Raw genomic sequence first — 112,722 nt, forward strand, 5'->3', positions numbered from 1 at the left:
AAGGCCCGGCAGCGGGAGGGGATGCTGCCGGGCCCGGGTTTGCGCGGGGGAGGGAACCGCGCAAAGACTTGAATCGTGGTCCGGGCCGCGGCCCGGGATGGCTCAGCGCTTGCGCGCGGCCTTGGCGACGGTCGCCTGCACCTGGCTGGTGGCGCTCTCGAACTGGCTCTTGGCCAGTTCGCCCAGCGCCTCGCCGGTCTTGAGGGTCAGGCCGATGACTTCCTGGCCGGCGGCGGCAACGCGCTCGGCGTTGTCGCGGGCCACCTGCAGGCCCTTCGGCAGCAGGGTGCGGTAAGCATCCAGGTCGCGCGCCTCGGCGAGTTCGCCCAGGTAGCTGGTGGTCGCCTCGACGTTCTTCTCCAGGGTGCGCAGCTGCACGCCGAACAGCGACTCGGCGTTCTCGAGGGCCAGGCGGTTCACCCGCGCGGCCACGGCCGCAAACTGGTGGGTATAGGCGCTGAGCTGCTCGTTGAACTGGTAGGACATGGCTGGCTCCAGTACGGATCACCTCTATGGTGCGATGCAGCATACCCCGTCCTTTTGTGCGATGCAACATCGCCCGCAACCGTTGTTCTGCTTTGTGAAGGCGCGCACGAAAACGCCCCCGGCACGGGCCGGCGGCGCGGAAGGAGGGCAGGGGCGGCCCGGCAGGTCGCCGGCTCAGCCGCGGTAGCGGCAACCGGAGGTGCAGGTCTCGTGGACCATAACCTCGCTCAGCAGCGGCACCGAGGGCTTGAGCCGGGCCCAGATCCAGGCGGCCAGGTTCTCGCTGGTCGGGTTTTCCAGGCCTGGGATCTCGTTGAGGTAGTGGTGGTCCAGCTGCTCGTACAGCGGCTTGAACGCCGCCTTGAGGTCGGCGAAGTCCATCACCCAGCCGGCCTGCGGGTCGACCGGCCCTTCCACGTGCAGTTCCACCCGGAACGAGTGCCCGTGCAGGCGCGCGCATTTGTGGCCCTCGGGCACGTTGGGCAGGCGGTGCGCCGCCTCGAGGGTGAAGACCTTGAAGATTTCCATGGCGTGGATTGTCGTTCGTGGCCGGGCGGGCGGGCAATGCCACGGGCTGGGCCCGTTGCGGGCCCCGGGACGGGAACGGCAGCCGTGGCTGCCGTTCCATCCTGCGCGTTATCCGTGGATATCAGCGGTTGGCGTCGCGGCGCGGGCCGCCGCCATTGCGCTGCTGGGCATGGGTGGCGGCCGCCGGCGCGCGGTTGCCGCGACCATTGCCGCCGCGGTTGCCGGCGCGATTGCCGGCATGGGCGTGGGCCTGGCCTTCGCCGCCGCCATGCGGACGCCGGCCGCGGCCGCCGCCGGGCTTGCGCGGCGGGCGCTGGCCGCCCGGCTGCTCGGCCTTGCCCGGGGCGCTGTTGCCCCAGCGGATCGGCACCTGCGGCTCGAACCCGGGCAGGTCGCGGATCTCCATGTCGCGGCCGAGCAGGCGCACGATCTGGCGCAGCAGCTTGGCGTCGTCCTGCGAGACCAGCGACAGCGCCTCGCCGTTGGCGCCGTTGCGGCCGGTGCGGCCGATCCGGTGCACGTAGTCCTCGGCGACCATCGGCAGGTCGTAGTTGATCACCCGCGGCAGCTGGTCGATGTCGATGCCGCGCGCGGCGATGTCGGTGGCCACCAGCACGTTGACCTTGCCGGACTTGAAGTCGCCCAGCGCGCGCAGGCGCTGGCTCTGGCTCTTGTTGCCGTGGATCGCCGCGGCGCGGATGCCGGCCTTCTCCAGGTGCGTGGCCAGCTTGTCGCTGCCGTGCTTGGTCTTGGCGAACACCAGGGTCTGCACCCGGGTGTCCTGGCCCAGCAGGTGCAGCAGCAGCTCGCGCTTGCGCGCCGCGTCGACCGGGTGCACGCGGTGGGCGATGGTCTCGGCCACGGTGTTCTGCGGGGTGACCTGGACCTCGCGCGGGTTGCGCATGAACTCCATCGCCAGCTGCTTGATCGACTCGGGGAAGGTGGCCGAGAACAGCAGGGTCTGGCGGTTCTGCTTCGGCAGCTTGGCCAGGATGCGCTTGATCGAGGGCAGGAAGCCCATGTCGAGCATGCGGTCGGCCTCGTCCAGGACCAGGATCCCGATCCCGGACAGGTCGATGCTGCGGCGTTCGATATGGTCGATCAGGCGGCCCGGGCAGGCGATCACCAGGTCCACGCCGCGGCGCAGCGCATCCAGCTGGTTGCCCATGCCCACGCCGCCGTAGACCACGGCGCTGGGGATGCGCAGGTACTTGCTGTAGCCGCGCAGGCTGTCGTGCACCTGGGTGGCCAGCTCGCGGGTGGGCGCCAGGACCAGGGCGCGCGGCTTGCGCGGCCCGCTGACCTTCTGCGGCGCGGTGCCCAGGTGCTGCAGCAGCGGCAGGCCGAAGGCGGCGGTCTTGCCGGTGCCGGTCTGGGCGCCGGCTAGCAGGTCGTGGCCGGCCAGCGCCAGCGGGATGGCCTGCTGCTGGATCGGGGTAGGGGTTTGGTAGCCCTGCTCGGCAAGCGCGCGCAGCAGGAAGGGCGCAAGGCCCAGGGATTCGAACGACATCAGGGAACACTCCATGGATGACCCGCGGCGGCTGCCGCCGGGTGGCCGTCAAGGCCGATGACTCGGAGCGTTCCCGTGAATCCGCGCTGCGAGAAGGGATGGGCCGGAAAGGTCCGGCGCGAATGCCAGGCGGAAGGCGTCGGGGATGGAGCGGGACGCCGGAGCTGTTCCGGCGCTGCCGGTCCCTGGGGGAAACGGACGGCCGCTGGCAATCGGTGCGCGCATTCTACGGCAAGAGCGCCGGCGGCGTCCGGCGCGGCCGCGGGAAGCATTCAGGCGCGCTCCGCGGCGATGCTTTCGGGTGAAACCGTCCGTGCCGAGCCGCTACAATCCGCCATCCACAGCCAGCAGGAGCGCGCAATGAAGCTCGGAACCCTCAAGGAAGGCGGCCGCGACGGCACCCTGGTCGTGGTCTCCCGCGACCTGTCCCGCGCCGTGCGCGCCACCGGCATCGCCGCCACCCTGCAGCAGGCCCTGGACGACTGGCAGCGTGCCGCGCCGCGCCTGGTGGCGCTGGCCGAGGCGCTGGAGCAGGGCCAAGCCGCGGACGCGTTCGAGCTGGACCACGCCACCCTGGCCGCGCCGCTGCCGCGCGCCTACGAATTCGTCGACGGCAGCGCCTACCTGCCGCATGTCGAGCGGGTGCGCCGCGCCCGCGGCGCCGAGGTGCCGGAGAGCTTCTACACCGACCCGCTGATGTACCAGGCCACCAGCGCCGGCTTCCTCGGCCCGCGTGACCCGGTGCGCGTGGTCAGCGAGGACTACGGCATCGACCTGGAGGCCGAGATCGTGGTGGTCACCGACGACGTGCCGATGGCGGTGACGCCGGAGCAGGCCGCCGGCCATATCCAGCTCGTCGGCCTGGTCAACGACGTGTCCCTGCGCAACCTGATCCCGGCCGAGCTGGCCAAGGGCTTCGGCTTCCTGCAGTCCAAGCCGCGCTCGGCGCTGGGCCCGGTGTTCGTGACCCCCGACGAGCTGGGCGATGCCTGGCGCGGCAACAAGCTGCACCTGCCGCTGGTCACCCACTACAACGGCGAGTGGTTCGGCGCCCCGGAGGCGGGCGAGGACATGCAGTTCGATTTCGCCCAGCTGGTCGCGCACGCGGCCAGGACCCGGCCGCTGGCGGCCGGCACCATCGTCGGCTCCGGCACCATCGCCAACCAGGACGTGTCCCGGGGGGCCTCGTGCTTCGCCGAGCGGCGCACGGTCGAGGCCCTGCGCGACGGCAAGCCGTCCACGCCGTTCATGAAGTTCGGCGACCGCATCCGCATCGAGATGTTCGACCGCCAGGGCAACAGCATCTTCGGCGCGATCGAGCAGCGCATCGAACCGCAGCCGCCGGCGGCCTGAGGCCGGCCCACGCAGGCGCGCCGCACCGGGAGGCAGGATGTCCGCGCAACTGACGCTTTACACCTACTGGCGTTCCAGCGCCGCCTACCGCGTGCGCATCGGCCTGGCGCTCAAGGGCCTGGACTACGCCAGCGAGCCGGTGCACCTGGTCCGGGATGGCGGCCAGCAGCACGCGCCCGCGTTCGCCGCGCTCAATCCGCAGGAGCTGGTGCCTGTGCTCAGGCACGGCGATCTGGTGCTGCGGCAGTCGCTGGCCATCCTCGAGTACCTCGACGAGACCTGGCCCGAGCCGGCATTGCTGCCGGCCGACGCCGCCGGCCGTGCGCGGGTGCGCGCGCTGGCCCAGGCGATCGCCTGCGACGTGCATCCGCTCAACAACCTGCGCGTGCTGCAGTACCTGGAGCACGGGCTGGAACAGGCCCAGCCGGCGCGCGAGGCCTGGGTCCGGCACTGGATCGGGCTGGGCCTGGACGCGCTGGAACGGCTGCTGGCCGGCGATCCGGCCACCGGCCGCTTCTGCCACGGCGATGCGCCCGGCATGGCCGACTGCGTGCTGGTGCCGCAGCTGTACAACGCCCGCCGCTTTGGCCTGGACCTGGCGGCGTGGCCGGCGATCGCCCGGATCGGGGCCGCCTGCGCCGCGCTGCCGGCGTTCGCCGCGGCGGCGCCGGAGGCGCAGCCGGACGCGCCGCGTTCCTGAGCCTGCAAAGGCAAGGGGCCGCGCAGTGCGCGGCCCCCGGGTCCACCGCGGCCAGGCTTCAGACGAAGCCGTGGCTGATGCCGGCGCTGGGCTGGTTGAGGTCGGCGTAGGGATCGTGCTCGCCCTCGGCGCCCTCGGACAGGCGGAACTTCAGCGCCAGGCCGTCGCGCGAGTCGGCCGCGCGCAGCGCTTCCTCCTGGTCGATCCGGCCCTGCTTGACCAGCCGGAACAGGCACTGGTCGAAGGTCTGCATGCCTTCCTCCAGCGAGGCCTCCATCGCCGCCTTGATCTCGTGCACCTGGCCGCGGCGCAGCAGGTCGCGGATCATCGGCGTGTTCAGCAGCACCTCGGTGGCCGGCAGGCGGCGGCCGTCGACGCCGCGGACCAGGCGCAGCGAGACCACCGCGCGCAGGTTCAGCGCCAGGTTCATCAGCACGTTCTTGTGCGCGCTCTCGGGGAAGAAGTTGAGGATGCGCTCGATGGTCTGGTCGGCGTTGTTGGAGTGCAGGGTGGCCAGGCACAGGTGGCCGGTCTCGGCGAACGCGATCGCTGCCTCCATGGTCTCCGCGTCGAGGATCTCGCCGATCAGGATCACGTCCGGCGCCTCGCGCATGGCGTTCTTCAGCGCGTTGTGGAAGGCGTGGGTGTCCAGGCCCACCTCGCGCTGGTTGACGATCGACTTCTTGTGCTTGTGCAGGTACTCGATCGGGTCCTCGATGGTGAGGATGTGCCCGGTCATGTTGCTGTTGCGGTAGTCGATCATCGACGCCAGCGAGGTCGACTTGCCCGAGCCGGTGGAGCCGACGATCAGCACCAGCCCGCGCGGGGTCATGATGATGTCCTTCAGCACCTCCGGCAGGTTCAGTTCCTCGATGGACGGGATCACGCTGCGGATCGCGCGGATCACCATGCCCACCTCGCCGCGCTGCTTGAACACGTTGACGCGGAAGCGGCCGGCGTCGGCCACGGCGATGGCCATGTTCAGCTCCAGGTCGCGCTCGAACTGCGGCACCTGGCCCTCGTCCATCAGGGAATAGGCGATCTTCTTGACCATGCCCGGCGGCAGCCCGGTGTTGCCGAGCGGGTAGAGCTTCCCTTCGATCTTGATGTAGACCGGCGCCCCGGTGGTCAGGAACATGTCCGAGGCATTCTTCTCGGTCATCAGCTTCAGGAAGTAGCCGATATCCATTAAGTGACGTTCCCCAATAGCAAGGTGCCCGGGCATCCATTTGCATGGACGCCTCCGGCTTCCGACAATGGCCGCGACCCCAAGGGACGCGACTTTCCCCGATGAACGATCCTAGCTTCGCATACTTCCGCAGGACCCTGTACGCGCTGGTATGCACTTTCGGGCTGGTTGTCACGGCCCAGGCGCAGACCGCCCTGCCGGCCGTGCAGCAGGCCGAGCGCGCGGTACTGGAGGCCCAGCAGGCCGACGCCGACCATTACGCCCCGGACCTGATCGAGGCCGCCCGCCAGGGGCTGATCGAGGCCCAGGCGCTGGCCGCCTCGCGCTCGCGCAGCGACCAGCGCAACGCCGAGGCCCGCGCCCGCCGGGTGGCGGCCGATGCCGACCTGGCCCGGGCCCGCAGCGAGCTGGCCAGGGCCGAGGCGGACGTGTTGCAGCGCCGGCAGGAGGTCGATGGCTTGCGCCGGCAGCTGGGCCTGGCCCGGCTGGAGGGCGCCGAATGAGCGCGCGCCGCCTGTCCGGTCCACTGGCCGCCTGCCTGCTGCTGGCCCTGGCCGCCCCCGCGCTGGCCGCCGAGGACGCCGACGCGGCGCGCCTGCGCGCGCGGCTGGAGGCGCTGCAGGCCGATCCGTCGCTGGCGCGGGGCGCCGGCCTGGAGCTGCTGCAGGCCCAGCAGGCGATTGCCGCCCTGGAGCAGGCCCGCCGCAGCGACCGCCCCGAGGCCCTGTACCTGGCCGAGCGCCGGGTCGAGATCGCCGAGACCATGGGCCGCGCCGCGGCCGCCCGCGGCGAGCTGGCGCGGCTGGAGTTGCAGCGCAGCGAACTGCTGGTGGAAGCCAGTCGGCGCGAGGTCGAGAGGGCCCGCCGCGAGGCCGAGCAGCTGCGCATCCAGGCCCAGATCCAGGCCGAGGAGGCCGAGCGCCTGCGCCTGGCCGCCGAGGCCGAGGCGCTGGCGCGCAGCGAGGCCGAGGCGGCGCTGGGCAAGGCCGCCGGCCGGCAGAGCGCGCAGGTGAGCGCGGCGCGGCGCAAGGAAGCCGAGCTGGCCCGCCAGGAGGCGGAGCTGGTGTCCGGAAAGAAGCTGCCGGCCTCGACCTTCGGCAGCCAGGGCGAGGTCTTCGTGCTGCCCGGCGCGGTCTTCGCCAGCGGCAAGTCCAGCCTCACCGCCGCCGGCAAGGACGCGGCGGAAGCGCTGGCCGCGTACCTGCAGATTGGTGCCCGGCGCTCGGTCCGCATCCGTGCCTGGGACAGCGACCCGAAGGTGGCGATGGCCCGCGCCTCGGCCCTGCGCGACGCCCTGGTGGCGGCCGGGGTGGACAAGGGCAGGATCAAGGCCGACGGCGTCAAGGATCCGGCCACCAGCAAGCGCGCGGCCGAGGTCACCGTCGCCCTCTGACTTCATTTAGGTTTGTAAAATCAATGGCTTGCAGCCGTCGTCTCGCCCTGGTGCGGGACGCCGGGTGGCGCGGTTAACACTTCCGGCGCCTTCACGCCGCGGCCCCTTGAAGGCCCCCGGGCTTGGGAGTAGGGTCGGAATCGAGCCGGCAGCACACCCCCGTGCCGCCGCTCAGATCCGGAGTATGCGCCGATGCTGCATTCCGCCGCTCCCGTCCCTGTCGAAGCCGGGCATCCGCCGCGGCGGCGGCTTGGGGAGCGGAAAATCCCGCATCTGCCGTTCCGGCAATCCTGCGCCCTGGGCTCCCGGCCCGGGGCGTTTGTTTTTCCGGCGCCGGCCAGGACCGCCGGCAGTACGCCGTCAGGGACGTAACGACCCAGGAGGTGCACAGATGTTCGAAGGGCAATCGCAGGCCGAAATCGACGCGCTGATCAAGAGCAACCCCGAATTCAAGCAGCTCTACCAGCGACACCGGCTGCTGGACAAGAAGTGCATGCAGGCCGAACTCGGGGTGCTCCCCATCGACGACATGACCCTGGGGCAGATGAAGCGCGAGAAGCTTGCCGCCAAGGAGCGCCTGTTGCGCATCTACGAACGGTCGCACTGACCGCGATCTCCCGCGTTTCACCGCCGCGGGCGGTGGTGGCCTCCTCGTCGGCCACTGCCGCCCGCGCAATTCTTTCCGGCGCCGGTGCCGCCGCGATACCCGCCGGCGCCCTTACCGGCGCCGGCGATCCGGCCGATAATCCGGGCTCCGCCGCGACGCGGCGCCCAGGAAACGGACCCGAGAATGGCCCTGCACGCTTCCGTGCTCGAACTCATCGGCCGCACCCCGATCGTCAAGGCGCGCCGCCTGGACACCGGCCCGTGCGAGCTCTACCTCAAGCTCGAGAACTTCAACCCCGGAGGCTCGATCAAGGACCGCATCGGCCTGTCGATGATCGAGGCGGCCGAGCGCCGCGGCGACCTCAAGCCAGGCGCCACCTTGGTCGAGGGCACCGCCGGCAACACCGGCCTGGGCCTGGCGCTGGTGGCCCAGCAGAAGGGTTACAAGCTGATCCTGGTGGTCCCGGACAAGATGAGCCGGGAGAAGATCTTCAACCTCAAGGCCATGGGCGCGGAGGTGGTGCTGACCCGCTCGGACGTGGGCAAGGGCCACCCGGAGTACTACCAGGACCTGGCCGCGCGGATCGCCGCCGAGACCCCGGGGGCGTACTTCATCAACCAGTTCGGCAACCCTGACAACCCGGCCGCGCACGAGTTCGGCACCGGCCCGGAGATCATCGAGCAGATGGCCGCGGCCGGTGGCTTAGACGCGATCGTGTTCGGCTGCGGCAGCTCCGGCACCATGACCGGCCTGTCGCGCTGCTTCGAGAAGAACGCCCCGCACGTGGAGATGGTGCTGGCCGACCCGGTCGGCTCGATCCTGGCCCAGTACATCAACGAGGGCGTGCTCAGCGACAAGTCCGGCAGCTGGCTGGTGGAGGGCATCGGCGAGGACTTCCTGCCCTCGATCTCCGACTTCAGCCGGGTGAAGAAGGCCTATGCCATCCCCGACGCGGAGAGCTTCCACACCGCGCGCGAACTGCTGGAGAAGGAGGGCATCCTCGGCGGCTCGTCCACCGGCACCCTGCTGGCCGCCGCGCTGCGCTACTGCCGCGAACAGACGACGCCGAAGAAGGTCGTGGTGCTGGTGCCGGACACCGGCAACAAGTACCTGTCGAAGATGTACAACGACTACTGGATGCTGGACAACGGCTTCCTGGAGCGCCCGCACCACGGCGACCTGCGCGACCTGATCATGCGCCCGTACGCGCAGCGCGACACCGTGGTGGTCGCCCCGACCGACCTGCTGACCACCGCCTACCAGCGGATGAAGCTGTACGACGTGTCGCAGCTGCCGGTGATGGAAGGCGACCGCCTGGCCGGCATCATCGACGAGAGCGACGTGCTGCTGCACGTGTACGGCGACGAGGCGCGCTTCCGCGACCCGGTCTCGGTGGCCATGGTCACCAAGCTGGAGAAGCTGGACGTGAAGTCGCCGATCGAGGCCCTGCTGCCGGTGTTCGACCGCGGCCAGGTGGCGATCGTCATCGACGGCGACCGCTTCCTGGGCCTGATCACCCGCATCGACCTGCTCAACTACCTGCGCCGGCGGGCGCAGTGAGGGCCGGGCGCCGGTTCCTGGCCGGGACGGGACCGGCGCCAAGGTTTGGTTAAGGGGCGGTTGCTAGAATCCGCGGCTACCTCGAGAGAGCCGCCATGCCCGACCACACCACCCGCGACGGCCTGTCCCCGGACGTTCACGCGTTCGCCACCCTGGCCATCCACGGTGGCCAGGCGCCCGATCCGTTCACCGGGGCGGTGATGCCGCCAATCTACGCCACCTCGACCTACGCGCAGTCCGCGCCGGGCGAGCACCAGGGCTTCGAGTACTCGCGCACCCACAACCCCACCCGGTTCGCCTGGGAGCGCTGCGTGGCCGCGCTGGAGGGTGGCAGCCGCGGCTTCGCCTTCGCCTCCGGCATGGCCGCCAGCTCCACCGTGCTGGAACTGCTGGACAGCGGCGACCACGTGGTCGCCATGGACGACCTCTACGGCGGCAGCTACCGCCTGTTCGAGCGCGTGCGCCGGCGCAGCGCGGCGCTGGACTTCAGCTTCGTCGACCTGGCCGACCTGGACGCGTTCGCCGCGGCGATCACCCCGCGCACGCGCATGGTCTGGATCGAGACCCCGACCAACCCGATGCTCAAGCTGGTGGACATCGCCGCGGTGGCGGAGATCGCCCATCGCCACGGCCTGCTGGTGGTGGTCGACAACACCTTCGCCTCGCCGGCGCTGCAGCGTCCGCTGCAGCTGGGTGCGGACCTGGTCCTGCACTCGGCCACCAAGTACCTCAACGGCCATTCGGACATGGTCGGCGGCGTGGTGGTTGCCGCCAGCGACGAGCTGGGCGAGCGCATGGCCTTCCTGCAGAACTCGGTCGGCGCGGTGCAGGGGCCGTTCGACAGCTTCCTGGCCCTGCGCGGCGCCAAGACCCTGCCGCTGCGCATGCGCGCGCACTGCGAAAACGCCCTGGCGCTGGCGCAGTGGCTGCAGTCGCACCCGAAGGTGGAAAAGGTCATTTACCCGGGCCTGGAATCGCACCCGCAGCACGCTCTGGCGGCGCGGCAGATGTCCGGCTTTGGCGGCATCGTCTCGGTGGTGCTCAAGGGCGGCTTCGAGGCCGCCAGCCGCTTCTGCTCGCGTACCCGGCTGTTCACCCTGGCCGAATCGCTGGGCGGGGTGGAAAGCCTGCTCAACCACCCGGCGGTGATGACCCACGCCTCGGTCCCGCCGGAGCGCCGCGCGCGCCTGGGCATCAGCGATTCGCTGGTGCGCCTGAGCGTGGGCATCGAGGACGTCGAAGATCTGCGCCGCGACCTGGAGCAGGCGCTGGCCGCCTGAGGAGATGCAGATGCTGGCAACACTCGCGCAGCGACGATCCCTCCTGGTCGAGCTGACGAAGCGCGAAATCCTCGGGCGATACCGCGGCGCGGCAATCGGCTTGCTGTGGTCGCTTATCAGCCCCTTCCTGATGCTGATGGTCTACACGTTGGCGTTCGGATACATCTTGCGCAGCCGCTGGCCCGGGACGACCGGGTCGACCACGGACTTTGCCCTGATCCTGTTCGCTGGCCTCGTGATTCACGGCTTCTTTGCCGAGTGCCTCACCCGCGCGCCACAGCTGGTCCTGTCCAACCCCAGCTACGTCAAGCGCGTGGTGTTTCCCCTGGAGATCCTCACCTGCAGCATGGTGCTGACCGCCCTGTTCCACCTGGGCATGAACGTGCTGGTGCTGCTCGCGCTCAAGTGGTTCTGGCATGGCGAGCTGTCGTGGCACGCAGTGCTGCTGCCGGTGGTGGTGGCGCCGCTGGTGATCCTCGCGGTGGCAGTGGGCTGGTTCCTCTCCGCGCTCGGCGTATACCTGCGCGACATCAGCCAGGTGGTCGGCGTCCTCGCAACCACCATGCTTTTCCTTTCGTCGGCCATCGTCCCGGTGCAATCTCTGCCAGAGAACTACCGTTGGGTCTTCTACGCCAACCCGCTCACCCTGATCATCGACCAGGCGCGTGAGGTGGTGATCTGGGGGCGCATGCCGGACTGGTCTGCGCTCGGACTATACACGGCATGCGTGACCGTGCTGGCGGTCCTGGCACTGGGCCTGTTCCGCCGCATGCGAGGGGGGTTTGCCGATGTCCTTTGAGGCCGGAGTGTCGGTTGGTACGGGATCTCCGGCCGTGGGGTCCCCAGTGATCAGTGTCAGCGGGGTGAGGAAGAGCTTCCGCATGTACGAGAAGCCGGTGCACAGGCTCTGGCATGCATTGCTCGGCCGGGATGGCGGCCACCGTGAGTTCCACGCCCTGCGCGATGTGTCCTTCGAGATCCGCCGCGGCGAGACTGTCGGCATTGTCGGCCGAAACGGCTCGGGCAAATCGACTCTGCTCCAGATCATCGCGGGTACGCTCGCGCCGAGTGGTGGTACCTGCCGGGTGGAAGGGAAGGTCGCGGCGCTGCTGGAACTGGGTAGCGGCTTCAACCCGGAGTTCACCGGGCGAGAAAACGTGTACCTGAACGGTACGATCCTGGGCCTTAGCCGCGCGCAGGTCGAGGAGCGCATGCAGCGCATCCTGGACTTCGCCGACATCGGCGAGTTCATCGACCAGCCGGTGCGCAGCTATTCCAGTGGCATGGCCGTGCGCCTGGCCTTCGCGGTCATCGCCCATGTGGACGCGGACATCCTCATCGTCGACGAGGCGCTGTCGGTGGGCGACGCGTTCTTCGCGCAGAAGTGCATGCGCTTCCTGCGCAACTTCCAGAAGCACGGCACGCTGCTGTTCGTCAGCCACGACGCGGCCGCCGTCACCAACCTGTGCTCCAGGGCGATCTGGCTGGAGGACGGACAGGTGCGGATGGAGGGCGGCGCCGGCGCCATAGTCGAGGCCTACATGGCCCAGCAGCACGCGCGCGGTCGCGCCGACGCTGTCGGCGAGGTCGTCCACGTGGACGTGGGCGTGGAGCGGCGCAGGCAGCGGGAGGAGGCCTGCCGGGAGGACTTCCGCAAGAAGCTGATGGACGAGCTGGGCGTCTGCAACCGCCTGGCGGTGTTCGAATTCGACCCGGACCGCGCCGGCCCGCAGTTCGGCGCCGGCGGTGCCACCATCGTGGACGTGGCCCTGCTGGATGCCGAGGGGCAGCCCGCTCCGCTGCTTTCCGGTGGCGAAGTGGTCAACCTGCGCATCAGCGTGCGTGCGAACAAGGCGCTGGAGTCGACGATCGTCGGCTTCTACGTGAAGGACAGGCTGGGGCAGCGCCTTTTCGGCGACAACACCTATCTGGCCTATCGCAACGCCGATACGTCCGTGGCGGCCGGTGAGGTCATCGATGCGACTTTCCGGTTCCGCATGCCGGTGCTTCCATCGGGAAGCTACATGGTGGACGCGGCGGTCGCGTCCGGAAGCCAGGACGACCATACCCAACAGCACTGGCTGCACGATGCCCTCGAGTTCCGTGCGGTCGACGAAACCATGCGCCATGGGCTGGTAGGCATCCCCATGGCCGCCATCGAGATTGCACGCAGGCAGGGCGAATGAGCATGAAATTCACGGGCGAGCGCTTCATCCCCACGGAGGGGGGCGAAATCCGCCAAGAGCACCTCCATCGCTACTCCTGGTGCCTGTCGGCGGTGGCGGGCAAGGACGTCCTGGACGTCGCCTCGGGGGAGGGCTATGGCAGCGCCGCCATGGCTCGGGTCGCGCGTTCCGTCGTGGGCGTGGACATTTCGCAGGAGGCGGTGGAACACGCCCGGACGAAGTACGCCGGTATCGCCAACCTCCGCTTCGAACAGGGTTCGGCCGCCGCGCTCCCTCTGCCGGACAACTGCGTGGACGTGGTCGTCTCCTTCGAGACGCTGGAACACCTCCATGAGCAGGAGGAGATGATCGCCGAGATCCGGCGCGTCCTCAGGCCGGAGGGCTGCCTGATCCTTTCCTCGCCCAATCGCAAGGTGTATTCGGAGAAGGCGGGCCACCACAACGAGTTCCATGTCCGCGAGCTGGACATGGCCGAGCTGTCCGAACTGCTCGGGCGCCACTTCCCGGCCGTGCGGTACGTCGGCCAGCGTCTCGCGGTGGCCTCCACGATCACCCACCTGGCGCCCGACCGCCTGTCGGGAAGCTGGCAGGGCCTGGCCGAGGCGGCGGGGGCCGTCGAGGAGCGCGTGGCCACGTGGGACGAGCCGGTGTACTTCATCGCCTTGGCGGCCGCGGACGAGCGCCTGCTGCCCGGGCTGGGGCCGTCCATCCTGTTGTCGGAGACAGAGGATCTCTACGAGCGCCACCGTGAAGTGGCCAGGTGGGCACAGGCGCAGGACAAGGAGATCGCCGAGTGGCGCTCCCGTTACGCGACTCTGCAGGGCGAGTTCGAGGAGCGGACCGCCTGGGCGCTGTCCCTCGACCGGGAGCTGGGTTCGCTCCGGGATACGCTCGGCGAGCTGCGCCAGGCACATGAGGCGCTGGAGCAGGCGCACACGGCCCTCGAGCGTAGCCACGGCGAGGTCCGGCGCGCGTACGACGATCTCCGGCGGACGCACGAGGCCCTTGAGCGGAGGCACGACGAGACCTGCCACATCTACCAGGAGCTCCACCACGAGCACGAGAAGCTCCGTGGCGACCATGACGACGTGCAGGCGCGCATGTCCTCCGTGGCCGGTGCCATCCACAGGATGCGGGGCGACCTGCACGCCCAGATCGGCGGCCGGTCCGGCGACGGGAACGAAGCGCAGCCCGGCGTCTCCGAGGACATCGAGGAGCTCAGGAACCTGCTCCAGGCGGTGCTCTCGTCCCGCTCCTGGCGGGTAACCAAGCCCCTCCGCTTCGCTGCACGCGTGGCGCGCGGCGACTGGGCAGCAGTGGTCGCTTCCCTGCGCGGTCGCGGGCTGGGATCGCATCCGCTGCTGGCGCCCTTCGCGACGCCGGTCCGGCGGTGGCTGCTGGCGAGGACGGAGAAGCAGCAGGCCAGGGCGATCACCGCGCAGGTGGTGGCCGCAGTCCAGGACGTGGAGCACGTCCTGGATGGTCTTGCGGTGCCGGTGTTCGACGCGCCCCGCGTGTCCGTCATCATTCCGGCCTACGGCAACCTGGGCTACACCGCCGCGGCGGTGCGCTCGATCGTCGAGTCGGCGCCGCGCGTGCCCTACGAGATCATCGTCGCCGAGGACGCCTCCGGCGACACCGAGATCGGGCGCCTGGCCGGGGTGCCGGGGCTGCGCTACCACGAGCATCCGCAGAACCTCGGCTTCATCCGGTCCTGCAACGCCGCGGCCGAACTGGCGCGCGGCGAGTACGTGTGCTTCCTCAACAACGACACCCAGGTGATGCCGGGCTGGCTGGACGGCCTGCTGGACGTGTTCGCCGACCATCCGGACGCCGGCATGGCCGGCTCGCGCCTGGTGTACCCCGATGGCCGCCTGCAGGAGGCCGGCGGCATCGTCTGGCGCGACGGCTCGGCCTGGAACTACGGCCGCCTGCGCGACCCGGGCGAGCACGAGTTCAACTACGTGCGCCCGGCCGACTACTGCTCCGGCGCGAGCATCCTGTTGCCGCTGGCCCTGTTCCGCGAGCTGGGCGGGTTCGACGAGCACTATTGCCCGGCGTACTGCGAGGACTCGGACCTGGCGTTCAAGGTGCGGCAGTCCGGGCGCGAGGTCTACTACACCCCGTTCTCCACCGTGGTGCACTTCGAGGGCATCTCCCACGGCACCGACACCTCCGGTGGCGTGAAGGCCTACCAGGTCGCCAACCAGGAGAAGCTGCGCCGGCGCTGGGAGGCGGAACTGGCGGCGCACTACCCCAACGGCGAGCAGGTGATGCGGGCGCGCGACCGCGCCTGGGGCCGCAAGGTCGTGCTGATCGTCGACCACTACGTGCCGCAGCCGGACCGCGACGCCGGCTCGCGCACGATGGTGGCCTTCATCGATTCCCTGCTGGCCGCCGGCTGGGTGGTCAAGTTCTGGCCGGACAACCTGCACCAGGATCCGGTGTATACGCCGCTGCTGCAGCGGCGCGGGGTGGAGGTGATCTACGGCAGCCGGCGCATGGGCGGCTTCGCCGACTACCTGCGCGAGTGCGGGGCCGGGCTGGACGCGGTGCTGCTGTCGCGGCCGCACATCTCGCTGCCCTACCTGCAGGCGCTGCGCAAGCAGGCGCCGGGGGTGCCGGTGGCCTATTACGGGCACGACCTGCATTTCCGCCGTCTGGCGCGCGAGGCGGACGTGGCCGGGCGCGATGACCTGCGCCACGAGGCGCGCCGCATCGAGGCGCTGGAACGGCAACTGTGGCAGGGGGCGGACATCGTCCTCTACCCGTCGCAGGAGGAGGCCGACGAGGTCGCGGCGCTGGCGCCCGGAACCCCGGTCCGCGCCATCTCGCCGTATGCCTTCGACCACTTCGTCGACGACGCCGAGCCGGACGGGCGTTCGGGGCTGGTGTTCGTCGCCGGCTTCGCGCATTCGCCCAACGTCGACGCCGCGCTGTGGCTGGTCCAGGAAGTGATGCCGCGGCTGTGGCGCGAACATCCGCAGCTGACGCTGTCGCTGGTCGGCTCCAATCCCACCGACGTGGTCAAGGGCCTGGCCGGGCGCCAGGTCGAGGTCACCGGCTACGTGAGCGACGCCGAACTTTGCCGCCGCTACCGCCAGGCGCGGGTGGCGGTGGTGCCGCTGCGCTACGGCGCCGGGGTGAAGGGCAAGGTGGTGGAGGCGCTGCAGAACGGATTGCCGCTGGCGACGACCTCCGTGGGTGCCCAGGGCCTGCCGGGCCTGGAACAGGTGGCCGCCGTGGCCGACGACGCCGTGGAACTGGCCGAGGCCATCGCCCGCCTGCTGGCCGACGACGGCCTGTGGCGCCGGCGCTCGCGCGAGGGCGCGCGCCTGGCCCGTTCGCTGTTCTCGCGCCAGGCGCTGACCGCGCAGCTGCTGGACGCGCTTTCGACCAATCGCGACAAGGAAAACCGGGCATGATCATCCGTTCCCGCGCGCCGCTGCGCCTGGGCCTGGCCGGCGGTGGCACCGACGTCTCGCCGTACAGCGAGCAGCACGGTGGTTTCGTCATGAACGTCACCATCGACAAGTTCGCGTACGCCACCCTCGACCGTTCCCCGACCGGCAAGCTCGAACTGCATGCGCTCGACGCCGGTTCGGTGCAGGTGCTCGACCCGGAGGAGGTTGACCGCTCGCCGGGCCCGCAGCAGCTGATGCGCGGCGTGTACCTGCACGTGGCCGACCGCCTGCTCGGCGGGCGCCGCCCGGCGCTGCGCATCCGCGCGCATTCGGACGCCCCGCCCGGATCCGGCCTGGGCTCGTCCTCGACCATGGTCGTGGCCCTGGTCACCGCGTTCAACGAGTATTTCAGCCTGGCCCTGGGCGAGTACGAGATCGCGCAGATCGCCTATGACATCGAGCGCAAGGACCTGGCCCTGGCGGGCGGCAAGCAGGACCAGTACGCGGCGGCGTTCGGTGGCTTCAACTTCATGGAGTTCTACGCCGGCGACCGGGTCATCGTGAACCCGCTGCGGATCAAGGAATGGATCTGGAACGAGCTGGAGGCCAGCCTGGTGCTGTACTTCACCGGCGTGTCGCGGGCCTCGGCCAAGATCATCGACGAGCAGTCGCGCAACATCCGCGAGGGCCGCACCGATTCGCTGGAGGCGATGCACCGGCTCAAGCAGGAGGCGGTGCAGATGAAGGAGGCGCTGCTGCGCGGCGACCTGGCGCGCTTCGCCCAGGTCATGCAGTCCGGCTGGGAAGCCAAGAAGCAGAGCGCATCCAGCATCACCAACCCGATGATCGACGAACTGGAGGCGCTGGCCTTCGCCAACGGCGCCCTCGCCACCAAGGTCTCCGGCGCCGGCGGCGGCGGCTTCATGATGTTCGTGTGCGACCCGGCCGAACGCGTGCGCCTGGTGCGCGCGCTGTCCGGCGCCGGCGGCACCGTCTACGACACCCACTTCACTCCGCACGGAGCGTCCTCATGGAAAATCGGTTGAATACCTTCGTCCAGGCGGAGTTCGACAAGACCCTGGCCAACTTCAACGCGATGGCCGCCGACGCGCGGCTGCGCGAGCAGATCGCGCAGGCGGTGCGGCTGTGCGTCGACGCCCTGCGCGCAGGCAGGAAGCTGCTGTTCGCCGGCAACGGCGGCAGCGCCGCCGACGCCCAGCACTGGGCCGGCGAACTGGTCAGCCGCTTCTACTACGACCGCCCGGGCCTGCCGGCGATCGCGCTGACCACCGACACCTCGATCCTCACCGCGATCGGCAACGACTACGGCTACGACTACACCTTCGCCCGCCAGGTCGAGGCGCTGGGCCAGGAGGGCGACGTGTTCATCGCCATCTCCACCTCCGGGCGCTCGAAGAACATCCTGCGCGCGCTCGACGCGGCCGAGGCCAAGGGCGTGAAGGTGATCGGCTTCACTGGCGCGGGCGGCGGCGACATGGCCGGCCGTTGCGACGTCTGCTTCCAGGTCCCATCGAACGAGACCCCGCGCATCCAGGAAGGCCACGAGTTCATCGGCCACCTGCTGTGCGCCCTGATCGAGTCGGAGATCTTCCCCAAAGATGGCCGCTGAGGAAGCGATCGTCCTGGTCGGCGGCCTCGGCACGCGCCTGCGTGCGGTGGTCAGCGACGTGCCCAAGCCGCTGGCCCCGGTGGCCGGCCGCCCGTTCCTGGCCTGGCTGCTGGACGCCTATGCGGCGGCCGGGCTGCGCCGGGTGATCCTCGCCACGGGCTATCGCGCCGCGCAGGTCGAGGACGCGGTCGGGCGCCGCTGGCAGGGCATGGAGATCGCCTATTCGGTGGAGGACGCGCCGCTGGGCACCGGCGGCGCCATCCGCCAGGCGCTGGCCCTGGCCCAGGGCGACGGCGTGCACCTGGCCAATGGCGACACCTTCCTGCGCTACGACCCGGCCGCGCTGGAAGCGGCCACCCGCGGGCACGGCTGCGCGCTGGGCATCGCCCTGGCGGCGGTGGACGACGTGGGGCGCTACGGCGCGGTCGAAGTGGCCGGCGGGCGCGTGGTCGGCTTCCGCGAGAAGGGTGGCGCCGGGCCTGGCCTGATCAACGCCGGCAGCTATTTCCTGGACGCGGCTGCGTTCGCGCGGCTGCCCGCGCCGCAGGGCGCCTGGTCGTTCGAGGAGCTGGTGCTGCGGCCATGGAGCGAGTCCGGCCAGGTGGCCGCGTTCGAGCGCACCGCGGATTTCATCGACATCGGCGTGCCGGAGGACTACGTCCGCGCCCAGCACCTGTTCCGGGAAGGCGCGGCGTGAGCGGGGTCCGCGAGCCCGTGGTGACGGTGCCGCCGGAAGCGGCGGGGCTGGTCGGTGGCGGGCCGCACCGGGCGCTGTTCCTGGACCGCGACGGCGTGGTCAACGTCGACCACGGCTACGTGCATACCCCCGGGCGCACCGAGTGGGTCCCCGGGATCTTCGAGCTGGCGCGCGCCGCGCGCGCGGCCGGCTACGTGCTCGTGGTGGCCACCAACCAGGCCGGCATCGCCCGCGGCTACTACGACGAGGCGCAGTTCCGCGCCTACACGCGCTGGGTGCACGCGCGCTTCGCCGAGGAGGGCGCGCCGCTGCTGGCGACCTATTACTGCCCGCACCACCCGGAGGCGGGGCAGGGCGCGTACAAGGTGGCCTGCGCCTGCCGCAAGCCGGAGCCGGGGATGCTGCTGGAGGCCATTGGCCGGCACGGGCTGGATCCGGCCGGGTCGGTGATGGTCGGCGACACGCCCAAGGACATGGAGGCGGCCGCGGCTGCGGGGGTCGTCCGCCGGTTCCTGCTGTGCGGCCCCGGGGCGGAGCCGGGCGAGAGTGCGGCGGGGATCGCGGTCGCCAGCCTGGACGAGGTTGCCAGGACGCTGGTGGCCGGCGCCGGGGAGGCCGCTCCGGCGGCCGGCCGTCACGGTTCGCGCGCGCCGCTGGCGTGAAAGCTTGAAGTGCATGGGCAATGCCCGGATCATTGGCGCCCGATGCGGCCGGTCGTCGCCAGGCACGGGCCCGGCGGACCGCGCGACGCAAAGCGGCTTGCCATCCATGGATCCGACGACAGTGCCGGTGGAGTAACGAGGTTCGAATTGCCTGCGGGAATCCCGCGGGTCTTTTCCTGAAAGGCGAGTCCGGTAACACATGATGCGAACTGCCATCGTTGGCACCCTGGCGGTGCTGGCCCTCCCGTTCCTGTCCGCCTGCGGGCGGATCGAGCCGGTGCAGGACGGCGTGCCCCCCCCATCCGACCTCGGTGGAGAACGAGGATGCCGTGCTCAGCGTCGAGCCTGGCGCCGTCGGCGCCTGCGAGGGCCAGCGGGTCGCGGCGCGGATCGCGTGGAAGGTGAAGGATCCGGCGGTGCAGTCGGTCCTGGTCCAGGTGCGCGGCGACGATGGCGGGCGCAAGGTGTTCGCCTCAGGCGCGGCGCAGGGCGAGGCGGAAACCGGGCAGTGGGTCGCCGGGGGCACGCGCTTCTATCTGGTCGATGCCGACAGCCGCCGGGACCTCGCCGCCTTCGAGGTCGCGGGCCTGGCCTGCCTCGGACCGACTGACGGAGCAATGGAATGAACCAGCAGGTGTTGCGGTCCGGCCTGCGCGGGGGGGCGGAGTTCCTCCTCGTGCTGTTCTTCGTGGTCGTCGGCTATGCCGCATGGCGGAAGGGCCTGTTCCCGGCCAGCGCCAATGGCTACCTCGGTGGCTACCTGCAGGCGGCGCTCGCCGCCGCGGCCGGGGCACTGCTCGTCAACCTCGTGGCCGCCCGTTCCGGGCGCCCGGGCGGGGCAGCGCTGGTGCTCGGCTTCCTCGCGGTGCTGGGCGTGGCCTACTACTGCGGGCTTTCCGCGCTTGCCGCGGCGGCCCTGCTGCTGGCCGTGTCCTGGGGCGTCGGCAGCCTGTTCCACACCGGCTCCGGGTCCGATCCCTGGCTGACCAGCCTGGTCGGCCTCGCGGTGGTCGCGGCGGTGGTCGGCTGGCTGCTGCCGTTCCAGGTGCACGACGGCCGCATCCACCTGGCCGCGGCGGTGCTCAACCGGCCGCACGTGTCGGTCAACTTCATCGAGGCGGTGCGCCGGCACAGCCGGGCCCGGGTGGTGTACTACGGCCACGACGTGCACCACCTGCGCCTGCTCGAGCAGCTGAAGCTGCAGCCGGACCCGGCGCTGCAGGCCGAGGCCGAGCGTTTCCGCGCGATGGAGCACGACCTGTGGCGGCGCTCGGACGTGATCCTGTACCCCTCGTCGGACGAGACCGCGCACGTGCGCGCGTGGCTGCAGGCGCAGGGCGGCGCGGCGGTGGCCGAGACCGTGCCGCTGTTCGCCTACGAGGCGCTCGACGAGGCCGACGTGCCCGGCCCGGAGCACCGCCGCGACATCCTGTTCGTGGCCGGCTTCGCGCATCCGCCGAACGTGGACGCCGCCTGCTGGTTCGTGCGCGAGGCACTGCCGCGCATCCGCGAGCGGATGCCGGGCGTGCGGACGCTGTTGGTCGGCTCCAACCCGCACCCGGACGTGCAGGCGCTGGCGGGCGACGGGGTCGAGGTCACCGGCTACGTCAGCGACGAGCGGCTGGCCGCGTACTACCGCGCCGCGCGCGTGGCGGTGGCGCCGCTGCGTTTCGGCGGCGGAGTCAAGGGCAAGGTGCTGGAGAGCCTGCGCTTCGGCGTGCCCTGCGTGACCACGTCCACCGGCATGCAGGGGCTCGGCGACGCCGCCGGCTTCATGCCCCGGGCCGACGACGCGGACGGGTTCGCCGCGGCCGTGCTGCGGCTGCTCGCCGACGACGGCGACTGGCACCGCGTTTCGGCGGCCTCGCGCGGGTTCATCGCGCGCCACTATTCGCGCGAGGCGCTGTGGGGCGTGCTGTCGCGCTCCGTGGGCGCGTAGGGGCCGCACGATGCCACATCGAGGACAGGGCCTGGACACGTCCGGCCGCCTTCTTCCCCGCGACGGCCGCGTGCGGTCGCTGCTGGTGGCCGCGTGCGCCGCGCTCGCCTTCGGCGCGCTGCACCAGGCGTTCGTGACCCGGGCGCATCCGGATGCGCTGTACATGGACTCGCTGCGCCTGCTGTACCAGTTGCAGGAATGGCAGCAGGGGCGGCTGTCGTTCGTCGAGCTCTGGGGCCTGGGCTCGGCGCACCGCGGCTTCATCAACGCGCTGGCGCTGATGGCCAACGTGCGCCTGTTCTCGCTGGACGTGATGCTCGCCAACCGCATGACCGGCGTGGTGGTGGCGACGGTGGCGTTCCTCCTCGCCTACCGCCTCGACCGCGAGCCGTTCTGGCAGCGCGGCCGCTGGCATCCGCGCAGGGGCCTGTGGCGCGCGGCGGCCGCGCTCGCGATCGCCGGCCTGTGCTTCAGCTGGGCCGGCTTCGAGCTGTTCACGCTGGACCTGGGCCTGCCGCTGTGGACGAAGAACCTGTGCTTCGTCCTCTTCTTCCTGGCGCACGACCGCCTGCTGCGCGCGCAGGGAAGCGCGGGCGCGGGGCAGGCGTGGACGGCGCTCGCGCTGGCGGTCGCCGGCGTGGTGATCGTGATGTTCGTCGGCATGGGCTGGTCCTATGCCTACGCCGGCGCGGTGGCGGGCGTACAGCTGCTGGCCGCCTTCCACGACCTGCGCGGCGGGCGCCGCACGGGGCTGCTGCTGCGGTGCGTGCCGCTGCTGGCGCTGCTGGCCGCGCTGGGCTGGTCGCTGGCGCAGGGCGGCGGCGGGCAGGGCGAGGACGGGCACTCCTTCGCGAAGCTGTTCGGCACGCTGCCGCGCATGGCCGAGCTGTCGCTGTACGCACTGGGCGCCGCCTGGATCGGGGTGGAGACGCTGGCCCAGCGCGGCGTGCCGCTGGGGCTGGTGCCTTGGCTCGGCGCGGCCGGGCTCGTCGCCGCGGCCTGCGGCATCGCCTCGCGGCTGCGCCGCGGGCTGTATTCGGGCTCGCTGGTGCCGCTGTACCTGGTCGGCTACGGCGTGCTGACCGCGCTGTCGCTGGCCGCGGCGCGTGGCGACGGCGGGCCGATGGCGGTCATGGCCTCGCGCTACTACATGGACGTGGTGCTGTTCCTCGTCGGCGCGCTCTGGCTGTGGCTGGAGGCGCTGGCATCCGGCGGCAGGACCTCGCCGGCGCAGCCTGCCGCGTGGGCGTTCCTGGCCTTCTGGCTGGCGGTGGGCGCCGGACTGGCGCTGACGTACGACCGCGAGTGGAAGGCCACGCCGTACCGCGCCGACGCGTTCCGGGCGATGAACCAGGCCCTGCGGGCCGGCGTGCCCGACGAGGCGGCCGCGCGCCTGCTGCAGTCGCCGCTGGAGCACGCGCGGCTGGGCGCGGGCATCCTGCGCGAGCGCGGCCTGGCGTTGTTCGCCGCGGAAGGGCCGGGTGGCGGCTGCGAGGTCCGCCGCGCCGGCGGCTGGCACGCCGCGGAGCCGACCGGGGCCTGGATGGACGGCGCGGCCGTGCTCGCGGTGCCGGCCTGTGGCTGCGCCCTGGTCGCCGATGCCTACCTGCCGGAGGGCTTTGCCGCGCGCCGGCTGCGGATCGAGGACGGCGCGGACGTGCGCGAGATCGCGATGCAGCCCGGCCAGCCCGCGCGCGTGGCCTTCCCCGTGCTCGGCGGCGCGAGGCAGGTGCGCCTGTCGGTCTCGCGCACGACGGTCCCGGCCGCCGAGATCCCGGGCAGCGGCGACCAGCGCCGGCTGGGCCTGTTCTGGACCGGAATGCGCTTCGAGTGCGTGCCGGCGGGGGAGGCGCGGTGAACGCGCCGGCACCGGGGGAAAAGCCGCCGGTTCCGCCGCGGGGGCTGCCGTTCTCCGGCGCGCCCGGGCCGTTGCAGCGCTTCGTCTCCGACCAGCGCGTGCTGTTCCTGCTGGTCGGCGGCGCCAACACGCTGTTCAGCACCGCGCTGTTCGCCGCGCTGGTGCTGTGGTTCGGCCCCGGCGTGCCGTCGGTGGTCAGCCTCGGCATCGCCTGGGTGGTGTCGCTGCTGGCGGTGTTCTTCGTCTACCGGAGGCTGGTGTTCCGCGTGGAGGGGCACTTCTGGCTGGACCTGGCGCGCTTTTCCAGCGTGAACGGCATGGCCCTGCTGCTCAATGCCGGCGCGCTGGCGCTGCTGGTGGACCTGGGCGGACTGCCGGCGATCCCGGTGCAGGTCGCCATCACCGCGCTGGTGGTGGTGTTCAACTACGTGGGCCACAAGTACTTCTCTTTCCGGCGCAAGGGCCGGCCCTAGGAGGAATCCCGTGCAGCCGCGCGTTTCGGTGGTGGTGCCCGCCTACAACAACGAGGACTTCGTCGCGCAGACCCTGGACTCGATCCTGGTGCAGGACTACGACGACTACGAGCTGGTGGTCGCCGACCACAGCTCGCGCGACGGGACGCAGGCCGTGCTGGAGCGGTACCGCGGCCTGCCGCGGGTGCGCATCCTGGAACCCACGCCCGCCGGCGGCGGCGCGCTGGCGAACTGGAACCGGGTCAGCGCCGAGGCCCGCGGCGAGCTGGTCAAGCTGGTGTGCGGCGACGACCTGATCGCGCCCACCGCGCTGCGCGAGCAGGTCGCGGCGATGGACGCGCACCCGTCCGCGGTCCTGGTCGCCTCGCCGCGGAACCTGATCGACGCGCAGGGGCGGGTGGTGGTGCGCGGGCGCGGCCTGGCCGGGCTGCGCGGCCTGGTGTCCGGCCGCGAGGCCGTGCGGCGATCGGTCCGCGCGGGCACCAACATCTTCGGCGAGCCGGGCTGCGTGCTGTTCAGGCGCGAGCTGCTGGAGCGCGAGGGCGGTTGGGACAACAGCTTCCCGTACCTGATCGACCAGGCCACCTACACCCGCATCATGCTCCACGGCGACATGGTCGCGCTGCCGCACACCCTGGCCAGCTTCCGCATCAGCGCCACGCAGTGGAGCGTGCGGCTGATGAAGGAGCAGGCGGCGCAGGCGGTGGCCTTCCACGAGCACCTGCGCCGCACGGTGCCGGGCCTGCTTTCGGCGCTGGACCTGCGGGTCGGCAACGCCATGGCGCGGGCGATGGCGCTGGCCCGCCGCAGCGCCTACCTGTGGCTGCGCCGGCGCATGTGAGGCCGGCTCAGGCGGGCGGCAGGTTGACGCTGTCGCCCACCACGTACTGCGGCCGCTTGTTCACGTTCAGCAGCACGCGGCCGGTGTACTCCCCGATGGCGCCCAGCGCCAGCAGTTGCAGGCCGCCCATGAACAGGATGGCCACGATCAGCGAGGCCCAGCCCACGGGCAGGTCCGGCGTGCGCAGCTTCTGCACCAGGATGGCCACGGCCAGGACGAAGGCCAGGCACGAGGCCAGCGCGCCGGCCAGCGACACCAGGCGCAGCGGCACGATGGAGAAGCTGGTGGCCATCTGCAGCCACAGCGAGACCGACTTGCGCAGGCTGTAGCCGGAGCGGCCGTCGCTGCGCGCGTGGTGCTCGGCGGTGAGCGTGGCGATGCGGCGCGGGCTGGTGCTCTGCAGCAGCAGCCCGTCGAGGTAGACGAACGGGCCCTGGTAGCGCAGCACCTCGTCGCGCAGCCCGCGGGCGAAGCCGCGGAACGGCGACAGGTACAGCCCCCTGGGCTTCTTCAGCAGCCACTGCGCGACCAGGTCGTTGAAGCGGCTGCCGGCGCGCTTCCACAGCGCGTGCTGGCGTTCGGGGAACTGCGCGTAGACCAGGTCGGCGCCACCGCGCAGGGCCGCGAGGATCCGCGGCACGTCGGCCGGGTCGTGCTGCAGGTCGTCGTCCATGGTGACGATGTAGCGGCCGCGCGCCACGCCCAGGCCGGCCATGATCGCATTGTGCTGGCCGGCGTTGCGCCGCAGGTCCAGGCCGCGCAGCCAGGGGCGGGCGGACGCCAGCGCCTGGATCACCTCCCAGGCGTTGTCCGGGCCGCAGTCGTGGACCAGCACCACCTCGTAGCCGTCCGCGCCCAGCGCGGGCGCCAGCGCGGCCTCCAGCCGCTCGGCCAGCGCCGGCAGGATGCTGGCGCTGCCGTAGACCGGGATGACGACGGAAAGCTCAGGCGTCGGGCGCATAGTATTTCCGGATGACGTGTTCGGCGTAGCCGTCGCCGAGGTCGATGCCCAGTTCCCGGGCCACCGCCAGCGCATCGGCCACGTCGATGGGCAGCGGGCTGCCGAGCGGCTCGAAGGCTACCCGGGCCTGGCGGCCGAGCACGCGCTCGAAGATGGCGACGATGGCCGGCATGGGCAGCGACCTGGCCGCGGCGACGGAGAATACACGCCGCCCGCCGCTGCCGGCGCCGTCGATCAGGCGCGCGCCGATGGCGGCCACGTCGTCCACGTCGATCAGGTTGCGCTCGGCCCGCGCCCACACCGTGAAGGGGGTGCCGCTGGCGATGCGGTCGCGCAGGAAGTTGGTCAGGGTGTGGGGGTTGGGCGTGCGGCCGACGACCTGCGGCAGGCGCAGCACCAGGCCGCCCGGCGAGGCGGCCACCATCGCCTCCATGGCGCGCTTGTGGCGCATGTACGGCGTGTCCGCCGCGCTGTCGCCGGTGGCGCTGCCGCAGCTGCCGAAATAGACCACGCGCCCGCCGGCCTCGAGCAGCGGGCGGAGCAGGTCGCGCTCGCGGGCGAAGGCCGCGGGGTCGGTCTCGCGGGAATTGGATACGCCGGAGGCGAAGATCGTGACCGCGGGATCGGCCGCGTAGCGCGGCGCGAAGGCGCGCGCCAGCAGGCCCTGCCCGACGATCATCGCGCCTCCGCTGCCCGGGCCCGCGCGGTCACAGCGCCGCCTCCAGCTCCGGCAGGATGGTGAACAGGTCGCCCACCAGGCCGATGTCGGCGACCTCGAAGATCGGCGCCTCCGGATCCTTGTTGATCGCCACGATGGTGCCGGCGTCCTTGATGCCGGTCAGGTGCTGGATCGCGCCGGAAATGCCGATGGCCACGTACAGCTCCGGGGCGATGATCTTGCCGGTCTGGCCGACCTGCATCTCGTTCGGGCAGTAGCCGGCGTCCACCGCCGCGCGCGAGGCGCCCACCGCCGCGCCGAGCTTGTCGGCCAGCGAGTAGATGTGGCGGAAGTTCTCCTCCGAGCCGACGCCGCGGCCGCCGGAGACGACCCGGCGCGCGGACTGCAGGTCCGGGCGGTCGGACGCGCCGGCGGCCAGGCCCACGTAGCGGGTATGCGAGGGCAGGGCGGCCTCGACCTGCACCGCCTCCACCGGGGCGCTGTTGCCGCCGGCGGCCTGCGGCCAGGAGGCGGTGCGCACGGTGGCGACCACGACCTGCCCGGCCGGGGCCTCGACGGTGACGATGGCGTTGCCGGCGTAGATCGGGCGCTTGAAGGTGTACTCGCCCTCCACCGCCATCAGGTCGGAGACCTGGTTGACGCCCAGCAGGGCGGCGACCACCGGCATCAGGTCCTTGCCGAAGGTGGTCGAGGGGCCGAACACGTGGCTGTAGCCGGCGGCCAGCTTCGCCACCTGCGGGCCCAGCACCTGGGCGATGGCCTGGGCATTGGCCGGGTTGGCCACGGCGAGCACGCGGGTCACGCCGGCGATCTGCGCGGCCTCGGCCGCGACCGCCGCCGGGTCGGCGGCCAGCACGAGCACGTCGATGGCCTCCGGGTTCAGCGCCTGTGCGGCGCTGACGGTGCGCGCGGTGGCGGGGTTGAGCTTGCCGTCCAGGTGTTCGGCGACGACGAGGATCTTGGACATTGGAGCGTTCTCCGGAATCAGGGGGCCGCGCGGCGCGGGGCGCCCGGCGCGGCCGGGAGGATCAGAGCAGGCCCTTGGCCTTGAGCGTGGCGACCAGTTCGGCCGCGTCCTTGACCATCACGCCGCGGCTGCGCTTGGGCGGCGGGGCGTAGGCGGTGGTCTTCAGCTCCGGGCCGGCGTCCACGCCGAGGTCGGCCAGCTGCAGGGTCTCCAGCGGCTTGCTCTTGGCCTTCATGATGTCCGGCAGCTTGATGAAGCGCGGTTCGTTCAGGCGCAGGTCGGTGGTCACCACCGCCGGCAGGTTCACTTCCAGGGTCTCCAGGCCGGCGTCGACCTCGCGGGTCACCGTGGCCTTGCCATCGGCCACTTCCAGCTTGCTGGCGAAGGTGGCCTGCGGGCGGCCCCACAGGGTGGCCAGCATCTGGCCGGTCTGGTTGGCGTCGTCGTCGATCGCCTGCTTGCCCAGGATCACCAGGTCCGGCTGCTCCTTCTCCACCAGCTTCAGCAGGGTGCGGGCGGCCGCCAGCGGCTGTACCGCCTGGTTGGTGACCACGTGGATGGCGCGGTTGGCGCCCATGGCCAGGCCGTTGCGCAGGTGCGCCTGGGCGTCGGCCGGGGCAATCGTGGCCACCACCACCTCGGTGGCGATGCCCTTGTCGCGCAGGCGCAGGGCCTCTTCCAGGGCGATCTCGTCGAACGGGTTGGGCGAGAGCTTCACGCCCTCGGTCACCACGCCGGAGCCATCCGGCTTGACCTGGATGCGGACGTTGTAGTCCACCACGCGCTTGTAGGCGACCAGGATCTTCATCGTGCGGGAGTTCCTTCAGGGATGGTCGGGCGGCCCCGGCGCAATCGCTGGCCGGAGCGGAACGCGGATTCTACCGGGCGACGGGGTCCGGGGGCGATTGCTTGCTTTGCCCGGGCGGACGACGGGGCGGCTGACCGCGCGGACGGGGCGTCCGGGAGGCGCGGATACTGGATTGGGCGCGAAATGCCTGGATCGAGGCGGTTGCGGGCCGGAGGCGTGCGCGACGGGGGGGTATTCCTCCAATGCCACGTCTGGCGCGACGCACCCTGATGGCCGAGCCCTGCGACCAGCCATGGGGACGCCCCCGGGCGGCGGCGATGTGACCATTTCCGCTATTCAGTCTCCCCGGCTGCTGGGCCAAACAGCCGCGATTCAACGGTCGCGGGTATCCTTATACGGCCTGAGCGCGGCTCGACAGCAACCAACAGGAGAACAGCTTGGCTACTTGGCTCGTCACCGGCGGCGCCGGTTTCATCGGCGGCAATTTCGTACTCGAGGCGGTGGCGCGGGGTGTCCGGATCGTCAACCTCGATGCGCTGACCTATGCCGGCAACCTCGACACCCTGGCCTCGCTGCAGGGCAACCCCGACCATATCTTCGTGCACGGGGACATCGGCGACCGGGCCCTGGTGGCGCGCCTGCTGGCCGAGCACCGCCCCGACGCGGTGCTCAACTTCGCCGCCGAGAGCCACGTGGACCGCTCCATCGACGGCCCGGCCGCCTTCGTCCAGACCAACGTGGTCGGCACCCTGGCCCTGCTGGAGGCGGTGCGCGACTACTGGAAGGGCCTGGAAGACGAGGCGAAGGCCGCGTTCCGCTTCCTGCACGTGTCCACCGACGAGGTCTACGGCACCCTCGGCGCGACCGGCAAGTTCACCGAGACCACCCCGTACGCGCCCAACTCGCCGTACTCGGCGTCCAAGGCCGCCTCCGACCACCTGGTGCGCGCCTTCCACCACACCTACGGCCTGCCCACGCTCACCACCAACTGCTCCAACAACTACGGCCCGTACCACTTCCCGGAGAAGCTGATCCCGCTGGTGATCCAGCGCGCGCTGGCCGGGGAGTCGCTGCCGGTGTACGGCGACGGCAAGCAGGTGCGCGACTGGCTGTACGTGGCCGACCACTGCGAGGCGATCCGCACGGTGCTGGCCAAGGGCCGGGTGGGCGAGACCTACAACGTCGGCGGCAACGCCGAGCGCGAGAACATCGAGGTGGTGCGCACCATCTGCCGCCTGCTCGACCAGCGCCGGCCGCGCCCGGACGGGCAGCCGCACGAGGTCCTGATCACCCACGTCACCGACCGCCCCGGCCACGACCGCCGCTACGCGATCGATGCGTCCAAGCTCAAGAACGAGCTGGGCTGGGAGCCGAAGTACAGCTTCGAACAGGGCATCGCCGCGACCGTGGACTGGTACCTGGCGCACCAGGACTGGGTGCGGCGGGTGCTGGACGGCAGCTACCGCCTCGAACGCATCGGCACCGCGGCCTGAAGCCGCACGGGACAGAACCATGACGCAACGCAAGGGCATCATCCTGGCCGGCGGCTCCGGCACGCGGCTGTATCCGATCACCAAGGGCGTCAGCAAGCAGCTGCTGCCGGTGTACGACAAGCCGATGATCTACTACCCGCTCAGCGTGCTGATGTTGGCCGGCATCCGCGAGGTGCTGGTCATCAACACGCCGCACGAGCAGGCCCTGTTCCAGAACCTGCTGGGCGACGGCTCGCAGTGGGGCATGGACATCCGCTACGCGGTCCAGCCCAGCCCCGACGGCCTGGCCCAGGCCTACCTGATCGGCCGCGACTTCGTCGCCGGCCAGCCCAGCTGCCTGGTGCTGGGCGACAACATCTTCCACGGCCACGGCCTGACCGCGACCCTGGCCCGCGCCAACGCGCGCACCGAGGGCGCCACCGTGTTCGGCTACTGGGTCAACGACCCGCAGCGCTACGGCGTGGCCGAGTTCGACGCCAGCGGCAAGGTGGTGGGCATCGAGGAGAAGCCGGCCAACCCGCGCTCCAACTACGCCGTCACCGGCCTGTACTTCTACGACGGCAAGGCCGCCGACTACGCCGCCGAGCTCAAGCCCTCGGCCCGCGGCGAGCTGGAGATCACCGAACTCAACAAGCGCTACCTGGACGAGGGCGCGCTGTACCTGGAGCAGCTGGGCCGCGGCTACGCCTGGCTGGACACCGGCACCCACCAGTCGCTGCACGATGCCTCCAACTTCATCCAGACCATCCAGGACCGCCAGGGCCTGCAGGTGTGCTGCCCGGAGGAGATCGCCTACGGCAACGGCTGGATCGACGCGGCCCAGCTGGAGAAGCTGGCGCAGCCGCTGGCCAAGAACGGCTACGGCCAGTACCTGCTGGCCCTGCTCAAGCGCGGGGTGGTGCGATGAAGGTGATCGAGACCGCCCTGCCGGGCTGCGTGGTGATCGAGCCGGCGGTGTTCGGCGACGCGCGCGGCGTGTTCTTCGAGACCTGGAACGCCGAGCGCTTCGCCCAGCACGGCCTGCCGACCCGGTTCGTGCAGAGCAACGTGTCCACCTCCACCCGCGGCGTGCTGCGCGGCCTGCATTACCAGTGGCCGCGGCCGCAGGGCAAGCTGGTGAGCGTGCTGGAAGGCGAGGTCTACGACGTGGCGGTGGACATCCGCCGTGGCTCGCCGACCTTCGGCCGCTGGGAAGCGGTGGTGCTCAGTGCGCAGAACCGGCGCCAGTTCTGGATCCCGGAGGGCTTCGCCCACGGCTTCGCGGTGCTGTCCGAGCACGCGATCTTCAGCTACCTGTGCACCGACGTGTACGTGAAGGAGTCCGACGCCGGGGTGCGCTGGAACGACGGCGACATCGGCGTGGACTGGCCCATCGCCGAGCCGGTGCTGTCGGCCAAGGACAGCAGCGCGCCGTTCCTGGCCGGGATCCCCGAGGACCGCCTGCCGGTGTACGCGCCATGACCCGGCTGCTGCTGGTCGGCGGCAACGGCCAGCTGGGGCGCGAGCTGCGCCGCAGCCTGGCGCCGCTGGGCGAGCTCGTCGTCGCCACCCGCGACGGCCGCCTGCACGACGGCGGCAGCGCCATCGCCGCCGACCTGGCCGATCCACAGCACCTGGCCGGGGTGGTGCGCGAGGTGGCCCCGGATGCGGTCATCAACGCCGCCGCCTACACCGCGGTGGACAAGGCCGAGTCCGAGCCGGAGGCCGCGTTCCGCATCAACGGCGAGGCGCCCGGCGCGCTGGCCCGGGCCTGCGCCGCGGCCGGCATCCCGCTGGTGCATTACTCCACCGACTACGTGTTCGACGGCAGCGGCACGCGCCCGTACCGCGAGGACGACCCGACCGCGCCGCTGGGTACGTACGGGGCCAGCAAGCTGGCCGGCGAGCAGGCGATCCGCGCCGCCGGCGGCCGCCACCTGGTGTTCCGCACCGCGTGGGTTTACGCCGCGCACAGCCACAACTTCCTGCGCACCATGCTGCGCCTGGGCGCCGAGCGCGACGAGCTGCGGGTGGTGGCCGACCAGGTCGGCACGCCGACCCCGGCGGCGCTGATCGCCGAGGTCACCGCGGTGGCCCTGCGCCGGGCGCTGGACGATACCGGCACCAGCGGCACCTGGCACCTGGTGGCCGATGGCCAGACCAGCTGGCATGGCTTTGCCGAGGCGATCTTCGCCGAAGCGGTGGAAGCGGGCCTGCTGCCGCGCGCGCCGCGGGTGCAGGCGATCACCACCGCCGAGTTCCCGACCCCGGCGCGGCGCCCGGCCTACTCGTGCCTGGATACCACCGCGCTGCGGCGCGACTTCGCGGTGGCGCTGCCGCACTGGCGCGACGCGCTGCGCCCGGTTATCGCCGCACTGGCGGCCGAACGCGCCGCCGCTCCGGCGGCCTGACGGCCGGCACGGGAACGTGCCGGCGCTGCCCGCGGCCGCTCAGGTGCGGCCGTAGGTGTCCTCGAAGCGGACGATGTCGTCCTCGCCCAGGTAGCTGCCGGACTGGACCTCGATCAGCTCCAGAGGCAGCTTGCCGGGATTGCGCAGGCGGTGGGTCACGCCCAGCGGGATGTAGGTGCTCTGGTTCTCGGTCAGCAGGATCACCTCGTCGCCGCGGGTGACCTCGGCGGTGCCGCTGACCACCACCCAGTGCTCGGCGCGGTGGTGGTGCATCTGCAGGCTCAGGCTGGCGCCGGGCTTGACCGTGATCCGCTTGACCTGGAAGCGCTGGCCGCTGTCGATCGAGTCGTACGCGCCCCAGGGACGGTAGACCTTGCGGTGCCAAGTGGCCTCCGGGCGATCCTCGGCGCGGATCCGCGCCACCACTTCCTTGACCTCCTGCATGCGGTCGCCGCGCCCGACCAGCACCGCGTCGGCGGTTTCCACCACCACCACGTCGTCCAGCCCGACCAGGGCGATCAGGCGTTCACCGTAGGCGAAGGTGTTGCGGCAGTCGATCGCGATCACGTCGCCGTGGTGGGCGTTGCCGTCGGCGTCGCGCTCGGACACCTCGCGCAGCGCGGTCCAGGAGCCGACGTCGCTCCAGCCGGCGTCCAGCGGCACCAGCGAGGCGTGGTCGGTCTTCTCCATCACCGCGTAGTCGATCGAGTCCGAGGGCACCTCGGCGAAGGCCGCCGCGTCCAGGCGCACGAAGTCGGCGTCGCGGCGCGCGCCGGCCCAGGCCTTGCGCACCGCCGCCAGCATCTGCGGGTTGAACCGCTCCAGCTCGGCCAGGTAGCGCGAGGCGCGGAACAGGAACATGCCGCTGTTCCAGTAGTACGCGCCGGAGGCGACGTAGCCTTCCGCGGTGGCCAGGTCCGGCTTCTCTACGAACTGCTCCACCGCGCGCACGCCCTCGCCGGCGGTGGCGCGGATGTAGCCGTAGCCGGTCTCCGGGCCGGTGGGGACGATGCCGAAGGTGACCAGGCGCCCGGCCTCGGCCGCCGGCAGGGCCTCGAGCACCGCGCGGCGGAAGGCCTCGGGGTCGCGCACCACGTGGTCGGAGGGCAGCACCAGCAGCACCGGGTCGTCGCCGCCGGCGCCGGCTTCCAGCGCCGCCACGGCGATCGCCGGGGCGGTGTTGCGGCCGGCCGGCTCCAGCAGGATCGCCTGGGGTTCCGCGCCGACCTGGTGCAACTGCTCGGCGGCGACGAAACGGTGCGCCTCGTTGGCCACCACCAGCGGCGCGCGGGTGGCCAGCGGGGCCACCCGGTGCCAGGTCTCCTGGAGCATGGTCAGCTCCCCGTGCAACGGCAGGAACTGCTTGGGATAGGACTCGCGCGACAGCGGCCACAGCCGCGTGCCGGAGCCGCCGGACAACAGGACGGGGAGCAGGTCGTTCATGGGCTTCCAGGTCAGGCCGAGAGCAGCCGCGAGATTTCCTCGGTGCGCGCGCGCAGCAGCGCCTCGTCGCCGCGGGCCTCGACGTTCAGCCGCAGCAGCGGCTCGGTGTTGGAACTGCGCAGGTTGAAGCGCCAGTCGCCGAAGTCGGCGCTGATGCCGTCGGTGTGGTCCAGCGCCGGCGACTGCGCGGCGAAGTGGTCCATCACCCGCGCCACCGCCGCCTTGGCGTCGGCCACGCGGAAGTTGATCTCGCCGCTGCACGGGAACTTGCGCACGCGCGCCTCGACCAGGTCGCCCAGGCTGCGGCCGCTGGTGGAGACCAGGCTGGCGATCAGCAGCCAGGGGATCATGCCCGAGTCGGCGTAGGCGAACTCGCGGAAGTAGTGGTGGGCGCTCATCTCGCCGCCGTAGACGCAGTCCTCGGCGCGCATCTTCTCCTTGATGAAGGCGTGGCCGCTCTTGCACAGCACCGGCACGCCGCCGGCCTCCTGCACCTGCTCGACGGTGTTCCAGACCAGGCGCGGGTCGTGCACCACCTTGCCGCCGGGGTGCTTGGCCAGGATCGCCTGGGCCAGCAGGCCGACCAGGTAGTAGCCCTCGATGAAGCGGCCCTGCTCGTCGAAGAAGAAGCAGCGGTCGAAGTCGCCGTCCCAGGCGATGCCGAAGTCGGCGCCGTGCTCGCGCACCGCGTCGATGGTGGCCTGGCGGTTCTCCGGCAGCAGCGGGTTGGGGATGCCGTTGGGGAAGCTGCCGTCCGGTTCGTGGTTGATGCGCACGAACTCGAAGGGCAGGTGCGGCGCCAGCAGGTCGACGATGGCGCCGGCGCCGCCGTTGCCCGCGTTGACCACCAGCTTCAGCGGCTTGAGCGCCGGCACGTCCACGTAGGACAGCAGGTGCTCGATGTAGGCGCCCTTGTCGGTTAGCGCGCGCTCGCCGGCGGTCGGCGGCGCGGCCGGGGCGGTGTCGGCCTCGGCCGCGTCGGAGATGGCGAACAGGCCGGTGTCGGAGGAGATCGGGCGCGCATTCTCGCGCACCAGTTTCATTCCGTTGTAGTCCATCGGATTGTGGCTGGCGGTCACCATCACGCCGCCGGCCGCGTCGAGGTGGTCGACCTGGAAGTACACCTCCTCGGTGCCGCACAGGCCGATGTCGATCACCTCGCGGCCCTTGCTGCGCAGGCCGGCCGACAGCGCCGCCTGCAGCGCCGGGCTGCTCAGGCGCACGTCATGGCCCAGGACCACCGGGCCGGGGCGCAGCTGGTCGGAGAGGGCCACGCCGATCCTGCGGGCCAGGTCCTCGTCCAGTTCGTCCGGAACGCGCCCACGGATGTCGTAGGCCTTGAAAGCGGGGAGCGTCATGGGTCATTCCTTTGCACGGGGGACGTTCTCCCGATTCTACCCGCCGCGGCGCCGGCGTCGCGGCAAGGGACGGCCGAAAGGCCCGGCGGACCCACTAGAATGGCCCCATCCCGGCATTGGCGAGGACTCAGATGGGCAACCGGACATCCCGCAGCAAGCTGGTGGCCGACGCGCACGCCGCGTTGGCCGACCTGGTGGCCGACGGGCAGACGCTGGCGGTCGGCGGCTTCGGCCTGTGCGGCATCCCCGAGGCACTGATCGCGGCCCTGCGCGATTCGGGGGTGAAGGACCTGACCGTGATCTCCAACAACGCCGGCGTGGACGGCTTCGGCCTGGGCCTGCTGCTGGAGACCCGGCAGATCCGCAAGATGATTTCGTCCTACGTGGGCGAGAACAAGGAATTCGAGCGCCAGTTCCTATCCGGCGAGCTGGAGCTGGAGTTCAACCCGCAGGGAACCCTGGCCGAGCGCCTGCGTGCCGGCGGCGCCGGCATCCCGGCCTTCTACACCGCCACCGGCTACGGCACGGTGGTGGCCGAGGGCAAGGAAACCCGCGAGTTCGGCGGCAAGCACTACGTGCTGGAAACCGCGCTGGTGGCCGACGTGGCCCTGGTCAAGGCGTGGAAGGCCGATACCGCCGGCAACCTGGTGTTCCGCAAGACCGCGCGCAACTTCAACCCGGCCTGCGCCATGGCCGGCAAGGTCTGCGTGGCCGAGGTCGAGGAGATCGTCGAGGTCGGCGCGATCGACCCGGACCAGGTCCACCTGCCGGGCATCTACGTGGACCGCATCGTGCACAACCCCACGCCGGAGAAGCGGATCGAACAGCGCACCGTGCGCCAGGAGGACAAGTGATGGCCTGGACCCGTGACGAGATGGCCGCACGCGCCGCGCGCGAGCTGACCGACGGCGCCTACGTGAACCTGGGCATCGGCCTGCCAACCCTGGTCGCCAATCACATCCCCGAGGGGGTGGACGTGTGGCTGCAGTCGGAGAACGGCCTGCTGGGCATCGGCCCGTTCCCGACCGAGGACGAGGTCGACGCCGACCTGATCAACGCCGGCAAGCAGACCGTGACCGCGCGTGCCGGCGCCAGCTACTTCGGCAGCCACGATTCCTTCGCCATGATCCGCGGCGGCCATATCGACCTGGCCATCCTCGGCGCCATGCAGGTCACCGACAAGGGCGACCTGGCCAACTGGATGGTGCCGGGCAAGATGGTCAAGGGCATGGGCGGGGCCATGGACCTGGTGGCCGGGGTGAAGCGCGTGGTGGTGCTGATGGAGCACACCGCGAAGAACGGCGAGCACAAGATCCTGCCCGAGTGCACCCTGCCGCTGACCGGCGTGGGCGTGGTCCACCGCATCATCACCGACCTGGGCGTGTTCGACGTCACCGCCGGAGGCCTGGCGCTGGTGGAGGCCGCGCCGGGCGTGGGCATCGACGAGCTGCGCGAAAAGACCGGCGTTCCGATCCTCGCCTGAGACGCATGCGGCGGATAACGAAGAAGGCCGGCGGATCCGCCGGCCTTCTTCGTTCTGGTGCCTACAGGTTCTGGTAATTGGGACCGGAACCGCCCTCGGGCGTGACCCAGGTGATGATCTCGTACGGATCCTTGATGTCGCAGGTCTTGCAGTGCACGCAGTTGGCGGCGTTGATCTGCAGGCGCCTGCCGGCTTCGTCCTCGACCATCTCGTACACGCCGGCCGGGCAGAAGCGGGTGCAGGGGTTGCCGTACTCGACCGTGCAGCGCTCCACGCAGATCGAGGTGTCGGCCACCTTCAGGTGCACCGGCTGGTCCTCGTCGTGCTCGGTGGCGGCGTAGTACACCGCCTGCAGGCGGTCGCGCGGGGGCAGGGTGCGCTCCACCCAGCCGCGGTCCGGGGCCTGGTACTGGCCCAGCTTCTGCAGCGAGGACCAGTCCGGCGAGCCCTTGAGCGTCCACGGCGAGGCGCCGCCGGTGGCGGTCTCCCAGGCGGCGTTGGCCATGCCCAGCCACAGGCCCTTCTTGAAGCCGGGCTTGATGTTGCGGACCTTCTTCAGCTCGGCCACCACCTCCGAGGCGCGCAGCTTTGCGTCGAAGCCGGCCGGGTCCAGGCCGCTGGCGGCCAGGTGCTCGGCGGCGAGCATGCCGCTGCGGATCGCCTGGTGGGTGCCCTTGACCTTGGGCACGTTGAGCAGGCCGGCGGTGTCGCCGACCAGCAGCGCGCCAGGCATCTCCACCTTGGGCAGGGCCTGGTAGCCGCCGGTGACGATGGCGCGGGCGCCGGCGGAGAGGATGCTGCCGCCTTCCAGCAGCGGCTTGACGTGCGGGTGGTTCTTCCACTGCTGGAAGGCCTCCCACGGGCGGTACTCCGGATCCTTGTAGTCCAGGCCGCTGACGTAGCCGATCGCCACCTGGTTGTTCTCCAGGTGGTACAGGAAGCTGCCGCCGTAGGTGTCGTTGTCCGCCGGCCAGCCGAAGCTGTGCACGATCTTGCCCGGGCTGGTGCGGCCTTCCGGCAGCTGCCACAGTTCCTTGATGCCGATCGAGTAGCTCTGCGGGTCGCTGTCCGCGTCCAGGCCGAAGCGCTTGATGAGGCGCTTGGTCAGGTGGCCGCGCGCGCCCTCGGCCAGCACCGTGACCTTGGCGCGGATGTCGATGCCGGGGGTGTAGCCGGGCTTGAGCGAGCCGTCCTTGGCCACGCCCATGTCGCCGATGCGCACGCCCAGCACGGTGCCGTCCTCGGCATGCAGGGTCTCGGCGGCGGCGAAGCCGGCGTAGATCTCCACGCCCAGGGCCTCGGCCTGCGGCGCCAGCCAGGCGCACATCGCGCCCAGGGAAACGATGAAGTTGCCGTGGTTGCGCATGCCCGGCGGCACGACGGGCAGCTTCGTGCCGCCATCCTTGGTCAGCAGCCAGAATTCGTCCCCGGTGGCCGGCACGCACACCGGCGGCGGGTTGTCGCGCCAGCCCGGCAGCAGGGCGTCCAGCGGGCCCGGCTCGATCACCGCGCCGGACAGGATGTGGGCGCCGACCGTGCTGGCCTTCTCGATCACGCACACCGACAGCTCCGGGTTGAGCTGCTTGAGGCGGATGGCGAACGCCAGGCCGGACGGACCGGCGCCGACGGTGACGACGTCGTACTCCATCACGTCGCGTTCCACCTCGGGCGTGGGCGTTGGGGCGGTGGTTTCCGTCATCACGGCTCCGGCTGGCTGTTCTGGCTGGCCCGGCATTCTCGGGTTTCGCGGACGGCGGGGCAAATCCCTGCGCGCCAGGGGCCGCACCTGCTAGCGTGGCGGGCATGCAATGGCAGCGCTTCGAGCTCCCCGACGCCCGGCTGGAACTGGCCCGCGGCTGGCTGCCGCCGGCGGCGGCCGCCGACCTCATGCAGCGCCTGCTGGACGGGCTGCCGTGGGAGGTGCACCGGATCCGGATCTTCGGCCGCGAGGTGGATTCGCCGCGGCTGAGCTGCTGGATCGGCGACCCGCAGGCGGTCTACCGCTATTCCGGCAGCCGCTTCGTGCCGCATCCCTGGAACGCGGAACTGGCGGCACTGCGCAGGCGCCTGCAGGACGAGCTGGGCGCGCGCTTCAACAGCGTACTGGCCAACCTTTACCGCGACGGCCGCGACGCCATGGGCTGGCACAGCGACGACGAGTTGGAACTGGGCCCGCAGCCGCTGATCGCCTCGCTGAGCCTGGGCGCGCCGCGCCGCTTCGTGCTGCGCCGGCGCGACGATCCGGCGCGCAAGCTGGCGCTTCAACTGGAGCCCGGCAGCCTGCTGCTGATGGGCGGGTCCACCCAGCGCCACTGGAAACATGCCCTGCCGCGCACCGCGCGGCCGGTGGGCGCGCGCATCAACCTGACCTTCCGCCAGGTGCAGCCGCATCCCCGGCGTCCGCCGCCTGCGGCAGCTGCGCCCTGAGTTCGGCCAGTTCGTGCTCGTGCTGCTGCGCCAGTTCCCGCAGCTGGCGGGCGTGCTGGTCGCGCAGTTCCGCCAGCTCGCGGTCCAGCGACAGCGCCCAGCGGCTGCGCTCCAGGTAGCCGCCGAAGTAGTAGGACGCGCGCGCGCTCTGGATCGTTGCCTGGCGCAGCAGGCCGCAGCGCGCCAGCAGCGCGTCGTTCTCCGGCAGCGGACGGTAGATGCGCTCGCTGAAGTCCTCCGGGGCCGGATCCGGGTCGAATTCGGCGATGCTGGCGTAGCTCTTGCCCGGCACCGGGCTGATCCGGAACCCGTGCGGCGCGAAGATCGCCTCCAGCCCGCGGATCGAGTAGCTGACGATGTGGCTCATCCGGGGGCGCGCGGCGCCAGTGTTGGGGGGGGCGGTGGAGCCGGGAGCTTGCGGGTCTGGCTTGCTGCAGGGGACGGGCCGCGCGCTCAGGGCGCGGGGCGGCTGGCGGCGTCGGCCTGGCCTGCGGCCAGGGTCCAGCCGGCGACCTGGCGGCCGACCTCGGCCAGGGCCTGGTCGAAGGCCGCGGCCACGCTGCCGATGTCGGTGGCCGGGGACGGCTGCACCTGGGTGAAGGTCTGGCTGGCGACCACGCGCTGGTCGGTGTTGTGCATCAGCTTGGCCACCACCTCGATCACCGCCGCCGGGCGGTCGCCGCCGCGGTAGTCGGCCTCGAAGCGGCGGATGTCCAGCGCCAGCCGGTAGTTCGCGCGCAGGCCGGTGGCCACGCGGCCGACCGCGTCGATCTTGCCGGAGTCCTCCAGCACGCGCAGCACCGTAGCCTCCAGCATGTCGGTCGGCGGCTGCACCCAGACCGCGCCCTTGTACACCTGCAGCTCGCCCGGGACCGGGCGCACGCCGATGCGCGGCGAGTCCAGCAGGCGCGGGGCGGACGGGCGGGCGATGGCCAGCTGCCAGTCCACCCTCGGCCAGGAGGGATCCGGCGTGGCCGCGGCCTCGGGGGCGTAGATGGTCACCGGGTCGCCGGGCTTGCCGACCAGCGAGCAGCCGGCCAGCGTCGCGGCCAGGACCAGGAAGGCGAGCCGGCGCGCGGGCGCGGCGGGCGTGGGGAAGGGAACGGGCGTCATTGCGGTTCGAACTCCTTGGCTCCGTCGCGGCCGAGCAGGAAGCGCGCCGGGTTGTTCTCGAGGCGGTCGCTGATCTGGCGCAGGTCGCGGATCAGCGCGCGCAGCTCGGTCAGGGTCGGGCCCAGCTGGGCCAGGCCGTCGTTGGCGAAGCTGTTGATCGCGGCGCGGTTCTCGCCAAGGATCGCGTCGGCGTTGCCCGCTGCCGAATCCAGCCGCGCCAGGGTCGAGTCCAGGCGGCTGATCAGCGCCGGCAGCTCCCGCACCAGGTTCTGGTCCACCCGCTGCACGGTGGCATTGGTGTTCTGCAGGGTCTGGTCGAGGCTGCGCGCGGCCTCGCGCGCGGTGGCAAGCAGCGCCTCCATGCCTTCGTCCTTGGCCGCCATGCTGGCGCTGATGCGCTCGATGTTCTCCAGGGTGCGGCCGATGTGGGCCACGTTCTGGTCGCTGAGCACCTGGTCCAGGCGCTCGACGATGCGGTTGGCGGTGTCGGTGATGTTCTGCAGCGCCGAGGGCGAGGTCTGGATCTGGGGAGTGTCGCGGGTGTCCACCGCGGTCAGCAGCGGCGCCCCGGGCGAGCCGCCGGACAGCTGGATGATGGCGGGGCCAGTGAGGCTGGTGATGGCGAGCTTGGCGCGGGTGTCGGTCTTGACCGGCACGTTGGCGTCGGCGCGGATGATCGCCACCACCCGGCGCGGGTCCTGCGGGTCCAGCGACAGCTTGTCGATCGAACCGACCGAGATGCCGTTGTACTGCACGCTGCTGCCCACCGACAGGCCGGTCACCGCCTCGTCGAACACGATCATGTAGCGCTGCCAGCTGCGTTCGGACGAGTACTTGGCCGCCCACAGCCCGAACAGCAGCAGGGCCACCGACACCACGATGGTGAAGGCGCCGATCAGCACGTAGTTGGCGCGGGTTTCCATCTCAGTCCGCCTCCTGGCGCGGGGGATTGCGCTGGCCGCGCGCGGCGCGGGCGCGCGGGCCGTGGAAGTATTCCTGCACCCAGGGATGGTCGAAGCGCTCGACTTCCTCCAGCGGGGCGTTGATCACGACCTTGCGGTCGGCCAGCACCGCCACCCGGTCGCAGATAGCGTACAGGGTGTCCAGGTCGTGGGTGATGAGGAACACGGTCAGGCCCAGGGCCTGCTGCAGGGTGCGCAGCAGGTGGTCGAAGGCGGCCGCGCCGATCGGGTCGAGGCCGGCGGTGGGCTCGTCCAGGAACAGCAGCGGCGGGTCCAGCGCCAGCGCCCGGGCCAGCCCGGCGCGCTTGCGCATGCCGCCGGACAGCTGCGCCGGCAGCTTGGACGCGGCGTCGGCGGGCAGTCCGGCGAGCTTGACCTTCAGCAGCGCCAGCTCGCGGCGCCAGGTCTCCGGCAGCTCCGGGTGGTGCTCGCGCAGCGGCACCTCCACGTTCTCGCCCACGGTCAGCGAGGAAAACAACGCGCCGTCCTGGAACAGCACCCCGGTATGGCGCTGGATGTGCTGGCGCTGGCGCGGATCGTCCGAGCGCGCGTCCGCGCCCAGTACCTCGATGCTGCCGTCGGTCGGCCGCTGCAGCCCGAGGATGCTGCGCATCAGCACCGACTTGCCGGTGCCCGAGCCGCCCACGATGCCGATGATCTCCCCGCGGCGCACGTCGAGGTCGAGGCCGTCGTGGACGGTCTGGGATCCGAACCGGTTGACCAGCCCGCGGACGCGGATGGCCGCCTCGCCGCCATCCGCGTCCGCGGGCTGGTCGCTCGTGATTCGTGATGCGTCATTCGTCAAAGCAAAAGCATTCTCTCCGGAAACCCGGCGGCCTGCTTCTGGCTTTTTCGGATCACCGATCACGAATCACCAATCCCGCCCTTTCACCAATCCATGTTCATGAACCAGAGCGCCGCCAGCGCGTCGAGGATGATCACCAGCGAGATGGTCTGCACCACGCTGGAGGTGGTGCGCTCGCCGACCGACTGCGCCGTGCCCTGCACGCGCATGCCTTCCAGGCAGCCGATCAGGCCGATCACCATGGCGAACACCGGGGCCTTGGACAGGCCGACCAGGAAGTGGCGCAGCTGCAGGGTCTCGTGCATCCGCGCCAGGTACATCTGCGGCGGGATCTCCAGGTCGAACGCGCCCACGGTCACGCCGCCGGCCAGGCCGGCCATCATCGCCACGAAGGTCAGCAGGGGCAGCATCACCAGCAGCGCGACCAGGCGCGGGATCACCAGCAGGTCGATCGGGTCCAGGCCCAGGGTGCGGATCGCGTCGATCTCCTCGCGTGCCTTCATCGCCCCGATCTGCGCGGTGAACGCCGAGGCGGTGCGGCCGGCCAGCACGATCGCGGTGAGCAGCACCGCGAACTCGCGCAGGAAGGCGATCGACACCAGCTCGACCACGAAGATCTCGGCGCCGAAGTCGGCCAGGATGGTCGAGCCCAGGAATGCGATCACCGCGCCGACCAGGTAGGACAGCAGCGCCACCAGCGGCACCGCGTCCAGGCCCACCTGTTCCATGTGCGCCACCGTGGCGGTGAGGCGGAAGCGCCGGGGCTGGCGCAGCAGGCGCAGCAGCTTGACCAGGTTCTCCCCGGTGAAGCCCAGCAGCTCGACGATGTTGCGGCCGACGGCGTGGGTGGCGCGGCCCAGGCGCTCCAGCGCGGCGGCGAAGCCGTAGTCGCGCTTGCGCGCCGGGCGCTCGTCGGACACGTCCTCGATCACCTGCACCAGCGGCAGGTGCGCCGTGCTGAAGCGCACCGCCGCCTCCGGCAGGCGCCGGCGCCGCGCGAAGCGGATCAGCTGCATCACCCCGGCCGAGTCGATCCGCCCGATCCCGGTGGCGTCCACCGCGGTCACCGCCTCGGGCAGCTCGCGCAGGCGCGCGGCCAGCTCCATGGCGTGGTCCAGCGTCCAGTCGCCGGCCAGGCGCGCCTCCTGCTCGGAGCCGGGGGCCAGGGTCCAGCCGGGCGGGTTCGGGGGGGTCGGGTCCATAGTCCGGCCGCAGCATACAGGCAAGGCGGTGACTGCTGCGCCGCCGCTGGCGCGATACTAGTGCGATGTCCAACGTCCCCGCCCGGCCCCAGGCCAGCTATCCCCAGCGCATCGCCTTCGTCGCCGAGATGGCGGTGCGCCTGCACCGCTACGGCACCACCGCCCAGCGCCTGGAGGCGGCGATCACCGCGCTGTCGCAGCGCCTGGACCTGGAGTGCGAGGCCTGGTCCAACCCCACCGGCCTGATCCTCAGCTTCAGCGAGCCCGGCAAGCCGCTGGGCAGCACCGACACCACCCGGGTGATCCGCCTGTCCCCCGGGGAGAACGACCTGCACAAGCTGTGCGAGGCCGACCGCATCGCCGAGGCCGTGGCCAGCGGCCAGCTGACCATCACCCAGGGCCATACCGCGCTGCGCGCACTGGACCGGCCGCCCTCGGCCCTGGCCAGCGCCATGCAGGTGTTCGGCTACGGTTTGGCCGCGGCCGGCGTGGCCGGGCTGTGGCGGCTGCCGTGGCTGGACATCGCGGTGGCCGCGGCCACCGGGCTGATGATCGGCCTGCTCGACCAGTACTGCGCCCGCCGCGCCGCGCTGCGCGAGGCCAGCGAGGCGCTGTCGGCGCTGGCCGCCGGCGCGGTGGTCAGCCTGGTCGCGGCCCTGGTGGCGCCGCTGAACCTCAATACCGTGGTGATCGCCTCGCTGGTGGCGCTGCTGCCCGGCATGGCGATCACCAACGCCATGAACGAGCTGTCCAGCCAGCACTGGGTCTCCGGCACCGTGCGCTTCGCAGGCGCCCTGACCACGGTGCTGAAGCTGACCGTGGGCGCGGTGGTGGCGGTGAACCTGCTGGACGTGCTTGGCCTGGAGCCGCAGGTGCGGGCGCTGCGGCCGCAACCGGAAAGCGTGGAATGGCTGTCGATGGCGGTGGCCTCGTTCGCCTTCGCGGTGCTGTTCAAGGCCAGCCCGCGCGACTACCCCTGGGTCATGGGCGCGGCCATCACCGGCTACCTGATCTCGCGCTTCGGCGGCCACGAATGGGGCAGCCCGGTGGGCATCTTCCTCTCGGCGCTGGTGCTGACCGCCGCCGGCAACGGCTTCGGCCGCTGGGCGCAGCGTCCGGGCGCGCTGATCCGCCTGCCCGGCATCATCATGCTGGTGCCCGGCAGCGCCAGCCTGCGCGGGCTGCTCACCATGGTCCAGCAGCAGGATGTGGACGCCGGCCAGAACGCGGTGCTGCTGGTGCTCAACATCGTGGTGGCCCTGGTCGCCGGCCTGCTGTTCGGCAACCTGCTGCTGCCGGCGCGCAAGAACCTCTGAGCCGCCGGTGCGGGCGCAAAAGGAAACGCCGGCCCCGGGCCGGCGTTTCCACGTAGGGGGCGGTTACTTGCCGCGGGCCTTCTTGACCACCCGCTTGCGCGCGCCCTTGGAGGCCTTGGCCGGGGTCGGGGCGGCTGCACCCGGGATCAGGAACTCGGCCACATCGCGGCCCTGGGCGACATAGGCCGCCAGCCAGCGCGGCTGCTTGCCGCGGCCGGTCCAGGTTTCCTTCGGGTTTTCCGGGTTGCGGTACTTCGGCGGCACCTTGCCCAGCTTGCGGGCGCGGCCGCTGCCGGCCGCGGCGCTGGCGCGGCCGCCGCCCGGGGCGCCGAACAGCTCCTCGATGGTGTAGCCCTCGGCCTTGGCCAGTTTGACCAGCTTGCTGCGGACCTTGGCGATCGGGGCCCGCTTCGACAGCAGGGCCTGGCGCTTCTTGGCGGTGGCGATCAGGGAACCCAGTTCCCGGGGCGACAGCGTACTCAGATCAATCGACATCATATTCTCCGGCAATCATGGGAGGCCCGTCCCTGGGCAATCGACTGGAGGATAATCCAGTGCAATAAACCCGGCAATGAACGGTGCGTCAAGAAAAAACGGCCCGATTATCGCCGGATAATCGGGCCGCCATAACCGCCGGGAAAACGCGCGCTCAGCCCGCCAGGCGCTGCAGCAGTTGCGCGCGGTCCAGCGCCTCGGCCTCGCCGCCGCGGCGGGCGCGGTATTCGTAGGTGCCGGCCTCCAGGCCGCGCGCGGAAACCACCACGCGGTGCGGGATGCCGATCAGTTCCATGTCGGCGAACATCGGGCCCGGGCGCAGGCCGCGGTCGTCCAGCACCGCGTCGATGCCGGCTGCCTTCAGCTCCTGCAGCAGCGATTCGGCCGCCTCGTCAACCTGCGGGTCCTTCTTCGGGTTGATGACGCAGATCGCCACCGCCCACGGTGCCATCGGCACCGGCCAGACGATGCCGGCCTCGTCGTGGTTCTGCTCGATCGCCGCGGCCACGATGCGGGAAACGCCGATGCCGTAGCAGCCCATCGCCGGGACCACGGCCTTGCCGTTTTCGTCCAGCACGGTGAAACCCATGGCCTGCGAATACTTGCGGCCGAGCTGGAACACGTGGCCGACCTCGATGCCGCGCGCCAGGCGGATTTCGCCGCCGTCGGCGGCGCGGTCGCCGGCGACCACGTTGCGGATGTCCGCCACCACGTCGGCCTCCGGCAGGTCGCGGCCCCAGTTCACCCCGGCCAGGTGGAAACCGGGCTCGTTGGCGCCGACGACGAAATCCGCCATCGCCGCGACCTCGCGGTCGGCAACCACGCGGATGGCCTTCTTCGCGCCCACCGGGCCGAGGAAACCCGGCTCGCTGCCCAGGTGCTCGAGGATTTCCGCTTCGGTGGCCGGGCGATATTCACCCACGCCGTCAACCTTGGCCAGTTTGATTTCGTTTACCGAATGGTCGCCGCGCACGAGGGCCAGGACAAAACCCTGCTCGCCGAAAAACGCCACCGACTTGACCGTGCGCTGCAGCGGGATTCCCAGCAGCGCGGCCACGTCCTCGCAGGTTTTCTGGACCGGGGTTTCGACCTTGCGCATTTCCTCGGCCGCGGCCGGGCGCGGCCCCGGGGCGGCGGCCTGCGCGGTTTCCACGTTGGCGGCGTAATCGGAGGCGGTGGAGAAGGCCAGCGCGTCCTCGCCCGAATCGGCCAGGACGTGGAATTCCTGCGAGGCGTCACCGCCGATCGCGCCCGAATCGGCCTGCACCGCGCGGAACTCCAGGCCCAGGCGGGTGAAGATGCGGATGTAGGCCGCCTTCATGTTCTCGTATTCGCGCGCCAGGTCCTCGTCGGAGACGTGGAAGGAATAGGCGTCCTTCATCAGGAACTCGCGCGCGCGCATCACGCCGAAGCGCGGGCGGATCTCGTCGCGGAACTTGGTGTGGATCTGGTAGAAGTTCACCGGCAGCTGCTTGTAGCTGCTCAGTTCCTGGCGGGCGAAGTCGGTGATCGCCTCCTCGGCGGTGGGGCTGAAGCAGTATTCGGCTTCCTTGCGGTCCTTGATCTTCAGCAGCTGGCCGCCGAACTTCTCCCAGCGCCCGGTTTCCTCCCACAATTCCCGCGGCTGGATGGTCGGCAGCTGCAGCTCGACCGCGCCGGCGCGGTTCATTTCCTCGCGCACGACCGCCTCGACCTTGCGCAGCACGCGCAGGCCAAGCGGGGTCCAGGTGTACAGGCCGGCCGCGAGCTTGCGGATCATGCCGGCGCGCAGCATCAGCTTGTGGCTGACCAGCTCGGCGTCCGCCGGGGTTTCCTTGGTGGTATGCAGGTGGAAGCGGGAAAGACGCATCGGAATGCCGGGGAAGGGTGCGGAAACCCGACATTCTGCCAGCACCGGGGCCGTGGCGGGCCGGACGGGGCGGGGAACCCGCCGCCGCGCGCCGTCCGCGACCCGCGTGGGCACGGCTGGGCTGGACGCTGCGTGCCCGGCGGGCGCGTCGAGGGTCGCGCCCGGCGGACTCTGCGGGGCCGGCTGGTGCGCAACGGGAAGGAGGCCGTACCCACCGGGCGTGGCACAGACGATTACCTGTCCGCCGGCGTGCCCACGCGCTGCCGGCCCGGTCCTGGCTGGCCGGCCTCGGCCTCCCGCCGGTGGGCCGGGCCGGCCTGATCGCCGGGCGGCGCCGGAAAAGCAGATCCCCCGCACGGGGCGGGGGACCATTGGCGTCAGGCAGGACCGGCGATGCCGGCCGACCGTTCAGGCCGGCGGGCAGTGGGCGCGGATCGCGGCCTCGGCGAGGTCCTTCTGCGCCTGCCGCTGTTCGGGGCCGAGGGTCTGGTCCGGCTTGCCGTCGCCGTCGCTGTCCACCTGCACCCGGGTATTGCGCTCGAGCAGGGCGAGGTTCTTCCGCGCGGTGTCGCACTGGGGGCTGGCCGCCGGCGCCGGCTCGGCGTCGGGCGTCTCCACTGCGTAGCCGCCGCCGTTGATCTTGCGGGTCTCGTAGCGCTGGCCCGGGGGCGGCTGGTCGGAGGAGTGGGTGACGCCATTGGCGTCCTTCCACTTGTAGATGGTGGAGGCCAGGGCGGTGCCACTGGCGAAAGTGGCGGCCACGAGCAGCAGCAGGCAGGCGCGGGTCGTCGGGCGCATCAGGCAGGGCTCCAGGCGGGCGGTGAGGGGCCGATTGCAGCATCCGGGGCCCCGCGTGGCAAGGGACCAGTTCGCAGCCGGGCGGCCGCCCCGTACACTGGCGGCATGGATCTCGATCGCCCGCCGCCGCGTTCCCGCGGCATCTACCTGCTGCCCAACCTGTTCACCACCTGCGGCCTGTTCGCGGGCTTCTACGCGATCATCGCGGCGGCCAACAGCCAGTTCACCGCGGCCGCCATCGCCGTGTTCGTCGCCGCCATCGCCGACGGCATCGACGGCCGGGTGGCGCGCCTGACCGGCACCAGCAGCGCCTTCGGCGTGCAGTACGACTCGCTGGCCGATCTGGTCAGCTTCGGCCTGGCCCCGGCCCTGGTCATGTACCACTGGTCGCTGTCCTCGCTGAAGTTCGACGGCGGCATCGCCGGCCGCGTCGGCTGGGCCATCGCCTTCCTGTACGCGGCCTGCGCGGCGTTGCGCCTGGCCCGCTTCAACACCCAGGTGGGCGTGGTCGACAAGCGCTTCTTCGTCGGCCTGGCCAGCCCGGCGGCGGCGGGGCTGATGATGTCCTTCGTGTGGGCCTTCGCCGACGGCGAGCTGGGCTGGAGCGGCGAGGAGCTGCGCTACGTCGCGCTGGGCGTGACCCTGTGCGCGGCCCTGCTGATGGTCAGCCAGATCCGCTACTGGAGCTTCAAGGGCAGCGGCGAGGGCGGGGCGCGCGCGGACAAGGTGCCGTTCGCGGTGTTGCTGGTGGTGCCGGTGGTGATCGCGGTACTGGTGATCGACCTGCCGCGCGCGCTGCTGGCAGTGGGCATCCTGTACGCGCTGTCCGGGCCGGCGATGTGGGCCTGGCAGCGCTTCCGGCCGTCGCAGGAGGTGGCCTGACATGCAGGCCCAGGCCGGCACGCCGTGGAGTCCACGCCAGCGCTGGTGGCTGCAGGCGCTGGGCTACAGCGTGCTGCGCGTGGCCGGCACGGAGGAGGAGGAACGGCTGGAGCCGGTGCAGGCCCGGGTGGCCGCGCCGGAGCGTCCGGCGCCGCCGACGGCACCGGCGCCGGCGCGCCCGGCGCCCCCGGTCGGCCGCGATCCCGACCGCGATATCGCGCCGCCGCCGCGCCGGCGCGCGCCGGCCGCACCGGAGGCGGATGCGGCGGCCCCGGCGCCCGCGGCCGCCACGTCCATGCCGCGTCCCGGCAGCATGCGCCGCCCGGTGGGCCTGCCCGACCGCCTGCAGCTGGCGGTGCTGCGCGCTTCCGGGCTGCCGCCGACCGACCCGCGGCTGCAGGCCCTGCTGGCCGACTGGCCCAGCGAGCGCCTGCGCGCCGACCCGGCCGCCAAGCGCCAGCTGTGGCCGCTGCTGCGCGCGCTGCGGAGGCCGGCGTGAGCATCGCCGCCTACCGCGAGACCGCGCGGCCGCAGTGGCGGCTGCGCGCCATGCGCGAGGGCGACCTGGACGCGGTGATGGCGATCGAGAAGCGGGCCTATCCGTTCCCGTGGACCCGCGGCATCTTCCGCGACTGCCTGCTGGCCGGGTACCCGGCGCTGCTGGCGCTGCAGGACGACCAGCCGGCCGGCTACGGGGTGATGAGCATCGCCGCCGACGAAGCCCACGTGCTGAACCTGTGCACCGCGCCGGAGCGGCAGTCGCGCGGGCTGGGCCGCTACGTGCTGCGCGCGCTGCTGAGAATGGCGCGCGACCGCGGCGCGCACCGGGTGTTCCTGGAAGTGCGGCCGTCCAATCCACCGGCCATCGCCCTGTACCTGAGCGAGGGCTTCAACGAGATCGGCCGCCGCCCGCGCTACTACCCGGCGCACAATGGCCGCGAGGACGCGCTGGTGATGGCGATGGAGCTGGTCTCCGGCGACATCGACCGGATGCCGCCGATCTGACGGCGCCGCTCCCGTCCCTGTTCCGCCGTCCTGCGGAGGCCGCTTAGCCCCGGCAAGCGCAGCGCATCCGCGGAGGCATCACGCCTGCGGGATGCGGCACATGCATGTCCGTGGCGCGCAAACATGCGCCCCACGCAGGGCAGGCTCGCGGGCCGGCAAGCAAACGGGGCGGCCACTGGCCGCCCCGCTGTCCTCAAAGCCGCGCGCGCTGCTCGGTCAGGGCGGCGAGCTTGGTGGTCCAGTCGGCCAGGCGCTGGCGCTCCTGTTCGACCACCGCCGGCGGCACCTTCTCGCTGAAGCGGGCCAGCTTGGCCTCGCTCTTCTCCTTCTCGGCGCAGATGCGCGCGATCTCCTTGTCCAGGCGCGCGCGCTCGGCGTCCAGGTCGACCAGGCCCTCCAGCGGCACCAGCAGCTTCAGCTCGCCGACCACGGCCGCGGCGGCGGCCGGGGCGGCGGCGCCGGCCGCCAGCCATTCGATCGACTCCAGCCGCAGCAGGAAGCGCAACTGGGAGTCGAAGCGGGCGACGCGGGCGCGGTCGGCGTCCACGCCGTCGGCCAGCAGCAGGCGCACCGGCTTGCCCGGCGACACGCCCAGCTCGCTGCGCACACGGCGCAGGCCGGAGACCATGGCCTTGAGCCATTCGATGTCGGCCTCGGCGGCGGCGTAGTCCTGTCCGGCGAAGTCGGCCTCGGCCGGGTACGGGCGCAGCGACACCGTGGCCGCCGCGATGCCCAGGCGGGGGGCGACCTGGCGCCACAGTTCCTCGGTCACGAACGGGATCAGCGGGTGCAGCAGGCGCAGCAGCGCCTCCAGCACGTACAGCAGGGTGTGGCGGGTGCTGGCCGCGGCCGCGGCGTCGTCGCCGCCCAGGGCCGGCTTGGCCAGCTCCACGAACCAGTCGCAGAACTCGTTCCAGGCGAACTCGTAGAGCGCCTGCGCCAGCAGGTCGAAGCGGTAGGCAGCGAACTGCGCGCGGGCCTCGGCGGTGACCGCGGCCAGGCGCGCCAGGATCCACTTCTCGGCATCGGTCTGCGGCTGCGGCACGCCGCTGAACGAGGCGCCGTCGGTGTTCATCAGCGCGAAGCGGGTGGCGTTCCACAGCTTGTTGCAGAAGTTCTTGTAGCCCTCGGCGCGGCCGAGGTCGAACTTGATGTCGCGGCCGTGGCCGGCCAGCGCGGCGATGGTGAAGCGCAAGGCGTCGGCGCCGTGGGCGGGGATGCCCTCCGGGAATTCCTTGCGCGTGGCCTTCTCGATCTTCTCCGCCAGCTTGGGCTGCATCAGGCCGCGGGTGCGCTTGGCGACCAGGTCCTCCAGCGAGATGCCGTCGATGATGTCCAGCGGGTCGAGCACGTTGCCCTTGGACTTGGACATCTTCTGGCCCTGCGCGTCGCGGATCAGGCCGGTGATGTACACGTCGCGGAACGGCACCTTCCCGGTGAAGTGGTCGGTGGCCATGATCATGCGCGCCACCCAGAAGAAGATGATGTCGAAGCCGGTGACCAGCACGCTGGATGGCAGGTAGCGGTCGAAGCCGCGCTCGGCCATCGCCTTCTCGTCCGGCCAGCCCATGGTCGAGAACGGCCACAGCTGCGAGGAGAACCAGGTCTCCAGCACGTCCGGGTCCTGGCGCAGGGCCACCTCGGCGCCCAGGCCGTGCTTCTGCCGCACCTCGGCCTCGCTGCGGCCGACGTAGCAGTTGCCGGCCTCGTCGAACCAGGCCGGGATGCGGTGGCCCCACCACAGCTGGCGGCTGATGCACCAGTCCTGGATGTTCTCCATCCAGTGGCGGTAGGTGTTGATCCAGTTCGGCGGGACGAACTTCACCTGGCCGCACTCGACCAGCTCCAGGCCGCGTCTGGCCAGCGCGTCCATGCGCACGAACCACTGGTCGGTGAGGTAGGGCTCGATCACCTGGCCGGTGCGGTCGCCGCGCGGCACCTGCAGCTTGTGCGGCCTGGTCTCCACCAGCAGGCCCTGGGCCTCCAGGTCGGCCAGCACGGCCTTGCGCGCCTCGTAGCGGTCCAGGCCGCGGTACTTCTCCGGGGCGTTGTCGTTGACCGCGGCCTCGGGGGTGAAGATGTTGATCAGCGGCAGCTTGTGGCGCACGCCGACCTGGTAGTCGTTGAAGTCGTGCGCCGGGGTGACTTTGACCACGCCGGTGCCGAAGGCGCGGTCCACGTATTCGTCGCCGATCACCGGCACGCGGCGGCCGGTCAGCGGCAGCACCACTTCCTTGCCGACCAGGCCCGGGTAGCGCGGGTCCTCCGGGTGGATCATCACCGCGGTGTCGCCCAGCATGGTCTCCGGGCGGGTGGTGGCCACGACCACGTAGTCGCGGGTCTCGCGCAGGACCTCGTTGCCGTCGGCGTCGAGCTCGGCGTACTCGTAGCTGGCGCCGTCGGCCAGCGGGTAGCGGATCGACCAGAGGAAGCCGTCCTCCTCGACGTTTTCCACCTCCAGGTCGGAGATCGCGGTCTTCAGCACCGGATCCCAGTTGACCAGGCGCTGGCCGCGGTAGATCAGGCCTTCCTCGTGCCAGCGCACGAAGGCCTCGACCACCGCCGCCGAGGGCTGCGGGTCCATGGTGAAGGTGCTGCGCGACCAGTCGCCGGAGGCGCCCAGACGGCGCATCTGCCGCTCGATGGTGTCGCCGGAGCTGGCCTTCCACTCCCAGACCTTGGCGATGAAGCCCTCGCGGCCCAGCGAATCGCGGGTCTCGCCCTTGCCCTCGGCCGCCAGGTTGCGGCTGACCACCATCTCGGTGGCGATGCCGGCATGGTCGGTGCCCATCTGCCACAGCACGTCGTAGCCGTCCATGCGGTGGAAGCGCACCAGCGCGTCCATCAGCGTGTGCTGGAAGGCATGGCCCATGTGCAGGGTGCCGGTGACGTTGGGCGGCGGCAACAGGATCGAGTACGGCTTGCCCTCGCCGCGCGGTGCGAAGCAGCCGCTGGCTTCCCATTCGGCGTAAAGCCGCGATTCGAAGGTCTTGGGTTCGTAGCCGGAGGGAAGAGTGGACATAAGGGCCGTGATTGGTGATTCGTTATTCGTCATTGGAAAGAGCAGTGCTTCGTTGGACCGGGATGGGTGGCAGGCGGTTTTGCTGTCGCCTTTCCGGATCACCAATCACGAATCCCGAATCACGGCCCCTCACATGTCATGTTTGTTCAGGTCGTAACCCAGGGCCTGGTACTGGCGCCAGCGCTCGCGCAGCGGGCCGCGGGCGGCGGGGTCGGCGGGCACCACTTCCAGGACGCGTTCGCAGGCGGCGGTCCAGGCGGCGTCGCGCAGGTTGATCACCAGCGGGCGCGCCGGGGCCTCGATCTCCGGCGGGACGATCAGGACCGGGGTCAGCTCGTCCTCCTCGTCGCCGGCGATCTGGTGCGGGATGTAGGCGTCCGGCTCGAACGACCACAGCAGGTCGTCCAGTTCCTCGGCCTGGGCCGCGTCGCGCGCCAGCACCAGGGTGAACTGGTTGGTCGCGTAGGCGCGCTTGGCCAGTTCGCACACCAGCAGCAGTGGCTGCCCGGCGAACCGGGGCTTGGCGATCAGGTAGAAGTCGGCGCGGGGCATGGCGGGCCGCTTACGCGGCGCTTCCTTCGGCCGCGCGGTCCAGCAGCCACTGGCTCAGCAGGCCCACCGGGCGGCCGGTGGCCATGCCGCGCTTGCCTTCGTCGCTGGCCGAGCCGGCGATGTCCAGGTGCGCCCAGCGCTGGCCCTCGGTGAAGCGCGAGAGGAAGCAGCCGGCGGTGATCGCGCCGCCCCAGCGGCCGCCGATGTTGTAGACGTCGGCGAAGCTGGACTCCAGCAGGGTCTGGTACTCATCCCACAGCGGCAGGCGCCAGGCGCGGTCGAACACGTGCTCGCCGGCGGCCAGCAGCTCGTCGGCCAGGTCGTCGTGCTTGCTCATCAGGCCGGTGGCGAACTTGCCCAGGGCGACCATGCAGGCGCCGGTGAGGGTGGCCACGTCGACCAGGGCGGCCGGCTGGAAGCGCTGGGCGTAGGTCAGCGCATCGCACAGGATCAGGCGGCCCTCGGCGTCGGTGTTGCCGACCTCGATGGTCTTGCCGGACATGGAGGTGATCACGTCCGACGGGCGGTAGCTGTTGCCGTCGATCGCGTTCTCCACCGCCGGGGCGATCGCCACCAGGTTCAGCGGCAGCTGCATCTTCACCGCGGCGACGAAGGTGCCCAGCACGCTGCCGGCGCCGAGCATGTCGTACTTCATCTCCTCGATGCCGCCCTGGGTCTTCAGGTTGACGCCGCCGGTGTCGAAGGTGATGCCCTTGCCGACCAGCACGTAGGGCCTGGCCGCCTTGTCGGCCGCGCCGTTCCACTTCAGCACGACCAGCTTCGGACGGTTGGCCGAGCCGCGGGCCACGGCCAGCAGCGAGCCCATGCCCAGGGCTTCCATCTGCTGCTCGTCCAGGATCTCGGCCTCCACGCCCTCGTGGGCGGCGGCGAAGGCCTCGGCCTGCGCGGCCAGGTAGGCCGGGTTGCAGATGTTCGGCGGCAGGTTGCCCAGCTCGCGGGTGAAGGCCACGCCCTCGGCGATGGCCTGGCCCTGGGCGAGGGCGGCCGCATCGTCGCCGGCGATGGCCAGCGCGCGCAGGCCCGGCTCGTCCTTCTTCTTGCCCAGGGTGGCGGTGTAGCGGTAGGCGGCGTGGTCGGCGGCGACCACGGCCTGGCGCACGTTCCAGGCCGCGTCGCGGCCGGGGACGGCGACTTCGGACAGGGTGAACAGGGCATGCGCGACCGGGCCGGTCTTCAGCGCCCGCACCGCGTCGGCGGCGGCCTTCAGGTACTGTGGCACGCCGAACTTGGCCGGCTCGCCCAGGCCCAGCACCAGTACCCGCGGCGCGGCCACGCCCGCCAGGTCGTGCAGGACCAGGCTGCTGCCGGTACGGCCATTGAGGTCGCCGCGTTCCAGCAGGGCGCGCAGGCGCCCGCCGCTGGCCCCGTCGATCGCCTGGCCCGCGGGGGTGAGCGTCTTGTCGGCAAAGGCGCCGATCACGACGCAGTCGGTGGCGGCCGCCGCGGCGGCCTCGCGGTTCAGGGTGAATTGCAGGGCCATTGATCAGATTCCGGGAGCAGGTACGTACAATCGCGGATCGCCCCTCGATCATGGGCCGGGAGATCCCGGCCGGCGGGGTCCGCGAAGCGAACCCGGGATTTTATAGGACTGGCCCCGCCGATGCCGAAGCTCGACCGATACCTGCTGCGCGACTTCGTCCAGAGCTTCCTGGCGACCCTGATCGTGCTGCTCACGGTGAGCCTGGGCGGGGTGCTGGTGGACGTGCTGGGCGAGATCGCCGACGGCGGCCTGCCGGCGCGCCTGCTGCTGTCCCAGCTGGGCCTGCAGCTGCTGGTGTACCTGCCGCTGGTGCTGCCGCTGGCGCTGATGCTGGGCCTGATGCTGGCCGTGGCCCGGCTGTACCGCGATTCGGAGATGGCCGTGCTCAACGCCGTGGGCGTCGGCCCGCGGCGCCTGCTGCGGCCGCTGCTGATGGCGGTGCTGCCGGTGGTGCTGCTGGTCGGGCTGTGCTCGCTGTGGCTGGGGCCCTGGGCCCAGCGCACCGCGGCGAAGATGGTCGAGCAGGCCAACCGCAGCCTGATCGTGGCCGGGCTGGAGCCGGGCCGCTTCACCTCCCTGCCCGGCGGCGGGATCGTCTACATCGACGGCATGAGCGAGGATGGCCGCATCTTGCAGGGCGTGTTCCTGCAGCGCGAGCGCGAGGATCGGATCGACGTGGTCACCGCCAGCGGTGGAAGCCTGGAGTTCGGCGGCGATCGCGACCGTTTCCTGCGGCTTGTCGACGGACACCGGGTGGAAGGTCCGCTCGGCGGCGGCCTGGACTTCCGCCTGATGCGCTATGCGGTCAACGAGGTGGCGCTGCCCGACCGGGCCGAGGACCGCGGCGAGGACGACCCCGCCATCGCCTCCACCCTGGACCTGTTCGGCGACGGCCGCCCGGCCGCGATTGCCGAGCTGCATGGCCGCCTGGCCCCGCCGCTGCTGGCCCTGGGCTTTGCCCTGCTGACCGTGCCGCTGGCGCGCAGCTCGCCGCGGCAGCAGCGCTACGGCCGGCTGATGCTGGGCTTCCTGGCCTACCTGGTGGGGCTCAACCTGATGTTCATCGGCGTGCGCATGCTGGCCGAGGGCCGCCTGCCGGCACCGGCGGGCCTATGGTGGCTGACCCTGCCGCTGCTGGCCTTCGCCCTGTGGCTGTACCTGCGCGACGGGCGCCTGCCGCGTCCGCGGAGGGTGGCGGCATGAGGTCCCTGATGCGCCTGCACGACCTGTACATCGGCCGGGTGGTCCTGGCCTCGGTGCTGCTGACCTGGGCGGTGCTGGTTGGCCTGGACGTGGTCCTGGCCCTGTCCGGCCAGCTCGGCGACCTCGGCAAGGGCAGCTACGACTTCCCCACCGCGCTGGCGGTGGTGGCCTATTCGGTGCCGCGCCGGGCCTACACGATCTTCCCGTACGCGGCGGTGATCGGCTCGCTGCTGGGCCTCGGCCAGCTGGCCGGCACCTCGGAGCTGACCGCGCTGCGCGCGCTGGGCCTGTCGCGGCGCCGGCTGTCGATCTCGGTGGCCGCGGCCCTGGTACTGCTGACCGCGCTGATGGTGCTGACCGGCGAGACCCTGGCCCCCTGGGGCCAGCGCCAGGCCGACCAGCTCAAGCTGGCGGCCAAGACCAACAACGTGGCCATGGCCCGTTACTCCGGCCTGTGGGCCCGCGAGGGCGACACCTTCCTCAACGCGGTCGACGGCCAGGAGCGGGTGGAGGGCGGCCAGCGCGTGCTGGAGCTGCGCGACGTGCGCCTGTACCAGGTGGGCGGGGACGGCCGCCTGCTGGCGCTGACCCGCGCCGGCATGGCCGTGCACGACGCCGGCGGCTGGAAGCTGCGCCAGGTGCGGCGGGTGGCGTTCGGCGAGGCCAGCGCGGTGCAGACCACCGCCGAGGAGCAGCGCTGGAATTCGGAGCTGGATCCCAACGCCCTGGCCGCCGGCGTGACCCGTCCGCGCAACCTCTCGGCCGCCGACCTGCAGGCCAGCATCGAGTACCGCCGGCGCAACGGCCTGGACGCACGCGACTACGAGGACACCTACTGGAGCCGCTGGTTCTACCCGTTGAACGTACTGGCCCTGTGCCTGGCCGCGGTGCCGTTCGCGTTCGGCAGCCTGCGCAGCGGCGGCATGGGCAAGCGCCTGTTCCTGGGCATCGTGTTCTCGCTGAGCTTCATGCTGCTGCAGATGCAGTTCGGGCGGCTGGCCGGGGCGTTCCGCTTCGACTACCGCATCGCCTACGCCCTGCCGCCGATGCTGATGCTGGCCACCTCGTGGTGGCTGTTCCGGCGCAAGTCCGGCTGAGGCCTACTTCTTGCGCTTCGGCAGCCGCTCCAGGCCGGTACCGCTGGCGCGGTCGTGCCAGGCCAGGCGGCCGCGGTCGAACCAGGCCCACCAGAAGCCCAGCCCGCCGGCCAGCAGCGACAGCGTGCCCACCGCGTAGCGCAACCACAGCGCCCGCCATGACGGCGGCGCGCCGTCGGCCGTGCGCAGCCGCAGCCGCCACGGGCGCATGCCCAGGGTCTGGCCGCCGCGGCGCCAGCTGACGGTGGCGTACAGGCCGGTGACCGCCCAGCACGCGGACCACAGCAGCCAGGACATCAGGCTGAAGGGCTCGATGTTGTGGCGGGTGTCGCCGCCGTGCAGGGCCACGTCCAGCAGCACGAACGGGATCGCGGTCAGCATCCACAGTGCCACCACCGGCAGCAGGTCGTAGCACAGGGACAGCAGGCGGCGGAGGACCAGCGCCGATGGGCGCGCGGCGGAAGCCGCTTCGGCGGCAGGGGAGGGCTGGGCGGGGACGTGCATGCGGCAAAGGATAGCGGCGCGGCGACGTATCCTGTTGCGCGATGAAGCGCCGTTGCCCCGCCTGCCACGCCGCCGGAGCCGCCCGGTGAGCGACCGTCCCCGCACTGCGGCCGAGCGCCGCGGGCAGGCCATGGCCCTGCCGCCGCTGCGCGAGGACGATGCCCGCGCGATCGCGCGCTTCCTGGACGCTGCCTGGGCCGAGCGCGGCCTGGCCCGGGCCAGCCTGGAGGCCTACCGCCGCGACCTGGAGCTGCTGGCGCGCTGGCGCGACGGCGCCGGCGGCGGGCTGGTGGGCGCCGACCGCGAGGCGTTGTTCGCCTACCTGGCCTGGCGCGCGGACCAGGGCTACGGCCCGCGCAGCAATGCCCGCCTGCGCGCCTGCCTGCGCGCGTTTTACGCCCACCTGGTCCTGGCGGGGATCCGCCGGGACGACCCGGCCGCGCTGATCGACCCGCCCCGCCTGCCGCGGCCGCTGCCCAAGGCCATGTCCGAGTCCCAGGTCGCGGCCCTGCTCGCGGCGCCGGACGTGTCCACGCCCGAGGGGCTGCGCGACCGCGCCATGCTCGAGCTGATGTACGCCGCCGGCCTGCGCGTGAGCGAGCTGGTCAACCTGCCGGCCAATGCGGTCAACCTGCGCCAGGGCGTGGTCCGGGTGCGCGGCAAGGGCTCGAAGGAGCGGCTGGTGCCGCTGGGCGAGGAATCGCAGGACTGGCTCGAGCGCTACCTGCGCGAGGCCCGCCCGGTGCTGGCCGGCGGCCGTCCGGTGGCGCCCGACGCCAGCGGCGAGGTGCCGCTGTTCCTCGGTGCCGGCCGCAGCGCGCCGACCCGCCAGGACTTCTGGCGCGCGATCAAGCGCCATGCCGCCGCCGCCGGGATCGATCCACGCTCGGTGACCCCGCACGGCCTGCGCCACAGCTTCGCCACCCACCTGCTCAACCACGGCGCCGACCTGCGCGCGCTGCAGCTGCTGCTGGGCCACTCCAGCCTGTCGACCACCCAGATCTACACCCTGGTCGCGCGCCAGCACCTCCAACGCCTCCACGCAAAGCACCATCCGAGGGGGTGAGCCCCTTTTGCGGCATGCCGCAAAAGGGGCGAACGCCCGGCCATGGATGGCCGGGCCGGGGCCTAAGCCGACGTGCGCCAGGGATGGCAGGCTCCCTGGGCCCCTGCCGGCGGGGGGGGCAGGCGCCGCGATACCGCGGAGGAAGCGCCGGCCAGGCCCCGGTGCGGATCCGCTCATCGGCGCTGTGCCAGAATCCCCGGCCTCAGTCCCGACAGGTTTTCCGAATGTTCCGACCGCTTGCCGTCGCGCTGCTGTGCGCGATCAGCCTTGGCGCCTGTGCCCAGCCGGCTCCGTCCACGCCCGACAAGGCCGCAGGGGGCGCCAAACCGGGCGCTGCCGGCAAGGGCGGTCCCGAGCAGGCGGTGCGCGCCGCGCTGGCGGAGGTGGTCCCGGGCGCGGAGCCGGATTACCTCGGCGCGGCGCCGTTCCCCGGCTTCCGCGAGGTCCTGCTCGAGGGCCAGGTGCTGTACGTCTCCGACGACGGCCGCTACCTGCTGCAGTCGCAGCCGATCGACCTGAAGGCGCGCGCGCCGGCCGCCAGCCCGGGCCTCAACGCCTACCGCCGCAAGGTCCTGGCCGGGGTTCCGAAGGAGGAGCGCATCGTGTTCGCGCCGGCCAACCCGGCGTACACGGTGACCGTGTTCACCGACGTCGAATGCGGCTACTGCCGGCGCATGCACGAGCAGATCGCCGAGTACAACCGCCAGGGCATCGCGGTGGAGTACCTGGCCTTCCCGCGCATGGGCATGGCCAGCCAGGACTTCCGCGACATGGTCTCGGTGTGGTGCGCGCCCGACCGGCGCCGCGCCCTGACCGAGGCCAAGGCCGGCGGCCGGGTGCAGGCGCGCAGCTGCACCAGCCCGGTGGCGATGCACTACACGATCGGCCAGCGGGTCGGGGTCAACGGCACCCCGGCGGTGTTCGCGCCCGATGGCACCCAGCTGGGCGGCTACATGGCCCCGGCGGCGCTGCGCGAGGCGCTGGACCGCCTGGCCGGCAAGGGCGAGGGCGCCGGCGGGCGCTGAACCGCCGCTTCCGGCACGGCCGCCACCGCGGCCGCCCGCGGCGAAGCCGGCGGCCGGGTCCGGTACAATGGCCGGCCTTTCCCAGCGACATCTCCCGGACATGATCGTCCTCGAGGGCGCGCCCGCCCTTTCGCCGTTCCGCCGGCAACGGCTCCAAACCCGCCTGCAGTCCCTCGTCCCCGGCCTGCGCATCGAAGGCGCCTGGCACGTCTACTTCGTCCAGCCGGGCGATGCCGCACCGGATCCGGACGCGCTCAGCCGCATCCTCCAGGCCGGCCCGGAGCCGGCGCCGCGGGCCGAAGGCGCGCTGTCGCGCTACGTGGTGCCGCGCCTGGGCACGCGCTCGCCGTGGTCGAGCAAGGCCACCGAACTGCTGCAGGGCGCCGGCCAGCCGGTCGCCCGGGTCGAGCGCGGCATGCGCCTGGACCTGGCGGGCTGGCCGGACGACGCCGCCACCCAGGCCGCGCTCGGCAAGCTGCTGCACGACCCGATGACCCAGTCGCTGCTGGAGTCGCGCGAGGCGGCCTCGGCGCTGTTCGCCGCCCCGGCGCGGCGCCCGCTGGAGCGCATCCCGCTGGACGGGCTGGAAGCGGCCAACCGCCGCCTGGGCCTGGCCCTGGCCGAGGACGAGATCGAGTACCTGCGCGCGCGCTACGCCGAGCTGGGCCGCGATCCCTCGGACGTCGAGCTGATGATGTTCGCGCAGGCCAACTCCGAGCACTGCCGGCACAAGATCTTCAACGCCAGCTGGACCATCGACGGCAAGGAGCAGGAGCGTTCCCTGTTCCGGATGATCCGCAACACCCACCAGAAGGCGCCGCAGCACACGCTCAGCGCGTACAGCGACAACGCCGCGGTGATCGAGGGGCACGTGGCCTCGCGCTACCGCCCGGACCCGGCGACCGGCGAGTACCGCAGCGAGCCGCCGGTGCCCTCGGCGTTCCAGATCAAGGTCGAGACCCACAACCATCCCACCGCGATCTCGCCGTTCGCGGGCGCCTCCACCGGCGCCGGCGGCGAGATCCGCGACGAGGGCGCCACCGGCCGCGGCGGCAAGCCCAAGGCCGGCCTGACCGGCTTCACCGTGTCCCACCTGCGCATCCCCACGCTGCCGCAGCCGTGGGAGGGCGAGCGCGCGCTCAACCCGCGCATGGCCCCGGCGCTGGAGATCATGCTCGACGGCCCGCTGGGTGGCGCCGCGTTCAACAACGAGTTCGGCCGGCCGAACCTGCTGGGCTACTTCCGCAGCTTCGAGCTGCCGGAAGGCGAGGGCCCGGACGGCAGCAAGCTGGTCCGCGCCTACGACAAGCCGATCATGCTGGCCGGCGGCCTGGGCGCGATCGACCGCGTGCAGGTGGAGAAGATCCCGCTCAAGCCCGGCGACGCGGTGATCGTGCTCGGCGGCCCGGCGATGCTGATCGGCCTGGGCGGTGGCGCCGCCAGTTCGGTGGCCTCCGGCGAGAGCGCCGAGGACCTGGACTTCGCCAGCGTGCAGCGCGACAACCCGGAGATGGAGCGCCGCTGCCAGGAGGTCATCGACCGCTGCGTGGCGATGGGCGAGCGCAACCCGATCCACTTCTTCCACGACGTCGGCGCCGGCGGCCTGTCCAACGCCATCCCCGAGCTGCTGCACGACTCCGGCGTGGGCGGCGTGATCGACCTGGCCAAGGTGCCGACCGACGACCCGTCGCTGTCGCCGCTGGAGCTGTGGTGCAACGAGTCGCAGGAGCGCTACGTGCTGGGCATCCCGGCCGAACGCCTGGACGAGTTCGCCGAGATCTGCGCGCGCGAGCGCTGCCCGTTCGCCGCCGTGGGCGTGGCCACCGCCGAGCAGCGGCTGGTCGTGGCCTACGGCGCGACCCCGGGCAACATCCCGGCCGACCCGGCGATCGACCTGCCCATGGACGTGCTGTTCGGCAAGCCGCCGAAGATGCACCGCGACACCGTGCACCCGGCGCCCGCGCCGTGGCCGGCGCTGAGCACCGCCGCGCTGGACCTGCGCCAGGCCGGCCTGCGCGTGCTCGCGCACCCGACCGTGGCCGCCAAGAGCTTCCTGGTCACCATCGGCGACCGCAGCGTCGGCGGCCTGACCGCGCGCGACCAGATGATCGGCCCCTGGCAGCTGCCGCTGGCCGACTGCGCCATCACCCTGGCCGACTACGACGGCGTGGCCGGCGAGGCCATGGCGATCGGCGAGCGCACCCCGCTGGCCCTGCTGGATTCGGCCGCGGCCGCGCGCATGGCGGTGGGCGAGGCGATCACCAACCTGTGTGCGGCGCCGGTCGAGGCGCTGGAGCAGGTCAAGCTGTCGGCCAACTGGATGGCGGCCGCCGGCCACCCGGGCGAGGATGCGCTGCTGTACGACGCCGTGCACGCGGTGGGCATGGAACTGTGCCCGGAGCTGGAAGTCAGCATCCCGGTGGGCAAGGACTCGCTGTCGATGCAGGCGCAGTGGCAGGCCGACGGCCAGCCGCAGAAGTCGGTGTCGCCGGTGTCGCTGGTGGTCTCGGCGTTCGCGCCGGTGGCCGACGTGCGCCGGCAGCTGACCCCGCTGCTGGCCGCCGAGCCGGAAAGCGACCTGTGGCTGATCGGACTGGGTGGCGGGCGCCAGCGCCTGGGCGGCTCGGTGCTGGCCCAGGTGCACGCCGAAGGCCAGCTGCCGGCGTTCGGCGGCGAGGTCCCGGACCTGGACGACCCCGAGCGCCTGCGCAACTTCTTCGCCCTCATCCGCGACGCGCGCGAGGCCGGGCTGCTGCTGGCCTACCACGACCGCAGCGACGGCGGCGCCTTCGCCGCGCTGTGCGAGATGGCCTTCGCCTCGCGCCGCGGCCTGGACATCGTGCTCGACGGCTGGGGCGATGATCCGTTCCGCACCCTGTTCAACGAGGAGCTGGGCGCGATCGTGCAGGTCGCCGACGAGGACCGCGCCGCGTTCGCCGACCTGGTCGAGCGCCATGCCCTGACCGAGTGTGCCCAGCGCATCGCCCGTCCGACCGGCACTCCGCGCGTCCGCGTGCGCCATTCCGGTGCGCTGCTGGCGCAGTGGGAGTGGGACGAGCTGTTCGATGCCTGGTGGTCGGTCACCCACGCCATGCAGAAGCTGCGCGACAACCCCGACAGCGCCGACGAGGAGCGCGCGGTGGCGCGCGATTTCTCCGCCCCGGGGCTGAAGCCGCAGCTGAGCTTCGACCCGGCCGAGGACGTGGCCGCGCCGTTCATCAACACCGGCGCCCGCCCGCGGGTGGCGATCCTGCGCGAGCAGGGGGTCAACAGCCACATCGAGATGGCGCGCGCGTTCGACCGCGCCGGGTTTGCGCCGGTCGACGTGCACATGAGCGACCTGGTCGCCGGCCGCGCCACCCTGGACGGGTTCAAGGGCCTGGCGGCGTGCGGCGGCTTCAGCTACGGCGACGTGCTTGGCGCCGGCCGCGGCTGGGCCACCTCGATCCTGGAGCGCCCGGAGCTGCGTGCCGCGTTCGCCGCGTTCTTCGCCCGGCAGGACACCTTCTCGCTGGGCGTGTGCAACGGCTGCCAGATGATGAGCCAGCTCAAGGACATCATCCCCGGTGCCCGCCACTGGCCGAAGTTCCTGCGCAACCGCAGCGAGCAGTTCGAGGCCCGCACCTCGCTGCTGGAGGTGGTGGAGTCGCCCTCGGTGCTGCTGCGCGGGATGGCCGGTTCGCGCATCCCGGTGGCGGTGGCGCACGGCGAGGGCCGCGCCGAGTTCGACTCGGCGGTGGACCAGGCCGCCGCGCGCGTGGCCCTGCGCTACGTGGATGGCGACGGCAACATCGCCACCACCTATCCGCTCAACCCCAACGGCTCGCCGGACGGCATCACCGGCCTGACCAGCGAGGACGGCCGCGCCACCATCCTGATGCCGCATCCGGAGCGGGTGGCGCGCACGGTCAACCTCAGCTGGCATCCGGGCGACTGGGGCGCCGACTCGCCGTGGATGCGGATGTTCCGCAACGCGCGCGTGTGGGTCGGCTGAGCCCCCCGGACATGGAGTGAACGACGGCGCCCCGGCGGGCGCCGTCGCGTATCCGGGCCGGGCGCGCGGCCCTGCTAAAGTTGCGCCGTTTCCAGAAGGAGTCCCGGTCCCGCCGTGAGCGACCTGCCCATCGTGCTGCTGCCGCTTGCCGCCGACGAGGACGCGCTGGATGCCTGCCTGGCCGCGCTCGACGCCGCCACGCCCGCCGGCACCCCGGTGTGGCTGGCCGACGACGCCCAGGCCGGCCCGCGCGGCGTGGCCCTGGTGGAGCGCTGGCTGCAGCGCACCCGGCTGCGCGCCGAGTACACCCGCCGCCCGCAGCCGGTCGGACCGGTCGCGCACCTACAGCAGATGCTGGCCGCCTGCGGCGACGCCGACGTGGTGGTGCTCTCGGCCGACGCGCGGCCGCTGCCGGGCTGGCTGGCGCAGCTGGCCGCCTGCCTGGCGCGTGACGCCTCCATCGCCACCGCCACCCCGTGGTGCAACGCCGGGGAGGTCGCCAGCTGGCCGCGCCTGGGCGAGGTCGCGCCGGCGCCGGCCGATCCGGCGCTGACCGCGCAGGCCTGCGCGGCGATGGCGCCGCGCCACCCGGAGCTGCCGACCGCGGTCGACCACGCCGTGGCCCTGCGCGGTTCGGCGCGCGCCCGCGCCGGCGGCCTGGACACGGCCAGTTTCGGCTCCTGGTATGGGGCCCTGGCCGACCTGTCGCTGCGCCTGGCCGGGCTGGGCTGGCGCAACGTGCTGTGCGAGACCGCGTTCGTCGCCCGCGGCGGCGAGGGCGGGGCGGCCCCGGGCGACCTCGACCTGCTGGCCGCGCGCTGGCCGGCCTGGCAGGCACGGCTGGCGGACTTCCTGATGCGCGACCCGTTGCGTGCCGCGCGCGCCGAGCTGCAGGACCTGCACGCGCGCCTGCGCGACAGCCGCCAGGACGACCTGTTCGACGTTGCCGGGGCCAGCGCGTGAGCACGCCGGCGGACATCGCCGCGGTGGTGGTCAGCTACCGCAGCGCCTCGACTCTGGACGCCTGCCTGCACCGGCTGCGCATCGCCGACGGGGTCGCCCAGATCCGGGTGGTGGACAACGGTTCGGACGACGGCACCCTGGAGATCGCGCGCCAGCACGCGGTGGCCGACCCGCGGGTGCGCTTCATCGCCAACCCCGACAATCCCGGCTTCGCGGTGGCCTGCAACCAGGGCGCGGCGGACACCGATGCGCCGTGGCTGGCCTTCGTCAATCCCGACCTGCAGGTGGAGCGCGACTCGCTGGTGCGCCTGCGCGCGCACGCGCTCGCCCATGGCGGGCCCTGCCTGCTGGGCGCGGACCTGTACGGCGAGGACGGCGTGCACGACGGCGCCGCGCGCCGCCGCGATCCGGACTTCGCGGCGATGCTGCGCAACCCGGCGGCCGCGGCGAAGCTGGACGTGGCGGCCGATCCGGAGCGCGCGCTGCAGCCGGTGGACGCGGTGTCCGGCGCGCTGATGCTGGTGCCGCGGGAGCTGTTCGGGCGCATCGGCGGGTTCGACGAAGGCTACCGCCTGCATGCCGAGGACCTGGACCTGTGCCGCCGCGCGCGCCGGGCCGGGGCACTGGTGGCGGTGGCCAACGACGTGGCCGTGCTGCACGTGCGCGGCGTGTCCAGCCGCTCGCGCCCGCTGTTCGTGGAGTGGCACAAGCACCGCGGGCTTTGGCGCTACTTCTCCCGTTTCGAGGCGCCCCGTCGCGGACCGCTGGTCCGTGCCGCGGTGTTCGCCGCGATCTGGGCCCATTTCCTGGCGCGGCTGCCGCGCATGTGGCCGCGTCGATGACGCTCCCGGAGGCGACCGTGCCGATCATTCCCTCGCTGCTGGACACCGACCTGTACAAGCTGACGATGATGCAGGCGGTGCTGCACCAGCATCCCGGCGCCCAGGTCGAGTACCTGTTCCGCTGCCGCAGCGAAGGCGTGGACCTGGTCCCGTACCTGGACGCGATCTCCGACCAGATCGACGCCCTGTGCGCGCTGCGCGCCACCCCGGAGGAGCTGGACTACCTGCGCGGGCTGCGCTTCATCAAGCCGGACTTCGTCGACTTCCTCGGCCTGTTCCACTTCGACCGCAAGTACGTGCAGTTGCGCGCCAACCCGGACGAGAACGGCGGCATCGAGCTGCGCGTGCGCGGGCCGTGGCTGCACACCATCCTGTTCGAGGTGCCGCTGCTGGCGATCGTCAGCGAGCTGTACATGACCGGCACCTACGGCCCGCCGGACCGTGAGGAAGGCCTGCGCCGGATCCGCGCCAAGACCGCGCGCCTGCGCGAGGCGGTGGGCTTCGAGGACTGCGTGATCACCGACTTCGGCACCCGCCGGCGCTATTCGCACGCCTGGCACGGCGAGGTGCTGCCGCACCTGCGCGCCGAGTTCGGCAGCCACTTCGTCGGTACCTCCAACGTGTACTTCGCGCGCAAGTACGGCCTGGTGCCGCAGGGCACGATGGCCCACGAGTGGCTGCAGGCGTTCCAGGCCCTGGGCCCGCGCCTGCGCGATTCGCAGGTGGCCGCGTTCGATACCTGGGCGCGCGAGTACCGCGGCGACCTGGGCGTGGCCCTGACCGACGTGATCGGACTGGATGCCTTCCTGCGCGACTTCGACCTGTACTTCTGCAAGCTGTTCGACGGCATGCGCCACGACTCCGGCGACCCGTTCGAATGGGGCGAGCGGATCATCGCCCACCTGCAGGCCCACCGGATCGACCCTCGCACCAAGACCCTGGTGTTCAGCGACGGCCTGGACATCGAGCGGGTGATGGCGCTGTACGACCACTTCCGCGGCCGCTGCCGCATGTCCTTCGGGGTCGGCACCAACCTCACCAACGACCTCGGCCCCAGGCCGCTGCAGATCGTGATGAAGATGGTCCGCTGCAACGACCAGCCGGTGGCCAAGCTCAGCGACAGCCCGGGCAAGACCATGGTCGACGACCCAGGCTACCTGGCCTACCTGCGTCAGGTATTCTCGGTGGCCGAGCCCCCAGAACGCTGATCCGGCGAGGGGTGTGACTCAATGCGTCAGAAAGTGACGTGGTGCGTCAGTTGGCTAACTGAATACTGTGGCGCTGGTTTTTGCGACATAATTCGCATATTTTTGTGCGCCGGTACTCGGTGCCGGTCTTGCGAAAGCTCGGGTCCGTATCCCCCTTCCCCCATTGCCCTGGCCTCGACCGGGGAGTTGCCGCATGAGCCCTGCCGACCTGCTGGACCACTACCGCTCCCGTTGCTGTTCGCCGCAATGGCAGGGCTTTGTGCGCGCGCTGTGCGAGGAACTGGAACAGGGGCTGGACGAGAGCGACCGCGCGCGCCTGATGGCGCGGCTCGGCGGGCGCTTCGCCGCAGCCCATCCGCTGCCCGAGGCGGCGACCCTGCAGGCGCTGCAGGACGCGGCCAACGCGGTGTGGGCGGCGCTGGACTGGGGCCGGGTGGAATTCGAGGAGCAGCCTGACTGCGTGCTGGTCCGGCACGGCGCCTCGCCGCTGGCGGCCGCGGGCGGAACCGGGCGGCCGTGGCTTGCCGCCTACCTGGAAGGCGTCTACCGCGCCTGGTTCCACGCCGCCGGAGGCGCGCCGGTGCTGGACGTGGTGTGTACCCAGGCCGATGCCGGCCATGTCGACAGCTACGTGCTGTGCCGCGTGACCTGAGGGCCTCCCCGATGCGCGACCCGAACTCCCCGAGCAGCGGCGACGACGACGTCGCCGGACTGTTCAACCGCCTCGGCGCAGACGGCGGGGTGGACTACCGCGATTTCGGCACCCGGCGCCTGCGGACGCCGAAGCCCGCGCCTGCGCCGGCGGCAAGGCCGGCACCTGCACCTGCACCTGCACCTGCAACGGCAACGGCAACGGCAACGGCAACGGCAACGACTCCCGCGATCGCGATCGGGGCCGGCGAAGACGCGTCCGCCGTCCCGGCAGCCCCGGCTGCCGCCCGCGCGCTGCCGCCGGCGCCGCGCACGCCGTTGCAGCAATTGTTCGACCGCCTGGCAGGGGCCCGCGCGGAGACCGGCAACGAGAGCCCGCTGCGGCGGCTGCGTGGCCACTGATCCAGCCAGGCGGGCGCCTGCCGGGTTCGGCGGGAACTGATCCGGGCGCCCGGACGCGACGAGGACATGCGAATGGGACTGGGGGACAAGCGGGAGGGAAGCGTCGTGGGCGGCAAGCTGGCGACCGCCGCGCTGTGGGTCGCCGGGCTGGCGCTGGTCGGCTTCGTGGCCAGCGTGCCGCTGGACGTGAAGCAGCAGTTCGTGCTGTCGGCGGCGGTGTTCGTCGCCGCGCTGCTGCTGCGGCGCAGTTCCAGCCGGCTGGTGGTGCTGGCGCTGATGGGCCTGTCGCTGACGATGTCCACCCGCTACATCTGGTGGCGCCTGACCCGCACCATGGACGTGGGGACCCCGCTGGACCTGGTCCTGGGCAGCGGCCTGCTCGTGGCCGAGCTGTACGCCTTCCTGGTGCTGGTGCTGGGCTACTTCCAGGTCGCCTGGCCGCTCAACCGCAGGCCGGTGCCGCTGCCGCAGGACCAGTCGCAGTGGCCTACGGTCGACGTGTTCATCCCCACCTACAACGAGCCGCTGGCGGTGGTGCGCACCACCGTGCTGGCGGCCTCGGTGCTGGACTGGCCGGAGGACAAGCTCAACGTCTACGTGCTCGACGACGGCCGCCGCGAGGGGCTGCGCGAGTTCTGCGAGCAGGCCGGCGCGCACTACCTGACCCGCACCAACAACAGCCACGCCAAGGCCGGCAACATCAACGCCGCGCTGAAGAAGACCTCCGGCGAGTTCGTCGCCATCTTCGACTGCGACCACATCCCCTCGCGCTCGTTCCTGCAGGTGGCGATGGGTTGGCTGGTGCGCGACCCGAAGCTGGCGGTGGTGCAGACCCCGCACTACTTCTTCTCGCCCGATCCGTTCGAGCGCAACCTCGGCACCTTCGGCAAGGTGCCCAACGAAGGTCACCTGTTCTACGGCCTGCTCCAGGACGGCAACGACGCCTGGAACGCGACCTTCTTCTGCGGCTCCTGCGCGGTGATCCGGCGCGGCCCGCTGGAGGAGGTCGGCGGCGTGGCGGTGGAGACGGTGACCGAGGACGCGCACACCGCCATCCGCCTGCACCAGCGCGGCTACGACAGCGCCTACCTGCCGATCCCGCAGGCCGCCGGCCTGGCCACCGAGAGCCTGTCGGCGCACGTGGGCCAGCGCATCCGCTGGGCGCGCGGCATGGCCCAGATCTTCCGGGTCGACAACCCGCTGTTCGCCCGCGGCCTGAGCTTCGCCCAGCGCATCTGCTACACCAACGCGATGCTGCACTTCTTCTACGGCCTGCCGCGGATCATCTTCCTCACCGCGCCGCTGGCCTTCCTGCTGTTCGGCGCGCACGTGATCCACGCCTCGGCGCTGATGATCCTGGCCTACGCGCTGCCGCACATCGTGCAGTCGGGCCTGACCAACCTGCGGGTGCAGGGCCACTACCGCAGCCTGCTGTGGAACGAGGTCTACGAGACCACCCTCGCCTGGTACATCCTGCTGCCGACCACCATGGCGGTGATCAACCCTAAGCTGGGCAAGTTCAACGTCACCGCCAAGGGTGGCCTGGTGCAGCGCAGCTACTTCGACACCCAGATCGCCAAGCCCTACCTGTTCCTGCTGGTGCTCAACCTCACCGGCATGGCCGCCGGCATCCTGCGGCTGGTGTTCGGCGGCTCCGAGGGCGAGGTGCAGACGCTGTGGCTCAACCTCGGCTGGACCGCCTACAACATGATGATCCTCGGCGCGACCATCGCCACCTGCAGCGAGCAGCGCCAGATCCGCCGCGCCCACCGCGTGCCGCTGCGCATGCCGGCGCTGCTGCACCTGCCGGACGGTACCAGCGTGCCCTGCCACACGATCGACTTCTCCACCGGCGGCATGGCCCTGCGCCCGGACGCGCCGCACCCGCTGGCCCCGGGCACCGAGGTCCAGGTCGAGCTGGGCCACCGCGGCCGCAGCTGCAGCCTGCCGGCGGTGGTGCGCCAGGACCGCGACGAGCACGGGTTGAGCATCGAGTTCCGCGAGCTGGACCTGGAACAGGAACGCTGGCTGGTGGCCTCCACCTTCGCCCGCGCCGACCTGTGGCTCTCGCAGTGGGGCCGCCACGACCGCGACACCTTCCTCGGTTCGCTGGGCGGCGTGCTGCGCGCCAGCATGCGCGGCTTCGTGGCGCTGGGCCGGCACGTGGCCAGCAGCAGCCGCGAAGGCTTCCGCGGCCCGCGCGCGGGGGAGAAGGCATGAACCCCCGCCACCGGCCCTCCACCCAGACCACCACCGCCCGCATGCGCCTGAGAATCCCGGCCGCGTTCGCCTTCGCCTTCCTGTTCGGACTGGCCCATGCCCAGGACCCGGCCGCCGGTGCGGCCCAAGGCCAGGAGCTGCGCCAGAGCCGCACCACCCTGCGCCAGCTGGGCGTGGACTACGAGATCACCCTGCGCGGCGTCGAGGGCACCGCCGGCGTGCCGTTTCCGGTGCGCAGCGACCAGGTGGTCCAGCGCGCCACCCTGCACCTGAAGTACAGCTATTCGCCGGCGCTGCTGCCGGACCTGTCGCACCTGAAGGTCACGGTCAACGGCGTCACCGCGGCCACCGTGCCGGTGCCCGCCGAGGACGGCGGACGCGACCTTGAGCGCGACATCGAGCTGGACCCGCGCCTGTTCGTGGACCACAACTGGATCAACCTGCAGCTGATCGGCCACTACACCCGCGACTGCGAGGACCCGGACCACACCAGCCTGTGGGCCAACATCGACCGCGGCAGCTACATCGAGCTGGCCTGGGCGCCGCTGCAGCTGGCCGACGACCTGTCGCTGCTGCCGCTGCCGTTCTTCGACCCGCGCGACACCGCGCGCCTGGAGCTGCCGTTCGTGTTCGCCGGGCAGCCGTCCAACGCCACCCTGCAGGCGGCCGGCATCACCGCGTCCTGGTTCGGCGCCCTGGCCGGCTACCGCGGCGCGCTGTTCCCCGCCTACACCGGCATGTTGCCGGCCCAGGGCCACGCGGTGCTGTTCGGCACCCCGCGCAACCCGCCGCCGGGCGTGGAGCTGCCGGAGGTCGAGGGCCCGACCCTGGCCGTCGCCACCCACCCGCAGGACCCCAACGCCAAGCTGCTGCTGGTGCTGGGCCGCGACGAGGACGAGCTGCGCACCGCCGCCAGCGCGCTGGCGCTGGGCACCCCGCTGGCGGGCGAGCGTGCGCTGGTCCGCGATTTCCGCGAGGCCGCGCCGCGCAAGCCCTACGACGCGCCGGCCTGGCTGCCCGGCGACCGCCCGGTGCGCTTCGACGAACTGGTGCCGGACACGGCCGCGCTCAACGTGCGCGGCTACCACCCGGACCTGGTCCGGATCGGCCTGCGCCTGGCCCCGGACCTGTTCGTGTGGGAGAGCGAAGGCATCCCGGTGAAGCTGCGCTACCGCTACACCCTGCCCGAGGGCGCGAACCGCTCGGCGCTGAACGTCAGCATCAACGACGCCTTCGTCGCCACCCTGCCGCTGGACGGGCGGCCGCGCGGGCGGGCGTTGCCGGTGCAGCTGTGGCACCAGGTCGCGCCGAAGGGCCGCATGCCGATCGAGCAGCCGCTGCGGTTGCCGACCGGCCCGTTCTCGGCCAGCAGCCAGCTGCGCTTCCACTTCTTCTTCGACCGTCCGGTGGCGGAGGCCTGCAAGAACACCTTCCCCGACGTGTCGGCGGCGATCGATGGCGATTCGACCATCGACGTCAGCGGCTTCGCCCACTTCATCGCCATGCCCAACCTGGCGGCGTTCGGCAACGCCGGCTTCCCGTTCACCCGCCTGGCCGACCTGGCCGAGACCGCGCTGGTGATGCCGGACAACCCCGGCGCCGACGACGTGGCCAATGCCCTGGCCCTGTTCGGGCGCATGGGTGCCTCCACCGGCTACCCGGCGCTGCGCGCGCGCGTGGTCTCCGCCGCCCAGGTCGAGCAGCACGCCGGGCGCGACCTGCTGGTGCTGGGTTCGCGCCGCAACCAGCCGCTGTTCGAGCGCTGGGCCGCGCACCTGCCGGTGGGCGGGCAGGGCGAGGACCGGCGCTTCGCGCTGAGCGACTGGATCGGGCGCAAGCTGCCGTTCCTCTCGCCGGACGCGCGCCGCACCGACCTGCCGACCACCGCCGAGGTGGCGGTGCGCCCGGAGGCCGGCGACGTGGTGCTGATGGGCTTCGAGTCGCCGCTGCGCGCGCGCCGCAGCGTGGTCGCGCTGATGGCCGACGACCCGGCGCAGGCCACGCGCCTGTTCGAGGCCTGGTTCGACCCGCAGAAGCTGGCCCTGTTCCAGGGCAGCGTGGTCCTGCTGCAGCGGGACAGGCTGGTGAGCCTGGCCGGCAACCAGACCTACCACGTCGGCCGCCTGCCGCCGCTGACGGCGATGCGCTGGTTCTTCGCCAACCACCCGTTGTGGCTGGCGGTGCTGGTGTGCGCGGGCAGCCTGCTGCTGGCGCTGCTCGCGCGCGGGCTGCTGCGGCGCCGTGCCGCCGCCCGGCTGAAGTCGGGGGCTTGATGGAGCACGCCAGCCACGGGCCGGATCCGGTCCGCCGCCACGCCCTGCGCGCGCTGCTGGCCGCGGCTGGCGCCGGCGCGCTGCCGGCGCGCCTGCGCGCCGCCATCCCGGCCCCGGCCCCGGCCTGCCCGGGGCCGTGGCGGGAATGGCAGGCGTTCGTCGCCCGCCACGTCGAGCAGGACGGGCGGGTGGTGGACTTCGCCAATCCCGACCTGCGCAGCACCTCCGAATCGCAGTCCTACGGCCTGTTCTTCGCCCTGGTCGACAACGACCAGCTGCTGTTCGAGCGGATCCTGGCCTGGACCCGCCGCCACCTCAGCGGCGGCCGCGCCGACCTCAACCTGCCGGCCTGGCTGTGGGGGCGGGCGGGCGACGGCAGCTGGCGGGTGCTGGACCCCAACACCGCCGCCGACGGCGAGCTGTGGATCGCCTACGCCCTGCTCGAGGCCGGGCGCCTGTGGAACCGCCCGGGCTTCACCGCGGCCGGGCGCCAGGTGCTGGCGCTGATGCGCAAGGCCGAGGTGGTGGACCTGCCCGGTTTCGGCACCATGCTGCTGCCGGGCAACCGCGGTTTTGCCCACGGCGACTCCTGGACCCTCAATCCCTGCTACCTGCCGCTGTTCGCGTTCCGCCGCTTCGCCCTGGCCGACCCCAAGGGACCGTGGGCGAAGCTGGCCGAGCGCAGCGTGGCCCTGCTGCGCCAGGCCGCGCCCAACGGCTTCGCCCCGGACTGGATCCGCTGGAACGGGCGCGCCTTCGTCACCGATCCGGACAAGGGGCCGATGGGCAGCTACGACGCCATCCGCACCTACCTGTGGGCCGGCATCACCCATCCGGCCGATCCGCTGCGCAAGCCGCTGCTGGAAGCGCTGTCCGGGCCGCTGCGCATGCTGCGCGCGCAGGGCGCGTTCGCCGAGAAGGTGGACGTGCGCAACGGCGTCGGCATCGGCACGCCGCCGCCGGGTTTCGCCGCCGCGCTGCTGCCGTACCTGGCCGCGCACGGCCAGGGCGCCCTGGTCCGCGCCCAGGCTACGCTGGTGCCTGCCTCCGGCGCAGCCGCCGATTCGCTGCCTTACTACGACCGCTGCCTGGTGCTGTTCGGCAAGGGCTGGGTCGATCGCCGCTACCGCATCGCCGCCGACGGGCGCCTGCAACCCGCCTGGAGTACGCCATGTTCCGCCAAACGCTGAAACCGCTCTGCCTGCTGGGCCTGTCGGTGCTGGCCGCGCCGCTGGCGGCGCAGTCGCCCTCGGCCACCCAGCAGCTGGTCAACCAGGGCAACTATTGGCTCGACCAGGGCCGCGAGGACCTGGCCGCCGATGCCTGGCGCAAGCTGCTGGCGGTCGACCCCAACCAGCCGGACGCACTGCTGGGCCTGGGCCTGATCGACCTCAACCAGGGCCGCCGCGCCGAGGCGCAGCGGCGCCTGGCGCAGCTGCAGTCGGCGCATCCGGACGCGCCGCAGACCACGCGCCTGCGCATGGCCCTGGGCGGCGGGGGCGGCGGCACCAGCCAGCTGCAGGCCGCGCGCCGCGCCGCCGCCGCCGGCCGCTACGCCGAGGCAGTGCGTGCCTACGACCAGGCCTTCGGCAACGCCGCGCCGCCGGACGACCTGGCGCTGGAGTACTACCAGGTGCTGGCCGGCACCCCTGACGGCTGGGAGCGCGCGCGCGATGGCCTGCGCCGGCTGGCCGGCAACAACCCGGCGCCGGCGGTGTCGCTGGCCCTGGGCCAGGTCCTGACCTACCGCGAGCCGACCCGGCGCGAGGGCATCACGCGCCTGCGCGCGCTGGCTTCGCGCGAGGACGTCGGTGGCCCGGCGCGCGCGGCCTGGCGCCAGGCCCTGCTGTGGCTCAACGCCAGCCGCGGCGACGCCGCGCTGTACGAGGAATTCCTCAAGCTGCAGCCGAACGACCGCGAGGTCGCGGCCAAGGCCGCGCAGCTGCGCGGCCAGGGCGCGGCGGCGCAGCAGGACCCCAACCAGCGCCTGCTGGGCGAGGGTTTCCGCGCGCTGGAGGAGGGCAACGACGCGGTGGCCGAGGCGCGCTTCGCCCAGGTGCTGCGTGCGCGCCCGCGCGATCCGGAGGCGCTCGGCGGGCTGGGCTCGGTGCGCCTGCGCCAGCAGCGCTTCGCCGAGGCCGGCGAGCTGCTGCGCCCGGCCGCGGCGGCCAACCGCAAGTGGCAGCAGGCGGCGGACACCGCGCAGTACTGGCAGGCCTTGCAGGAGGCCCGCAACGGCGGGCCCGACGCCATCGCCCGGGTGTCCGCGGCGGTGCGGACGATGCCGCGCGAACCGGCCGGCCACGTGCTGCTGGCGCAGCTGCAGGAGGGCACCGATCCGGCCGCGGCCGAAGCCGGCTACCGCAAGGCGCTGGAACTGGATCCGGCCAACGCCGGCGCGCTGCAGGGCCTGGTCGGCCTGCTTGGCCGCCAAGGCCGCGCCGCCGAGGCCGCGGCGCTGTACGAACGCCTGACCCCGGCCCAGCGCGAGCAGGCCGGCGGCGCCGGCGCGCTGCGCGCGGCGCTGGCCCGCGCCCGCGCCCAGGAGGCGCTGGCCGCCGGTGACCTTGACGCGGCCCGGATCGAACTGGAAGACGCGTTGCTGGAGCAGGGCCGCGATCCCTGGCTGCGGCTGGAGCTGGCGCGCCTGTACCAGCGCGGCGGCCGCCCCGACCAGGCGCGGGCGATCATGGAAGGCCTGCTGGCCCTGGACGATTCCCCGCAGGCGCTGCACGCGGCGGCGGTCTACGCCCAGGAGCAGGACGACTGGAACGCGGTCTACGCCACCCTCGAGCGCATCCCCGCCGGCTCGCGCGACGGCGCGATGGCGGCGCTGCACGACGTGGCCTGGATCCACGTGCAGGCCGCGCGCGCGCGGCAGCTGGCGGCGCAGCAGCGCACCGGCGAGGCGCAGCTGCTGCTGGCGCGGGTCGAGGCCTCGCTGGGCGACCGCCTGCAGCGCGCGGATGCCGCCGGCGCGCTGGCCGAGGCCTATGCCCGGATCGGCAGCCGCCAGCGCGCCCTGGTGCTGGCGCAGCGCTTGCTGTCCGGTCCCGACGCCGGCACCGAGGAACGCCTGCAATACGCCGCGGTGCTGCTGCGCGCCGGCCAGGACGCCGAACTGGCGGCGCTGCTGCGCAAGCTCGACGAGGCGCCGATGACCCCGGCCCAGGCCGCGCGCTACCGCGACCTGCGCACCGGCTACGTGCTGCGCCAGGTGGACGCGCTGCGCGAGATGGGCAACCTCGAGGCGGCCTACGAGACCCTGGCCCCGGTCCTGGCCGAACAGCCGCAGGATCCGCGCACCGTGGCCGCGCTGGCGCGGCTGTACGCGGCCGCCGGCGACCACCGCCAGGCCCTGGCGCTGTACCAGCAGCAGCTGCAGCTGGCCCCGGACGACGTCGACGCGATGGTTGCCGCCGCCGGCAGCGCCGCCGCCCTGCGCGACCTGGACACCGCCGAGTACTACCTGGGCCAGGCGCTGGCGCGCCAGCCGCAGTCGCCGGAGGTGCTGGCCGGCGCCGGCCGCGCGTACCGCGCCGCCGGGCAGAACCGCAAGGCCGAGCGCTATTTCCGTGCTGCCCTGGCCGCGCAGGCGCGCGAGGCCGGGCAGGCCGACCACGGCTATCCGGCGGCCAGCACCGCGCTGGCCGGCAGCGGCGGCCGTGCCTTCAACCCGTTCGCCGGCCTGACCGGCGGCCAGGCCCGTGGCAGGGCGTTGCGCGGCGAGCGCTTCGATCCGCTGGCCACGCCGGCCGCGGCGGCGCCGGCACCGGTGGCGATGCTGCCGGCCGCCAACGGCGCGCTGCCGCCGCCGGCGGCCACCACCGGGTTCGCGCCGGATCCGCTGCCCACGCGCGGCACCGACCTGCCGCCGCCGGCCGCGCTGCAGGCGGTCGTCCCGCAGGCGCCAGCGCAGCCGGCCCTGGCCCTGCCGGTGCCGGGCACGGCCGTGGCCAGCGCGCCGCAGCCGGCCCTGGCGGCCCCGCCGCGCGCGCAGCGCGCCAGCCCGAACCCGGTGCTGGACGAGCTGCGCGAACTGCAGGGCCAGAACAGCAGCCAGCTGGGCGTGGCCGCGGCCTACCGCAGCCGCGACGGCGAGGCCGGCCTGGGCCGGCTGGACGACCTGCAGGTGCCGCTGCAGGGCCGCTTCGCCGTGGGCGAGGGCAAGCTGCAGGTGGCGGTCACCCCGACCATCCTCGACGCCGGCAGCATGGATGCCGGGTACGGGGTGGCCAGCCGCTTCGGCGGCGGCCCGCAGGCGGCGCTGGCCGGGGCCCTGGCCGCCGACCGCGAGCCGGTGGACAAGCTGGTCGGCTCCAGCCTGTACCAGCTGCTGCTGACCCGCGGCGACACCAACGCCACCCGCAACCTGATCTACGACACCGCGCTGGCCAGCGGCCGCTACCAGGAGCTGTACAACCAGACCGACGGCGCCCTGACCGCGGCCGAGCGCCGCGCCGCGGCGCTGCAGGCGCTGTACCAGGATCCGCTGCCGGCCTACGTGCTCTCGCGCGACCTGGGCAACCTGCCGATCGGCGACATCGCCGCGCAGATCCTCGGCAACGCCACCCTGGCGCGCGGCCTCACCGCCGAGCAGCAGGCGCAGCTGCAGGGGCTGGCGCGCGGTTCCAGCGCGACCCAGACCCCGCTGGCGTTCCAGGACACGCTGTACGCGATGGTCGCCAACGCCGCCAGCGCGCGCCCGGTGGGCGCCCAGGACGCCAGCGGCGCGGGCGTGGCGGTCGCCTACCAACACGGCGGCCTGCGCCTGGACATCGGCAGCACGCCGCTGGGCTTCCGCCAGTCGCAGGTGGTCGGCGGCGTGGCGTACCGCGGCCAGGCCGGCGAGACCGTGAGCTGGGGCGTGGAGGCCTCGCGCCGGCCGCTGACCGACAGCCTGCTGTCCTTCGCCGGCGTGGAGGATCCGCGCACCGGCATGCAGTGGGGCGGAGTGACCGCCACCGGCGCCAAGGTCGAGGCGACCATGGACAACGGCCTGCTGGGCACCTATGGCAATTTCGCCTGGCACCGGCTGGAAGGCGAGAACGTGGCCGGCAACGACCGCCAGGAGGCCAGCGTGGGCGTTTACGTGCACGCGCTGGAGACCGACAACCAGTCGCTGACCGCCGGCCTCAACCTCACCGCCATGCGCCACGACCGCAACCTCAGCGGCTTCACCTACGGCCACGGCGGCTACTTCAGCCCGCAGTCGTACTTCGACCTGGGCTTCCCGGCGCACTGGACGGGGCGCAGCGCCAGCCAGCGCCTGGCCTGGCAGGTGGACGCCAGCGTCGGCGTGCAGCACTTCCGGGTCGATCCGGCACCGTACTTCCCGGACGATCCGCAGCTGCAGGCCGCCGCCTACGAGGCCGCCTCGCTGGCCGCGCTGCTGGGCCTGACCCCGCAGTACCTCGAGCCGGTGTACGCGGGCCAGAGCAAGACCGGGGTGTCCTACAACCTCAGCGCGGCGGCGGAATGGCAGCTGTCGCGGCAGCTGTTCCTGGGCGGACGCATGGACCTCAACAACGCCCGCGACTACCAGCAGTTCGGCACCAACCTGTACCTGCGCTTCCTGCTGGACCGCTACGGCGGTTCGCTCGGGCGCCAGCCGCAGCCGCTGCGTTCGCCCTACGCGACCGGCGAATAAGAAAGACCCCGGGGCCGGCCGCCACGGATGGCGGCGGGCATCGCCAGGACCGTGATCTCCTCGCGGTCGTGGTACAGCTGGCGCGCGCGGATGGTGAGCGGGCGTCCGGCCTGGGCCGCGAACAGGTCCAGGCACAGCCGGGTTTCCTGCCAGCGCTTCTTCATCGGCAGCTTGAGGTTGAACACCGCCTGCCGGCACCAGCCTTCGGCGAACCACTGCGCCATGCGCGCGGCCACCCGGCTGGGCTGCTCGACCATGTCGCACACCATCCAGTCCAGCGGCTGGGCCGGTTTCCAGTGGAAGCCGTCGGCGCGCAGGTGCTCGACCAGGCCGGTGTCCAGCACGTGCTGGCGCAGCGGGCCGTTGTCGACCGAGGTCACGCGCAGGTGGTGGCGGGTGAGTACCCAGGTCCAGCCGCCGGGCGCGGCGCCGAGGTCGGCCGCGGTCATGCCGGGACGCAGCAGGCGCTCGCGCTCGCTTTCGCCCAGCAGGACCAGAAAGGCCTCCTCCAGCTTCAGCGCCGAGCGCGAGGGCGCTTCCGGATGCAGCTTCAGCCGCGGGATGCCCAGCGGCCAGGGCGCGCTGTCGCGCGGGTCGGCCAGGGCCAGCAGCAGGTGGTCGCCGGCCAGGAAGCACACGTGCAGACGCGGCAGGCGCGGGTCTTCCTTCGCGCCGAGCACGCCGGCCTTGCGCAGCGCCGGGCGTAGCGCGTTGCCGAAGCTGCGTGCCAGGCCGGAGAGCGGCTTGCCGGCGTCCGAATCCGGATGCTCGACCCAGGCATCGCCCACGCGCAGGCCCTCCGGCAACGCCGCCAGCAGCGGCGCCAGCCGGTCCTTCGGATCGATCCCGCGCAGCTCGGCCAGCAGGCGCAGCTTCTGCCGCGCGAACACCAGCTCGCGGAACGGCAGGGCGCGCTCCAGCGCGCGCGCGTCGGCCGCGTCGCCGGTGACGAACAGCACGTAGCCGTCGTCGCGGCTGGCGCGGGCGTAGCCGGGGATGCCGGCGGCCGCGGCACGCTCGCCCAGCTCGGCGGCCAGTTCCGGCTCGAAGCCCTGGCGGCAGTAGCCGAGCAGTCCGTTCATCGGGTGGCCTCCGGCATCTGCGTGGATCGCATCAGTACTTGTCGCCGCCGCTCTCGCCGTAGGCGCGCAACACCTCGCGCGCCTGCCCGCGCAGGATGTCGCGCGCCACCGCGATGCCGCGGCGCTCCAGCTCGCCGGTCCAGTCCGCCGGCAGCGGGCCCTCGTCGAACTCGGTCAGTTCCATCACGTCCTCGGCGCGGGCGCCGATCAGCAGGCGGTCGATCCCGGCCCAGATGGTGGCGCCGTAGCACTGGCAGCACGGCTGCGAGGAGGTGGCCAGGGTCACCGGCGAGAGCACGTCGTTGAGGCGCGGGGTCTGCAGCTTCTGCTGCGCCAGCATGTAGGCCATGTTCTCGGCATGCGCCAGCGAGGTGGTGTGCGGCACCACGCGGTTCACGCCGGCCGCGATCACCCGGTGATCCGGCCCGAACACCACCGCGCCGAACGGACCGCCGCTGCGCGCCTGGACGTTGCGGCGCGACAGCTCGATCGCCAGCGCCACCTTGTCCTCGTCCGTGGCATAGACGGCGGCCGGATCGACGGCCTCGTGGATCCAGACCGGGAGGGTGAGGTGGACCTGGGCGTGCAGCATGGTGTTCCTGGGAAGTACGGGGGGATCGTGCAGTGTATCGGCCGCCCCCGGCCGCGGCTAACCGGCGTGCGCGGGCGCCTGCGCCGGTGCGTGCAGCGCCGCGCACCACAGCACCCCGCCCAGCAGGCAGGCGATGGCCGCGATTTCCAGCAGCCCGGGCAGGCGCCATTCCCACAGGAAGCCGTAGAGCAGGGCGAACAGGGTTTCGAACACGATCATCTGCCCGGCCAGGCTCAGTGGCAGGCGGCGGCTGGCCGCGTTCCAGAACGCGTTGCCGACCACCGAGGCGAACAGGGCCAGCGCGGAGGAGATTCCCAGCAGGCGCAGCCAGGCGCCCGGCTCGTGCGCGGATGCATCCCACAGCAGCGCCAGCGGCGCCAGCAGCAGGGCCAGGCCGCCGGTGGCCACGCCGGTCAGCAGCGACCAGTCGCGGCTGGAGATGTCCGGACGCCGCTCCAGCCAGCGTGCGTTGCCGACCGAGTACGCCGACCACGACACCAGCGCGCCGACCGCGCAGGCCAGCCCGCCGATGCTGCTGGCGGCATCGCTGCTGAGCCCGCGTCCGGCGCGCACCGCATCGACGGCCACCAGGGCCATGCCCAGCACCGACAGCACGCAGGGGCCGGCCAGCGCGCGCAGGCGCGGGCCGCCGGAATGGCGGCGGCGTACACCGGCCACGGTGACCACCACCGGTACCAGGCCCACGATCAGTGCGGTCGCTGCGCCGCCGGCGGCATGGATCGCGCTGGCCAGCAGCACGAAGTAGAGCAGGTTGCCCAGCAGGCTCAGCACGACCAGTGCGCGCCATTCCGCCTTGCCCAGCGGTGCGGTGGCGCGATGCCAGCGCGGCGCGAGCAGGGCCAGCGCAAGCACGCCGTAGGCCAGGTAGCGCGCCACCGACTGCTGCAGGGCGCTGAAATCCGGCAGCAGCTGTGGCGCGAGGAACACCAGGCCCCACAGCGCGCCGGCGGCCACGCCGCTGGCCACGCCGCGGGCCAGGCCCGGATGCGTGTGCGGATGGGATGTGGATGGCGACATCACGGGGGAACGTGGCCGGCGCCTGCCGGCCACGTGGCGTCAGTCGGTGGCGATCAGCCGGCGGTCCAGGTGTCGCGCAGGGTCACGCTGCGGTTGAACACCGGCGCGTCGGCGCGGTGGTCGTAGCGGTCGGCGACGAAGTAGCCGGTGCGCTCGAACTGGAACGACTGCTCCGGCGCAGCCCCGGCGGCGGCCGGTTCCACCCAGCCGCGGACGATCTTCTTCGAGTCCGGGTTGAGGTGGTCGCGGTAGGTCTTGCCGTCGGATTCGTCGTCCGGCTTCTCGACCAGGAACAGGCGGTCGTACAGGCGGATCTCCGCGGCCACGGCATGCCTGGCCGAGACCCAGTGGATGGTGCCCTTGACCTTGCGATTGGCGCCTTCCATGCCCGGGCGCGATTCCGGGTCCAGCCAGCCGCGCAGCTCGACCACGTTGCCCGCCTCGTCCTTGACCACTTCGTCGATGCGCACGATGCCGGCGCCGCGCAGGCGGGCCTCGCCGCCGGGGACCAGGCGCTTCCAGCCCTTGGGCGGGACCTCGGCGAAGTCCTCGCGCTCGATCCACAGCTCGCGCGAGAACGGCACCTGGCGCTGGCCCTGCGACTCGTCCTTGGGGTGGTTCGGGAAGCTGAGCGACTCCTCGTGGTCTTCCGCCAGGTTGGTCAGCACCAGCTTCAGCGGGTCGATCACCGCCATGCGCCGCGGCGCGGTGGCGTCCAGGTCCTCGCGCAGGCAGCCTTCGAGCACCGAGAAGTCGATCACCGAGTTCTGCTTGGAGATGCCGACGCGGTCCACCAGCAGGCGCAGCGCGGCCGGGGTGTACCCGCGCCGGCGCAGTCCCTGCAGGGTGTACATGCGCGGGTCGTCCCAGCCGTCGACCAGGCCTTCGGCGACCAGCTGGGTCAGCTTGCGCTTGCTCATCACCGTGTAGTTGATGTTCAGGCGCGAGAACTCGATCTGGCGCGGCTTGGCGGCCTCGATCGGCAGGCCCTTGGCCTTCAGCGGCTCCAGCAGCTCCGGGTGCCCGGCCAGGTCGACGTTGTCCACGCACCAGTCGTACAGCGGACGGTGGTCCTCGAACTCCAGGGTGCACAGGGAGTGGGTGATGCCCTCGATGGCGTCGCCCAGGGAATGGGCGAAGTCGTACATCGGGTAGATCGGCCAGGCGTTGCCGGTGTTCTGGTGTTCGACGTGCTTGATCCGGTACAGCGCCGGGTCGCGCATGTTGATGTTGCCGCTGGCCATGTCGATCCTGGCGCGCAGGGTGCGGCTGCCGTCCGGGAACTCGCCGGCGCGCATGCGCCGGAACAGGTCCAGGTTCTCCTCGACGCTGCGGTTGCGGTACGGCGACTCGCGGCCCGGCTCGGTCAGGGTGCCGCGGTAGGCGCGCACTTCCTCCGGCGACAGGTCGCAGACGTAGGCCTTGCCGTCCTTGATCAGCTTCTCCGCGGCCAGGTAGTAGACCTCGAAGTAGTCCGAGGCATGGCGCAGGCTGGCCCATTCGAAGCCCAGCCAGCGCACGTCGTCCTGGATGGCACGCACGAACTCGGGGTCTTCCTTGGCCGGGTTGGTGTCGTCGAAGCGCAGGTTGCAGCGCCCGCCGAACTCGGCGGCGATGCCGAAGTCCAGGCAGATCGCCTTGGCATGGCCGATGTGCAGGTAGCCGTTGGGCTCGGGCGGGAAGCGGGTCTTGATCGCGGTGTGCTTGCCGCTGGCCAGGTCCTCGCGGACGATCTGGCGGATGAAGTCGCGCTTCTCGGGAACGGCTTCGGTGGCGGGCGTGGTGGCTTCGGACATCGTGGCGGGGGCTGCGAAGGCAAACCGCAAGTTTAGCCGAGCACCGCGGTCCCCGGGCCGCGGTGCCGCGGCCGTTCAGGGCCGCCGGACCGGCCGGGCGTATGCTCGGGGCCAGCCCATCCCCCGGGAGCCCCCATGCAGGTCGCCTACCGCGCCCATAACCTGATCGACGCCCACCTGGCCCGGCACGTGCTGGAGGACGCCGGGATCCCGGCCTTCGTCTTCGGCGAGAACCTGCTGGGCGCGGCCGGGGAGCTGCCCCTGTTCGGGGTGCTGCGGGTATGCGTGCCCGACTCCTCGCTGCCCCTGGCCGATGCAGCGTTGCGCGCCGCCGGCTTGCGGGCCGACCCGGAGGACCCCATCCCGGAGGCCGACCCCGGCCTGCTGCCGGCCTGAAGGAGACCCCATGAGCCTGGAATCCCTGCTTGGCATCGGTGCCTGGAAGCAACGCATGCCGCGCCCGGAGGACCTGCTGCCGGGCCGCCCGGACCCGCTGCCGTTGCACAACGTCCACCACGTCCACGGCCGCCCGCTGCGCGGCGAGTTCCCCGGCATGGAGCAGGTGGAGTTCGGCATGGGCTGCTTCTGGGGCGCCGAGCGCAAGTTCTGGCAGGTGCCGGGGGTGTTCACCACCGCGGTCGGCTATGCCGGCGGCGGCACGCCCAACCCCACCTACGAGGAGGTCTGCTCCGGCCGCACCGGGCATGCCGAGGTGGTGCGGGTGGTCTACGACCCGGCCCGGGTGGACTTCGCCAACTTGCTGAAGCTGTTCTGGGAAAGCCACGACCCGACCCAGGGCATGCGCCAGGGCAACGACGTCGGCACCCAGTACCGCTCGGCCATCCACAGCCATACCGCCGCCCAGCACGCGGCGGCGCAGGCCAGCCTCGAGGCCTACCAGGCGTCGCTGGCGGCAGCCGGCTATCCGCCGGTCACCACCGAGCTGCTGTACCCGGCGCCGCCGTTCTACTACGCCGAGGACCTGCACCAGCAGTACCTGTCCAAGAACCCGAACGGTTATTGCGGGCTGGGCGGGACGGGAGTGTCCTGCCCGATCTGAGCGGTGCCGCCCGCGGACGACGGCAAGCGCGGGCAGCCGGCTTGGGAGGGGCTGCCGTTCCGGGCGGGCATGGGCATGGCGCGGCGTCCAGGCGCGGCTCCGACCGGCCGTGCCTCCGTGGCGCCACCGCGGTCGTGCAGCCCGATGCACCCAAGGAAAAAGGCCGCCCTGGGGCGGCCTTTCCGGTTCGGGCCGGGGGCGGCAGGGCCGCCGTGGCGATCAGGCGCCCAGGCGGGCGCCGATGTCGGCGCGCAGGGCGTCCAGGTCCTTGGCGAAGGCGGCGATGCCTTCGGCCAGCTTCTCCGAGGCCATGGCATCGGCGGCCAGGTCGGCGGCGAAGCTCTCGGCGGTGACCGGGGCCACGGCGCGGTCCTCGCGCGGCAGCGGCGACAGCTTGCGCTCCACCACGCCGGTGGAACTGGCCAGCTGCTCGAGCAGGTCCGGCGAGATGGTCAGGCGGTCGCAGCCGGCCAGGGCCAGCACCTGGTCCACCGAGCGGAACGAGGCGCCCATCACCACGGTGGCGTGGCCGCGCTTCTTGAACTCGTTGTACACGCCGCGCACGAACTTCACGCCCGGGTCCTCGTCGATGCTCGCCGGCACCTGGCCGCGGGCCTTGTACCAGTCGAGGATGCGGCCGACGAAGGGCGAGATCAGGAACGCGCCGGCCTCGGCGCAGGCCAGGGCCTGGGTCGGGTTGAAGATCAGGGTCAGGTTGCAGTCGATGCCCTCGGCCTGCAGCTGGCGCGCGGCCTCCACGCCTTCCCAGGTGGCGGCGACCTTGATCAGCACCTTCTCGCGCGGGATGCCGCGCTCGGCATACATCTGGATGAACTTGCGCGCCTTGGCCACGGTGGCGGCGGTGTCGTGCGCCAGGTCGGCGTCGACCTCGGTCGAGACCCGGCCCGGGATCAGCTCGCTGAGCATCGCGCCCACGCCCACGGTCAGGCGGTCGGCGACCTCGTCGACCACGGCCTTGCCGGGCGCGCCCTGGGCGCGGGCCCATTCCAGCTCGCGCTCGATCAGCCCGGCGTAGACCGGCAGGTCCAGGGCCTTCTTCACCAGGGTGGGGTTGGTGGTGCAGTCCACCGGCTTGAGCCGGGCGATGGCGTCGTAGTCGCCGGTGTCGGCCACCACCACGGACAGTTCGCGCAGCTGCTGCAGGCGGGACGGGGAAGAGGTGTCGGTGCTGGTCATGTCGTTTCCTGGGATCGGGCAACGGTTGTGCCGCTCCTCCGCGGGGCGGGGATGGGCGGGTACACCCCGATTATGCGATGCTGTGGATGGTAGCGGTACCAACACGCTGCGTCCCATTCTCCGGCGTATGTGACATGCGCCGGGAAATCCTTGCCCCATGTGGATTTGCGCCATTGACAGCGCTGCCGTCGGGTGCGCCCTTTGTGATAGTTTTCCCTGCCTTTTCGGAAGCCCCTGCCAAGATGACCGACCGCCTGCGCCGCACCAAGATCCTTGCCACCCTCGGACCGGCCACCGACCCGCCGGGGGTCCTCGAGGCGCTGTTCCGCGCGGGCGTCAACGTCGTGCGGCTGAACTTCTCCCACGGCGATCCCTCCGGCCAGGCCAAGCGCGCCGCCGAGGTCCGCATCGCCGCGCAGAAGGTCGGCGCCGAGGTCGGCATCCTGGCCGACCTGCCGGGTCCGAAGATCCGCATCGAGCGCTTCGCCACCGGCAAGGTCAACCTCAAGGCCGGCGACCGCTTCGATCTGGTGGCCGAGGCCGACTTCCCGGCCGGCGACGCCACCCAGGTCGGCGTCAGCTACCTGGGCCTGCCCGGCGACGTGAAGCCCGGCGACGTGCTGCTGCTGGACGACGGCCTGATGCAGCTGCGCGTGGAGCAGGTGCAGGGCACCCGCATCGTCTGCACGGTGCTCAACGACGGCGTGCTGTCCGACCGCAAGGGCCTGAACAAGCAGGGTGGCGGCCTGTCCCTGGGCGCGCTGACCGACCGCGACCGCGAGCTGATCGGCGTGGCCGCCAAGATCGGCGTGGACTTCATCGCCGTGTCCTTCTGCCGCAACGCCGAGGACATGAACGAGGCCCGCCGCATCGCCCGCGAGCACGGCTCCGACGCGGCGCTGGTGTCCAAGATCGAGCGCACCGAGGCGATCGAGAACCTGGCCGAGATCATCGAGGCCTCCGACGTGGTCATGGTCGCCCGCGGCGACCTGGGCGTGGAGATCGGCGACGCCGAGCTGCCGGGCCTGCAGAAGAAGATCATCCGCGAGTCGCTGGCGCGCAACCGCGTGGTGATCACCGCCACCCAGATGCTGCAGTCGATGGTCGAGAGCCCGATCCCGACCCGCGCCGAGGTGCTGGACGTGGCCAACGCGGTGATCGACGGCACCGACGCGGTGATGCTGTCGGCCGAGACCGCCGCCGGTGCCTACCCGGTCAAGGCGGTGGAGGCGATGGCCCGGATCTGCCTGGGCGCCGAGCGCCAGTTCCAGACCGAGACCGACTTCAGCAAGGCCCAGCGCAACCTGGAGCGCGCCGACCAGGCCATCGCCATGGCCACCATGTTCCTGTCCGAGCACATCGGCGTGCGCGCGATCGTGGCCATGACCGAGTCCGGCGGCACCCCGCGCTACCTGTCGCGCTTCCGCGCCAAGGCCCCGATCTACGCCATCACCCGCCACGACGGCGCGCGCCGGCGCATGGCGCTGATGCGCGACGTGTTCCCGATCAACTTCGACAGCCGCGGCCTGACCCCGCGCGAGGCCGCGCGCGGCAGCATCCGCGTGCTGGTCGACGCCGGCATGCTGGCCGGCGGCGACCGCGTGGTGTTCACCTCCGGCGAGCACATGGAAACCCACGGCGCGACCAATACCCTGCGCCTGCTGGAAGTCGGGCCCGACGGCCGCGCCAGCGGCCTGGGCGACCTGTAAGGGTCGGCCGGAACCTGTCGCGACGGACGGGCGCCTGCGGGCGCCCGTCCTGTTTGCGGGCCTTGCCGGCGCGCCGGGCTGCACGGGGCGTGGCGAGGGCGGCGGCTATACTTCACGGCCCCCGTCCCCCGCGCAGGACCCCCCATGAGCATCGAACAGCTGGCCGAAACCGCGCAGGCGCTCGTCGCCCCGGGCAAGGGCATCATCGCCATCGACGAGTCCACCGCGACCATCGGCAAGCGCTTCGCCGCGGTCGGGATCGACAACAGCGGGGAGAACCGCCGCGCCTACCGCGAGCTGCTGCTCACCACGCCGAAGCTGTCCGAGCACATCTCCGGCGCGATCCTGTACGACGAGACCATCCGCCAGGCCACCGGCGACGGCGTGCCGTTCCCGCAGTACATGGCCGGGCAGGGCATCCTGCCGGGCATCAAGGTCGACAAGGGCACCGTGCCGCTGGCCGGCTACCCCGGCGAGCGGGTGACCGAGGGCCTGGACGGCCTGCGCGAGCGCCTGCAGGAGTACTACCGGCTGGGCGCGCGTTTCGCCAAGTGGCGCGCGGTGATCACCATCGGCGAGGACATCCCCACCGGCACCTGCATCGACGTCAACGCCCACGCCCTGGCGCGCTATGCGGCGCTGTGCCAGGAGCAGGGCCTGGTGCCGGTGGTCGAGCCGGAGGTGCTGATGGACGGCGGCCACGACATCGAGACCTGCTACGAGGTCACCGAGGCCGTGCTGCGCTCCCTGTTCGGCTCGCTGTACGACCAGAACGTGCTGCTGGAAGGCACGATCCTGAAGGCCTCGATGGTCATTTCCGGCAAGGACTGCCCGGAGCAGGCCGACGTGCAGGAAGTGGCCGAGTCCACCCTGATGTGCCTGAAGACCACGGTGCCGGCGATCCTGCCGGGCATCGTGTTCCTGTCCGGCGGCCAGGACGATGAGCGCGCCACCGCGCACCTGGACGCGATGAACCGGCTTGGCCCCAACCCGTGGACCCTCAGCTTCTCCTACGGCCGGGCCATGCAGCAGGCCGCGCTGCAGCTGTGGGCGCGGGACATGGAGAACAACCTGCGCAAGGCCCAGGACCTGGTCTACGCCAGGGCCAGGGCCAATGGCCTGGCCGCGCTGGGGCAGTGGCAGGGCGACTGAGCCGCCCGCCCCGCGGTGCACCCGGGAACGCCGGCCATGGGCCGGCGTTTTCCCGCTTGGCGGGCGGGTGGCGGCTTACTCGGTGTGCAGCTCGCCGCCGGGCTTGAACACCCAGGTGCGGGTGACGTGCAGCACGTCGACCCCGTCATTGGTGTCCGGCAGCGGCGGGAACGGTTCGGCCAGGCGCACGATGCGCTCGGCCGAGGCGTCCAGCAGCGGGGTACCGCTGGAGCGCAGGATGCGGGTGCTTTCCACCGTGCCGTCGCGGCGCACGCCGACGCTGATCACCACCTGGCCGCCGAGGCGGCGGCGCCGGGCCTCGTCCGGGTAGTTGAGGTTGCCGATGCGCTCGGCGCGGTCCACCCAGGCGCGCAGGTAGTTGGCGTAGGCGTACTCGCGGGTGCTGGCGGAGACGAACTTGCGGGTCGGGCGCTTGGCGTATAGCTCCGAGCGCAGGTAGACCTCGGCCGCCAGCCGCGCCATCTCCGCGTCGCGCGCGGCCTTGGCCGGGCTGACCAGGGGCAGGGTATCGGCCTGCTCGCGCGGCTGCGGCTCGGGCACCGCGTCCTCGCCGCGGCGGCTGGCCACCACCCGGGCCTGGGTCTCCGGGGCCGGCGCCGGGTCCTGGCGCTGCTGCGGCAGTGGCGCCTCGCCCGGCTCGGCCCGTGGCACCGCGCCGGCCTGGCTGTCGCGCGGGCGCTGCGCACGGTCGTGCTCGCCGCCACCACGGTTGTTGGCCTGGGCCAGGAAGTCGGCCTGTTCCGGGGTCAGCTCGGTGCTGGTGTTGCTGAAGATCACGTCCAGGGTCGGCACCAGCGGGGCCTCGCCGCGGAAGGCGAAGCCCAGGCCCAGGATCAGGATCCCGTGGACCAGCGCCGACAGCACCAGGGTGGCGCTCAGGCGCTGCCGCTCCCCGATCCGCGGCGGTGCCACCTGGGCCGTGCTCATGCCGCCGGCCCGGCCTCGATGGCGTCGAACAGCAGCCCGGCGATGTTCAGGCCGAACTGCGCGTCCAGCTCGCGCACGCAGGTGGGGCTGGTGACGTTGACCTCGGTCAGGTAGTCGCCGATCACGTCCAGGCCGACGAAGCGCATGCCGCGGCGGCGCATCTCCGGGCCGACCTGGGCGGCGATCCAGCGGTCGCGCTCGGACAGCGGGCGGCCCACGCCGCGGCCGCCGGCGGCCAGGTTGCCGCGGAACTCGTCGCCCTGCGGGATCCGCGCCAGGCAATAGTCCACCGGCACCCCGTCGATCAGCAGGATGCGCTTGTCGCCGTCGGTGATCTCCGGGATGTAGCGCTGGGCCAGGGCCAGCTTGCGCCCGCCCTCGGTCAGCGTCTCCAGGATCACGTTCAGGTTGGGATCGCCGGCCTGGCTGAGGAAGATCGAGCGCCCGCCCATGCCGTCCAGCGGCTTGAGCACCACCCGGCCGTGTTCGGCGGCGAAGGCCTTCAGCGCGGCCGGGTCGCGGCTGATCCGGGTCGGCGGGCAGCACTGCGGGAACAGCTGGGCGGCAAGCTTCTCGTTGAAGTCGCGCAGGCCCTGCGGGTTGTTCACCACCTCCGCCCCGGCCGCCCGGGCGATGTCCAGGATGTGGGTGTCATAGAGGTACTCGCCGTCGAACGGCGGGTCCTTGCGCATCAGCACCACCTGGCCGGGGCCGAATGCCAGCTCGGCGTAATCGCCCAGCTCGTACCAGCCGGCCTTGTCGTCGCGCACCCGCAGCGGGGCGGCGGTGGCCACGGCGCGGCCGTCGCGCAGGCCCAGCCCGCCGGGGCGGACGTAGTGCAGGCGGTGGCCGCGCCGCTGCGCCTCCAGGAGCATGGCGAAGGTGGTGTCCTTGGCGATCTTGATCGACCCGATCGGGTCCATCACCACGACGACGTCCAGGGGCATTGGGGTGGGCCGCACACGTAGGGAAGGCAGGCCGGTGATGTTAGCCCATCGTCCGCGGCCGCGACCGGCCCGGGCGGCCCCGGCCCGCGCGGCGTGCCGGCGGTCGCGCCGCGCCGGTGACGCAGGTGCACAAACCCACGCCGGGCTTGACAGGTTTTCCCGGTACTGGGATATAGACACCCAAGCAGCGGTGCCGGGAATGAAAGAAGCGCCGCGCGCAAGGGGAACCAGGGTAATGACTGACAACACGGCCCCAGCCGGGGCATTGGGTGGCCTGCGGGTACTGGTCATCGACGACTCAAAGACCATCCGCCGCACCGCCGAGACCCTGCTCAAGCGCGAGGGCTGCGAGGTGGTCACGGCCAGCGACGGCTTCGAGGCGCTGGCCAAGATCGCCGACCAGCAGCCCCAGATCATCTTCGTCGACATCATGATGCCGCGGCTCGACGGCTACCAGACCTGCGCGCTCATCAAGGGCAACCAGAAATTCAAGTCGACGCCGGTCATCATGCTGTCCTCCAAGGACGGCCTGTTCGACAAGGCGCGCGGCCGCATCGTCGGCTCCGAGCAATACCTCACCAAGCCATTCACGCGGGAAGAACTGCTCGGGGCAATCCGTACGTACGTCAACGCCTGACCGGGGGGCAGGCAAAACATGGCTCGAATCCTGCTGATCGAAGATTCGCCGACCGATCGTGCCGTCTTCACCCAGTGGCTGGAGCGCGGCGGACACCAGGTCCTGTTCGCGACCAACGCCGAGGACGGACTTGAACTGGCACGCAAGCAGCTGCCCGACCTCGTCCTGATGGACGTGGTGCTTCCGGGCATGAGTGGTTTCCAGGCCACCCGCGCGCTCAGCCGCGACGAGGCCACCAGCAAGATCCCGGTGCTGATCGTCAGCACCAAGAGCATGGAGACCGACCGTGCCTGGGCCATGCGCCAGGGCGCGGTGGACTACGTGGTCAAGCCGCCGCGCGAAGAGGACCTGATGGCGCGCATCAACCAGCTGGTGGGCGCGGCCTGATGCGCACTCCGTTCGACATCCTTTCCGACTACGAGCGCCGCAGCCTGGCGCACGCGGTGCAGCTGCCGGCGCGCGAGCTGGGCCCGGAGACCTGGCGCGGCGTCGGCTACCGCATCGGCCGGCAGCGGCTGGTGTCGCAGTTCGGCGAGGTGGTCGAGATCATGCCGATGCCGCCGGTGACGCCCGTCCCCGGCGCGCAGCCGTGGCTGCTGGGCATCGGCAACCTGCGCGGCAACCTGTTCCCGGTCATCGACCTGAAGCTGTTCCTGGAAGGCGAGCGCACCGTCCTGCACGAGGGCCAGCGCGTGCTGGTCATGCGCCAGCAGGGCGGCGACGTGGCGCTGACCATCGACGAGCTGTACGGCCAGCGCGCCTTCAGCGAGGACCAGGCAATCGACCCGGCGCCGCTGGCCCGCGGCCGCTACGCCCACTTCGTCGAGCGCGCGTTCCACAGCGAGGGCGCGGACTGGGCGGTGTTCTCCCTGTCCAGGCTGGCCCGTACCCCTGAATTCAGGCAGGCCGCGGCGTGAGCGGCGGCCCCTCCAAGAATCCGATCGAGGCAATACGCGAATGAGCACTGCACCGGAATCCCCGAAGACCAGCCGCCTGGGTGGCGTGAGCACCGGGTTCTGGCTGGTCCTGCTGGTGCTGTCGGTGGTGGTGTTCGCCACCAACACCGGTGTGGCGACCTACCAGGGCAGCCGGCTGGCCGGCGCCAGCACCGGCGCGGCCGACCTGCAGGTGCTCTCGCAGCAGCTTGCCAACCAGGGCCGCGACGCGGTCGGCGGCAACGCCGAGGCGTTCACCGCCTTCCGCCAGACCCGCGCCCGCATCGTCAGCACGGTGAGCGGGCTGCAGCAGCGCTTCGGCGGCGAGCCGGGCGTGGCCGCGCCGCTGCAGCAGCTGGGCCGCACCTGGAACCCGCTGGCCCAGCAATCGGCGCAGATCCTTGAGTCCGAGGAGGCGGTGCTGGCCCTGGCCGGCAACGCCGACCGCTTCGTCGGCCGCGTGCCGCAGCTGCAGGCGCAGCTGAACGAGGTGGTGCGCGCGATGACCGCCGGCGGCGCGCCCGCCGCGCAGGTGTTCAATGCCCTGCAGCAGGTCGTGGTCGCCGGCACCATGGCCCGCCGCGTCACCGAGATCCGCGCCGGCGGTCCCGGCGCCAGCGCCGCCGGCGACGCCCTGGCCCGCGACGCGGTGGTGTTCACCCAGGTGCTGACCGGCCTGATGGAGGGCAACGAGGAACTGGGCATCGCCCAGGTCCGCAACCCCGCCGCCCAGGCCGCCCTGCAGCAGTCGCAGGAACAGTGGAACGAGATGCGCAAGGACGTCGAGGCGATCCTGGCCAGCTCGCGCAACCTGTTCGCCGCGCAGACCGCGGCCGCCAGCCTGGTGGCCGGCTCGTCGCAGATGCTGGAGGACAGCAAGCGCGTGTTCGAGGCGTTCGCCGCCTTCGGTTCGGCCCGCGACACCCGCGTGTTCCCGAACTTCTGGATCGGCGTGGTTTCCGGCGTGCTGGCGCTGCTGTCGCTGATCGGCTTCGTGTGGAGCTCGGTGCGCAACCGCCAGCGCGAGCAGGAGCTGCGCTACCAGGCCCAGGTGGAGTTCAACAGCCGCAACCAGCAGGCGATCATGCGGCTGCTGGACGAAATCAGCTCGCTGGGTGAAGGCGACCTGACGGTGAAGGCCTCGGTGACCGAGGACATGACCGGCGCGATCGCGGACGCGATCAACTACGCGGTGGACGAGCTGCGCAACCTGGTGACCACGATCAACGACACCTCGGTGCAGGTCGCGGCCTCGTCCCAGGAGACCCAGGCCACCGCGCTGCAGCTGGCCGAGGCGTCCAACCACCAGGCCGAGCAGATCAACGCCGCCTCCCAGCGCATCGCTGAAATCGCGGCCAGCATCGAGCAGGTGTCGCGCAACTCCACCGAATCGGCGGAAGTGGCGCAGCGCTCGGTGGTCATCGCGGCCGAGGGCGCCGGCGTGGTGCGCGAGACCATCAATGGCATGGACCAGATCCGCGACCAGATCCAGGAGACCTCCAAGCGCATCAAGCGCCTGGGCGAGTCGTCCCAGGAGATCGGCTCGATCGTGGAACTGATCAACGACATTTCCGAGCAGACCAACATCCTGGCGCTCAACGCGGCCGTGCAGGCGGCCGCGGCGGGCGAGACGGGCCGCGGCTTCGCGGTGGTGGCGGACGAAGTGCAGCGCCTGGCGGAACGCACCTCCAACGCGACCCGGCGAATCGAAGGCCTGGTCCAGGCGATCCAGGCCGACACCAACGAGGCGGTCAGCTCGATGGAGCAGACCACCGCCGAGGTGGTGTCCGGTGCCCGCCTGGCCGAGGACGCCGGTACCGCGCTGACCGAGATCGAGCGCGTGTCCAACGCCCTGAACGAGCTGATCAAGAACATCTCGGTCGCCGCCCAGCAGCAGGCCGGCGCGGCCGCCGACATCACCAAGACCATGGAAGTGGTCCGCCAGATTTCCGCCCAGACTTCGCGGGGCGCGGGCCAGACGGCCGAATCGATCGGACACCTGGCGCAGCTGGCTGCCGACCTGCGCCGCTCGGTCGCCGACTTCAAGCTGCCTGGCTGATCAGATGGGCCTGACGGGGGATGATGGAATGAAGATGGCCCGGTATCCGCGCCTTGGCTGCCCGGCGGCATGGGGGCAGGCATGAGTGCGCTGCGCGACGCGATGAGCCACGCCGTACTCGGCTGGGTCAAGCCCGAGCTGGACGAGACCCTGCGCCAGGCGCGCGGGGAGATCGAAGCGTTCGTCGAGAACCCCTCCGACAGCAGCCGCATGCGCTTCTGCGCCGGCTACCTGCACCAGGTGCAGGGCACGCTGCGGATGGTCGAGCTGTACGCCCCGGCGATGGTCGCCGAGGAGATGGAGCTGCTGGCCCAGGCCCTGCAGCAGGGCGCGGCCAACGACCGCGACGAGGCCTGCGCCACCCTGATGCGCGGCACCGTGCTGCTGCCCGACTACCTGGAGCGCCTGCAGAACGGCCATCGCGACATCCCGATCGTGCTGCTGCCGCTGCTCAACGACATCCGCGCCGCGCGCGGTGCCGCCGGACTCAACGAGAGCGTGCTGTTCGCCCCGGACCTGAGCGCGCCGCTGCCGGCGCAGCTGCCGGCGCCCTCCGCGCTGCCGTGGGCGCAGCGCCAGGACCTGGTCGCCGCCGCCCTGCGCCGTTTCCAGGAAGCGATGCTGGCGTGGCCGGAGAACGGCGCCCCCGGCGACACCGCGATGCTGGCCGAGGCGACCGCCGAACTGCTGCGCAACGCCAGCCACGAGACCACCCGGCGCATGCTGTGGGTGCTGTCCTCGGTGACCGCCGCGCTGCGCGACGGCGCCCTGGCCGGCAACGAGAACCTGCGCGGCGCCTTCGCCGCCGCGCTGCGCGCGTTGCAGCAGGCCAGCGAGAACGAGGCCCTGCCGGCCGCCTCGCGCGGCGTGTCGACCCAGGAGCCGACCCGCCAGCTGCTGTACGCGGTCGCCTACGCGCGCACGCCGCACCCGGCGCTGGATGAACTGCGCCGCGCGTTCGACCTGGACGCGCAGATGCCCAGCGAGGCCGAGCTGGACCACGCCCGCGGCAGCCTGGCCGGCCGCAACCGCGACCTGCTCAACACCGTCGGCGGGGTGGTCAAGGAGGAATTGCTGCGGGTGAAGGACGCGCTGGACCTGCACCTGCGCACCGGCGGCGACGTCGCCGCGCTGCAGCCGCAGGCCGCCGACCTGACCCGGGTGGCCGACACCCTGGGCATGCTCGGCCTGGGCGTGGCCCGCGACGTGGTGCTGCAGCAGCGCGACGCGCTGCAGGCCATCGCCGCCGGCAACGCGCCGGCGAGCGAGGGCGCGCTGCTGGACATCGCCGGCGCGCTGCTCTACGTGGACGCCACCCTCGACGACCAGGTTGCCAGCCTGGGCGCGGGCGAGGAGGGCGCGGAGGACGCCGCCGCGGCCGAGGCCCGGCGCACGGTGGAGGTGCTGGCGCACGAGGCGCTGGCCAACTTCGCCGCCGCGCGCGAGGACTTCGTCGCCTTCATCGAGACCAACTGGGACCATGCCCGGCTGGAATCGGTGCCGCGCCTGCTGGAGGAAGTGGCCGGCGCGCTGCGCATGCTCGAGCTGGGCGAACCGGCCGATTACCTGGAAGGCGTGCGCCGCTACATCCTGACCGAGCTGATCGGGCGCCGGCGCGTGCCCAGCGGCCGCCAGCTGGACACCCTGGCCGACGCCATGGCCAGCCTGGAGTACTACCTGGAGGCGCTGCGCGACCGCCGGCCCAACCGCGCCGAGATCCTGGAGATCGCGCGCAGCAGCCTGGAAAGCCTGAACTACTGGCCGCTGCCGGACGCCCACGCCGCCGAGGCCTCCGCGGCCGCGGCGCCGGCGAGCACCCCGGCCGCCGCCGTGCCGCCGCCGCTGCCCGCCGCCCCGGAACCGGTTGCCGCCGCGCCGCAGGCGCCGGCCGCGCCGGCCGGCCTGGACTGGGATTCGGTCGAACTGTCGCCGGCCCCGGTCGCCGCACCGGAACCGGCCGATATCGCCGGTCCGGTCCGCGAAGTGCTGGAAGCTCCGGCGCTGGAGGTCGAACTGCCGCCGGTGGTGCCGCAGCCGCCGGCGATCCCGTCGCTGGGCGACGCTCCGCGCTTCGTCTACGACCCGGTGTCCGGCGAATACATCGCCGAAGCCGCCGCCGCTGCCCCGGATGCCGGTACCGCCGCGGTGCCGCCGCCGCTGCCGGCGGATGGGCCGCTGCCCGGCGCGGGCGAGCCGTTTGCCGTCGCCTCCGCGCCGGTGCCGGAAGCGCCGTCCCTGCCGGCCGGCGGCCCGCCGCCGCTGCCGGCCGACGAGGAGCCGGTGTTCGTCGCCAGCGCGTCCGAATCCGCGCCGGCCCCGACCGCCCCGGTTCCACCGCCGCTGCCGGAAGCGCCCGCCGTGGTGCCGCCGGTCGCCCCGGCCGAGCCTGCCGCGGCCAGCCATGGCCAGTGGCTGGACCTGACCGTGCACATCCGTCCGCGCGTGCCGGCCGAGCCGCCGGCCGCCCCGGCTGCTCCGCCTGCTCCGGCCGCTCCGGCTCCCGCCAGTGGCGAGGCCGCTCCGGCCGCCGGGTCCGTCGATCCGCTGCTGGCCGAGATGGCCGCCGCCGCCGCGGCGATCCCGCCGGCCTCGGTCGGTGCCGCCCCGGCCGTGCCACCGGCGCCGCCGGTGGTCGTGCCGGCCGCACCGGCACCTGCCGCCACCCGCAACGGCGGCTTCGACGACAACCAGGACATCGACGCCGACATCCGCGAAGTCTTCCTGGAGGAGTTCGAGGAAGAGCGCGGCAACCTCGCGCGCCTGCTGCCGCTGTGGCTGCGCGCGCCGGACGACCTGGAACGCCTGCGTCCGATCCGCCGCGTGTTCCACACCCTCAAGGGCAGTGGCCGCCTGGTCGGCGCCAGTGCCCTGGGCGAGTTCGCCTGGAAGATCGAGAGCATGCTCAACCGCGTGCTCGAGGGCACCCGTCCGGCCAGCCCGGCGGTGGTCGCGATGGTGCAGCAGGCCACCGAGGTGCTGCCGCAGTTCGATGCCGCGCTGCGCGGCACCGGCGCGCTTGCCCTGGACCTGCACGCGATCGAGTCGGTGGCCGAGCGCATCGCCGCCGGCGAGGAAGCGTTCTACTCGATGCCGGCGCCGCCGGCGGCCGTGGCCGCCGTGGTGGACGAAGGCACCCCGGCCTCGGTCGACAGCGTGCTGCGCGAGATCCTCGAGACCGAGGTCGCCACCCACCTGGAGACGGTGGACGCGTGGATTGCCGCCGCGCGCCAGGCGCCGCAGGCGGTCAACGATCCGCTGCTGCGCGCCATGCACACCATGAACGGCGCGTTCGCGATGACCGACGTGCCGGAGATCACCGCGGTCACCGACGCGGCCGAGACCTACATCAAGCGCGGCATCGCCGCCGGCCACGTGCCTTCCGCGGAGGAAGTGCAGACCCTGGCCGACACTGCGGCCACGATCCGCGCCTGCATCCAGGCGCTGCAGGCCGAGTCGCCGCGTATCCCCAGCTATGCCGCGCTGGCCGCGCGCCTGCGGGCGATGGCCGACACCCTGCCGGAGGCGCGCTGGTCGCAGCCGGAAATCCTCGAGGACGAAGCCGCGGCCGTGCCGGCGGCGCCGGATCCGTCGATGGAACTCACCGGCGTCGACCTCAGCGGCTTCCTGGTCGACGCGCTGGGTGGCGACGAGGCCCAGCCGGCCGCGGTCGATGCCGGCAGTGCCGCGCCCGCGGCACCCCAGGTGCCGGACTGGAACCTGGACGCCGCCGGGACGGCGGCCCCGGAAACCAGCGCCCCGGCCGTCCGGCAGTGGGAGGTGGAGCAGCCGCTCGCCGGCGCGGACGCCAGCGCCGCGTCCGATTTCGCCGGCGAGGCCATGCCGGCCGCGCCCGCGGGCAGCGAAGAGGCTGCGACCGATGCGGGCGATTTCAGCTTCGACTGGACCCCGCCCGAGGTCGCCGCGGAGCCCGCCGCCCCGGCGGCCGAACCGCCGGCCATCGCGCAGGCCACCATCGACCCGCCGGTCGCCGTGGAGCCGGCCATCGAGCCGGCGGCCGCGGACTGGAACCTGGAGCCGGTGGCCGACAGCGGCGCCGTGGAGCCGGCCGGCATTGCGCCGGTGGCGGAAGAAAGTCCCGCGCCGGCCGTCGACGACGCCTCCATGGCCGCGGCCGGGCCGGTGGCCGCGAGCCCGGACCCGGTGCTGGCGCCGCTGCACGAGGCCATCGAGGCCGCGCTGGAAGCGGCCGCGCCGGAAGTCCCTGCGACCGCAACCACTGCGGCCCCGGACGAGCCGGCCGCGGAAGCGCCGGTGCAGCCGGAGGTGGCCGAGGCGCCCGCGGTTGCCGCCGAGGCACCCGCCGCCGCCCCGGCACTGCCGGCGGAAACCGAGGGGGCGCCGGCCGACGCGCCGATGCTGGACTTCAGCGAGCTGGACCGCGACCTGGTCGACATCTTCGTCGAGGAAGGCGGCGACCTGCTCGACCACATCGACGCGCTGCTGGTGGAACTGCGCGCCGACAGCACCGCGCGCGAGGCGATCATCGGCCTGCAGCGCGACCTGCACACGCTCAAGGGCGGCGCGCGCATGGCCGGCATCGCCACCATCGGCGACCTCGGCCACGTGATCGAGTCGCTGCTGGAAGCGGCCGCCGAGCATCGCACCGAGCTGGGCCGCGGTGACGTGCAGCTGCTGGAACGCGGCTTCGACACCCTGCACCAGCTGCTGGTGCAGACCCGTGCCCACCGCGCCACCGCCATGCCGCACGCGCTGATCGCCGCATTCGAGGCGCGCATCCGCGGCGAGGCCGTGCCCGCGGTCGCGGACGACGTCCCGGCCGCTGCGCCGGCCGCCGCGGCGCCCGCCGAGGCCGCTCCGGCTGCCGCGCCGCAGACACAACCGCAGCCGCAGCCGCAGCCGCAGCCGCAGCCGGTGCATGTCGCCGCCGAGGTCCAGCTGGCCGCCACCGCCGCGGCGCTGCCGCCGCTGTCGGCCCCGGTGGACGAGGAAGCCGAAGCGCCGGCCGAGGAAGCCATCGCCCCGCGCGCCCCGCAGGAACAGGTGCGCGTGCGCGCCGACCTGCTGGACAACCTGGTCAACCACGCCGGCGAAGTGGCGATCTACCGCGCCCGCCTGGAGCAGCAGCTGGGTGCCTTCCGCGCGGCCATGGCCGAGCTGGACCGCACCAACGCCCGCCTGCGCGACCAGCTGCGCCGCCTGGACCTGGAGACCGAGGCCCAGATCGTCGCCCGCTACCAGCGCGAGCAGGACAGCGCGGATCCGACCTTCGACCCGCTGGAGCTGGACCGCTTCTCCACCCTGCAGCAGCTCAGCCGCGCGCTGAACGAGTCCGCGGCCGACCTGACCGGCCTGCAGGGCGTGCTCGACGACCTGGCCCGCCAGTACGACGTCCTGCTGCAGCAGCAGTCGCGCGTCAGCTCGGACCTGCAGGACGGCCTGATGAGCGCGCGCATGGTGCCGTTCGACAGCGTCGTGCCACGCCTGCGCCGCGTGGTCCGCCAGGCCGGCCACGACACCGGCAAGCAGGTGCAGCTGCGCCTGGACGGCACCCACGGCGAACTGGACCGCAACGTGCTCGACCGCATGGTCGCGCCGATCGAGCACATGCTGCGCAACTCGGTGGCGCACGGCCTGGAGACCCCGGCCGAGCGCGTGGCCGCGGGCAAGAGCGAGGAAGGCACGATCACCATCGCCCTGCGCCACGAGGGCTCGGAAATCGTGCTGCAGGTGTCCGACGACGGCCGCGGCCTGGACCGCGACGCGATCCGCCGCCGCGCCGAGCAGCGCGGCCTGCTCAAGCCGGGCGCGGTGCTCACCGACACCGAGCTGGATTCGCTGATCTTCGAGGCCGGCTTCTCCACCTCCGAGCAGGTCAGCCAGCTGGCCGGCCGCGGCGTGGGCATGGACGTGGTCCGCAACGAAGTGCGCCAGCTCGGCGGCACCGTGGAAATCCACTCGGTGGTCGGCCGCGGCGTGACCTTCACCCTGCGTCTGCCGCAGACCCTGGCGGTCACCCAGGCGGTGTTCGTGCAGATCGGCGAGACCACCTACGCGGTGCCAGTGGCCTCGGTCAGCGGCATCGGCCGGATCTCGCGCGAGCGCTTCGAGAGCGGCACCGGTGGCTACCGCTACGCAGGCGAGGAATACGCGCTGCACGACCTCGGCCTGCTGGTCGGGCAGGGCCCGGCCAAGGCCGAGGGCCAGGCCCAGGTACCGCTGCTGCTGGTGCGCGCCGGCGACCTGCGCGCCGCGGTGGCGATCGACCAGGTGGTCGGCAACCGCGAAATCGTGGTCAAGCCGGTCGGCATGCAGATCGCGTCGGTGCCGGGCATCTACGGCGCCACCATCACCGGCGACGGCCGCGTGGTGGTGATCCTCGACGTCGCCCCGCTGGTGCGCCGCCACCTGGCGCAGCCGCAGCGCCCGGCCGCCGAGGCCGAGGCGCAGCAGCAGCGCCACGTGCCGCTGGTGATGGTGGTCGACGACTCGCTGACCATGCGCAAGGTCACCGGCCGCGTGCTGGAACGCCACAACTTCGAGGTGGTGACCGCGCGCGACGGCATCGAGGCGCTGGAGAAGCTGGAAGAGCGCGTGCCCGACCTCATGCTGCTGGACATCGAGATGCCGCGCATGGACGGCTACGAGCTGGCGACCGCGATGCGCGCCGACGCGCGCTTCCGCGGCGTGCCGATCGTGATGATCACCTCGCGTACCGGCGAGAAGCACCGCCAGCGTGCGTTCGAGATCGGCGTCCAGCGGTACCTGGGCAAGCCGTACCAGGAACTGGACCTGATGCGAAACGTGTACGACCTGCTGGGGATCGCCCGTGCCCGCGACTGATTCCTCGAAGACGGTCGCATTGCTGGCCCGCCAGGGCGCGGCCCGGGAGCGGCTGCGCCAGGCGGTGGACGCTGCCGGCGGCAACGTGGTGCTGGAAGCCGACCCGGTCGAGCTGGACCTGGCCACCCTGGCCGGGATCGGCGCGCAGGCGGTGCTGGTGGCGCTGGAGCCGGCGGTGGAGGACGCGCTGGTGGCGCTGGAGCCGGTGCTGGAGTCGCCGGACCTGCTGGTGATCTTCGACGAGGCCGACCTGGCCGCGCGCCGCGACGGCTGGGAGGCGCAGCGCTGGATCCGCCACCTGGCGGCCAAGCTGCACGGCCACGACGACGTGCTGCCGCCCGGCCGCGAGCACGACATCGACTTCTCGGCGCAGCTGCAGCCCGGCCGCCCGGCTGCGTTGCATCAGGCGCATGCCGGCATCGACGCGGACCTGGCGCTGGGTGGCGAAACCGTGGACCTGGCCGCGCAGCTGCCGCCGGACCTGCCGCCGCCGCTGCCCGCGGTGGAGGCGCCGCCGGCGCCCGCGCCGTGGGAGGACGGCAGCGCCGCCCTGGCCTGGGACGAGCCCGCGCCCTGGGAGCGCGCGGCCCCCGCGCTGGAGCCGGAGGCCCCGGCCGCCGCGCCCGCGGTGCCGCCGCCGCTGCCAGAGCCCTCGGCGTGGACCCTGGCCGACGACGCCCCGGCCACCCCGGGCCCGGCCCCGGCTGCCGCGCCGCCGCCGTTGCCGGACTTCAGCAACCTCTCGCTGGTCGAGCTGGAGCCGGTCGATACCGGCGCGCCGGTGGCCAAGGGTGCGGTGCTGGTACTGGCCGGCATCGGCGGCCCGGACGCGGTGCGCAAGCTGCTCGGCGCGCTGCCGGCCGGTTTCCCGCAGCCGGTGCTGGTGCAGCTGCGCCTGGACGGCGGCCGCTACGACAACCTGGTCAAGCAGATGGCGCGGGTCTCGCCCGTGCCGGTGGCGCTGGCCATGCCCGGCGACGCCGTGGCTCCGGGCTCGGCCTACGTGCTGCCCGACGGCGTGGGCGTGGAACCGGCCGGCAATGGCCTGCGCTTCATCGACGCCGGCCCCGGCCACGAGCCGGTGGAGGCACTGCCGCCGACCGAGAGCGCGGTGCTGGTGCTCAGCGGCGCCGAGCCGGCGCGCATGGACGCGGTGCTGGCGCTGGCCGCGCGCGGCGCCTATGTCGCCGGCCAGGCGCTGGACGGCTGCTACGACCCCACCGCGGCCCGCATGCTGGAGGCCGGCGGCGCCCCGCTGGCCGCGCCGGCGATGCTGGCCAACCAGCTTGTGGCGCGCCTGGGCTGAGCCCGGCGCGCGGAGGAAGACCTGCAGATGGCATTCAAGAGCGACGAAATCCGCGGCGTCATGATCCAGTCGGGCCAGGAGCGCCTGCTGCTGCCCAATGCCACCGTGGCCGAGGTGCTGGCGCGGGTGGAGGTGCAGCCTCTGGAAGGCACGCCGGGCTGGCTGCCGGGCCATGTCGCCTGGCACGGCTGGGACGTTCCGCTGGTCGACTTCGCCCGCCTCGCCGGGCTGGGCGGCGATCCGCCGGGGCGCATCCGCGTGGTGGTGCTCAAGGCGCTGGGCGGCGACGAGGGACTGCCGTACTTCGCGCTGCAGACCACCTCGTTCCCGCAGCTGGTCTCGGTGCCGCGCGACAGCCTGCTGGCCGACGCATCCGAGGACGAACTGCCGCGCGGCGTGCAGATGCGCGTGCTGCTGGGCGAGCAGGGCGCGCTGCTGCCGGACCTGGAAGGCATCGAGCAGCTGGTGGTCGACGCCCTGGGCGCGATCGCCTGACCCTGGCGCCGGCCGTGGCCGGCGCATGCAGGGCACGCATGGAACCGGCCTCGCGCCGGTGTTTTTCCGTGTCCGGGTCAGAGGTCGCCGAAACGCGCCTGCAGCGCGGCGATCGCCGCCAGGCCCGCGGTCTCGGTGCGCAGCACCCGCGGGCCCAGGCGCAGGCCGCGGAAGCCGGCGGCGTGCAGCACCTCGCGGTCGCGCGGCGACCAGCCGCCTTCCGGGCCGATCGCCACCACCACCGTGTCCGTGTCCTGCAGCTGCAGCGAGGCCAGGCGGTGTTCGCCCTGCGGATCCAGCAGCAGGCGCAGGGCATTGCCCGGCAGCGCCGCGGCAGCCGCGTCCAGCGCCGCCGGCGCATGCACCTCCGGCACGCGCGCGCGGCCGGATTGCCCGCAGGCCGACCCGACCACGCTGCGCCAATGCGCCAGCCGCTTCTGCGCGCGCTCGGCGTCCAGCCGCACCTCGGTGCGCTCGCCGTTGACCGGCACGATCGCGGCCACGCCCAGCTCGGTGGCCTTTTGCAGGATCAGGTCCATCTTCTCGCCGCGGGCGATGCCCTGCAGCAGCACGATGCGCAGCGGCGACTCGTTGTCCACCGTGCTGGCCGACACCACCTCGGCGCTGACTTCGCGCTTGCCGACCGCGGCCAGGCGCGCCGCGTAGTCGTGGCCGTCGCCGTTGAACAGCACGCAGGGGTCGCCCTCGCGCAGGCGCAGCACCCGCGCCAGGTGGTTGCCGGCGTGTTCGGGCAGGACGACGGTGGTGCCGGGCTGCAGCGGCAGCTCGACGTGGCAGCGGGTCAAGCGCATGCGGTGGCCTCGGCGATGGCGGCGGCGGTGGTTTCGGCCAGCAGCTGCAGCTGGGCCTCGTCGATGCAGTACGGCGGCATCCAGTACAGGACGTCGCCCAGCGGGCGCAGCAGCACGCCCCGTTCCAGCGCGGCGCGGTAGGCGCGCAGGCCGACCCGCAGCGCCGGGTCGAACGGCGTGTCGCGGGCGCCGTCCCGGGCGAGTTCGAAGGCCACGACCATGCCGGCCTGGCGCACGTCGGCGACATGCCGGCTGCCGGCGCCCACCTGCGCGGCCAGGGTGGCCATGTGTGCGGCGGTGGCGCGGTTGTGCTCCAGCACGCCATCGCCTTCGAAGATGTCCAGCGAGGCCAGCGCCGCGGCGCAGGCCAGCGGATTGCCGGTGTAGCTGTGCGAATGCAGGAAGGCGCGCTCGCGCGAGTCGTCGAGGAAGCCTTCGTAGATGGTCTGGCTGGCCAGCACCGCGGCCAGCGGCAGGAAGCCGCCGGTCAGGCCCTTGGACAGGCACAGCAGGTCCGGTGCGATGCCGGCCTGCTCGCAGGCGAACATCGTGCCGGTACGGCCGAAGCCGGTGGCGATCTCGTCGGCGACCAGGAACACGCCGTTGGCGTCGCACAGCTCCCGCGCCCGGCGCAGGTAGGCCGGGTGGTGCATGCGCATGCCGCCGGCGCACTGCAGGCGTGGCTCCAGGATCAGGGCGCAGATCTCGCCCGGGTGCTGGTCGAACAGGTCGGCCAGCGCATCGGCCGCGCGCAGCGCGCACTGCTCGTCGCTTTCGCCGGGAAGGGCCATGTAGGCGTCGGGCGAGGGCGCGAACAGGGCCTCGGCCAGCAGCGGCGCGTACACCCGCCGGTACAGCGGGATGTCGCCCACCGCCAGCGCGCCCAGGGTCTCGCCGTGGTAGCCGTTCTCCAGGGCGATGAAGCGGGTGCGCGGCTCCTCGCCGCGGTTGCGGAACCAGTGGAAGGCCATCTTCAGCGCCACCTCCACTCCGGCCGAGCCGTTGTCGGCATAGAACACGCGCGACAGCGGGGCGCGGCCGGGCTGGCGCGGGGCGATGGCCAGCAGGCGCTCGGCCAGCTCGATGGCAGGGGCGTGCGAGAAACCGGCCAGGATCACCTGTTCCAGGCTGCGGGCCTGGCGGGCGATGGCCTCGGCAATGCGCGGTTCGGCATGCCCGTGCAGGTTGGTCCACCAGCTGCTGACCGCGTCCAGGTAGCGGCGTCCGTCGTAGCCGTGCAGCCACGCCCCCTCGCCGCGCTCGATCGGGACCAGCGGCAGCACGTCCGGATGCTCGCGCATCTGCGTGCACGGGTGCCAGAGCACGGCCAGGTCGCGTGCGCGCCAGGGCGCGTCCGCTGGCACCGGTGTCTCTGCTAGCATGGCCTGCTGATGAATACGTTCCTGCATCCGTCCATGATAACGGGCGCTTCCGGGCCGGATCGCGGAGCGTTGCCGTGAGCCGGCGGCTGCCTGTCATCCACGGCATCACCACGGAGGATGCCGGCCCGTACCGCCTGGAGCGGCTGGACCTGGAATTCTCCAACGGCGAGCGCCGGCGCTTCGAGCGCATGGTGCCGCGTGGCCCCGGCGCGGTGGTGGTGGTGCCGCTGCTGGACGAGGACACCGTGCTGCTGGTGCGCGAGTACGCCGCCGGCGTCAACCGCTACGAGCTGGGCCTGGTGAAGGGGCGCATGGATCCGGGCGAGACCCCGGAACAGGCCGCCAACCGCGAGCTGAAGGAAGAGGCCGGCTACGGCGCACGGCGCCTGGACGTGCTGCGCCAGCTGACCCTGGTGCCGACCTACATGGGCCACGTCTCCTGGCTGGTGCTGGCGCGCGACCTGTATCCCGAGCGGCTGCCCGGCGACGAGCCGGAGGAGCTGGAAGTCATTCCCTGGAAGCTGCAGGAACTGGACCGACTGATGTTGCGAGAGGATTTCTCCGAGGGGCGCTCGCTGGCGGCGCTGTTCGTGGCACGCGAGTGGCTGGCGCGGCGATGACCCGGATCACCGTCGACCTGCGCGAGACCGTCATCGCCATCGCCCGCCAGGCAGGCGAGGCGATCATGGAGATCTACCGGGAGGGCTTCGAGGTCACCCACAAGCAGGACGCCAGCCCGCTGACCGCGGCGGACATGGCCGCGCACCGGATCATCGTCGAGGGGTTGCAGCGCCTGACCCCGGAACTGCCGGTGCTGTCGGAGGAATCGGCGGAAGTGCCGTGGGAGGTCCGCCGCCTGTGGCAAAGCTACTGGCTGGTCGACCCGCTGGATGGCACCCGCGAGTTCGTCAAGCGCAACGACGAGTTCAGCGTGAACATCGCCCTGGTGGTGCAGGGCGCGCCGGTGCTGGGCGTGGTCCAGGCGCCGGTCGGCGGCCAGGTGTGGCACGCGGTGCGCGGCGAGGCGGCCTACCGCCGCGACGGCCAGCGCGACGAACCGCTGCGCGTGCGCTCCCCGGCCAGCGCGCCGCTGCGGGTGGCGGCCAGCCGCTCGCACCGCGACGCCCGCACCCAGGCGGTGCTGGACCGCATGGGCGAGATCGAGGAAGTGGCGCTGGGTTCGTCGCTGAAGTTCTGCCGCATCGCCGAGGGCCGGCTGGACGTGTACCCGCGCTTCGGCCCCACCTCGGAGTGGGACACCGCGGCCGGCCAGTGCGTGCTGCACGCCGCCGGCGGTGCGCTGCTGGCGGCCGACACCGGCAAGCCGTTCCGCTACAACCGGCGCGAGACCCTGCTCAACGGCGACTTCATCGCCCTGGGCGACACCGACCTGCCGTGGCAGCAGTGGCTTTGATCCGTCCGATGGGGCGCCGGTAACGGTCCGGCGCCGGTTGCGCCGGGTCGCGCCGCCTGCCGGGTTGCCCGGCCCGCGCGACCCGCGCCAGTCAGCTCAGCGATGCAGGTCGCCGGCGGCTTCGGGCTGGTAACGCACCGCGGTGACCCGCAGCCGCAACGGGCGCCCGCCCGGTGCCTGCCAGTCGATGCTCTGGCCCACGGACAGGCCAAGCAGGGCGGTGCCGACCGGGGCCAGCACGGAGACGCGGCCCTTCTCCACGTCCGCCTCGTTGGGATAGACCAGGGTGAGCACGTGCTTCTCGCCGCTGGCCTCGTCCTCGCACTCGACCTGCGAGTGCATGGTCACCACGTCCGCCGGCACCTGTTCCGGCGGTACCACTTCGGCCCGGTTGAGCTCGTCCATCAGCGCGATCGCGGCGGGATGGCGGCTCAGGACCGGGGAGTCGAGCATGGCCTCCAGGCGGGCCATGTCGCGGGCGGAAACGATCAGCGAAGGGGGCAGGCCGCTGACGGGCTGGGTTGTCGACATCGGTATACCTCACGGTTGGGGCGCGCCGGGCGCGCATGAAGAAAAGGCGGGCGCGTTTCCGCATCCGCCTCGGGTCATCGGGTTTGTGCCTGCACCGTAGCCGGTAACAGGAATGGTTTCAAGCGCCCGCAGGCGCGGCGCCGGGGGTGTTCAGGCGCGGGCCGTGGTCCCGGCCGTGGCGGCAGGGGCCGCCGGCAGGCCGCACTGGGGCGCCAGCAGGTCCGGCGGCAGGTCGCCGACCACCGCCGCCAGCCGCACCAGGAAGCTGCCCATCGCCGAGCTGCGGCGCCAGACCATGGCCAGGCTGCGGCTGGGGTGGGAGTCGGAGAAGCCCAGCAGGTGGATGTTGTCCGACTGCGCCACCGGCGGCTTGACCGCCAGCACCGGCAACAGGGTCGCGCCGACGTTGGCGGCCACCATCTGCCGCAGGGTTTCCAGGCTGGTGGCGCGGAACCCGGTCTTCTCGTGCGCGCCGGATACCCGGCATACGTCCAGCGCCTGTTCGCGCAGGCAATGGCCGTCCTCCAGCAGCAGCAGGCGCTGCTCGGCCAGCTCGTCCAGGGTCACGTTCGCGCGCCGCGCCAGCGGGTGCTGCCCGGGCACCGCCAGCACGAACGGCTCCTCGAACAGGAACTCTGCGTGCAGCTGGTCGTCGTGCACCGGCAGGGCCAGGATCGCCGCGTCCAGCTTGCCCTCGCGCAGGCGCGCCAGCAGCTCGTCGCTCTTCTCCTCCACCAGCAGCAGTTCCAGGTGCGGGAAGCGCTCGAGCACGCGCGGCACCACGTGCGGCAGCAGGTACGGCGCCAGGGTGGGGAAGATGCCCAGCCGCACCGTGCCCGCTTCCGGGTCTTGGCTGCGGCGTGCCGCTTCCTTCATCTGCTCGACCTCGGCGACGATGCGGCGGGCGCGTTCGGCGGCCTCGCGCCCGGCGGGGGTGAGCATCACCTTGCGCGGCGCGCGTTCCACCAGCGGCACGCCCAGCTCGTCCTCCAGCTTGCGGATCTGGGTGGACAGGGTCGGCTGGCTGACGTAGCAGGCCGCGGCCGCGCGGCCGAAGTGCTTGTGATCGGCCAGGGCCACCAGGTATTTGAGGTCGCGCAGGTTCATCGCTTCGTTCCCGCCGGGGGACGGGCGGGCGGGGCCCGCCCGCCGCGTCAGGCGCCGACTTCCTCCGCCGGGATGGAGGCGGCCGGGGCCGAGGTGCGGATCAGGTGGTCGAACGCCGCCAGCGAGGCCTTGGCGCCCTCGCCGACCGCGATCACGATCTGCTTGTACGGCACCGTGGTGCAGTCGCCGGCGGCGAACACGCCCGGCAGGCTGGTCTGGCCGCGCTCGTCGACCACGATCTCGCCGCGTGGGCTCAGCTCCAGCGTGCCCTTGAGCCACTCGGTGTTGGGCAGCAGGCCGATCTGCACGAAGATGCCCTCCAGTTCGAGGCGGTGGCTGTCGCCGCCGACACGGTCCTTGTACACCAGGCCGGTCACCTTCTGCCCGTCGCCGAGCACCTCGGTGGTCTGGGCGCTGGTGATGATGGTCACGTTCGGCAGGCTGCGCAGCTTGCGCTGCAGCACCTCGTCGGCGCGCAGCTTGCCGTCGAACTCCAGCAGGGTGACGTGGCCGACGATGCCGGCCAGGTCGATCGCCGCCTCCACGCCGGAGTTGCCGCCGCCGATCACCGCCACGCGCTTGCCCTTGAACAGCGGGCCGTCGCAGTGCGGGCAGTAGGCCACGCCGCGGGTGCGGTACTGGTCCTCGCCGGGGACGTTCATCTGCCGCCAGCGTGCGCCGGTGGCCAGGATCACGGTCTTCGACTTCAGCGAGGCGCCGTTGGCCAGCTTCACCTCGACCAGGCCGTCGGCGCCGGCCGGGACCAGGGCCTGCGCGCGTTGCAGGTTCATCACGTCCACGTCGTACTCGCGCACGTGCTGCTCCAGCGCGGCGGCCAGCTTCGGGCCCTCGGTGTACTGCACCGAGACGAAGTTCTCGATCGCCATGGTGTCCAGCACCTGGCCGCCGAAGCGCTCGGCCGCCACGCCGGTGCGGATGCCCTTGCGCGCGGCGTAGATCGCCGCCGCGGCGCCGGCCGGGCCGCCGCCGACCACCAGCACGTCGAACGGGGCCTTCTGCGCGATCTTCGCCGCCTCGCGCGCCTCGGCGCCGGTGTCGAGCTTGGCCACGATCTCCTCCAGGCCCATGCGGCCGTAGGCGAACAGTTCGCCGTTGAGGAACACCGCCGGCACCGACATCACCTGGCGCGCTTCGACCTCGTCCTGGAACAGGGCGCCGTCGATGGCCACGTGCCTGATGTTCGGGTTCAGCACCGCCATCAGGTTCAGCGCCTGGACCACGTCCGGGCAGTTCTGGCAGGACAGCGAGAAATAGGTCTCGAAGCTGAACTCGCCTTGCAGCGACTTCACCTGCTCGATCACCTCGGCCGCGGCCTTGGACGGGTGGCCGCCCACCTGCAGCAGGGCCAGCACCAGCGAGGTGAACTCGTGGCCCATCGGCAGGCCGGCGAAGCGCAGGCTGATGTCCTGGCCGGGGCTGGTGATGGCGAAGGAGGGCTTGCGCTCGGCGTCGTCGCGGCGCACCTCCAGGCTCACCTGCGGCGACAGGCCCTCGATGTCCTGCAGCAGCTCGAGCATCTCCTTCGAGCTGTCGCCGTCGTCGAGCGAGGCGACCAGGTGCACCGGGCGGGTCAGGCGTTCCAGGTAGGCCTGCAGCTGGGTCTTGAGGTTGGCGTCCAACATCGGGGCGACTCCGGGAAGTGGAAAGTGGGTCCGGCGGCGGGCAAGCCGCCACCGTGGCGCCCGCCGTGGCGGGCGCCCGTGGATGGGGAAGTGGACCGGAGCCGACGCGGCCTGCGTGGCGTGCCGCGGCGCGGCGGCTGCGTGGGATGCGATGGCTCCGGTCCACTCCCCCGCCTTGGGCAGGGGAGGGATGCCCCGGCGCGGGCGCCGGGGCGGGTACGGCCTTAGATCTTGCCGACCAGGTCCAGCGACGGAGCGATGGTCTTGGCGCCTTCCTTCCACTTGGCCGGGCAGACCTGGCCCGGGTTGGCGGCGACGAACTGGGCAGCCTTCAGCTTGCGCAGGGTCTCGGAAACGTCGCGGGCGATGGCGTTGTCATGGACCTCCATGGTCTTGATCACGCCTTCCGGGTTGATGATGAAGGTGCCGCGCAGGGCCAGGCCCTCTTCCTCGATGTGCACGCCGAAGGCGCGGGTCAGCTGGTGGGTCGGGTCGCCGACCAGCGGGAACTGGGCCTTGCCCACAGCCGGGGAGGTCTCGTGCCACACCTTGTGCGAGAAGTGGGTGTCGGTGGTCACGACGTAGACCTCGGCACCGGCCTTCTGGAACTCGGCGTAGTTGTTGGCGGCGTCCTCGACCTCGGTCGGGCAGTTGAAGGTGAAGGCAGCCGGCATGAAGATCACGACCGACCACTTGCCCTTCAGGTCGGCATCGGTGACTTCGATGAACTCGCCGTTGCGGAAGGCATTGGCCTTGAAGGGCTGGACAGTGGTGTTGATCAGGGACATGGGTCCTCTCTCGGTTGGGGTGAAAACTGAGACGCCATGCTAGGCGCTCTCGATAGACAGGGCAAATCAATTAAAAGGATTGGATAGATAGGTTCCATCTATCGAATCCGGAGAATTCCTCTCCTGAATCATCAAGCTTGGCAATTCCCCTTGCCCTGCTTCATGGTGGCGCGATGGAACAAACCCAAGCTCCCACCCCCAGGACCCTGTTGCAGGAGGCCGCCGGCCGGCTGCCGCGCGAGGATGCCGAGCCCCTGTTGCTGCATGCATTGCAGCAGGACCGCGCCTGGCTGTTCGCCCATGGCGACGATCCGGTCCCGGCGGACCAGGCCGGGGCCTATCGCGCGCTGCTGGCGCGCCGCCAGGCCGGCGAGCCGGTGGCCTACCTGACCGGGCGCCGCGGCTTCTGGACCCTGGACCTGGAAACCACCCCAGACACCCTGATCCCGCGCCCGGAAACCGAGCTGCTGGTGGAGCTGGCGCTGGAACGCCTGCCGGCCGACGAGCCGGTGCGGGTGGCCGACCTGGGCACCGGTACCGGCGCCATCGCCCTGGCCATCGCCAGCGAGCGGCCGCTGGCGGCGGTGGTCGCCACCGACGTGGCCAAGGCCACCCTTGCCGTCGCGGTGCGCAACGCCCAGGCCAATGGCATCGGCAACGTCTGGTTCCGCCGCGGCGACTGGTGCCAGGCCCTGGGCCGCGACCGCTTCGACCTGGTGGCCAGCAATCCGCCGTACATCGCCGAAGGCGATCCGCACCTGGCCCGGGGCGACCTGCGCCACGAGCCGCTCCGCGCACTGGCTTCCGGGCCCGACGGCCTGGATGCGATCCGCATGATCGTGGCCACCGCCCCGGCGCACCTGGTCCCCGGCGGCTGGCTGCTGCTGGAGCACGGCTGGGACCAGGGCGCGGCGGTGCGTGCGCTGCTGGGGCAGGCCGGCTTCGTGGAAGTGGCCACGGCGCAGGACCTGGAACAGCGCGACCGGGTCAGCTACGGGCGCCGTCCCGGCTGAGGCGGGGCGCGCGCGGGACGCCCGATACAATGGGCGCTTTCCGCCGCAAGGAATCCGCATGCGCAGCCTGTATCCCGAGATCGAACCGTACGCGACCGGCACCCTCAAGGTCGACGGCCGCCACGAGCTGTACTACGAAGAGTGCGGCAACCCGGAAGGCAAGCCGGTGGTGCTGCTGCACGGCGGCCCCGGCGGCGGCTGCAGCCCGAAGATGCGGCGCTTCCACGACCCGGCGAAGTACCGCATCGTGCTGTTCGACCAGCGCGGCGCCGGCCGTTCCACCCCGCACGCCGACCTGGTCGACAACACCACCTGGCACCTGGTGGCCGACATCGAGAAGCTGCGCGAAAAGCTCGGCATCGAGCGCTGGCAGGTGTTCGGCGGCAGCTGGGGCTCGACCCTGGCGCTGGCCTATGCGCAAACCCACCCGCAGCGGGTCACCGAGCTGGTGCTGCGCGGCATCTTCATGCTGCGCCGCTGGGAGCTGGAGTGGTTCTACCAGGAAGGCGCCAACCGCCTGTTCCCGGACGCCTGGGAGCACTACGTCAAGGCGATCCCGGAGGTGGAGCGGCACGACCTGATCTCCGCCTTCCACCGCCGCCTGACCAGCGAGGACGAGGCCACCCGCCTGGCCGCGGCCAAGGCCTGGAGCGTGTGGGAAGGCGCGACCAGCTTCCTGCACATGGACCCGGACTTCGTCACCAGCCACGAGGATCCGCGGTTCGCCCTGGCTTTCGCCCGGATCGAGAACCACTACTTCGTCAACGGCGGCTTCTTCGAGGTCGAGGACCAGCTGCTGCGCGATGCGCACCGCATCGCCGACATCCCCGGCGTGATCGTGCATGGCCGCTACGACGTGGTCTGCCCGCTGCAGAATGCCTGGGACCTGCACGGGGCCTGGCCGAAGGCGAAGCTGGAGATCACCCCGGCCTCGGGCCACTCGGCGTTCGAGCCGGAGAACGTGGACGCGCTGGTGCGCGCCACCGACGCCTTCGCCTGAGGCGAGGCATCCGCGCGTCGGGCCGCTTCGGGCCGCCGGACGCGCGGCGGGTTCAGCCGCCCGCCGGCGGTGTCGCCGGCACCGGCTGCATCGGCGCGGGCAGCGCCGGCTCCGGCGCACCGGCGGGCTGGGCCGGAGCCGGGGAAACGGCCGGCGGCGGCGCAGGCAGGTCCTCGATCCGCACGCCCGGCATCAGCTCGCCCGGGGTCGGTTGCGGGTACTGCTGCACCGGGAACAGCATCGGCTGGGTCTGCGCCGCCGGCCGCGCGGGGCGCTCGATCTCCTCCGGCAGGAAGCGCTCGAGCACGGCGAAGAAGCGCTTGTAGAAGTTGGAATCCTGCAGGGTCTCGCTGGCCACCTTGACCAGCGAATCCTCGATCGAGCCGATCGGCAGCGAGACCGAGCCTAGCGCGCTCACGCCCAGGCTGGCGGAGGTATTGCTGCGGCGGAGCACGTAGCGGTCCTGGACCGCGTTCACGAACACCACCGTCTGCTGCTCGCCGCGCAGCTGCGGCATGCACACGGCGCGGAATTCCACCTGCTCGTGGTTGTCGTCGTGCTGGAAGTACTTGCGTGCCTCGACCACGTCGGCCTCGGCGCGGCCGACCACGAAGCCCTGGCTGAGCAGGGCGCGGCGCGCGGCCTCGCAGGTCTGCGCCGGGGAATGGTCGAAGCTGCGCGAGTAGGTGTTGGCGGACTCGAAGGTCTCGAAAGCCGAACGTTCCGGCACGCCACGTCCCATGGCGCAGCCGGTCAGCAGGGCCAGCAGGGCGAGCGGAGGAAGGAAGCGGTGGCCTGGCATGGTGACTCGGTGAAACAGGTTGGCCGACCGAGTATGCCGGAACCGCGGCGGCTTGGACGACCCGGATGGAAACGCTTTCCCGCCGGGCGTGGCTGGCGTTGCGGCCGGTTCAGCCGACAAAGCGCGGCGCCAGTGCGGCGAAGATCCGCGCCAGCCGTTGCGCCCACAGCAGCTGTCCGTCCTCGTCGGCGATCAGGTCCTGGCGGATCTCCAGTTCCACGTGCGGCAGTCCGCGCGCCTCGCCGTGCACCGGGATCGCGTAGTCGCTGGTCGCGGTGACCGCATAAGGCTGGTTGTCGCCGACCACCAGGTCGCCCTCGGCGCGCAGCGCCGCGAGCATGGCGTGGGGCAGGGCGGTGTGGCGGTGGTAGAGCACGCCGCAGTGCCAGGGGCGGTCGAAGCCGGCCATCGACGGGGTGAAGCTGTGCAGGGTGGCCAGCAGGGTCGGGCGGCCCTGGGCCGCGCGCTGGTCCAGGGCAGCGGCGATGCGTGCGTGGTAGGGCTGGAAGATCGCGCGCTGGCGCGCGGCGCGGGCGGCCTCGTCCAGGCCCAGGTTGGCCGGCACCGGGGTACCGTCGCTGGCCTCGACGATCGAGGTCGGCGACTGCAGCGGCCGGTTGCAGTCGATCACCAGGCGCGAGTACGGCTGCAGGATGGTCCAGGCGTCCAGCAGTTCCGCCAGCCGCCGCGCGACCCCGGCGATGCCGATGTCCCAGCCGATGTGGCGGTCGATCTCGCCCGGCGGCAGGCCCAGGTCGCCCAGCGCGCGCGGGATCGCCTGGCCGGCATGGTCGACCACGAACAGCCAGGGCGAGGTCCCGTCGGGGCGCAGCAGCTCCAGCGGCGCAGGGTCGCCGGCCTGCAGCAGCGTGGCGTGCCGGCCGTCAGGGGGCACGCGGGGTGCCGTCGAGTTCATGCTCGATCATCCACAGCCCGGCCCAGAGCTTGGAGTCCAGCTCGTAGCCTTCGCCCATCTTGCGCACCAGCCAGGCCGCGGCGGTGGCGCGCGGGACCTCGTGCACGGTGATGTCCTCGGTGCCGTCGCCGCCGCCCTCGCCGACCTTGCGCAGGCCGGTGGCACGCACGAACGCGACCTTCTCGCTGCTGGCCCCGGAGGAGGTGGGGCCGATCATCAGCACCTCGGCGCGCTCGGCGGTCCAGCCGGTCTCCTCCTCCAGCTCGCGGATCGCCGAGGCCTCGATCGATTCGCCGGCATCGATGTCGCCGACCAGGCCGGCCGGCATCTCGATCGTGCGCGCCTGCAGCGGCACCCGGAACTGTTCCACGAACAGGATCCGGTCCTCCGGCGTCACCGCGAGGATGATCGCGGCCAGCCCGCCGGCGTGGGTGCGTTCGGAGTACTCCCACGTCCCGCGCACGACCATGCGCTGGTAGCGGCCCTCGTAGACGACGCGCGGGGCGTCCTTGTCGGTGGTGTCCATGCGCCCGATCCTAAGCCGTCGGCGCCCGCGCGTCAGCCGCGCTCAGGCCGGGGCGCCGTCGCTCCAGGCCGGCGCCGGCTCCTCCAGCCCGGCGGCGATCCGCAGCCG

General features: G+C 72.2%; 99 protein-coding genes (1 of these 99 only partly in view). 59 read left to right on the forward strand and 40 right to left on the reverse strand.

All coding sequences use genetic code 11. From position 1 onward, the window contains the following. Positions 1-102: 102 nt before the first annotated feature. From EIM47_RS08090 to EIM47_RS08100, 3 genes are all read right to left on the reverse strand, one after another. Positions 103-486 (reverse strand): phasin family protein, encoded by a 384-nt coding sequence (locus tag EIM47_RS08090; RefSeq protein WP_019398584.1) that lies wholly within the window; start codon positions 484-486, stop codon positions 103-105. 174 nt (positions 487-660) lie between these two features. Further along, entirely contained in the window at positions 661-1,014 is a 354-nt protein-coding gene (queD, locus tag EIM47_RS08095; protein WP_125076630.1) for a 6-carboxytetrahydropterin synthase QueD, read from the reverse strand. Positions 1,015-1,135: 121 nt separating this feature from the next. After that, positions 1,136-2,524 carry a DEAD/DEAH box helicase gene (locus EIM47_RS08100; protein WP_125076631.1) on the reverse strand — a complete coding sequence of 463 codons (1,389 nt, stop codon included), beginning with the start codon at positions 2,522-2,524 and terminating at the stop codon, positions 1,136-1,138. A gap of 360 nt (positions 2,525-2,884) precedes the next feature. Here EIM47_RS08100 and EIM47_RS08105 point away from each other — a divergent pair, with 360 nt between their 5' ends. Together EIM47_RS08105 and maiA are read left to right on the forward strand one after the other, a co-directional pair. Continuing rightward, positions 2,885-3,877: a fumarylacetoacetate hydrolase family protein gene (locus tag EIM47_RS08105; RefSeq protein ID WP_019398587.1), complete on the forward strand. Its 993-nt coding sequence runs from the start codon at positions 2,885-2,887 to the stop codon at positions 3,875-3,877. Between the two features lie 37 nt (positions 3,878-3,914). Next, complete coding sequence (maiA, locus tag EIM47_RS08110) at positions 3,915-4,577, forward strand: maleylacetoacetate isomerase (RefSeq protein WP_019398588.1); 663 nt, start codon at positions 3,915-3,917, stop codon at positions 4,575-4,577. 58 nt (positions 4,578-4,635) lie between these two features. On the opposite strand, the gene EIM47_RS08115 is transcribed toward maiA, so the two are convergent. After that, the gene (locus tag EIM47_RS08115) at positions 4,636-5,766 is read right to left on the reverse strand and encodes a PilT/PilU family type 4a pilus ATPase (RefSeq protein WP_125076632.1); all 1,131 of its coding nucleotides are present in this window, start codon (positions 5,764-5,766) and stop codon (positions 4,636-4,638) included. A gap of 101 nt (positions 5,767-5,867) precedes the next feature. Between EIM47_RS08115 and EIM47_RS08120 the strand changes: the two genes are divergently transcribed. The 17 genes from EIM47_RS08120 to EIM47_RS08195 all read left to right on the forward strand — a co-directional run bounded on the left by EIM47_RS08120 (position 5,868) and on the right by EIM47_RS08195 (position 24,296). Further along, positions 5,868-6,269 carry a DUF4398 domain-containing protein gene (locus EIM47_RS08120; RefSeq protein ID WP_019398590.1) on the forward strand — a complete coding sequence of 134 codons (402 nt, stop codon included), beginning with the start codon at positions 5,868-5,870 and terminating at the stop codon, positions 6,267-6,269. Continuing rightward, positions 6,266-7,159 carry an OmpA family protein gene (locus tag EIM47_RS08125; protein WP_019398591.1) on the forward strand — a complete coding sequence of 298 codons (894 nt, stop codon included), beginning with the start codon at positions 6,266-6,268 and terminating at the stop codon, positions 7,157-7,159. Before EIM47_RS08120 ends, EIM47_RS08125 begins: the two co-directional genes overlap by 4 nt. A 391-nt stretch (positions 7,160-7,550) precedes the next feature. Beyond that, positions 7,551-7,766, forward strand: a complete 216-nt coding sequence (locus EIM47_RS08130; protein WP_019398592.1) for a YdcH family protein — start codon at positions 7,551-7,553, stop codon at positions 7,764-7,766. Between the two features lie 183 nt (positions 7,767-7,949). Next, positions 7,950-9,326, forward strand: a complete 1,377-nt coding sequence (locus EIM47_RS08135; RefSeq protein ID WP_125076633.1) for a pyridoxal-phosphate dependent enzyme — start codon at positions 7,950-7,952, stop codon at positions 9,324-9,326. A gap of 95 nt (positions 9,327-9,421) precedes the next feature. Beyond that, a complete protein-coding gene (locus EIM47_RS08140; RefSeq protein WP_125076634.1) occupies positions 9,422-10,606 on the forward strand; it encodes a cystathionine gamma-synthase in 1,185 nt (394 codons plus the stop codon). A gap of 10 nt (positions 10,607-10,616) precedes the next feature. Then, a complete protein-coding gene (locus EIM47_RS08145) occupies positions 10,617-11,405 on the forward strand; it encodes an ABC transporter permease (RefSeq protein ID WP_240626190.1) in 789 nt (262 codons plus the stop codon). 82 nt (positions 11,406-11,487) lie between these two features. Beyond that, the gene (locus EIM47_RS08150; protein ID WP_240626191.1) at positions 11,488-12,792 is read left to right on the forward strand and encodes an ABC transporter ATP-binding protein; all 1,305 of its coding nucleotides are present in this window, start codon (positions 11,488-11,490) and stop codon (positions 12,790-12,792) included. Then, entirely contained in the window at positions 12,789-16,217 is a 3,429-nt protein-coding gene (locus EIM47_RS08155; RefSeq protein ID WP_125076637.1) for a methyltransferase domain-containing protein, read from the forward strand. The genes EIM47_RS08150 and EIM47_RS08155 overlap by 4 nt, the downstream gene beginning before the upstream one ends. Next, on the forward strand, positions 16,214-17,242 hold the full coding sequence (locus tag EIM47_RS08160) for a hypothetical protein (RefSeq protein WP_019399584.1): 1,029 nt from the start codon (positions 16,214-16,216) through the stop codon (positions 17,240-17,242). The genes EIM47_RS08155 and EIM47_RS08160 overlap by 4 nt, the downstream gene beginning before the upstream one ends. After that, positions 17,227-17,826, forward strand: coding sequence for a D-sedoheptulose 7-phosphate isomerase (locus EIM47_RS08165; RefSeq protein WP_037035021.1), 600 nt, complete (start codon positions 17,227-17,229; stop codon positions 17,824-17,826). Before EIM47_RS08160 ends, EIM47_RS08165 begins: the two co-directional genes overlap by 16 nt. Next, the gene (locus EIM47_RS08170; RefSeq protein ID WP_019399582.1) at positions 17,816-18,523 is read left to right on the forward strand and encodes a nucleotidyltransferase family protein; all 708 of its coding nucleotides are present in this window, start codon (positions 17,816-17,818) and stop codon (positions 18,521-18,523) included. Before EIM47_RS08165 ends, EIM47_RS08170 begins: the two co-directional genes overlap by 11 nt. Beyond that, the gene (locus EIM47_RS08175) at positions 18,520-19,185 is read left to right on the forward strand and encodes an HAD family hydrolase (RefSeq protein WP_205948703.1); all 666 of its coding nucleotides are present in this window, start codon (positions 18,520-18,522) and stop codon (positions 19,183-19,185) included. Before EIM47_RS08170 ends, EIM47_RS08175 begins: the two co-directional genes overlap by 4 nt. A gap of 311 nt (positions 19,186-19,496) precedes the next feature. Next, on the forward strand, positions 19,497-19,811 hold the full coding sequence (locus tag EIM47_RS08180; RefSeq protein WP_164514571.1) for a hypothetical protein: 315 nt from the start codon (positions 19,497-19,499) through the stop codon (positions 19,809-19,811). Further along, complete coding sequence (locus tag EIM47_RS08185) at positions 19,808-21,124, forward strand: glycosyltransferase (protein ID WP_125076640.1); 1,317 nt, start codon at positions 19,808-19,810, stop codon at positions 21,122-21,124. Before EIM47_RS08180 ends, EIM47_RS08185 begins: the two co-directional genes overlap by 4 nt. A 10-nt stretch (positions 21,125-21,134) precedes the next feature. After that, positions 21,135-22,982 carry a hypothetical protein gene (locus EIM47_RS15650; protein WP_164514572.1) on the forward strand — a complete coding sequence of 616 codons (1,848 nt, stop codon included), beginning with the start codon at positions 21,135-21,137 and terminating at the stop codon, positions 22,980-22,982. Further along, entirely contained in the window at positions 22,979-23,455 is a 477-nt protein-coding gene (locus EIM47_RS15655) for a GtrA family protein (protein ID WP_164514573.1), read from the forward strand. Before EIM47_RS15650 ends, EIM47_RS15655 begins: the two co-directional genes overlap by 4 nt. Before the next feature lie 10 nt (positions 23,456-23,465). Further along, the gene (locus EIM47_RS08195) at positions 23,466-24,296 is read left to right on the forward strand and encodes a glycosyltransferase family A protein (RefSeq protein WP_125076641.1); all 831 of its coding nucleotides are present in this window, start codon (positions 23,466-23,468) and stop codon (positions 24,294-24,296) included. A 7-nt stretch (positions 24,297-24,303) separates the two neighbouring features. On the opposite strand, the gene EIM47_RS08200 is transcribed toward EIM47_RS08195, so the two are convergent. From EIM47_RS08200 to EIM47_RS08215, 4 genes are all read right to left on the reverse strand, one after another. Beyond that, positions 24,304-25,257: a glycosyltransferase family 2 protein gene (locus EIM47_RS08200; RefSeq protein WP_125076642.1), complete on the reverse strand. Its 954-nt coding sequence runs from the start codon at positions 25,255-25,257 to the stop codon at positions 24,304-24,306. Continuing rightward, positions 25,241-25,936 carry an NAD-dependent epimerase/dehydratase family protein gene (locus EIM47_RS08205; RefSeq protein ID WP_125076643.1) on the reverse strand — a complete coding sequence of 232 codons (696 nt, stop codon included), beginning with the start codon at positions 25,934-25,936 and terminating at the stop codon, positions 25,241-25,243. The genes EIM47_RS08200 and EIM47_RS08205 overlap by 17 nt, the downstream gene beginning before the upstream one ends. A gap of 28 nt (positions 25,937-25,964) precedes the next feature. Next, complete coding sequence (locus tag EIM47_RS08210; RefSeq protein ID WP_125076644.1) at positions 25,965-26,903, reverse strand: electron transfer flavoprotein subunit alpha/FixB family protein; 939 nt, start codon at positions 26,901-26,903, stop codon at positions 25,965-25,967. Positions 26,904-26,964: 61 nt separating this feature from the next. After that, on the reverse strand, positions 26,965-27,711 hold the full coding sequence (locus EIM47_RS08215) for an electron transfer flavoprotein subunit beta/FixA family protein (RefSeq protein ID WP_125076645.1): 747 nt from the start codon (positions 27,709-27,711) through the stop codon (positions 26,965-26,967). Between the two features lie 437 nt (positions 27,712-28,148). Between EIM47_RS08215 and rfbB the strand changes: the two genes are divergently transcribed. The 4 genes from rfbB to rfbD are packed head-to-tail and all read left to right on the forward strand — an operon-like array spanning position 28,149 to position 31,594. Continuing rightward, positions 28,149-29,204 (forward strand): dTDP-glucose 4,6-dehydratase, encoded by a 1,056-nt coding sequence (gene rfbB, locus EIM47_RS08220; RefSeq protein ID WP_125076646.1) that lies wholly within the window; start codon positions 28,149-28,151, stop codon positions 29,202-29,204. A 19-nt stretch (positions 29,205-29,223) separates the two neighbouring features. Continuing rightward, complete coding sequence (rfbA, locus tag EIM47_RS08225) at positions 29,224-30,111, forward strand: glucose-1-phosphate thymidylyltransferase RfbA (protein ID WP_125076647.1); 888 nt, start codon at positions 29,224-29,226, stop codon at positions 30,109-30,111. Further along, entirely contained in the window at positions 30,108-30,665 is a 558-nt protein-coding gene (gene rfbC, locus EIM47_RS08230) for a dTDP-4-dehydrorhamnose 3,5-epimerase (RefSeq protein WP_019399571.1), read from the forward strand. The genes rfbA and rfbC overlap by 4 nt, the downstream gene beginning before the upstream one ends. After that, positions 30,662-31,594 (forward strand): dTDP-4-dehydrorhamnose reductase, encoded by a 933-nt coding sequence (rfbD, locus tag EIM47_RS08235; protein ID WP_125076648.1) that lies wholly within the window; start codon positions 30,662-30,664, stop codon positions 31,592-31,594. The genes rfbC and rfbD overlap by 4 nt, the downstream gene beginning before the upstream one ends. Positions 31,595-31,633: 39 nt before the next feature. Here the strand turns inward: rfbD and EIM47_RS08240 are convergent, their stop codons facing one another. Together EIM47_RS08240 and EIM47_RS08245 are read right to left on the reverse strand one after the other, a co-directional pair. Next, positions 31,634-33,037 carry a mannose-1-phosphate guanylyltransferase/mannose-6-phosphate isomerase gene (locus EIM47_RS08240; protein WP_125076649.1) on the reverse strand — a complete coding sequence of 468 codons (1,404 nt, stop codon included), beginning with the start codon at positions 33,035-33,037 and terminating at the stop codon, positions 31,634-31,636. 11 nt (positions 33,038-33,048) lie between these two features. Continuing rightward, entirely contained in the window at positions 33,049-34,395 is a 1,347-nt protein-coding gene (locus EIM47_RS08245) for a phosphomannomutase (RefSeq protein WP_125076650.1), read from the reverse strand. Between the two features lie 131 nt (positions 34,396-34,526). Here EIM47_RS08245 and EIM47_RS08250 point away from each other — a divergent pair, with 131 nt between their 5' ends. Both EIM47_RS08250 and EIM47_RS08255 read left to right on the forward strand, forming a co-directional pair. Further along, positions 34,527-35,249 carry a CoA transferase subunit A gene (locus EIM47_RS08250; RefSeq protein WP_125076651.1) on the forward strand — a complete coding sequence of 241 codons (723 nt, stop codon included), beginning with the start codon at positions 34,527-34,529 and terminating at the stop codon, positions 35,247-35,249. Then, on the forward strand, positions 35,249-35,878 hold the full coding sequence (locus EIM47_RS08255) for a CoA transferase subunit B (RefSeq protein ID WP_125076652.1): 630 nt from the start codon (positions 35,249-35,251) through the stop codon (positions 35,876-35,878). Before EIM47_RS08250 ends, EIM47_RS08255 begins: the two co-directional genes overlap by 1 nt. Before the next feature lie 61 nt (positions 35,879-35,939). Here the strand turns inward: EIM47_RS08255 and EIM47_RS08260 are convergent, their stop codons facing one another. Continuing rightward, on the reverse strand, positions 35,940-37,577 hold the full coding sequence (locus EIM47_RS08260; RefSeq protein WP_028915696.1) for an electron transfer flavoprotein-ubiquinone oxidoreductase: 1,638 nt from the start codon (positions 37,575-37,577) through the stop codon (positions 35,940-35,942). Between the two features lie 104 nt (positions 37,578-37,681). On the opposite strand from EIM47_RS08260, the gene EIM47_RS08265 reads away from it, so the two are divergent. Continuing rightward, positions 37,682-38,305: an alpha-ketoglutarate-dependent dioxygenase AlkB gene (locus tag EIM47_RS08265; protein ID WP_039731652.1), complete on the forward strand. Its 624-nt coding sequence runs from the start codon at positions 37,682-37,684 to the stop codon at positions 38,303-38,305. Here EIM47_RS08265 and EIM47_RS08270 read toward each other — a convergent pair. The 5 genes from EIM47_RS08270 to EIM47_RS08290 form a co-directional block, all read right to left on the reverse strand. Beyond that, entirely contained in the window at positions 38,238-38,672 is a 435-nt protein-coding gene (locus EIM47_RS08270; protein WP_125076653.1) for a hypothetical protein, read from the reverse strand. The genes EIM47_RS08265 and EIM47_RS08270 overlap by 68 nt on opposite strands. Positions 38,673-38,758: 86 nt before the next feature. Next, a complete protein-coding gene (locus tag EIM47_RS08275) occupies positions 38,759-39,418 on the reverse strand; it encodes an ABC-type transport auxiliary lipoprotein family protein (protein WP_125076654.1) in 660 nt (219 codons plus the stop codon). Beyond that, entirely contained in the window at positions 39,415-40,341 is a 927-nt protein-coding gene (locus EIM47_RS08280) for an MlaD family protein (protein WP_125076655.1), read from the reverse strand. Before EIM47_RS08280 ends, EIM47_RS08275 begins: the two co-directional genes overlap by 4 nt. 1 nt (position 40,342) lies before the next feature. Further along, positions 40,343-41,185 carry an ABC transporter ATP-binding protein gene (locus EIM47_RS08285; RefSeq protein ID WP_125165482.1) on the reverse strand — a complete coding sequence of 281 codons (843 nt, stop codon included), beginning with the start codon at positions 41,183-41,185 and terminating at the stop codon, positions 40,343-40,345. A gap of 83 nt (positions 41,186-41,268) precedes the next feature. After that, complete coding sequence (locus EIM47_RS08290) at positions 41,269-42,387, reverse strand: MlaE family lipid ABC transporter permease subunit (RefSeq protein WP_051403743.1); 1,119 nt, start codon at positions 42,385-42,387, stop codon at positions 41,269-41,271. Between the two features lie 65 nt (positions 42,388-42,452). Between EIM47_RS08290 and EIM47_RS08295 the strand changes: the two genes are divergently transcribed. Beyond that, positions 42,453-43,703, forward strand: coding sequence for a threonine/serine exporter family protein (locus EIM47_RS08295; protein WP_019399557.1), 1,251 nt, complete (start codon positions 42,453-42,455; stop codon positions 43,701-43,703). 63 nt (positions 43,704-43,766) lie between these two features. Here the strand turns inward: EIM47_RS08295 and EIM47_RS08300 are convergent, their stop codons facing one another. The 3 genes from EIM47_RS08300 to EIM47_RS08310 form a co-directional block, all read right to left on the reverse strand. After that, positions 43,767-44,198: an H-NS histone family protein gene (locus EIM47_RS08300; RefSeq protein ID WP_125076656.1), complete on the reverse strand. Its 432-nt coding sequence runs from the start codon at positions 44,196-44,198 to the stop codon at positions 43,767-43,769. A gap of 154 nt (positions 44,199-44,352) precedes the next feature. Then, the gene (locus EIM47_RS08305; protein WP_125076657.1) at positions 44,353-46,047 is read right to left on the reverse strand and encodes a proline--tRNA ligase; all 1,695 of its coding nucleotides are present in this window, start codon (positions 46,045-46,047) and stop codon (positions 44,353-44,355) included. 408 nt (positions 46,048-46,455) lie between these two features. After that, positions 46,456-46,845, reverse strand: a complete 390-nt coding sequence (locus EIM47_RS08310; protein ID WP_125076658.1) for a DUF4124 domain-containing protein — start codon at positions 46,843-46,845, stop codon at positions 46,456-46,458. Positions 46,846-46,950: 105 nt separating this feature from the next. On the opposite strand from EIM47_RS08310, the gene pssA reads away from it, so the two are divergent. Genes pssA through rimI form a run of 3 tightly spaced genes read left to right on the forward strand, consistent with a single transcriptional unit; the run spans position 46,951 to position 48,732 of the window. Further along, positions 46,951-47,727 carry a CDP-diacylglycerol--serine O-phosphatidyltransferase gene (gene pssA, locus EIM47_RS08315; protein WP_019399553.1) on the forward strand — a complete coding sequence of 259 codons (777 nt, stop codon included), beginning with the start codon at positions 46,951-46,953 and terminating at the stop codon, positions 47,725-47,727. A 1-nt stretch (position 47,728) separates the two neighbouring features. Continuing rightward, on the forward strand, positions 47,729-48,226 hold the full coding sequence (locus tag EIM47_RS08320) for a hypothetical protein (protein WP_019399552.1): 498 nt from the start codon (positions 47,729-47,731) through the stop codon (positions 48,224-48,226). A 50-nt stretch (positions 48,227-48,276) separates the two neighbouring features. Further along, complete coding sequence (gene rimI, locus EIM47_RS08325) at positions 48,277-48,732, forward strand: ribosomal protein S18-alanine N-acetyltransferase (RefSeq protein ID WP_125076733.1); 456 nt, start codon at positions 48,277-48,279, stop codon at positions 48,730-48,732. Positions 48,733-48,925: 193 nt separating this feature from the next. Here rimI and EIM47_RS08330 read toward each other — a convergent pair whose 3' ends face one another. From EIM47_RS08330 to EIM47_RS08340, 3 genes are all read right to left on the reverse strand, one after another. Next, entirely contained in the window at positions 48,926-51,754 is a 2,829-nt protein-coding gene (locus tag EIM47_RS08330; protein ID WP_125076659.1) for a valine--tRNA ligase, read from the reverse strand. Between the two features lie 129 nt (positions 51,755-51,883). Next, positions 51,884-52,306 carry a DNA polymerase III subunit chi gene (locus EIM47_RS08335; protein ID WP_019399549.1) on the reverse strand — a complete coding sequence of 141 codons (423 nt, stop codon included), beginning with the start codon at positions 52,304-52,306 and terminating at the stop codon, positions 51,884-51,886. Positions 52,307-52,316: 10 nt separating this feature from the next. Then, positions 52,317-53,807 (reverse strand): leucyl aminopeptidase, encoded by a 1,491-nt coding sequence (locus EIM47_RS08340; RefSeq protein WP_125076660.1) that lies wholly within the window; start codon positions 53,805-53,807, stop codon positions 52,317-52,319. A gap of 120 nt (positions 53,808-53,927) precedes the next feature. On the opposite strand from EIM47_RS08340, the gene lptF reads away from it, so the two are divergent. Both lptF and lptG read left to right on the forward strand, forming a co-directional pair. Beyond that, the gene (gene lptF / locus EIM47_RS08345; RefSeq protein ID WP_125076661.1) at positions 53,928-55,010 is read left to right on the forward strand and encodes an LPS export ABC transporter permease LptF; all 1,083 of its coding nucleotides are present in this window, start codon (positions 53,928-53,930) and stop codon (positions 55,008-55,010) included. Further along, complete coding sequence (gene lptG, locus EIM47_RS08350) at positions 55,007-56,107, forward strand: LPS export ABC transporter permease LptG (protein ID WP_125076662.1); 1,101 nt, start codon at positions 55,007-55,009, stop codon at positions 56,105-56,107. The genes lptF and lptG overlap by 4 nt, the downstream gene beginning before the upstream one ends. 3 nt (positions 56,108-56,110) lie before the next feature. Here the strand turns inward: lptG and EIM47_RS08355 are convergent, their stop codons facing one another. Next, complete coding sequence (locus EIM47_RS08355; protein WP_019399545.1) at positions 56,111-56,611, reverse strand: RDD family protein; 501 nt, start codon at positions 56,609-56,611, stop codon at positions 56,111-56,113. 130 nt (positions 56,612-56,741) lie between these two features. On the opposite strand from EIM47_RS08355, the gene xerD reads away from it, so the two are divergent. The 12 genes from xerD to EIM47_RS08415 all read left to right on the forward strand — a co-directional run bounded on the left by xerD (position 56,742) and on the right by EIM47_RS08415 (position 76,905). Further along, the gene (gene xerD, locus EIM47_RS08360; protein ID WP_164514577.1) at positions 56,742-57,677 is read left to right on the forward strand and encodes a site-specific tyrosine recombinase XerD; all 936 of its coding nucleotides are present in this window, start codon (positions 56,742-56,744) and stop codon (positions 57,675-57,677) included. Positions 57,678-57,901: 224 nt separating this feature from the next. Further along, positions 57,902-58,702, forward strand: a complete 801-nt coding sequence (locus EIM47_RS08365) for a thioredoxin fold domain-containing protein (RefSeq protein ID WP_019399543.1) — start codon at positions 57,902-57,904, stop codon at positions 58,700-58,702. A 100-nt stretch (positions 58,703-58,802) separates the two neighbouring features. After that, on the forward strand, positions 58,803-62,696 hold the full coding sequence (gene purL, locus EIM47_RS08370) for a phosphoribosylformylglycinamidine synthase (protein ID WP_125076664.1): 3,894 nt from the start codon (positions 58,803-58,805) through the stop codon (positions 62,694-62,696). Between the two features lie 114 nt (positions 62,697-62,810). Next, positions 62,811-63,659: a glycosyltransferase gene (locus EIM47_RS08375; RefSeq protein WP_125076665.1), complete on the forward strand. Its 849-nt coding sequence runs from the start codon at positions 62,811-62,813 to the stop codon at positions 63,657-63,659. Further along, a complete protein-coding gene (locus EIM47_RS08380) occupies positions 63,656-64,501 on the forward strand; it encodes a glycosyltransferase family 2 protein (RefSeq protein ID WP_125076666.1) in 846 nt (281 codons plus the stop codon). Before EIM47_RS08375 ends, EIM47_RS08380 begins: the two co-directional genes overlap by 4 nt. A gap of 17 nt (positions 64,502-64,518) precedes the next feature. After that, the gene (pncB, locus tag EIM47_RS08385) at positions 64,519-65,709 is read left to right on the forward strand and encodes a nicotinate phosphoribosyltransferase (RefSeq protein ID WP_026010716.1); all 1,191 of its coding nucleotides are present in this window, start codon (positions 64,519-64,521) and stop codon (positions 65,707-65,709) included. 193 nt (positions 65,710-65,902) lie between these two features. Continuing rightward, on the forward strand, positions 65,903-66,361 hold the full coding sequence (gene bcsD / locus EIM47_RS08390) for a cellulose biosynthesis protein BcsD (protein ID WP_019399538.1): 459 nt from the start codon (positions 65,903-65,905) through the stop codon (positions 66,359-66,361). Between the two features lie 11 nt (positions 66,362-66,372). Beyond that, complete coding sequence (locus EIM47_RS15660; protein WP_164514574.1) at positions 66,373-66,762, forward strand: hypothetical protein; 390 nt, start codon at positions 66,373-66,375, stop codon at positions 66,760-66,762. A 72-nt stretch (positions 66,763-66,834) separates the two neighbouring features. Beyond that, positions 66,835-68,982 (forward strand): UDP-forming cellulose synthase catalytic subunit, encoded by a 2,148-nt coding sequence (bcsA, locus tag EIM47_RS08400; protein ID WP_125076668.1) that lies wholly within the window; start codon positions 66,835-66,837, stop codon positions 68,980-68,982. Beyond that, positions 68,979-71,255, forward strand: a complete 2,277-nt coding sequence (gene bcsB / locus EIM47_RS08405; RefSeq protein WP_125076669.1) for a cellulose biosynthesis cyclic di-GMP-binding regulatory protein BcsB — start codon at positions 68,979-68,981, stop codon at positions 71,253-71,255. Before bcsA ends, bcsB begins: the two co-directional genes overlap by 4 nt. Continuing rightward, the gene (bcsZ, locus tag EIM47_RS08410; protein ID WP_125076670.1) at positions 71,255-72,445 is read left to right on the forward strand and encodes a cellulose synthase complex periplasmic endoglucanase BcsZ; all 1,191 of its coding nucleotides are present in this window, start codon (positions 71,255-71,257) and stop codon (positions 72,443-72,445) included. The genes bcsB and bcsZ overlap by 1 nt, the downstream gene beginning before the upstream one ends. After that, positions 72,427-76,905 carry a cellulose biosynthesis protein BcsC gene (locus EIM47_RS08415; protein ID WP_125076671.1) on the forward strand — a complete coding sequence of 1,493 codons (4,479 nt, stop codon included), beginning with the start codon at positions 72,427-72,429 and terminating at the stop codon, positions 76,903-76,905. The genes bcsZ and EIM47_RS08415 overlap by 19 nt, the downstream gene beginning before the upstream one ends. Here the strand turns inward: EIM47_RS08415 and rlmM are convergent. From rlmM to EIM47_RS08435, 4 genes are read right to left on the reverse strand one after another with little or no spacing between them, the layout of a single operon-like run. Then, on the reverse strand, positions 76,887-77,987 hold the full coding sequence (rlmM, locus tag EIM47_RS08420; RefSeq protein WP_125076672.1) for a 23S rRNA (cytidine(2498)-2'-O)-methyltransferase RlmM: 1,101 nt from the start codon (positions 77,985-77,987) through the stop codon (positions 76,887-76,889). The genes EIM47_RS08415 and rlmM overlap by 19 nt on opposite strands. 31 nt (positions 77,988-78,018) lie before the next feature. After that, positions 78,019-78,579 carry a nucleoside deaminase gene (locus EIM47_RS08425; RefSeq protein ID WP_125076673.1) on the reverse strand — a complete coding sequence of 187 codons (561 nt, stop codon included), beginning with the start codon at positions 78,577-78,579 and terminating at the stop codon, positions 78,019-78,021. A 57-nt stretch (positions 78,580-78,636) separates the two neighbouring features. Continuing rightward, positions 78,637-79,617 (reverse strand): DMT family transporter, encoded by a 981-nt coding sequence (locus EIM47_RS08430; RefSeq protein ID WP_125076674.1) that lies wholly within the window; start codon positions 79,615-79,617, stop codon positions 78,637-78,639. Between the two features lie 53 nt (positions 79,618-79,670). Further along, on the reverse strand, positions 79,671-81,413 hold the full coding sequence (locus tag EIM47_RS08435) for a glutamine--tRNA ligase/YqeY domain fusion protein (protein WP_125076675.1): 1,743 nt from the start codon (positions 81,411-81,413) through the stop codon (positions 79,671-79,673). Positions 81,414-81,548: 135 nt separating this feature from the next. Here EIM47_RS08435 and EIM47_RS08440 point away from each other — a divergent pair, with 135 nt between their 5' ends. After that, positions 81,549-81,809, forward strand: coding sequence for a DUF2007 domain-containing protein (locus EIM47_RS08440; RefSeq protein WP_019398641.1), 261 nt, complete (start codon positions 81,549-81,551; stop codon positions 81,807-81,809). A gap of 25 nt (positions 81,810-81,834) precedes the next feature. Then, positions 81,835-82,473 carry a peptide-methionine (S)-S-oxide reductase MsrA gene (gene msrA, locus EIM47_RS08445; RefSeq protein ID WP_026010520.1) on the forward strand — a complete coding sequence of 213 codons (639 nt, stop codon included), beginning with the start codon at positions 81,835-81,837 and terminating at the stop codon, positions 82,471-82,473. Between the two features lie 219 nt (positions 82,474-82,692). On the opposite strand, the gene EIM47_RS08450 is transcribed toward msrA, so the two are convergent. Beyond that, entirely contained in the window at positions 82,693-83,670 is a 978-nt protein-coding gene (locus EIM47_RS08450; RefSeq protein WP_019398639.1) for a transaldolase, read from the reverse strand. A gap of 242 nt (positions 83,671-83,912) precedes the next feature. On the opposite strand from EIM47_RS08450, the gene pyk reads away from it, so the two are divergent. Beyond that, the gene (gene pyk, locus EIM47_RS08455; RefSeq protein WP_019398638.1) at positions 83,913-85,379 is read left to right on the forward strand and encodes a pyruvate kinase; all 1,467 of its coding nucleotides are present in this window, start codon (positions 83,913-83,915) and stop codon (positions 85,377-85,379) included. Positions 85,380-85,523: 144 nt separating this feature from the next. Further along, positions 85,524-86,531, forward strand: a complete 1,008-nt coding sequence (locus EIM47_RS08460; RefSeq protein ID WP_125076676.1) for a class I fructose-bisphosphate aldolase — start codon at positions 85,524-85,526, stop codon at positions 86,529-86,531. Positions 86,532-86,606: 75 nt separating this feature from the next. Here EIM47_RS08460 and EIM47_RS08465 read toward each other — a convergent pair whose 3' ends face one another. Continuing rightward, the gene (locus EIM47_RS08465) at positions 86,607-87,479 is read right to left on the reverse strand and encodes an energy transducer TonB (protein WP_125076677.1); all 873 of its coding nucleotides are present in this window, start codon (positions 87,477-87,479) and stop codon (positions 86,607-86,609) included. Further along, on the reverse strand, positions 87,476-88,426 hold the full coding sequence (gshB, locus tag EIM47_RS08470; RefSeq protein WP_125076678.1) for a glutathione synthase: 951 nt from the start codon (positions 88,424-88,426) through the stop codon (positions 87,476-87,478). Before gshB ends, EIM47_RS08465 begins: the two co-directional genes overlap by 4 nt. Before the next feature lie 235 nt (positions 88,427-88,661). Here gshB and pilG point away from each other — a divergent pair, with 235 nt between their 5' ends. The 7 genes from pilG (at position 88,662) to EIM47_RS08510 (ending at position 100,680) form a co-directional block, all read left to right on the forward strand. Then, positions 88,662-89,063, forward strand: a complete 402-nt coding sequence (gene pilG / locus EIM47_RS08475; protein ID WP_013536059.1) for a twitching motility response regulator PilG — start codon at positions 88,662-88,664, stop codon at positions 89,061-89,063. An 18-nt stretch (positions 89,064-89,081) separates the two neighbouring features. After that, entirely contained in the window at positions 89,082-89,450 is a 369-nt protein-coding gene (locus EIM47_RS08480; RefSeq protein WP_028915670.1) for a response regulator, read from the forward strand. After that, positions 89,450-89,980 (forward strand): chemotaxis protein CheW, encoded by a 531-nt coding sequence (locus EIM47_RS08485; RefSeq protein ID WP_019398632.1) that lies wholly within the window; start codon positions 89,450-89,452, stop codon positions 89,978-89,980. The genes EIM47_RS08480 and EIM47_RS08485 overlap by 1 nt, the downstream gene beginning before the upstream one ends. A 40-nt stretch (positions 89,981-90,020) precedes the next feature. Beyond that, positions 90,021-92,057 carry a methyl-accepting chemotaxis protein gene (locus tag EIM47_RS08490; RefSeq protein ID WP_125076679.1) on the forward strand — a complete coding sequence of 679 codons (2,037 nt, stop codon included), beginning with the start codon at positions 90,021-90,023 and terminating at the stop codon, positions 92,055-92,057. An 81-nt stretch (positions 92,058-92,138) separates the two neighbouring features. Further along, positions 92,139-98,879: an Hpt domain-containing protein gene (locus EIM47_RS08500; RefSeq protein WP_240626192.1), complete on the forward strand. Its 6,741-nt coding sequence runs from the start codon at positions 92,139-92,141 to the stop codon at positions 98,877-98,879. After that, a complete protein-coding gene (locus EIM47_RS08505) occupies positions 98,866-100,185 on the forward strand; it encodes a chemotaxis protein CheB (RefSeq protein WP_125076680.1) in 1,320 nt (439 codons plus the stop codon). Before EIM47_RS08500 ends, EIM47_RS08505 begins: the two co-directional genes overlap by 14 nt. 27 nt (positions 100,186-100,212) lie before the next feature. Then, complete coding sequence (locus EIM47_RS08510; protein WP_019399634.1) at positions 100,213-100,680, forward strand: chemotaxis protein CheW; 468 nt, start codon at positions 100,213-100,215, stop codon at positions 100,678-100,680. A 77-nt stretch (positions 100,681-100,757) separates the two neighbouring features. On the opposite strand, the gene EIM47_RS08515 is transcribed toward EIM47_RS08510, so the two are convergent. Both EIM47_RS08515 and bioA read right to left on the reverse strand, forming a co-directional pair. Beyond that, the gene (locus EIM47_RS08515) at positions 100,758-101,492 is read right to left on the reverse strand and encodes a 16S rRNA (uracil(1498)-N(3))-methyltransferase (RefSeq protein WP_028915667.1); all 735 of its coding nucleotides are present in this window, start codon (positions 101,490-101,492) and stop codon (positions 100,758-100,760) included. Further along, positions 101,483-102,901 (reverse strand): adenosylmethionine--8-amino-7-oxononanoate transaminase, encoded by a 1,419-nt coding sequence (gene bioA, locus EIM47_RS08520; RefSeq protein WP_125076681.1) that lies wholly within the window; start codon positions 102,899-102,901, stop codon positions 101,483-101,485. Before bioA ends, EIM47_RS08515 begins: the two co-directional genes overlap by 10 nt. A 47-nt stretch (positions 102,902-102,948) precedes the next feature. Between bioA and nudE the strand changes: the two genes are divergently transcribed. Continuing rightward, positions 102,949-103,494 carry an ADP compounds hydrolase NudE gene (gene nudE / locus EIM47_RS08525; RefSeq protein ID WP_019399637.1) on the forward strand — a complete coding sequence of 182 codons (546 nt, stop codon included), beginning with the start codon at positions 102,949-102,951 and terminating at the stop codon, positions 103,492-103,494. After that, a complete protein-coding gene (gene cysQ / locus EIM47_RS08530) occupies positions 103,491-104,288 on the forward strand; it encodes a 3'(2'),5'-bisphosphate nucleotidase CysQ (protein WP_019399638.1) in 798 nt (265 codons plus the stop codon). The genes nudE and cysQ overlap by 4 nt, the downstream gene beginning before the upstream one ends. A gap of 96 nt (positions 104,289-104,384) precedes the next feature. On the opposite strand, the gene rnk is transcribed toward cysQ, so the two are convergent. The 4 genes from rnk to ahpC form a co-directional block, all read right to left on the reverse strand. Beyond that, positions 104,385-104,819 carry a nucleoside diphosphate kinase regulator gene (gene rnk / locus EIM47_RS08535; RefSeq protein ID WP_019399639.1) on the reverse strand — a complete coding sequence of 145 codons (435 nt, stop codon included), beginning with the start codon at positions 104,817-104,819 and terminating at the stop codon, positions 104,385-104,387. A gap of 150 nt (positions 104,820-104,969) precedes the next feature. After that, complete coding sequence (locus EIM47_RS08540; protein ID WP_019399640.1) at positions 104,970-105,926, reverse strand: LysR substrate-binding domain-containing protein; 957 nt, start codon at positions 105,924-105,926, stop codon at positions 104,970-104,972. 47 nt (positions 105,927-105,973) lie between these two features. Then, complete coding sequence (ahpF, locus tag EIM47_RS08545) at positions 105,974-107,569, reverse strand: alkyl hydroperoxide reductase subunit F (protein ID WP_125076682.1); 1,596 nt, start codon at positions 107,567-107,569, stop codon at positions 105,974-105,976. 224 nt (positions 107,570-107,793) lie between these two features. Next, positions 107,794-108,357, reverse strand: a complete 564-nt coding sequence (gene ahpC, locus EIM47_RS08550) for an alkyl hydroperoxide reductase subunit C (RefSeq protein ID WP_019399642.1) — start codon at positions 108,355-108,357, stop codon at positions 107,794-107,796. 173 nt (positions 108,358-108,530) lie between these two features. Here ahpC and prmC point away from each other — a divergent pair, with 173 nt between their 5' ends. Together prmC and pip are read left to right on the forward strand one after the other, a co-directional pair. Beyond that, complete coding sequence (gene prmC / locus EIM47_RS08555; RefSeq protein ID WP_125076683.1) at positions 108,531-109,370, forward strand: peptide chain release factor N(5)-glutamine methyltransferase; 840 nt, start codon at positions 108,531-108,533, stop codon at positions 109,368-109,370. Between the two features lie 58 nt (positions 109,371-109,428). Beyond that, a complete protein-coding gene (gene pip / locus EIM47_RS08560; RefSeq protein ID WP_028915661.1) occupies positions 109,429-110,370 on the forward strand; it encodes a prolyl aminopeptidase in 942 nt (313 codons plus the stop codon). A 52-nt stretch (positions 110,371-110,422) separates the two neighbouring features. On the opposite strand, the gene EIM47_RS08565 is transcribed toward pip, so the two are convergent. From EIM47_RS08565 to EIM47_RS08580, 4 genes are all read right to left on the reverse strand, one after another. Then, positions 110,423-111,172, reverse strand: coding sequence for a DUF2242 domain-containing protein (locus EIM47_RS08565; protein WP_233603087.1), 750 nt, complete (start codon positions 111,170-111,172; stop codon positions 110,423-110,425). Between the two features lie 109 nt (positions 111,173-111,281). After that, entirely contained in the window at positions 111,282-112,088 is an 807-nt protein-coding gene (locus EIM47_RS08570) for an N-formylglutamate amidohydrolase (protein WP_205948704.1), read from the reverse strand. Further along, positions 112,057-112,614 (reverse strand): NUDIX hydrolase, encoded by a 558-nt coding sequence (locus tag EIM47_RS08575; protein ID WP_019397054.1) that lies wholly within the window; start codon positions 112,612-112,614, stop codon positions 112,057-112,059. Before EIM47_RS08575 ends, EIM47_RS08570 begins: the two co-directional genes overlap by 32 nt. 42 nt (positions 112,615-112,656) lie before the next feature. Beyond that, a protein-coding gene (locus EIM47_RS08580; RefSeq protein WP_084220864.1) for a 5'-3' exonuclease H3TH domain-containing protein crosses the window boundary here: on the reverse strand, positions 112,657-112,722 show its 3' end. It continues 909 nt past the right edge of the window; 66 of the gene's 975 nt are visible here — the last part of the coding sequence; the start codon falls outside the window, past its right edge; its stop codon occupies positions 112,657-112,659.

Origin of the sequence: Pseudoxanthomonas sp. SGT-18, from assembly GCF_003931645.1 — a bacterium.
Classification (GTDB): domain Bacteria; phylum Pseudomonadota; class Gammaproteobacteria; order Xanthomonadales; family Xanthomonadaceae; genus Pseudoxanthomonas.

Coding starts and splice junctions, on each gene's coding strand:
- rlmM (WP_125076672.1), bottom strand. CDS start 77,987: ATGAACGGACTGCTCGGCTACTGCCGCCAGGGCTTCGAGCCGGAACTG.
- EIM47_RS08170 (WP_019399582.1), top strand. CDS start 17,816: ATGGCCGCTGAGGAAGCGATCGTCCTGGTCGGCGGCCTCGGCACGCGC.
- EIM47_RS08425 (WP_125076673.1), bottom strand. CDS start 78,579: ATGCTGCACGCCCAGGTCCACCTCACCCTCCCGGTCTGGATCCACGAG.
- EIM47_RS08320 (WP_019399552.1), top strand. CDS start 47,729: ATGCAGGCCCAGGCCGGCACGCCGTGGAGTCCACGCCAGCGCTGGTGG.
- EIM47_RS08265 (WP_039731652.1), top strand. CDS start 37,682: ATGCAATGGCAGCGCTTCGAGCTCCCCGACGCCCGGCTGGAACTGGCC.
- EIM47_RS08160 (WP_019399584.1), top strand. CDS start 16,214: ATGATCATCCGTTCCCGCGCGCCGCTGCGCCTGGGCCTGGCCGGCGGT.
- EIM47_RS08165 (WP_037035021.1), top strand. CDS start 17,227: ATGGAAAATCGGTTGAATACCTTCGTCCAGGCGGAGTTCGACAAGACC.
- pip (WP_028915661.1), top strand. CDS start 109,429: ATGCGCAGCCTGTATCCCGAGATCGAACCGTACGCGACCGGCACCCTC.
- EIM47_RS08185 (WP_125076640.1), top strand. CDS start 19,808: ATGAACCAGCAGGTGTTGCGGTCCGGCCTGCGCGGGGGGGCGGAGTTC.
- EIM47_RS08125 (WP_019398591.1), top strand. CDS start 6,266: ATGAGCGCGCGCCGCCTGTCCGGTCCACTGGCCGCCTGCCTGCTGCTG.
- EIM47_RS08305 (WP_125076657.1), bottom strand. CDS start 46,047: ATGCGTCTTTCCCGCTTCCACCTGCATACCACCAAGGAAACCCCGGCG.
- EIM47_RS08115 (WP_125076632.1), bottom strand. CDS start 5,766: ATGGATATCGGCTACTTCCTGAAGCTGATGACCGAGAAGAATGCCTCG.
- lptF (WP_125076661.1), top strand. CDS start 53,928: ATGCCGAAGCTCGACCGATACCTGCTGCGCGACTTCGTCCAGAGCTTC.
- EIM47_RS08290 (WP_051403743.1), bottom strand. CDS start 42,387: ATGGACCCGACCCCCCCGAACCCGCCCGGCTGGACCCTGGCCCCCGGC.
- EIM47_RS08500 (WP_240626192.1), top strand. CDS start 92,139: ATGAGTGCGCTGCGCGACGCGATGAGCCACGCCGTACTCGGCTGGGTC.
- pilG (WP_013536059.1), top strand. CDS start 88,662: ATGACTGACAACACGGCCCCAGCCGGGGCATTGGGTGGCCTGCGGGTA.
- ahpC (WP_019399642.1), bottom strand. CDS start 108,357: ATGTCCCTGATCAACACCACTGTCCAGCCCTTCAAGGCCAATGCCTTC.
- EIM47_RS08130 (WP_019398592.1), top strand. CDS start 7,551: ATGTTCGAAGGGCAATCGCAGGCCGAAATCGACGCGCTGATCAAGAGC.
- EIM47_RS08335 (WP_019399549.1), bottom strand. CDS start 52,306: ATGCCCCGCGCCGACTTCTACCTGATCGCCAAGCCCCGGTTCGCCGGG.
- EIM47_RS08135 (WP_125076633.1), top strand. CDS start 7,950: ATGGCCCTGCACGCTTCCGTGCTCGAACTCATCGGCCGCACCCCGATC.
- EIM47_RS15660 (WP_164514574.1), top strand. CDS start 66,373: ATGCGCGACCCGAACTCCCCGAGCAGCGGCGACGACGACGTCGCCGGA.
- EIM47_RS08515 (WP_028915667.1), bottom strand. CDS start 101,492: ATGCGCTTGACCCGCTGCCACGTCGAGCTGCCGCTGCAGCCCGGCACC.
- EIM47_RS08280 (WP_125076655.1), bottom strand. CDS start 40,341: ATGGAAACCCGCGCCAACTACGTGCTGATCGGCGCCTTCACCATCGTG.
- EIM47_RS08565 (WP_233603087.1), bottom strand. CDS start 111,172: ATGCCAGGCCACCGCTTCCTTCCTCCGCTCGCCCTGCTGGCCCTGCTG.
- EIM47_RS15650 (WP_164514572.1), top strand. CDS start 21,135: ATGCCACATCGAGGACAGGGCCTGGACACGTCCGGCCGCCTTCTTCCC.
- EIM47_RS08210 (WP_125076644.1), bottom strand. CDS start 26,903: ATGTCCAAGATCCTCGTCGTCGCCGAACACCTGGACGGCAAGCTCAAC.
- rnk (WP_019399639.1), bottom strand. CDS start 104,819: ATGTCGACAACCCAGCCCGTCAGCGGCCTGCCCCCTTCGCTGATCGTT.
- EIM47_RS08155 (WP_125076637.1), top strand. CDS start 12,789: ATGAGCATGAAATTCACGGGCGAGCGCTTCATCCCCACGGAGGGGGGC.
- EIM47_RS08450 (WP_019398639.1), bottom strand. CDS start 83,670: ATGACCAGCACCGACACCTCTTCCCCGTCCCGCCTGCAGCAGCTGCGC.
- EIM47_RS08365 (WP_019399543.1), top strand. CDS start 57,902: ATGTTCCGACCGCTTGCCGTCGCGCTGCTGTGCGCGATCAGCCTTGGC.
- EIM47_RS08260 (WP_028915696.1), bottom strand. CDS start 37,577: ATGACGGAAACCACCGCCCCAACGCCCACGCCCGAGGTGGAACGCGAC.
- bioA (WP_125076681.1), bottom strand. CDS start 102,901: ATGCAGGAACGTATTCATCAGCAGGCCATGCTAGCAGAGACACCGGTG.
- bcsD (WP_019399538.1), top strand. CDS start 65,903: ATGAGCCCTGCCGACCTGCTGGACCACTACCGCTCCCGTTGCTGTTCG.
- bcsZ (WP_125076670.1), top strand. CDS start 71,255: ATGGAGCACGCCAGCCACGGGCCGGATCCGGTCCGCCGCCACGCCCTG.
- EIM47_RS08355 (WP_019399545.1), bottom strand. CDS start 56,611: ATGCACGTCCCCGCCCAGCCCTCCCCTGCCGCCGAAGCGGCTTCCGCC.
- EIM47_RS08340 (WP_125076660.1), bottom strand. CDS start 53,807: ATGGCCCTGCAATTCACCCTGAACCGCGAGGCCGCCGCGGCGGCCGCC.
- EIM47_RS08575 (WP_019397054.1), bottom strand. CDS start 112,614: ATGGACACCACCGACAAGGACGCCCCGCGCGTCGTCTACGAGGGCCGC.
- EIM47_RS08540 (WP_019399640.1), bottom strand. CDS start 105,926: ATGAACCTGCGCGACCTCAAATACCTGGTGGCCCTGGCCGATCACAAG.
- cysQ (WP_019399638.1), top strand. CDS start 103,491: ATGACCCGGATCACCGTCGACCTGCGCGAGACCGTCATCGCCATCGCC.
- EIM47_RS08430 (WP_125076674.1), bottom strand. CDS start 79,617: ATGTCGCCATCCACATCCCATCCGCACACGCATCCGGGCCTGGCCCGC.
- EIM47_RS08510 (WP_019399634.1), top strand. CDS start 100,213: ATGGCATTCAAGAGCGACGAAATCCGCGGCGTCATGATCCAGTCGGGC.
- EIM47_RS08570 (WP_205948704.1), bottom strand. CDS start 112,088: ATGAACTCGACGGCACCCCGCGTGCCCCCTGACGGCCGGCACGCCACG.
- rfbC (WP_019399571.1), top strand. CDS start 30,108: ATGAAGGTGATCGAGACCGCCCTGCCGGGCTGCGTGGTGATCGAGCCG.
- EIM47_RS08215 (WP_125076645.1), bottom strand. CDS start 27,711: ATGAAGATCCTGGTCGCCTACAAGCGCGTGGTGGACTACAACGTCCGC.
- gshB (WP_125076678.1), bottom strand. CDS start 88,426: ATGCCCCTGGACGTCGTCGTGGTGATGGACCCGATCGGGTCGATCAAG.
- EIM47_RS08415 (WP_125076671.1), top strand. CDS start 72,427: ATGTTCCGCCAAACGCTGAAACCGCTCTGCCTGCTGGGCCTGTCGGTG.
- EIM47_RS08330 (WP_125076659.1), bottom strand. CDS start 51,754: ATGTCCACTCTTCCCTCCGGCTACGAACCCAAGACCTTCGAATCGCGG.
- EIM47_RS08460 (WP_125076676.1), top strand. CDS start 85,524: ATGAGCATCGAACAGCTGGCCGAAACCGCGCAGGCGCTCGTCGCCCCG.
- EIM47_RS08120 (WP_019398590.1), top strand. CDS start 5,868: ATGAACGATCCTAGCTTCGCATACTTCCGCAGGACCCTGTACGCGCTG.
- rfbD (WP_125076648.1), top strand. CDS start 30,662: ATGACCCGGCTGCTGCTGGTCGGCGGCAACGGCCAGCTGGGGCGCGAG.
- EIM47_RS08270 (WP_125076653.1), bottom strand. CDS start 38,672: ATGAGCCACATCGTCAGCTACTCGATCCGCGGGCTGGAGGCGATCTTC.
- EIM47_RS08240 (WP_125076649.1), bottom strand. CDS start 33,037: ATGAACGACCTGCTCCCCGTCCTGTTGTCCGGCGGCTCCGGCACGCGG.
- EIM47_RS08300 (WP_125076656.1), bottom strand. CDS start 44,198: ATGTCGATTGATCTGAGTACGCTGTCGCCCCGGGAACTGGGTTCCCTG.
- ahpF (WP_125076682.1), bottom strand. CDS start 107,569: ATGTTGGACGCCAACCTCAAGACCCAGCTGCAGGCCTACCTGGAACGC.
- EIM47_RS08310 (WP_125076658.1), bottom strand. CDS start 46,845: ATGCGCCCGACGACCCGCGCCTGCCTGCTGCTGCTCGTGGCCGCCACT.
- EIM47_RS08485 (WP_019398632.1), top strand. CDS start 89,450: ATGCGCACTCCGTTCGACATCCTTTCCGACTACGAGCGCCGCAGCCTG.
- EIM47_RS08250 (WP_125076651.1), top strand. CDS start 34,527: ATGGGCAACCGGACATCCCGCAGCAAGCTGGTGGCCGACGCGCACGCC.
- xerD (WP_164514577.1), top strand. CDS start 56,742: ATGGCCCTGCCGCCGCTGCGCGAGGACGATGCCCGCGCGATCGCGCGC.
- EIM47_RS08255 (WP_125076652.1), top strand. CDS start 35,249: ATGGCCTGGACCCGTGACGAGATGGCCGCACGCGCCGCGCGCGAGCTG.
- EIM47_RS08245 (WP_125076650.1), bottom strand. CDS start 34,395: ATGACGCTCCCCGCTTTCAAGGCCTACGACATCCGTGGGCGCGTTCCG.
- EIM47_RS08100 (WP_125076631.1), bottom strand. CDS start 2,524: ATGTCGTTCGAATCCCTGGGCCTTGCGCCCTTCCTGCTGCGCGCGCTT.
- purL (WP_125076664.1), top strand. CDS start 58,803: ATGATCGTCCTCGAGGGCGCGCCCGCCCTTTCGCCGTTCCGCCGGCAA.
- EIM47_RS08205 (WP_125076643.1), bottom strand. CDS start 25,936: ATGATCGTCGGGCAGGGCCTGCTGGCGCGCGCCTTCGCGCCGCGCTAC.
- pyk (WP_019398638.1), top strand. CDS start 83,913: ATGACCGACCGCCTGCGCCGCACCAAGATCCTTGCCACCCTCGGACCG.
- EIM47_RS08140 (WP_125076634.1), top strand. CDS start 9,422: ATGCCCGACCACACCACCCGCGACGGCCTGTCCCCGGACGTTCACGCG.
- EIM47_RS08465 (WP_125076677.1), bottom strand. CDS start 87,479: ATGAGCACGGCCCAGGTGGCACCGCCGCGGATCGGGGAGCGGCAGCGC.
- rimI (WP_125076733.1), top strand. CDS start 48,277: ATGCGCGAGGGCGACCTGGACGCGGTGATGGCGATCGAGAAGCGGGCC.
- rfbA (WP_125076647.1), top strand. CDS start 29,224: ATGACGCAACGCAAGGGCATCATCCTGGCCGGCGGCTCCGGCACGCGG.
- EIM47_RS08490 (WP_125076679.1), top strand. CDS start 90,021: ATGAGCACTGCACCGGAATCCCCGAAGACCAGCCGCCTGGGTGGCGTG.
- prmC (WP_125076683.1), top strand. CDS start 108,531: ATGGAACAAACCCAAGCTCCCACCCCCAGGACCCTGTTGCAGGAGGCC.
- EIM47_RS08200 (WP_125076642.1), bottom strand. CDS start 25,257: ATGCGCCCGACGCCTGAGCTTTCCGTCGTCATCCCGGTCTACGGCAGC.
- maiA (WP_019398588.1), top strand. CDS start 3,915: ATGTCCGCGCAACTGACGCTTTACACCTACTGGCGTTCCAGCGCCGCC.
- EIM47_RS08275 (WP_125076654.1), bottom strand. CDS start 39,418: ATGACGCCCGTTCCCTTCCCCACGCCCGCCGCGCCCGCGCGCCGGCTC.
- EIM47_RS08105 (WP_019398587.1), top strand. CDS start 2,885: ATGAAGCTCGGAACCCTCAAGGAAGGCGGCCGCGACGGCACCCTGGTC.
- bcsB (WP_125076669.1), top strand. CDS start 68,979: ATGAACCCCCGCCACCGGCCCTCCACCCAGACCACCACCGCCCGCATG.
- EIM47_RS08440 (WP_019398641.1), top strand. CDS start 81,549: ATGCAGGTCGCCTACCGCGCCCATAACCTGATCGACGCCCACCTGGCC.
- EIM47_RS08435 (WP_125076675.1), bottom strand. CDS start 81,413: ATGTCCGAAGCCACCACGCCCGCCACCGAAGCCGTTCCCGAGAAGCGC.
- queD (WP_125076630.1), bottom strand. CDS start 1,014: ATGGAAATCTTCAAGGTCTTCACCCTCGAGGCGGCGCACCGCCTGCCC.
- EIM47_RS08090 (WP_019398584.1), bottom strand. CDS start 486: ATGTCCTACCAGTTCAACGAGCAGCTCAGCGCCTATACCCACCAGTTT.
- EIM47_RS08295 (WP_019399557.1), top strand. CDS start 42,453: ATGTCCAACGTCCCCGCCCGGCCCCAGGCCAGCTATCCCCAGCGCATC.
- EIM47_RS08150 (WP_240626191.1), top strand. CDS start 11,488: ATGTACGAGAAGCCGGTGCACAGGCTCTGGCATGCATTGCTCGGCCGG.
- EIM47_RS08480 (WP_028915670.1), top strand. CDS start 89,082: ATGGCTCGAATCCTGCTGATCGAAGATTCGCCGACCGATCGTGCCGTC.
- lptG (WP_125076662.1), top strand. CDS start 55,007: ATGAGGTCCCTGATGCGCCTGCACGACCTGTACATCGGCCGGGTGGTC.
- pssA (WP_019399553.1), top strand. CDS start 46,951: ATGGATCTCGATCGCCCGCCGCCGCGTTCCCGCGGCATCTACCTGCTG.
- EIM47_RS08145 (WP_240626190.1), top strand. CDS start 10,617: ATGCTGGCAACACTCGCGCAGCGACGATCCCTCCTGGTCGAGCTGACG.
- bcsA (WP_125076668.1), top strand. CDS start 66,835: ATGGGACTGGGGGACAAGCGGGAGGGAAGCGTCGTGGGCGGCAAGCTG.